This window comes from Spirosoma arboris, assembly GCF_009754945.1.
Lineage (GTDB): Bacteria > Bacteroidota > Bacteroidia > Cytophagales > Spirosomataceae > Spirosoma > Spirosoma arboris.
On record NZ_WPIN01000027.1, the window covers coordinates 1 to 101066 of the forward strand.

The following is a 101066-nucleotide window of genomic DNA, read 5'->3' on the forward strand; positions in this document are numbered from 1 at the left end:
GAAAAAATTACTGCATAGCCACTTTCGGCGTCGTAGGCAATGGCTCAACTTTATCGCCCTGAGGCTCTTTAGCTCCGGCGGGTTTGGTGCCTTGTAGTGACAATATGTAACTGGCAACCTGTTGAACCTGAAGCGGATTGAGTTGCTTCTTCCACGAAAGCATCCCCTTTTCAGGAACGCCTTCGGTAACGGTGTGGAACACGGCTTTCATCGTACCCCCGTGCAGCCAGTATTCATCGGTCAGATTGGGGCCAACTTTACCTTCGGCATTCTGCCCATGACAAGCCGTACAGTACTGATTGAACAGCACTTGACCCGCTTCAACCCCTTTCTTATCGGTAAGCAACGTAACGGTATTTTCGTTGATTTTACCCGCTACGAGTTTGATATAAGCCGCCCGTTCTTTCTCGGCAATGGCGACTTCCTGTGTGTACTCTTGTTCCATGATATTACCTTTCCCGATCACATGGAAAATCAGCAGATACACAACCCCAAAGCCAATTGTACCATAGAACAAACCCATAAACCAGGGGGGTGTTGGGTTATTAAGCTCGGCAATACCATCGTACTCATGATCCATCATCAGGTCTTTTTCCTGACTTAGCTCGTGCAAACCTGTAAATCGCTGCCACGTGGTACGCGTGTCAACGGCTTTCGTTTTGGCAGACTCTGGTGCCAGCGCTTTACGCAGTATGTAGGCCAGGTAAAGTGTAATGGCCAATAACAGCCCAGTCGCAACTGTCACGAATAGCATCACCATCACCCACATCAAGTCTTCGCCGGAAGTCAGATTCCAGATCGACTTTTCGGTGGCAGGATCAAGAATTGTTGTTAAAAGAAGATTCATAGTGAAGTCAGTTAGGGCTTTGTGGAGTCGTCGAGTGGCAGGTTGCCCATTTGCCGGAGATGCTGTTTATCAGCAATTAATAAGTAGAGTCCGACCAGGATAAAAAAGGCAAAAAACGTCAGGAACGAGCCGACCATATAGACGTCTGCTCCGGGAATTTTTGAGATGAATTGCTTGAACATGGTCTTTTTAGGAGTGAAGAATTATGAGTGAAGAGTGAAGAATAAAACTGATATGACTATGTCTGAGTATTCTTCACTCTTCACTCATAATTCTTCATTAGTTTACTTTTCCATTTTCTTAATATCCGTTCCTAGCCGCTGGAGGTAGGCGATGAGGGCGACGATTTCGCGGTCGGAGTTGACCTTGATACCTTCTGTTGCCAACTGGCTGCTGATGCCATCTGCCTGTTTTTTCAGGTCTTCGTTGGCATACGAAATGGTTGGATCATCGTACGGAACGCCTATTTTTTTCAGGGCTGTGAGTTTATCGGCCGTGTTCGAAATGTCGAGCTTTTGGGTAATCAACCAGGGATACGATGGCATAATAGAGCCTGGAGACATCGACGTGGGTTCGTTCATGTGGTGGTAGTGCCAGGAGCTGGGATACTTACCGCCTTCACGGTGCAAATCCGGCCCGGTCCGCTTGCTACCCCACAGGAACGGGTGGTCGTACACGAATTCGCCTGCTTTCGAATATTCGCCGTAGCGCTCTGTTTCTGAGCGAAAAGGGCGCACCATTTGGCTATGGCAATTCACGCAACCCTCACGGATGTAGATGTCGCGCCCCTGAACTTCGAGTGCAGTATACGGCTGTACCGACGCAATGGTTGGCACATTCGATTTCACCATGAATGTTGGAATAAGTTCGATAAGGGAACCAATCAGAATCACAACCAGCGAGCCAACCAGTAACGGGAATGGTTTCCGTTCTAACGCGCGGTGCCAGAATGTATCTCCTCCGGTTGGAGTGTAGAGTTTGGGGAGAGCGGGCGCTTCAGCATCTTCATTGGCAACCAGTTTACCAGCGTCCATAGTCTTGAAGAGATTATACCCCATCAGAATAGCGCCCAGCAAGTAGAACGTACCACCCAATGCTCGCATCATGTGCATGGGCAGAATCTGAAGCGTGGTTTCGAGGAAGGTCGGATATTTCAGGACGCTTTCCTTCGTAAATTCTTTCCACATCAGCCCTTGCGTGAAGCCAGCAATGTACATAGGCACGGCGTAGAACAGAATACCAAGCGTACCAATCCAGAAGTGGAAATTGAGTAGTTTTTTCGAGTACAACGGCGTTCTGAACATGCGGGGAATCAGCCAGTACAGAATCGCAAACGTCATGAACCCATTCCAGCCCAAAGCCCCAACGTGTACGTGGGCCACAATCCAGTCGGTGAAGTGGGCAATGCCGTTTACGTTTTTGAGCGACAACATTGGCCCTTCGAATGTAGCCATCCCGTAGCAGGTCAGCGCCACGACCATGAATTTCAGGATGGCATCCTCACGCACCTTATCCCAGGCACCGCGAAGAGTCAGCAGGCCGTTAATCATACCACCCCACGAGGGCGCAATGAGCATAATCGAAAACACAACTCCCAACGACTGCGCCCAATCGGGCAGCGACGAGTAGAGCAAGTGGTGAGGACCCGCCCATATGTAGATGAAAATCAGTGCCCAGAAGTGCAGAATCGAGAGTCGATACGAATAGACCGGCCGGTTCGCCATTTTAGGCAGGAAGTAATACATCATGCCCAGATACGGCGTCGTCAGGAAGAAGGCTACCGCATTGTGGCCGTACCACCATTGTACCAATGCATCCTGCACACCCGCATACATGGAGTAGCTTTTGAGAAACGAAACCGGCATTTCCATCGAGTTAACGATGTGCAGCACCGCAATCGTGACGAACGTCGCGATGTAAAACCAGATAGCCACGTACAAATGCCGCTCGCGTCGTTTGATAATTGTACCGAACATGTTGATGCCAAACACCACCCAAATCAGCGTAATGGCGATGTCGATCGGCCATTCCAGTTCAGCATATTCTTTAGAAGTAGTCAGACCTAAGGGCAGCGTTGCCACTGCCGACAGAATAACCAATTGCCAGCCCCAGAAGTGAATTTTGCTCAACAAATCACTGAACATCCGGGCTTTACAGAGCCGTTGCAGCGAGTAATACACGCCCATAAAAATGGCATTCCCAACGAAAGCAAAGATCACCGCGTTGGTGTGCAAGGGTCGAATTCGCCCAAATGTTGTGTATTGATTACCGAGGTTAGCTGCTGGCGCAAACAACTGGCTGGCAACGATAACGCCAACCAGCATGCCAATGATGCCCCAGATGATGGTGGCTACCCCAAAATCCCGGACAATCCGATTGTCATAAGCGAATCGTTCCACGGGAGTATCGCCCCCCGGTGGCTGGTGCCCAATGGCTATTGAGCCTGTCGCTCGATCTGGCGACGTAACGGCAGTAGGTTGATTGAATGAAACATTCATACTATAGGAGTACAGAAGTTGCTATGCGTTTGATTGAGTTTCAGCGGTTGTCGGTACGTCATCGTCCAGCAGCATTCGAATGGAAGGTGTATAGAGATCGTCTTGTTGCCCGGTTTTCATCGACCAGAAAAATGCTCCCAGAAATCCCAGCGCCATTAGCAGACTGATACCAATCATAAAAAAGATAATGCTCATCGCCTTGTCGATTTGTGGCTCAAAAGTGGGGCGATTTTGTAGGGGGAAATATGAGTTTCGTCAGGTTTAGAGCTGACTTTGCCCGGTTTGGAAACGGGCTGACGAAGGTCAATTGGCGAGATGACGGAGGTCAGGAAGGAAGGGGTATGAGTGGGGCAATTTTGCAGTTGTTCACCTCACCCCCGGCCCCTCTCCTTGTTTTAGGAGAGGGGTGACTAGCGCCAGGCTTCCACTTAGCGCGAATTAGTTCGTAGGTTACTGCTCCCCTCTCCTGTTTTAGGAGAGGGGCTGGGGGTGAGGTCGTTTCGCTAACTTTTATTCCATGATTATCCTCGCTTTCTTCCTGGCACACTGGTATTTATCAGTACTGATGCAAACGTTTTTTCTCCATCGCTATGCTGCTCATCAGATGTTCACAATGAGCAAAGGCTGGGAGAAGTTCTTCTATATTCTGACATTCGTTGGACAAGGCTCGTCGTTTCTGAGCCCACGTGCTTATGGTATTATGCACCGTTTGCACCATGCTCACGCTGATACTGAGGATGACCCCCACTCTCCAAGTTATTCGACGAATCTGTTCGATATGATGTGGAAAACCCGAACGTATTATAATGACATCCTGAATAACCGGGATACGATTCCGGCGAAGTTCAAAAAAGGGGTGCCAAACTGGGCATTTATGGAATGGCTTGGCGATCGCTGGCCCGTGCGACTGGCCTGGGGTACGGCTTATACGCTATTTTATATTCAGTTTGCACCATCCCCTTGGTTCTTTCTGTTACTGCCAATACATTTCCTGATGGGGCCAGTTCATGGAGCGATTATCAATTGGTACGCCCACCGCTACGGCTACACTAATTTCAAACTGAACGATACCGCAAAAAATCTGCTCCCGTTCGATTTTCTGATGATGGGTGAATCGTATCACAATAATCACCACAAGTACGGTGGCCGCCCCAACTTTGGCGGTTTCCGCTGGCACGAGTTCGATCCAGCTTACCCGCTTATTCTCTTGCTCAACAAAGTAGGTGTATTGAAACTACGACTCGGGCGGGATGAAGCGTATATGTGAGCGAATCTGCGACAAACTCACTTACCTCCTCATCTGGAGCATAGCCAGCAAACCCAACACCGGACCGGGAAGCAGTATATAAAACAGCCATCCTGATAGCCCAATCTGAGCAACCAGCCAGTCCATAAGTTGGATAGATAATACGGTCAGGAAGAAGCCGAAGCAGGTGACCAGGGTGAGGATACTTCCCCGATTGTCGAGGGTGGCGTAGCTGGCAACTAAAGTCGAAAATTGTGGGGAGTCGCCAGCCGCGCTGGCTCCCCACAATAGTAGGAATAATCCAAACAAAATAGGTGGAGCACTTAACAGTAAAGGTATCAATATAATACACAACCCTGATATCAGTAATAAATAGCGGGCTACGCGTGCACTACCGATTTTTAGCGCAAAATACCCTCCTCCCACGCACCCAATGGCCCCCGCAGCAATGGCTCCGAACGCCCAAAGTGAATTCGTCAATTCGACATTGGGATGTTGTAATCGGTAATACGTGATCAGGGTTGGCAGAAAAGCCCACAATGTATATAATTCCCACATATGGCCAAAATACCCCAGCATAGCTGGTCGGTAGGCAGAGGGCTTCCCTAATGAAAACAGCATTTGGAGTCGAAAGAAACTCCCTGAAAATTGTACAGGTTTTGTGGGCACAACCAACGTCAACAAAACTCCGCCACTAATCGCCAATAGACTGACCGACAGCATTAACGTGCGATAGGGCAAGCTCCCACCCAATCCCCGTATAAGATGAGGGAAAGCCGTGCCCAGCACCAGAGCGCCTACCAGAAACCCCATCGCTTTTCCTAAAACGGGCTTGAATCGATCGGCAGCAATCTTCATTCCAACAGGATAAACCCCTGCCAGAAAGAAACCAGTCAGGAAACGACTGGTTAAGATCGTTTCTGCTTGTATAGGTAAAAAAAGCCATAGCAGATTCACGATAGCAGCTAACGTAACGGATATCAGAAAGACATAAGTAGACCGAAATCGATCGGGTATGGCAAAGAGGGCATAAAGTAACGTACCAGTAATGAAGCCAATTTGCACTGCCGACGTAATCCAACTGGTAAGCCCCGTCCCTGTAGTTTTTAACAGCGGCTGAAGCTCGGACAGAATGGCGTTACCGGCAAACCAGAGCGATGTTCCAGCAAATTGAGCAAAGACAACGACAAGTAACCGAGTAGCAGTGCAAGAAGATTCGAGCATGCTCAAAGATAAGCATTAGATCCCTTTCGGCACTGGCTCGAGTAAATACATGCGCCAGGTCAAAACTTCCGCCACCGCATACCTAACGTAGAAATCGCCAGCATCGTGGCCGAACTGATCGGCATCAAAATAGCCGCGACCACTGGCGATAAATGCCCCGTCAGGGCGTAGCTCAGGCCAATGAAGTTGTATACCAGCGAAACGACAAAACTGAATCGAATCAGGCGCATACCAAACTGTGTATAGTTCAACATATTAGGCAGTTGTACTAAGGAATCAGCTTCCAGAATCGCATCGCTGGCAGGTGTGAACTGAATTGTATTGTCGGTTACAGCAATGCCCACATCAGCCTGTTTCAGAGCCCCAGCATCATTCAAACCATCACCAACCATCATAACGCGACGGCCGTTCTCCTGTAAATGCTTAATGAAGGCTAGTTTTTCTTCTGGACGACAATTAAAGTGCATCTGTCCAGACTTAGGGAATAAGCGAGTTAATTCGGTCTGGGCATGGTCGTTATCACCAGAGAGCAGGTAAAGTTGATGCGTTTCGCGTAAGTTGGTTAGCATAGGCTCTAATCCCGATCGATCTTGGTTCGGGAAACCGAAATAGCCTCGGTATAGATGATTAATGCTGAGATAGGTACGCGCTTCAGTTGGTGCTTCTTCACGGCCTGTGTCCTCACAGACCGCAGAATCCACAAATGAACGGCTACCTATTTTAACGATCAGCCCATCTACAAGTGCCTGAATTCCATGCCCCGGCACCTCAGTAAAATAGTCGACAGAGAGTGGTACATCATTCGAGAGATAGGTGGTTAGTTTACGACTAAGCGGATGCACCGATTGCCGAACCAGGGATACGATCATGCCTCGCTTCATTGGGCTCAAGAGCTTGTCAAACCGTTCGACCACAGCCTGTTGTGGCGTCGTGAGCGTTCCGGTTTTATCAAAAACAATGGTATCGCAGGCGGCCATTTGTTCAATAACATCCGCATTCTTAAGATATAAATGGCGCTTACCCAATAACCGTAAGCCGTTTCCCAACGCAAACGGATAGGATAACGAAAGCGCACAGGGGCAGGCAATGATGAGCACGGCAGTAAAGGCATTGATGGCTCGGGCGGGGTCGTGATGGGCATACCAGTATAAACCAACTAATGTAGCCAGCGAAATAACAGTCACGGTAAAATACGTTCCGACGGCATCAGCAAACGTGTGAATTCGGGATGTGTCTTTCTTCTGAAAAGCGTCGTTGTTCCAGAGTTGGGTCAGGTAACTTTGCGACACGTCGCGCACGACTTCGAGTTCGATGGCTTCCCCCACTTGCTTACCCCCTGCATAAACCAGCGCACCGGGCTGTTTAGGTTCTGGCTCCGATTCGCCCGTTACGAAACTATAATCAATCATCCCCTCGCCTTTGTACAGCAATCCATCAGCCGGAATCAGTTCATTATTTCGTACCCTGATTCGATCCCCTTTACGAAGCTGAGCAAGGGGTATGGAGCTCCGTGCCCCATGCTCCACCACCGTTACCGCCATTGGGAAGTATGACTTATAATCCCGCTCGAAAGACAGGAATTCGTGGGTTCGCTGTTTGAACCATTTGCCGCACAACAAAAAGAAAATCAAGCCCGTAAGTGAATCAAAATAGCCAGCACCATCGAGAAAGAGTACCTCGTAAGTGCCTCGAAAAAAAGCCACCAGAATCCCCATCAAAATAGGCAAATCAATATTGATGACGCCTTTTTTCAAACTCGCCCAAACCGATTCAAAATAACCCGACGCCGAGTAGAACACAACAGGAATGGCCAATAATAGATTGAGAATACCAAAAATGTGTTTGAACGACGGATCATCGAGTCCCAGATACTCAGGGAAGCTGAACAGCATGATATTTCCCGCACAAAATCCAGCGATGCCTAATCGGTATAAAAATGGTCGGTTTGATGTTTTCTGACCGGCCTGAATAACGTCATTGAGGCTAATCAAGGGTTCATAGCCAATAGAGCTAAGTAGTTCAACTACTTGCCGCAGAGACAGTTCTGCTGGATTATAAGTCAGGTGAACCTGTTTTTTCAGAAAATCCACCCGCGATTGCTGAATAGCTGAATTGAGTCGGTAAAGGTGTTCGAGCAGCCATAGGCACGAACTACAGTGAATCGTGGGAATATAAAACGTAACCTTCGCCACAGACTCGCTCGAAAACTCAAGTAGTTGGGCTACAATATCAGGGTGATCGAGAAATTCCAGTCGTGTCTGCCGGGCATTGTCAATTTTCTGACTATTGCCCGGTCTGGATTGACCTGGCCTGGATTGGTCAGAACCCGTTAGTTGCTCAATGTCATAATACTGACAAAGCTGGTGCTGGCTCAGGATGCTGTAGACCGTTTTACAGCCGTCGCAACAGAATGGTTTATCGTCAAAAACGATTGACTCGTCGGGGCAATCATTGCCGCAGTGGTAGCAGATGGTTGATGAAATCGTTGCCGTACTCATACCTCAGAATTTGGTGGCAAGTTGGCAATGAGCTACGTATTAGCTCCTGATTATCATCAGCTATTTACCTGATACGACTCAGGAATCAGAATCTCGGAAGAAGCCATTTTTGTATAATCAATGGCACGATTATGAATCCGCTTATTCAGAAATATAACGTTCCCGGCCCGCGCTATACCAGTTACCCCACAGTGCCTTTCTGGGACGAAACAACATTCAGTGAAGCCGCCTGGGTCAATAATCTGCAACGGGCTTTTTCGGCGAGTAACACAACTACAGGTATCAGCCTTTACATCCATCTCCCCTATTGCGAGAGTATGTGTACGTTTTGTGGTTGCAACAAACGTATTACGAAAAATCATGGTGTCGAGGCACCGTACATCACGGCGCTCCTGGCCGAATGGAATTTGTATTGTGATTTATTGCCAGAAAAACCACGTATTGCCGAACTGCATTTAGGTGGTGGAACGCCCAGTTTTTTTGCCCCCGATCAACTCGAGCGGCTGTTATCTGGAATCTTTGAACGAGCCACGCCAACCGAATCTCCCGATTATGGCTGGGAAGGCCACCCCAACAACACAACTCACCAACATTTGCAGGTTCTGTACGATTTTGGCTTTCGACGGGTGAGTTTTGGCGTGCAGGACTATGACCCACTAGTGCAACGTGCTATTCACCGACATCAGCCATTCGAGCAGGTGCGTAAGGTGACCGAGTGGGCACGCCAGATCGGGTATACATCCATTAGTCACGATCTGGTATTCGGTTTGCCGTTTCAGACAACGAATTCAATTGTTGATACGATTTACCAGACCATCACGCTTCAACCCGACCGAATTTCCTTTTACTCCTACGCCCATGTACCCTGGATCAAAGGCAACGGTCAGCGGGGCTTTCGGGATGAAGATCTGCCTTCTGGCGATCAGAAGCGGGTTCTTTACGAAACCGGGCGGGATTTACTGGAACATGCGGGTTATGCTGAAATTGGTATGGACCACTTTGCTATGCCCCATGATACGCTCTTTGAAGCCATGCAAACGGGCACTCTCCATCGAAATTTCATGGGATACACAACCACTCAAACACGTGTTCTACTCGGGCTCGGAGCCTCTTCAATTAGCGATGTCTGGTCGGCATTTGCACAGAACGAGAAAGACATAGATACTTATTTGGATAAGGTTATGGCAGGCCAGTTACCCTTATTACGAGGGCACATTCTCGATGATCAGGATCAGTTTTTACGTCGGCAAATTCTGAACATTATGTGCCAGGGGCAGACTCAGTGGCATCTTAGTAGTTGGTCGAAGCACGAGTGGGAAACGTTAAGCGCTCGGTTAGAATCGTTCTGGCTCGATGGACTACTGGAGTATGATGCCGAAGGATTACGCGTACATCCCGAAGGGAGGCCATTTCTTCGGAACATCTGCATGGCATTCGATGAACGTATGAATTACACCCAACCGAACGTCGGCCCCACAAAGACAAGGTTGTTTTCACAGACGGTTTGATCTGTGTTGTTAACCTCACGGTCGTTCTCGCTTGGCTTTGCCGAGTGAGGACTATTCCTTCAAAGGCCTCTGGCCTGTTTCTTCGATAATTGGCAATTCTCCGGCCAGAGGCCGTTAAAACAATACCCCTCACTCGGCGAAGCCAAGCGAGGACATATCCCCCCAACAGAAGCGCCCGATCTAAGACCGGGCGCTTTCATTGGGGGGGGTATATATATGGTGATTTTCTTTACAGCAAGTCAATGACAATCATCAGGAGATGCAGAATCAGGCTAGTCGCGAAGGCTGGAAAGATGTATTTTACAGGCATCGCTGACAAAATAGGTACTAGTACCAGCAGAAAGCAAAGCATGCTTACCAGGAACTGCCAGTCGCCACCACCAACGTAGGACATGATCAACAAGAGCGTCGGCGACAGGATACAGCCCTGAATGGCCAGTGCTGAAGCCGCCCAGCCAAAGCGAGTAAATTCGGCTTTGGCAATAAAGTTGGTATAAGTTGTTAGCCAGCTTGTATCGGCTGTGTTTGTATAATTATCTGTTGAGTGTGCGAGCGTTGCCATGATTTGTGTGCGTTTTAATGATGGCACAAAATAAGGCGTGGCCTCTCGCAACCTATATGACGTTCGTCAGGTCAAAAGATGATAATTATACATGCTTACTTCTCAATACCGAATACCAGCCCAGCCATATGGGCTCGACCGCGAAGTCATACGGTCTGCAATGTGCTGCCGAATAATTGCTTTATAGGCCTCATCGTCAATTTTTTTACCTTTCAGTTTAGGCAGTTTAAGGTCGTCAGACTTTAGCGGCCTGAACGTTACGCTGATAGCCTCAACAGTCACATCACCATCATTGATGTCCAACGCCAGAATTAGTCCTGGCAGGCTGTTCATCATTTCGGGACCAGCCGCAACGGGGATATCCTGTGCGAACCAGGCTGTGATCTTTTGCTTCTTGATCGGATCTTCTGTTTCGGCCTTCATACAGATATAGCCTGCCACTTCTTTGATCTGGTTTCCAATTTTCCAGACTGGCGCATGCAACGAATCATCAATAACGTAGGTTTTGCCTAGCATTTCGATAATGTCGGTTTTATGCTCTTTCTCGAAATTATTGTATAAGACAAATTCCGATTTACGATAGGAATATCCACCTTCTTCCGGCTCATCGCTGTTGTAGGTGTATAGGCTTTCATTCGCATTGAATGCCAGCTTCATCTTGATACCTTTGTTATCCTCTTCCCAGTTCTTCCAGGTCTGCGCTTCCCGGTCTTTCTGCTCCTGACTCAGAAACGTCAGGCGGTTAGCAATTTTCAACCAGTATTCTTTACGAACGTAGGTAGCGACACCTTCGGTTTTCTGGGCTATTGTCACTGAGCTGGTCAACAGGCACAGGAGTATAAGTAATTTTTTCATGATAGGAAGTTAAGTAAAATCAATAAAATCCGTCCCGACGTATTTTACCCTGAACACCCCGCATGTTGTAGGTAAAGCTCAACATAAAGTAACGCGCCAGCGATTGAATACTCTCGGTACTGGTATAGTTTTGTCCAGCATACTGCGACACAACAACGTTTCGATTAAGCAAATCGACGGCCGACAGTCTGATTTCTGCTTTTTTCGCGCTTCCAAGAATATGGTAAATGGACGAACTCAGGATCGGAATTTGCTGATTGAAATTCAGTCGTTCGTTTTTATAGGTTCTGTAATTGAGCGTGGTATTGATATAAATACTTCCCGGAAGTTTCAGATTCAGATCACCCCGGAACGAGTTATTGTAGATAACCTGATTTTGCGCGGTGTTGATCGAATAACGAGTATCTGTAATACTAAAGTTAGCATTACCGTAAAAAGTAATCCATTCTTTAGGCGTCAGTTCGAGTCGGGCTCCTAACGAATAGTTCTGGTTGTTGGTCTCATTCAATACCGAATTGATACGCGTCAGGTTATGACCGAAATTCAATTGTGTATTCAGACCAAGTGTGGCTTTAGTCTTTTTAAGCGGAAAACCAAAGTTCAGGTAAGTCCCCAGATTACGACCACCCGTCAGGTTCTCGGGCATGATGGTAATAATATTTGTCTGTGGGTCAACCGTTTGGCTATAAATAATCTGATTGACGTAATAGGTAGTATAAACGTTGGCCCAGAAATTGGTGAAACTGCCCGGATTAAAGTAATTGAAATAGGCACTTAGATTATGGTTCAACTGCGGCAACAGATCCGGATTCCCGCGACTAATGGCCAATGGGTTGCTATTGCTCGTAACTGGCTGTAAATCTCGCGACGATGGTATTTGCACACCCACATCATAACCGCCGTACAGTGATTTGTTATTTTTAAGTGAATAATTAAGCGACACATTTGGAATCAATGTCGTATAGGTTCGACGGATACTCTGGAGTGGTTGGCCCTGATCTCGAGCAAACTTCCCATCAAGCTGGAATTGCTGGCCAGCCACCCCCGCCGATATATTTAATCCTTTGAACGAATACCGTAAACTACTTCCCAATCGATTAAACAGATAGTTGTTCTTATAATACAAACTCAACGAGTCGATGCGATTACGACTATCGTTAAGATTTACGACATCGCGATCAACTTCGTCGTTTCGTAAACTGAAATTATAGAAACTCTCCCAGGTAAATTTCTTGGCAAAAGGCTCAACATAGAGCAAATTTGCTTTATACTGGCTACTGCGCGAATTCGTTCCCTGGTCCTGATTCAGCGAACGTAACATATCGTTGACACTAGTAGCCTGGTAAAATTCATTTTGGGCTTTCAGCAGCAAGTCGCCATCATTTTTGTTAATCTGATAAGTAGCACTGGCTCCAAAACTGCGCCCTTTCTTCTTCAGCTTCACCCGATAAAGCAGCGTATTGGCCATAGCAAACTGGTTGGTCGTGCTATTATTCAGCGATTGGCTATTTGTAGTTTGTACTTCGTTGCCCGTTCCAGAATTGAGAAAAACCCGCTGCAAACTTTGCTGATTGCTATTTCCACTACCCAATCGACCATTGCTGATAACGACCAGTGTCTGCATGGAGTCAAGTTGCTTCTCAAAACGAAAGCTGATCCGATGATTGGTGTTTAAGTTGTTCTGATTACTGGTATCAGTTGTTCGCAATGACGCCGAAGCGGGCAGATAGCGCTTGTTTTCCCGAATAGCGTCTAATTGGATCTGCGTTTGGTTGAAGTAATAGCTCGTGCTAAGCTTCGTTTTTTTTGTGTCGTAATTATAATTAATGCCACCAGCTGTGTTCTTTGAGAAACCCCGCCCATCACCCCCACCTACGGGAACAGTCAGGCTTTCGTTATCATCGCCAAAGTAAATATATCGGTTAGCACCACTGAAGCCAAAATCGGCATTATCATTAAAATTAAAGGCATTACTACCCCGAAAGTCCTGATAATCGTTGAAGGATAACCCTTGCTGGTTTGTATTATTGCCTAACAACAAAGCCGAAAACTGCTGCTTACTATCGAATTTATTGTACATGCCCTTTCCTTCAAATCGGGTTGATATGTTGTTGGAAGCAGGGCCTGCTCCGGCAGTCACTTTACCAAAACCTCCTTTTTTAAACTCTTCTTTCAACTCCAGATTGACCGTTTTTTCTTTCTTCCCGTCGTCAATACCCGTTAGTTTGGCCTGTTCCGTTTTATCGTTGAAAACCTGAACTTTGGTAATAGCCTCAGCCTGAAGGTTTTTAGTCGCGAGCTTAGGATCATTGCCAAAGAAGCTCTTACCATCAACGGTCACCTTTTTCACTTCCTGTCCTTGCGCCCGAATGTTGCCATCCTGATCGATTTGTACCCCAGGGAGCTTCCGCAACAAATCCTCAACTGTCGAACCGGGTGGTACTTTAAACGAACTGGCATTATATTCAATCGTATCGCCTTTGATAGTCAGGGGTGCTTTGGCCGTTCTGACCACAACCTCCATTAACTCTCGGGTAATCGGTTTCAGTTTCAGAGGCCCAAGATCAATAACAGCCTCGCCAGTAGGCTTAATAAGCTGATTATAAGGTATAAAACCGACAAAGGAAATTTTCAGCACGTAGTTTCCCGGCTTTATATTTTTGAACGAAAAGGCACCATTATCACCTGTGCGAGTGAAGTTCACCAACGACGAATCTTTGGCGCTTAATAGCATGACGGTGGATGACGCTAGCGGTGCTGATGCAGTATCAACAGCCTGTCCCTGAAGCGAAAATCGAGTAGCAGCGGGTGGACTTTGAGCATAGAGCGCAGCCGTCAGTAGGCACAATACGGCCAACAGGGAAAGGTTTTTCATGGATAGCAGGAATTAAGGATAATAGGATAATGGAAGCAAAGCTAAACGGATAAGCTTACTGCGTTTAGTCTGTTAACGTTTTTTAACTATATTTATAGTAGCTAATTTAGTTAACGGTCAATTTGCCTTTTAATGAGGCTTTAATGAAACCAAACGTTGCAAGTCTTATGCTATAAGAGAAGAAAAAGGTGGTAATTCCACAAAAAACTTAGCCCGGAAGCAAAATTATCTTCCAGGTTAAAGGCTATTCTCTAAAACGCTTCGAATGGCCTGCGCTTTTAGGAGGCATTCCTCCCATTCCTGTTCGGGGTCGGCATCGTAGGTGATGGCACTGCCAACCGAAAATGAGGCATACTGACTTTGGGCATTGTAGAGCAGCGTCCGAATAACAACGCTAAAATCAAAATCACCCTCGGGCGTTATGAAGCCTATGGCGCCCGAGTACACGCCCCTCCTACTCACTTCCAGTTCATCGATCAGCTCCATAGCCCGGATTTTGGGAGCACCTGTCATACTACCCATCGGAAAGGCATTGCGGATGGCATCGGCCCACGAAACCCCGTCGCGCAGAGTAGCCGATACAGTCGAAATCATCTGATAAACCTGTTGAAAGCCGTAAATACCAAAGAGTTCATCTACCTGAACCGAACCCGTTTTGGCGCTTCGGGCGAGGTCGTTCCGAACCAGATCGACAATCATCAGGTTTTCGGCCCGTTCTTTTTCCGAACTCAAGAGTTGGGCTCGAAGCGCGTCATCTTCCTCCGGCGTTTTTCCACGACGGATAGTTCCTTTAATCGGTTGCGACAGAATATTACGGCCTTCTTTTTTCAGAAATCGCTCCGGCGACGCGCCCATACTATACCGATCACCGATTTTCAGAAAACTCGAAAATGGCATTGGTGAGCGCTCATTCAGAGCATAATAGGTAGCCAATGGCTCCAAGTCAATATGTTCGGCAAAAAACTCAATGCAATAGTTTAATTCATACACGTCGCCCGCCAGAATATGCTGTTGAATCTGGCGAACGTTGTCCAGGTATTCCTGGGGAGTTACACGGCATTGGACGGCGTTTCTCTCTTTACCCTCACCGACCCGTCGGACCGCCCCAACCCCTCTCCCAAAACGGGAAAGGGGAGCAAAACTCCCGAATTCTCCCCCCTCTCCCGTTTTGGGAGAGGGGTTGGGGCGGTCCGACGGGTCGGTGAGGGTAATAGCAATCGCTTCGAGATCACCTTCCCCCCGAATCACCACGTTATCCTCTTCAAAATCGATAATCCACTCTGGCTCCACAAAATAGGCATCCGGGAAACCCAGCCGATTAGGGTTACGACTACTAAGTACTTCAAGCTGATTCTTAAGATCGTAGCTCAAGTAACCTACTAAAAATGAAGGTTGTTCTCGGTGAGCATCGGCCAAGTCCTGAATAGTAGCTGAGTCTGAAAACGAGATGACCCGCTTCCGCCCGACAAACAATCGGTTTGGAAACGGGTCATTCGGGTAAGCAATACTGTTATTGTTCAGAAAGGCGACAAAACCGTCTTCTTTATGCGCCTGTTGGGTCATAGCCCAGGCTAACGCATGCCACTGAATTGCTGGGATGCTGTCAACAGACACACGCAGGACATTCATGCCTTATGGCCGTAATAACCGAACATCAATGGCAATATCTTTGCCTTCAGCGTTTTGGCCTATGGTAAATTCAACCTCATCGTCTACCTGTAATTCATTAAAATCAGTATCAATAAGGCTGGTATAATGAAAAAACAGGTTGTTGGGGGGATAGTTCACGAAACCATAGCCGGTTTTCAGACTGCGAATCGTACTGATTTTACGGCCTTCTGGATCGTCATCGACCAAATCCAAGCCATCGGCAAGATTATAGTTAGGCTCATCCGAAGATGAATAGGCAGAATCATAGCCATCACCCGCAGAAAGTCCGTTACCAAATCCATTTCCATAACTGCTCCCATTGGCAGTTACTGCTGTAAAAGTTGGTCGAGTCGTTTGTTGCTTTACAAATAAGTTCTGAATAACCATATCGTTCCGGCGGCTCCGATCATCAATTAGCCCGTGCATTCCTACCGGATACGACACTTCTTCTAGTAAATCCTGCGAAGTGCGTGTGACCTGCTTTTCACCCTGTTCATTCAGAAATTCAAAATCCCAGCTCAGGACCATAATTCGTGAACCCAGTGTGTTCAGTTTACGGATAAGGGGCACATAGTCGCCATCAGACGTAATGAGTACCACTACATCGAATTTCTTGTATTGGGCCAACTCGAAAGCTTCGAGCGCTAACCAAACATCGATTCCTTTTTCCTGACGATAGCCCTGGTAAGTTTTCACTGGCAGGTAGTGCGTAACTACTCCTTCCGACATTAGAATATCATCGAATAACCGATCGTAGAAGAGTTGATTGCCACGCTGATTCGCTTCGTGAGCATTTAACCGTCCACGAAAATAGTGCGCATCGACAATCTGGCACAGGCGCTCGTTGACGCCTTCTTCTTCAGCTACCTGACGCCGAATAAACGCGTGCAAACCTGAAATACTTATACGACTACGACGTTCGTGAGAATAATTATAATAGTTGCTTACGTGTAAAAAATAATTACCGTCATAGAAAACCCCAATTCGGGTTAATATGGATGCTGCTGGCATGCTGTACCTAAGAGTTTATAATTGTATGATTATGTAAGAGAATACATTAAATTTTTCCTTTTATTTTAGGCTGGCTGGTGGTATATGGATTGTATGATTACGAAGAAAATTGGTTTATAAGCAAGCTATTTTATTCGTATAAGCTAAAAAAGCAAGTAAAGTAACAAGTTATTAACTCGGGCGACTAGGTAATCAATAAGCGTTAAGTTTTATAAATAATAGACTTCAATAAGCCTATAAAGTAACATATAAGTAAAAAAAATGGCGTGAGGAGTAATCTGAATAGCTATAAACTATTCTGCAAACATAACACTTTTTCAATTGGATTGCACTCTAGCTGTATCTTTGTGGGCTTATTCCTGCACACTATGCAAAAAATTTTATTTATTGACCGCGATGGTACGCTTATTATTGAGCCACAGCCCGATCAGCAGGTCGATTCATTAGCCAAACTCGATTACGTCCCGAAAGCAATTTCGGCTATGCGTACAATCGCCGAAGAAACTGATTACCAATTGGTAATGGTCACCAATCAGGATGGACTTGGTACCGATTCGTTTCCCGAAGATACGTTCTGGCCCGCTCATAATAAGATGCTGGCCACATTTGCCGGTGAAAATATCCATTTTGCAGCTGTCCATATTGACCGCCATTTCCCGCGCGATAACTCAACAACTCGCAAGCCAGGTGTTGGTATGCTAACCGAGTATTTTTCCGACACATATGATCTGGCTAATAGCTATGTCATTGGTGATCGATTGACCGACGTACAACTAGCCGTCAATCTGGGTGCCAAGGCCATTCTATTCCTGCCTCCAGATGGTCTGACAGCTGTACAAACGGCTGATGTTTCGGGCTTGACAGAAGCTATGCAGAACGCTATTGCGCTTAAAACCGGTGATTGGGATCAGATTTGTGAGTTTCTCCGATTACCCGCCCGAACGGCGACTGTTGAACGAAATACCAAAGAAACTCAGATTCGCGTCGATCTAAACCTCGACGGGCGTGGCCAAGCCAACATTCATACTGGCCTCGGCTTCTTCGACCACATGCTCGACCAGGTGGCCAAACACTCAGGTGCAGACCTAACCATCCAGGTTAACGGCGATCTTCACATCGACGAACATCATACTATTGAAGATACAGCTCTCGCTCTTGGCGAAGCTTACCGACGTGCTCTTGGCGATAAGCGAGGTATTAGCCGCTACGGATTTTTACTGCCCATGGACGAAGCATTGGCACAGGTCGGGATTGATTTTTCGGGACGCCCCTGGCTTGTTTGGGATGCTAATTTCCGGCGTGAAAAAATTGGCGATATGCCCACCGAAATGTTCTTTCATTTTTTTAAGTCATTTTCGGATACCGCGTTATGCAACCTGAATATCAAGGTTGAGGGCGACAATGAGCACCATAAGATTGAAGCCATTTTTAAGGCCTTTGCCAAAGCCATTAAAATGGCCGTTCGGCGCAATATTAAAGAACTCGACAACCTTCCGAGTACTAAGGGAGTTTTGTAAACTGGTCAAGGATTGTCAGGTTTAGTCAAGACTGGTAAAAAGTTGCTTGTCAGTTCCTAGACACTCCTTATTGTACTTGACAACTCTTGGCCATACTTGACAATTCTTAACTACTCTTGGCTATACCTGTTTGTGCCATAGGTTTTACATTGTACTTTTGCATCTGAATTCAACTGAACACCGACATGGATTTATCAACTCCTTTGACTCTCCTGTTCTACGCTGTACTACTCACGGCTTCGTTTATGACAGGCCGTTGGTTAGAGCGCAATGACCGGAAGTATTAAAATTTGTCAATAGCCTTTAGTTAATAGTCAACAGTAACTACTACTAATTGACTATTAACTAAAGGCTATTTCTTATTATGCTTGGTGCTATTACCCGTTGGTTGTTTAAAATTGCCGGATGGCGGGTAGTTGGGCCTATTCCTGTCTTACCGAAAGCGATCTGGGTTGTAGCTCCCCATACCACCAACTGGGACTTTCTTATCGGCTTAGGTGTCCGACCTACTATTCACGTCTGGATCGAATACCTCGCCAAGAGTTCACTGTTTAGGTGGTACTCAGGCTGGTTTTTTCGGGCTGTGGGTGGCAGACCAGTCTACCGCGATAAATCGCACAATTTAGTAGATGCAATAGCTGTCGTTTTCGATGAGAATGAGCGCCTTCATATCTGTATTGCACCCGAAGGAACTCGCAGTAATGTTTCGAAGCTAAAAACAGGCTTCTATTACATTGCCCTTAAAGCGGGCGTTCCCCTCATTCCGGTCGGTTTCGACTGGCCTCGTAAGCTCGTTCTGCTGGGTGATCCAATTTACGCTACGAGCAACTATGCAACCGATATGATCCCTTTTTACGAGTTTTTCTCCCAGATTCATGGTGTCAAGAAAGATTGGTTGAAGCACTGGGAAGAAACAGGAGAGATTGAGTAAAGCTTTAAAACAGAAGCGGTGCCACGGTTCTAAATCGTGGCACCGCTTCTGTTTTAAAGCAAGAATCCAACTAACTCAACCGATCTTTAAAGCTCTCGTAACCATAGGCTTTAACCAGTTGAAACGCTTCATTTTCTTTCCAGATACCAATAGCTGGCAGATTCACTCCATTGAATGTTGTCGTTTTCACCATCGTATAGTGAATCATATCATCAAACACGAGTTTATCACCTATTTCGAGTGGTGCATCGAACGAGTAATCGCCCATGAAATCACCAGCGAGGCAGGTCATGCCACCTAGTCGGTAGGTTGGTTTACCAGCAACGGGTTCGTGATAGGAGTCGATAATACGTGGTTTGTAAGGCATCTCGAGCGTGTCGGGCATGTGGGCTGCAAATGACGTATCCAGAATAGCCACTTGAATCCCCTGGCTATCAACCACATCAAGCACGGTTGATAAAAGTACGCCCGTTTGCCACGCAATGGCGGAACCAGGCTCCAGAATAATGTCCACATTATATTTCTGCCGGAAAGCTGTCAGCAAGCCAACCAGGTGATTGGTGTCATAGCCTTCACGAGTCATCAGGTGCCCACCACCAAAATTAACCCATTTAGCCTGATGGAGCAGGTTATCAAATCGGGTTTCGAGCGCTTCAAGAGTCCGTTCCAACGTGAATGAATCATTTTCGCAGAGGGTGTGAAAATGAATTCCTTCCAGTCCATCGGGCAATTGATCGGGTAGCTGGTCTCGCGTAGCGCCCAGGCGAGAACCGGGTACGCATGGGTTATACATCTCCGTAGCGACTTCGGAATATTGCGGGTTTACCCGAATACCACAAGAAACGGGTTTTCCGGCAACTCGATCCTTAAAACGCTCCCACTGACTCCATGAATTGAACGTTAGATGACTACTCCGTTCCACAACTTCATCAAATTCATCATCGCGGTAGGCGGGAATATACGTATGTGCCTGCACACCCATATACTCATTCACGAGTTTGATTTCGTTAAGTGAACTGGCTGTGGCACCGCTTAAATATTCTCGCACCAGCGGAAACGCGCTGTACATCGAAAAGCCCTTTAATGCCAGAATAATGGTTACGCCAGCAGACTTTTGGACCGAATCGATTAAAGTAAGGTTTCGACGCAGTTTGGCCTCCTCCAGAATATAGCAGGGCGACGGAATAGCAGGTTCGTTGAGGTGCTGTAGCAAGGTTGTATTCATGTCGCAAAGGTATAAAACTAATGCCCTTGGCGTTCAGGAAAATCTATCCCGAATGTGATGGGAAGATTGTATTTAGTATGCAGGCATCACTCTAGTGTAAAGGAGATTGGTAAATTATACTTTACCCGAACCGCACGGCCAGACTGTTTACCTGGTTTCCAGCGGGGCATCTTGTTCATCACTCGAATGGCTTCTTCATCGCAACCGAAGCCAATTCCCTTCAGCACCTGAATATCAGTGAGGCTTCCATCTGTATTGACGACAAAACTGACATATACCCGCCCCGCAACACCAGCTGAAGCTGCCGAACGTGGATAATTCAGGTTCTTGCCCAGAAAGCTCATCAACGCATTTATACCACCTGGGTATTCGGGCTGTTGTTCGACCATTACAAATTCGCCTTCGGTTTTAGCCTCTACCTCAACTGCTTTTTCCTGTACAGAAGGTGCCTTTGCTTCAGGAGCCGCAATGACCTCGACATCGCCTGAACCTTCGGCAGTTTCAGGTCCGGAAGTGGCATCTTTAAGTTCGTCGACTGTAGCAGGCGGATTCTCTTCTATAACATCGGCTTCGGGCATCACGACAGGCGGTAAATTTCGGACGGTATTCACCACGGGTTGCTTTTCAACAGGAGGTAACTCTATGAGTTTTTCAGCAGGAAGCTCCTCTACCTTCGTAAGGGTTACCTCGGTCATGATCTGCCTATCTGAACTGGATTCCTTAGGCCAAAACCGATCGTAGAGTGTAGGAATAGCCACTCCCAGCAAAAACAAACCGACGCCCAGCCCTACTGCGCGGCTAAGCGTCGGTCGATAATGTTGGCGCAGGTCGAAGGCACCATAAGCCTGATTACGAGCCTGAAAAATAATGTCGTTGTAAGTCAGTGCGACATCACTGGATGGATTGGAGCGAGACATAGCGTTAGGTTGTTTATAACGCTTGGATGTCCGCTCTACTCAATTTCCATAAGCAAGCTTAAAAACTATCGTACTTCTGTACAACCAGAATAGCATCATTTTCTGTTTTGCCGCTCAAGTTTTCCTGTTTGACAAATGACTTCAATTCATCGGCATGATCGCCAAGGCTTTCGATGATCGACTTGTCGGAAAGCTTTACTTTCGTTAGCGTCTGATCGGGTTTGAGTACGTAGTAAGAATTAACATCCCGGAACTCATCGTAGCGATTACCGCTCGCGTATGGATTTTTATAATCGGCTTGTTTAAACGATTTTGATACCCGTTTTAGCAAGGCCGATTTACCCTGATAGAGTACAAGAAAATAACCTTCCTTCAGAGATTCATCGCTGGTCTTGGCCGTTGGTATGTGCCGAAAAACATAGAACTGACCTTCGGCATTCTTAAGCTGGAATGACTTTACCTGATCGGCATTAACGATAATGGAATCGTTACCTGCCCATGTTCGAAGTAAAATCAGGTGCTGGCGATAGGCATCAAATTTAATCGGGACTTCTTTATAATGCTGTCCAGCCACCATCTCGATCTGACCTTTATTCCAGGCTGGCAGGAAATAAGGGGTTCCCCGAAGTCCTTCGTACCGATGATCCATAGTATTCACCATCGTGTAAGGCCCGGTACCAACAATCTGACTGGTAGATTGGTACGTTTCATAGCCATTACGCTGGGCATTGGGGTTATACTGCGGAGTTGAACTGGCCTTAGTGGAGTCTCTTTTCTGAGCGGATACACTCAGGATAGACAGGCTAGCTAGAAAAGTTAAGAATATAAGCTTCATGATAAAACGGTCTATGATGGGGTAAGGAATAGTAGTATTGATTGTCAGCTTACTAAGTAACGAAAATCCCGCCTTGTTGTATAGCGGGATCTTCGTTTTTAATAAATTTTAATCAGGCTGGATACTCGTGCGGCAGAGGAATATTCACCCGTTCGTTAACAGGTAATCCCTGTTTATTCATTTGCTCAATAAATGGATCGGGGTCCAGTTCTTCGCAATTCCAGACACCAGGCTTCATCCATACACCAGTCAGCATAAGCATAGCGCCAATCATGGCAGGCACACCGGTTGTATAGCTAACCGCTTGTCCGCGCACTTCGCGATATGTTTCGGCATGATCGCAGTTGTTCCAGATAAAGTACGTTCGGTCTTCGCCATCTTTTACCCCTTTAATCTGGCAACCGATGCTGGTCTGTCCAGTATAGTTTTCCCCAAGCGAGTCAGGAGCAGGCAATACAGCTTTCAGAAACTCAAGTGGAACAATATCTATGCCCTTAAACTGAACCGAATCGATCCGGGTCATACCCACGTTTTGCAGCACTTCGAGGTGTGTCAGATACGCTTGACCAAAGGTCATCCAGAAGCGCGCTCGTTTCAGGGTTGGGAAGTTTTTTACCAGAGACTCCAGTTCTTCGTGATAAAGCACATAGGATTCGCGTGGGCCGATTGCCGGGTAGTCGATGGGTTTGTGAATACTCATAGCCGGAATCTCAACCCATTCTCCATTCTCCCAATAGCGACCTGGCTGAGTGATCTCCCGAATATTAATTTCCGGGTTAAAATTCGTAGCAAACGCTTTACCGTGATTACCTGCATTACAATCCACAATATCTAAGTAATCCATCCGATCGAAATAGTGCTTGGACGCATAAGCAGTAAATACCTGCGTAGCTCCAGGGTCAAACCCGCACCCAAGTAGAGCCATCAATCCCGCCTGTTCGAAGCGTTCTTTGTAGGCCCACTGCCAGCTATATTCAAACTTAGCTACCTCTTTGGGTTCGTAATTGGCCGTATCCATATAGTGAACACCTGCTTCCAGACAAGCATCCATAATGGGCAGATCCTGATAAGGTAAGGCTACATTGATGACCAGAACCGGATTAAACGACCGAATCAAGGCAACTGTCTCCGCTACGACATCTGCATCGACCTGGGCCGTTTGAATAGTTATGCCATGCATCTCCTGAATTTCGGCAGCAATACGATCGCACTTTGCTTTAGTACGACTGGCCAGCATAATAGTTGTGAAGACCTGGCTGTTCATCGCGCATTTGTGCGCTACAACACTCCCAACGCCACCGGCTCCAATAATGAGCACATTTGCCATCTATCTGAATTTAGTAGTTCGTGTATTTTCTTTCGGCGGCAAAGATAAGTAAAGTCACTAAGTGGATATGTAACGAAGTTGTTAACAGAATTTCTTCCATAGCCGGTGGCTCGGTCAATCTGGTCCATAAACAAGAAGTCAATCCTCTAAAAGCGCTTGAAAAAATAGTATTTTATCAACAAACAGTTAGTATATTTGTTAAGTAGACATATACTCACTCCCTAATCAATATTGTTATGAAATTCGTCTCTTCTTCTGGCTCTCCCAACTCATTTGAACTCGCTATTTTAGGCTATGGTAAGGTCACCAAAACCTGGCGGGACCGGAACCGATTACAATGCCGGTTTTCAACTTTCTGGGGACAAAAAGCGGATACTCAATCAGCCCCTCTGCAGACTTGGGAGGTTAAGCGTTTACTTGTTGGGTTACGCTCACTTTGGAACAAAGCTACTAATCATGTTACGCTGACTTTCTCAGAACCCGGCCTGAGTATGGAAGCAAAAGCGCTATCCGACGATAAATATTGTCTGCAAATTCAGCTTGATCATTCCCTTGTTCCTTCCTGGCATACTTATCCTGATTTCCCAATGGAAATGGACATTCATTTAAATAGAAATCAACTTCAGGAAGCTATCCAAGAGCTATCAGGTCAGATAGCTTCCTACCCCGAACGATAAATACTATACGAAACTCCTCTTAAGTGAATCCAGCACGCTGTAGTTAAATAAAAGCAATAAGTATAACGTGAGGGATTCACTACAGGTAATTAATAAAAATATTATACATCTAATCAATACACTGATAATCAATAATTTAATTTTTATTTTACTTTATATATTATTTAGTTTAGTGCCTGAATTTCGGCCGTTCAATCATATTAAGAGTATATTATTCATTAAGCTATCTCATAGTTAGTAAATCATTATGCTGATTATTATTATTTTTTCTTGATATTATTTTTTGATAACATCACTGGTAATAATCATATTTGTAGCAACAGTAGATTTGTGGATTAGTCTAATCGAATAGTCTGGCTACAACGAAAATCACTGATTCCTCTTTTAATAACAAAAAACGACCCAATTGTATGAAAGTCGTCAAGCGAAGAAATCGCCAGATGACCATGGAACGTATCTTACGCGCCATGGGTGAAGTAATGGCCGAGCGAGGCACTGAAAAGGCTGGCATCAACGCCGTTGCCGAGCGCGCCGGTGTGAATAAAGTACTTATTTACCGCTACTTCGGTGGCTGGAACGGCTTGCTGGAAGCCTATGTGCATCGTGGATTTTTCCTGTCGATGTTTAATGACAAATTCCTGGATTCAGTGCCAGACAATTTGGCCCCTGAAGCCCGTAGTAAAGCCTGGTCTGAGTATACCATCCAGTTCATGCGTGAGTTCAGGAGCCGTAAGTCTTCGCAGGAGTTGATTCGCTGGGAAATGTCGAATGGAGAGACCGAACTAGCCCGGCGACTAGCCGATTTCCGGGATCAGTCCTACAAAACGATGGTTAGCAAATTGGCCCCCTATTCTGCCTTCGATCCAATTGCCATTACTAGCCTGATGGTAGCAGCTGTCACTCATTTAGTGCTTACCAGCAACCAACGTGACCATATTGGCGATATTGACCTTCGCTCTGATGCCGGTTGGGAGCGCTTGGAGACAGCTATTCGCCGAATTTATTCCAGTCTGAATATCGCGCTTGAACGTGAAAACGCTAAGACAGCGTAATGACTTATAAATTACGATGTCTGATTTGTTGCTGACGCATGCTATAAATCAGACATCGTAATTCGTACTTCTCTATCTGTTCATTAATTCCTCAATAGCGTCAGCTTCGACTGGGATATTAGCCATCAGGTCAATATTTCCTGACTCAGTGATGACGACGTTGTTCTCCAATCGAATACCTAGTTTCTCTTCGCGGATATAAATACCGGGTTCAACAGTGAAGACCATACCTGGTTCCATTTTTCGGTATTTGTTGCCTACATCGTGAACGTCAAGGCCCAGAAAGTGTGACGTGCCATGCATGAAATACTTTTTGTACAAGGGTGCATCAGGGTCCTGTTTATCAACTTCAGCACGATCCAACAAGCCCAGGCTGATTAGCTCAGCCTCCATTACCTTACCCACTTCCTGGTGATAATCGTCCCAGAGATTACCAGGTCGCAGCATCTGTTTGGCCTCGTTCATCACCCGTAAGACAGCGTCATATACAGCGCGCTGACGTTCCGTAAATCGACCATTAACCGGTACAGATCGCGTCATATCTGCATTATAATTAGCGTATTCCGCACCAATGTCGAGTAGAATTACATCGCCATCCTGACATTGCTGACTGTTGTCGATATAGTGTAACACGCAGGCGTTAGCACCCGATGCAATGATAGGACTGTAAGCGGCTCCTCGCGAACGATTTTTGAGGTATTCATGCATCATTTCAGCCTCGATTTCATACTCCCAGACGCCCGGTTTAATAAACCCAAGCAGCCGCCGGAACATCTTATCCGTAATGTCAATGGCTGTCTGAATAAGAGGTATTTCCTGTGGCTGTTTAATAGCCCTGAGGTAGTGCATTAATGGAGCAAGCCGCTCTAAATGGTGCAAGGGGTATTTTTGCCGAAATTCGTCGATATAACGAGCATCTCGGGTCTGAACCTGTACACCGGCGCGGGTATGTTCATTGGTATTCAGGTAGACATATTCGGCCTCGAAAACCATCTGTGTAAAAATCTGCTCAAACTGATGAGTCCAGTAAATTTGCTTTTGGGGCAAACCCGTTACCTGCTCGGCTTCGACCTTGGTCAATTTATGCCCTTCCCAGATTTCAATAAGCTCACTGGTTTCTCTTAGAAACAAGACTTCGCGAAATTTTGGATCAGGATGTTCAGGAAACAGAACTAAACATGTTTCTTCCTGATCAACTCCCGTGAGGTAGAAGAGGTCGTTATTTTGCCGAAAAGTCATCGTGCCATCGGCATTGGTAGGCATGATGTCATTTGCATTCACAACAACCAGTGATTTAGGTTTCAGCAGATTAGTGAGTCGCTGGCGGTTGTGAACGAAAAGTTGATTATCGATAGGGAAATAACGCATACGGTAGACCGTTGAGGCTGAATTTCTGATTAATTTTGCAAAGAAACTCAAAACCCAGAATAGTTTCTGTGTGTTTTCATGGTTAGATTTAATAAGATTTTGTCAGGTAACTCCCGATAAAATTCAATTCGTTTTCTGCCTAAACAACTCATGACACTTCGCCAAACGGTATTCTTCTGCCTGTTAACTTCGCTGCTACAGGCCCAGCCTAATGTAGCGCCTAAATATTGGGTGTTGCTTCGCGATAAAAACCCGGCATCTGCTCCGGCTTTGTCGCAACAATCACTCACCAAACGACAACAGCAGAACCTTCCTTTGGATGAGACAGACCAGCCTGTTTCGGCAACTTATCTGAACCAGTTCAGGCAGGCAGGCATACGGCCTATTTGTCAATCGCGCTGGCTTAATGCAGTGTCAGCCTACTTAACGACGGAACAACAGGCACGGGTTCTTGCCATGCCCTTTGTGAAGGGGATTCAAGCTATTGATCCGGCGATTGTAATTACCGCGCTGGATCTACCTGTTAATCCCCAAATGGCTCCGGTTATGGCCCAGATTCAGGCCCCCGATTTTGCCCATGCAGGTTTAACTGGTCGTTTTGTAAACATTGGTGTAATTGATGCCGGTTTTTTCGGGGCTGATTCGGCCAATGCGCTTAAGCATGTATTTGCGCGTCAGGGTGTTAAACGGGTGCGTGATTATGTGAATGAAAAGAAGACACATGATAATCTGTTTCGTACGCTCGAAACCATGTCTGATTTTCATGGTACAGAAGTGCTGGCGGCTATTGCGGGAAGTGACCCTTTGGAAAATATTCAGTTTGGTCTGGCTACCGACGCAACATTTTACTTAGCCCGAACCGACCAGGGCAATCGTGAATACCGGGGCGAAGAAGACAATTGGGTGGCAGCTATGGAATGGATGGACAGCCTTGGTGTCCGGCTCATTAATACATCGCTGGGCTATGCGAAGGGCATGAGTAACCCGAAAGAAAATTATGAGCCCAGCCAGATGGACGGCCATACGAGCCTCATTAGCCGAGCAGCACAGATTGCGGCTGATAAAAAAGGAATCTTAATTATTGTGTCGGCCGGTAACGAAGGCGACGACAGGTCATGGCGCATTATTAGTACGCCAGCCGACGCTCAGGGCGTGATGGCCATTGGTGCTACAAATGCCCGACTCTGGAATCGGATCGGTTATAGCAGCATTGGTCCAGAAAATTTGCCTTACCTGAAACCCAACGTCTCTTGCTTTTCTCTTTATGGGACTTCCTTATCAGCGCCTGTTATTACGGGTTTTGCGGCCTGTATCATGCAGGCGAATCCTAAGCTGACAAATAAGCAGGTGATGGAGATTATCGAGAAATCATCCCATCTGTATCCGTATGGGAATAACTATGTTGGTTACGGAGTTCCGCAGGCATCGCGTGCGTTAGCACTGCTTCGAAATCAGGATTTACAACCAAACGTTCGGTCGGTAAAGGCTACGGGTAAAACCATGACGCTTCCTATAGAGACAACAGAGCAGATTGTATCCGTATTCCATAAGAAAGACGCTACGCACGTTTTGCAACAGGAAGCCACTAAAGTTACCAATGGCAAATTAACCCTTCGCCGATCGGCTGACGAAAAACAGACGACTGTCGATTTGAAAAAAGAGGTAATTGAAGTGGTGTGGGAGTAGTGGATCTGTATGAAGAAAAATTAATTTTCGTTTCAGACTGACCTTAAATCGCGACTATAGCTTTGCTTCCATAATCAACAGTAAAGAACAAATTGACTATGGAAACGAACGCAAAACTAATCGCCCTTACCCTCCTTACAGCTACCTTAGCTTCGCCCTTTGCACTCGCACAACAGGCAGCGGTTCCCGGCACGTCCCCTTCTGATATTGCAATCAATGCCCCTGGCCCTGATAGGGATTTTCAAGGGCCTCCGCAACCAGGTGGTCCCGGTCCCCGGCATGGCAAACACCGTGGTGGACCCGGTGCTTCTAGAGATCCACGAGGTCCTCAGGGCGCTTATCATCAAGGGCTTACGTCCTTGACAACTGTTTCGGGTACGGTTGGCCAATGGACAGGGAATGATGACGCTATTTTGGACGGTTTTACGCTCAATGCTGGTTCGGGCGCTGCTACCACCATAAAATTCCCACCCCAGTTAGGTCAGCAAGTTCAGAAGGCAGTAAAGACGGGTAGTAATGTGAGCATTACCGGCTATTCCGTGAGCAGTCCGAAAGGGGAAACTGTATTTAGAATGAACAGCCTGACTTCTGGCAAAACAACCGTTTTCGATACCCCTCCTACGCGCCCTACGGCAACACCCGAACCGCCAGCATTAGCTACCGTCACGGGAAAAGTTGCTGACTATCGAATTGACCGTGGAGGTCGCGTAAATGGGTTAGTACTGGACGACAAAACAGTTGTCAGTATTCCACCACATGTAGCGTATCAACTCACCGATCTGGCAAAAAAAGGTAGTCCAATTACGGTACAAGGCTATCCCAAAAGCCTTCGGGATGGGCAGGTACAGCTAGAAAAAGTGACTATTCTGAGAGCATCCGTATTGACAATTAATGGACAACAATATTTGGTTCGATAATTAATGGTGAAAGAATGAATGAGTGAAATAGCGAATAGGGACCAGATGGCTTCGCTCTTTCACTCATTCATTCTTTCACTCTTTCGCTATATGAAAATCCTCGTTATCGAAGATGAACGTAAACTGGCGCGGTTTATCAAACAGGGCCTTGAACAACATGGCCACGTAGCCGACCTGACTCACTCGGGTTCCGAGGGCCTCAACTTTCTAGCCGGAGGACTTTATGATCTAGTTTTGCTCGACCTGATGCTACCAGGGCAGACGGGTTTTGAGGTATTACAAAATCTTCGGACATTCGAGTTAACCGTTCCCGTAATTATTCTGTCGGCACTGAGCGATCCAGACAAAGTGGTGCACGGCCTGGATCTTGGTGCCGTCGACTATATACGCAAACCCTTTGATTTCAATGAATTACTAGCCCGAATTCGCGTTTTGCAACGGCGAACTACAATCAGCGACCATATTGTATTACGCGTGGCCGATCTTGAAATGCGACTTGTATCGCACGAGGTTTTAAAAAATGGCTCGGCACTTGAGTTAACCAACCGTGAGTTTGCCTTACTCGAGTTGCTGATGCGTCGGGCTGGACAATTGGTCACTAAAAATGAAATCGCTGAAAAAGTCTGGGCTGTGGATTACGATATGGGCAGCAATGTGATTGAAGTTCATATTTATCAGCTCCGGAAAAAACTAGATTCGATCGGCAAACCAGGCTTGATTGAAACGCTTATTGGCCGGGGCTATCGGTGCAAAACAGCATGAGTCTACGCAGCCGTATCGTTCTAGCCGTTACGGCTGTGTTTGCGGTAGTAAGCTTACTTTCGGGCTGGATGATGCTCAATCGTGCCGAACGAAGTTTACAAACCGCTTTTGATCGGGCTACCCGAACCCGAGCAGAGTGGCTCCTATCGCTTGTTAGTATAGATCCCGTCGTTCTTCCTCTACCCACCGATCAGGAACGAATGAGGGTTATTTATCGTACCTACGGGCATCATCGTGAGCTTTTCCATAGCCCTGGTTTCCCAGGCAGTCCTGGCAGGAGTCGGCATAAATTCCCGAGGTATGATTCGTACCGGGCCGTAACAACGCAAACATCTACAGATCAGTTATCGGAGGGACAAATCCTGCTGACACTTGTGGTGCCCGACTACAGTTTACGGCAAGACATTAGCCAGCTCCGGTGGCTATTTGGACTGGGCTGGTTAGTAAGTCTAGCATTGGCTTTTGTCGCTGGCTACGGGGCTGCAGGTTGGCTATTGCGCCCCATACAGGCAATCATCAGTCAAGCCAATACGATCAGTAAAGCTGGTGACAGTAGTCAACTTACACTACCCAAAACGCGCGATGAAATTTATCAGCTTACGGATACTCTGAACCGCATGCTGGCCCGGATTCGGGAGAATGTTGACTTACAACAAAATTTCTTTGGGGCTGCCGCTCACGAGTTACGAACGCCTTTAACCGTTATGAAAACTGGACTTGAAGTATCTCTCGACAGTGAACAGGTCGATTCCAGTATGAAATCATTCCTGGTCGGACAACTGGACGAAGTGAGTCGATTAGCTCGATTACTGGATGAATTTTTAACCCTGAGTCGGCCCGACGAAGCCGCTCAGCCACTCAACATAGCCGAAGCCAGTATCCCTATTGTCGTTAAGTATTGCACGGAGCGATTGGCTAATGTAGCCGTTGATTATGAGGTAACGACTCACCTTGACATTCAGGAGCAGGCTGGAGAAACGATACTGACTGATGCGGTCAAACTAGAACATATTGTACTAAACTTACTGGAAAACGCCATTAAATATGCCGTTCCGAACAGTGCTGTTCTGATTCAGGTTCGTTATACAGGTACATGGCAAATTCGGTTTCAGAATCAGACTGTCCGCGAGTGTGGCCCTACTCTTGACTTAATGCAGCCTTTTTTCCAGGCCGACCCATTTAAAGAAGGTCATGGTTTGGGACTCTGGATCAGTCATCGGTTAACAACGATGCTTAACGGGACGCTACATCTCGAATGGCAAGCGTTTACCTTTACAAGTGAATTAACATTGCCCTCACCTATTACTACTTAAACTTAATCAACCTATCGAATGAAAGGAGTTTACTGCGTATTGCTGCTCACGTTATCGAACATATTTATGACACTGGCCTGGTATGGTCATCTTCAGGTCAAACAATTTCCTATGCTGGCTAAATTATCGCTGTTTGGCGTAATTATGTTGAGCTGGGGTATGGCCTTTTTCGAGTATATTTTTCAGGTACCTGCCAACCGGATTGGCTCCGATGAGACTGGCGGCCCCTTCTCACTTTTTCAACTTAAAACCGTTCAGGAGGCCGTTTCACTAACGGTCTTTACGCTTATAACCGTATTCGTTTTCAAGACAGATAAGCTGGCCTGGAATCACCTCGTTGGCTTTATCTTCCTGGTGATTGCGGTGTTCTTTATCTTCAAAAAATGGTAGCTAAATTTTCAGGCAAGTTTACAGATACTGGCCTTTGCTCAAGTAATTCGTTACATAATCGGCAATACCATCTTCCAGGGAGTGAAAATGCTTTTCATAGCCTATTGAACGAAGTTTAGACATATTAGCCTGCGTGAAGTATTGGTATTTATCACGGATATCGGCGGGGGTATCGATAAAGCCAATTTGAGGCTCAAGATCAAGTGCGTAAAATGTATTTTTAGCCAGATCAAGAAATGTACGAGCCTTACCGCTGCCGAGGTTGTAAATGCCGGAGTTGCGCCGGTGATGCATGAGAAACGAGCAAACCTCGATCACATCTTTTACATAAACGAAATCGCGCATCTGTTCGCCATCAGCAAAATCAGGATTGTGTGACCGGAACAACTTCATTTGCCCCGACTTTTTGATCTGATGATAAGCGTGAAAAATCACGGATGCCATTCGTCCCTTATGGTATTCGTTGGGACCGTATACGTTGAAGAATTTTAATCCAGCCCAGAAGAACGGTTTACGTTCTTGCTCCAGTACCCAAATGTCAAACTCATTCTTTGAGTCACCGTAGGGATTTAACGGTTTTAATTGAGGAATTAGCGACTCATTATCATCATAACCTAATTCGCCAAGGCCGTAGGTGGCGGCCGAAGATGCATATACAAGCGGAATCTGATAATCGATGCAACGATTCCAGATCTGCTTGGAATACTCGACATTCAAATGCTCAAAAATCTGGCGATCAAACTCCGTCGTATCGGTGCGAGCTCCGATATGAAAAATGAACTCGACTTCCTGATAATTCTGATCGAGCCAGTCAAAAAAATCCTCTCGGTCCACCCGTTCCTGAATCCGTTTTCCGACCAAATTAGCCTCTTTTTCGGGATACGAAAAATCATCTACTGCAATTATGAAATTGAAGTTTTCCTGATTCAACTTGCTGATTAAACAGCTTCCGATAAAACCGGCGGCTCCCGTAACGATAATCATAAAGTGGTGGTGGTAAACGTGTTCGTAGTGATAATTAGGTAGGTATCAGCGTGATTGAAGCAAAAACGCCCGTAAAGATACATGTTTTATATCGGACAATTGAATAGTAGATTTAGTGATTAATTTGTACTTTTCCAATACAAGAAGTTACCGTTATACATCTCGAACCCGTTCGTAGAGGGTATTTTTATACCGGCAGAAGAGTTCGTACCTTTGCACCTCATTTTCAAATCGGCGTTTCTGGCAACCGCCCCATCTAAACCAGAAAAATGGTCTATATTAACAGAATTGAGCACTTTAACGCGGCCCACCGGCTATACAATCCAGCCTGGTCGGAAGAGCGAAATAAAGAGGTTTTTGGTCCCTGTGCCAATGTAAACTGGCATGGTCATAACTTCGAACTAATTGTAACGGTCAAAGGCGAACCCGACCCCGATACAGGTTTTGTGATTGACCTGAAAGTATTGGGCGACATTATTAAACGGGAAGTCATCGAGAAAGTTGACCACAAGAACCTGAATCTTGACGTCGACTTTATGCAGGGCAAGATGGCCAGTTGTGAACTCTTCATTATGGAAATCTGGAAGATTCTCGAACGCGCCCTGGAGCCTGTTACTGATGCTCACCTTCACCAGCTCCGGCTCTACGAAACCCCAAAGAACTTTGTCGATTATTTTGGCGAATGATTTTTTATGTATGATATAGGGTGTATGATGTATGAACAGCAATCATATACCCTATATCATACATCATACATCTCTACATGACCTACTACCTCATTGCCGGTGAACGCTCTGGTGACCTTCATGGCGCCAATCTTATACGAGCTATTCATCATCATGACCCTAAGGCAAATTTTCGGGCGTATGGTGGCGAGCAAATGGAAGCAGCCGGGGCTGTACTGGTACGCCATTACCGCGAGATGGCATTTATGGGGTTTCTGGAGGTAGTCAAAAATTTCGGCACTATCCGCCGGATTATGCACGAGTGTCAGGCCGATTTATTGGCTCACCGACCCGATGTGCTTATTCTGATCGACTATGCTGGTTTTAATCTTCGAATGGCACGATTCGCCAAACAGCACGGCATTCGTGTATTTTACTATATCTCGCCCAAGGTCTGGGCCTGGAATCAACGTCGTGCGCTGAAGATCAAAAGGAATGTTGATCGGTTGTTCACAATTCTGCCTTTCGAGACCGAGTTCTTCGCTAAATACGATTACAAGGTCGACTATGTTGGCAACCCACTCCTCGATGCATTGGCTGACTTCCACCCCGATCCGACTTTTCGCACTAAGAATGAGTTAGGCGAAGGGCCAATTATTGCGCTTTTACCAGGTAGTCGCCATCAGGAAATTACGTCGATCCTGCCCACTATGCTGGCTGTTACTCGTCAGTTCCCAGAATATCAATTTGTTGTTGGCACCGTAAGTAATCTTCCAAAGGCACTGTACGACAACTTACTAGCCGACTATCCCAGTGTGAAGTGTGTTGATGATGCGGCTTATGATTTACTGCATGTGTCTACAAACGCGCTTGTTACCTCAGGAACGGCCACACTTGAAACGGCCCTTCTGAACATTCCGCAAGTGGTTTGCTATAAAACGACCAGTATTAGTTATGCCATAGCCAAACGGCTCATCGCAGTACCCTTTATTTCACTAGTGAACCTCATCGCCAACTGCGAAGTCGTAAAAGAGTTAATCCAGAACGATCTCACGCCTGATCGCACGGCAACAGAACTACGGGCCATTTTGCCAGGTAGTCCGGGACGGAATGTGCAGTTAGCAGGCTATGCCGATGTCCAGAAAAAAATGGGTAAACCAGGCGCTTCGGAACGGGCTGGTCGGTTAATGGTGGAAGAATTGCAGAAAATTGATTTCTAGCCCAAATCATTACCTTTGCGTTTCGTTGCCTCTTCTTCTATCGTGGATTCTATTCGTGTGTTTGCCCCCGCTACCGTTGCCAACGTAGCCTGTGGGTTTGATATTTTTGGGTTTGCCGTTGATAATCCCGGCGATCAGATTACTCTCACTGCCAGCGATGAGCCCGGCGTTCGAATTACCGACATCATTGGTGACGAAGGACGTTTACCTCGCGAAGCAGGTCGAAATACAGCCAGCATTGCTATTCAAACCTACCTTAAACACATCAATCGGCTCGATGTAGGTCTCGATGTTGTGCTTCATAAGCAAATGCCTTTGGGTAGTGGTCTGGGTTCCAGTGCTGCCAGTGCCGTAGCCGGTGTTTTTGCTGCTAATGAACTGCTGGGTCGGCCCTTACCAATCATGAAACTGCTTCCATTTGCTATGGAAGGCGAACGAATTGCCTGCGGGTCGGCCCATGCCGATAATGTAGGGCCATCGTTGCTGGGTGGTTTTGTAGTTGTTCGGAGTTACCAGCCGTTAGATGTTATCCGTATCGATACACCAGCCAATCTGTTCTGCACGCTTGTTCATCCTGATATTGAGGTGAATACGAAGGATGCCCGGTTTATCCTCAAAAATGAAGTTTCATTAAAAAATACCATTATCCAGATGGGTAATGTAGCGGGTTTAATTGCAGGATTAATGACCCCTGATTACGATTTGATTAGCCGCTCGCTTGTCGATGTAATTATTGAACCAGTACGGGCTATCCTGATTCCAGAATTTAATGAAGCCAAACAGGCCGCCTTGGAAAATGGCGCACTAGGATGCAGCATTTCGGGTTCGGGTCCTTCCATGTTCGCCTTAAGTCGCGATGCACAAACCGCCGAGCAGGTTGGGGCCGCTATGCAGCAGGCGTTTTTATCAGTAGGTATTACCAGTGAAGCCTACGTTTCCCAAATCAATAAGCAGGGACCGAAGGTACTTTAGGTATTGAACACGATTTCCGTGTCGTGATGTCGGCTACTTATAGCCGACATTTTAGGTTTCTCAAAACCTATCGAGTGTCAGATGTAAGCATCTGACACCACGCAAAACTACAATTAACAACTTACAACAACTCCCAACTCAACTGCCAGCCTTCGAGTCTTGCGGGCAGCGCAACGCCCGGTTGCTTGGGTTGGTCGGTGGCGACTAATTTGAGGGAGAATTTTTCTTGCGTCTGCGCCGTAGTCAGTTGGTCGGTGCGTAGGAAAACCCGATTTGAGCCCGCGTCAATAACTTCGATATGTGCCTGAATCATATCGCCAACGGCAAATGTCCGGCCATTCAGTGTAACGGGTTGTACCACTTGAAACAGGCATAATTTCCCTTCGGTTAGCGGGCCTTCACTCAGGCTACGCGTTACTAGCCGGATAGTGGGCGATGCGGTTTCAACCGGAGTTACCTGGGCGGTAGCCGGTGCCGGTAATGGCTTTTCTGTACTGATTTCTGGCGTTGCTTCATCTTCGGTTAATAATACGACTGTCGTTGTCGAATCATTCACAAAAGTTATCCCCGTTTCCAGAGTCTTTTCACCAATAAGAGCCCTTGCAACATCCCGTTCGTCCATATCAAACGAAGCCAGTATCGTGGCTCGTTCAGCCGATGCGACTGGGTCAGTAGCATCGCTTAAAGCTTCCAGATTCCGAACGCTCAAACGATCACTATACGCCTGAGGACGAGTGAGTAGCTCCTTAATGGCGACTGTTTGATACAAATACGCTTTCGTTTCGGCAGCGCGGTACGGCAACGCCATCGGGTGCATATCGGGATGCTGACGACTAAGTTGTTGAATGTAGTTTGGCCCAGCATTATAGGCCGTCGCCACCAGCATCCAGGAGCCAAGTTGGTCGTAAAGCTCGTTGATGTATCGGCAGGCAGCATGAGTCGCTTTTAAGAGATTAAACCGCTCATCGCGCCGATGCGATACACTTAACCCCAGCGACTGCGCGGTTTGCGGCATCAACTGCCAGAAACCAGCCGCTCCCTTCCGTGAGACGGCCCGATTGGTAACGGCGCTTTCGAGTAGGGGCAAAAATTTAAAATCAGATGGAATTCGATACTGTTTTAGAATCGGTTCGATAATGGGAAAGACAACCGATGCCCGACGTTTCAATACGGTTAGATCAGCCGCTAAGGACGCCTGTTGATTCAGCGTCCGAGTCCATCGTTCAACAATGGCCGGATGATTTGTGGGTATATTTTCTCCGCAGAAATGAACAGGACTTTCTTCGATGCTTGCGAAATTCAGTTGCTTTGTTAGTGCCTTAACCGGTGCGGCAACATTCAGCGCGAGAAATTGATTGGTTTGGGCAACAGCCGATTGGGCGATGAGGGTAATGCAGCCGAGTCCAGCCGACACTATCAGGAATAGTTTCGTCATTAACAGTAATGGGTTACGGTGGGTACGCTACTTAGCCATCCAATTGAATGGCACTCGATACTCAGCGGCTTCGCACTTCTGTTCTGACTCTACTTTACTAATCCAGCAGCCGCACTATAAAATTCTTCAATGAGTTGTGCTTCACTATTTTCACTAAGCGACCATTTTGATAAATGTAATCATCGACCCGGTCACTAAGCGCAGCCTGATAGGTTCCGGCTGTTGTTTTACTGAAGGTAAAATAATCGCCAAAATACTCGGCATAGACCTTATTTCGCCCTAGTGGTTCGTAAAAGTACAAAAGAGAACTTGAAAAATCAATATTTTGCGTTTCAGTAGCCTGACGTTTGTATTTATACTGGTCAGCGAGGATATCATAGTGATCTCCTTTCCATTCTGTTTTAGACATATAATCACCCCGATTTGTGTGCACCTCAACCGTCGAGAACATCAACTTTTTACCCTCAAATCGGTTAATAACCTTGTAATAAATCTTCACCGTATAAACCAGCAAATTCACTTTTACATCGCTAATGAGCGTATAGACCGTCTGGTTATCGGCTTGTGGCTGGCGAACGGCAGTCATTGTACCGACGCGAATTCCGGCAATTTCAATCGCATAATGATGCGTTTCGGCAGGGGCAATTTCGGTGGTCGTTTGCGCTTGTAAGCAGGACCAATAGATACAAAAAATTAATACCAATAACGATTTCTTCACGTACCAAAATGAGTTGTTTAACCAGCGTACAACAAGGTTCAGTCGTTTGTACGTTTATAGATTGAATTGGCAAGTTAATAGCCAGTCACAAAATTTTCCTATGCTTACCCGCTTATTGTTTATTGCCGCGCTTAGTTTACAACTTCTGTCCGCCCATTGCCAATCTACCGATCGCTATACGATTATTCCTCGTCCGGCCCAGCTCGAACCTCGTGTTGGCGAATTCATTGTTAGTCAACATACAACGGTTATGGTGCCATTTGCGCAGGCCGACCTGAAAGCCATTGCCGAATCGTTTGCACAACAGATTAACCATAGCACGGGTATAAGCCTTATGGTACGAAACCTTGACAAGACACCCCAATCAGGCCAGAACGCAAGGGCGAACTTGATTCAATTTTTGCCTTTGCGCGATACAACCATGGGCGACGAAGGCTACCATCTTGATGTAACGCCCCAATTTGTAACTATTGAAGCTGCCAGCCCAAAAGGTTTTTTCTACGCGGTTCAAACGCTGTATCAGCTCCTTCCACCGGCTGTATTGGGCAAGGAGCGCGGAGCTAGTAGCATGGGATCGTTAATTGTTCCTGCTCCAAGTTCCTTGCCCCCTGTTTTACTCATTCCCGCCTGTCGAATTCAGGATAAACCACGCTATAGTTATCGAGGTATGAATCTGGATGTTAGCCGGCATTTCTTTTCCGTGGCGTTTATCAAGAAGTATCTTGATCTGATGGCGCTACATAAATTCAACAATTTCCACTGGCATCTAACTGATGATCAGGGCTGGCGCATCGAAATCAAAAAGTATCCTAAGCTAACACAAATCGGCTCCCGTCGACGCGAAACGCTTGTAGGACATTACGATGATTTCGATCCACAAGTGTTTGATGGTAAGCCATATAATGAATTTTACACCCAAGACGAAATCCGCGATGTTGTACGCTATGCAGCGACGAAGTATATCAATGTAATACCGGAAATTGAACTACCCGGCCATGCGCTGGCTGCACTGGCATCTTATCCCGAACTAGCTTGTACAACGGGCCCGTATCAGGTAGCGACGAAATGGGGGGTGTTCGATGATGTATTCTGCCCAACGGAAAAAACATTTACGTTTTTACAAGATGTACTAACCGAGGTAATGGAGTTGTTTCCGAGCAAGTACATTCATATTGGGGGCGATGAATGTCCGAAGACCGTCTGGCATAAAAGTGTGTTTTGCCAGCAGCTTATGAAACGGGAGAAGCTCAAAAATGAAAATCAGCTTCAGAGTTATATCATTACCCGGATTGATAAGTTCGTAACCTCCAAAGGGCGCCGAATTATTGGCTGGGATGAGATTTTGCAGGGTGGCTTATCGCCCAATGCAACGGTGATGAGCTGGCGTGGTATTAACGGTGGCATAGAGGCTGCCAAACAACACCATGACGTGATTATGACACCCGGCCAGTTCTGCTATCTCAATTTTTATCAGGGCGATATAGCCCAGGAACCAACCGCTTTCGGTGGCTCGCTCCCGATAGCCAAGGTGTATTCGTATGACCCAACACCAGCGAACCTGTCGCCTACCGAAGCAGTCTATATTTTGGGGGCACAGGGAAATGTCTGGACAGAATACATTGCTACGCCAGACCAGGCCGAATACATGATTTGGCCACGTGCCGCTGCTATGGCCGAGGTTGTCTGGACTCCCTTAGCGCTGAAAAATTATGACGACTTTGCCCGCCGTTTGCCAACACACTTCGAACGGTTATCCAATTTGAATGTCAACTATGCGCGCACTTTCTACGACGCGCTTCCGGCGGCTAAACCAACTCCTGATGGACGAGTAGAAGTTACCCTGTCTCCAAGTAATCTATCCCCTGAAATTCACTATACGCTGGATGGCAGCATTCCGTCGGGCGAATCACCTCGCTACGAAAATCCATTTATGCTCGCCCGGTCAACGAAGGTTCGGATTGCTACATTTCAGAATGGGAAACCACTCAGTCAATTAGCCAAAATAGATAAGGAATATCTTGTTTCGAAAGCAACGGGGAAATCATATACGTTATTGAATGCCCCGATCGGTAGTAGGCCCGACCGAAATTACAGTCTGACCGACGGGACAACCGGCGGCATCGGCGGGTACGAAATAGCAGGTGTAGTAGCCTTTAAAAATGATCTTAACGCTGTAATTGACCTCGGAAAACCAGAACTGGTGGAAAGCGTTCGGATTGGGTTTCTGAAATATACTGCGAAGAATATATGCCTGCCTAAACAAGTTGAAATTTCAATTTCAGAAGACGGCAAGATATTTAAACCCGCATTGACAGCTCGAACAAATGCTGCCGAAAGCGGCAAACGAGCCGTTGTTCGACTTCCCTTTGACTTTACGGCTACAACCGCCCGTTACATTCGAATCATCGCCCGAAATGTGGGTCGAGTACCAGCAGGGCTGCGTTATCCGGGCAAACCTGCCCAGTTGGGCGTTGACGAAATTGAAGTGAGGTAGTTTACAGGCGAAATGATACTATGTCAGGATTTGCCTATTTTGCGCTACTAAACTCCTCAGACATGCAACGGGCCTACCTGCTCTTATCATTTATTTTCGGCATGGCATTGCTAACACAAGCCGCACCCGGCGACAGCCATATCGCCATTGAAACCCAACAAACGGCACTGGTTATCCGAATAGACAAAGACCAAACACCAACCATTATCCATCTTGGCCCAAGGCTTCAAAAGGCCGCTGAATATGCAGCTATCTCTGGAAATGGAAAACGGGGCGAAGACTATACGGGTATTTACAACTCGGTATACACGCCAGCCGGTGGCCGCAATTTGCTGGAACCTGCCATTCAGGTTACCCATGCCGATGGAAATCCTTCGCTCGACCTTAAATACGTTCGGCATGAAACACAGTCGCTGGCCGATGGCGTCATACTCACCAAAATCTACCTAAAAGATCCACAGTACCCATTTGAGGTAATGCTTTACTACAAAGCATACCAAAAAGAGGATGTCATTGAGCAATGGTCGTCGATCCGACATACCGAAAAGAAGCCAATAACGCTACAAAAATATGCATCGGCCAACCTCTACATTCCTGCCCAAAATTACTACCTGACTCATTTTCACGGCGATTGGGCGAATGAAATGAATCCGTCTGAAGTGCTACTTACCGAGGGCATTAAAGTGCTGGACTCCAAGTTGGGTACACGAGCCGATTTGTTTCAGCCGCCGTCGTTTCTGGTAGCACTCAATCAACCGGCGGAGGAAGATCAGGGCGAGGTCATTGCCGGTACCCTGTCCTGGTCGGGTAATTATCAGCTAGCGTTTGAGGTTGATCCGTTGCATAATCTACGCATTCTGCCCGGAATAAACCCTTATGCATCGGCCTATACGCTAGCGCCTGGAACTGATTTTACGACGCCTTCTTTCCTGTTCACCTATTCAAATAAAGGCAAAGGTGGTGCCAGTCGCAGTCTGCACCGGTGGGCACGTAAACACCGTATTCCACAAGGGCAAGGCAATCGCCTGACGCTCCTGAACAACTGGGAAGCAACCTACTTCGATTTTAACGAAGAAAAGTTAAGCGCACTTTTCAAAGACGGCAAAAAGCTTGGCGTCGATTTATTCCTGCTCGATGATGGCTGGTTTGGCAACAAATACCCTCGAAACGACGATCATGCAGGACTAGGCGACTGGCAGGAAAACGTCAAAAAATTACCTCATGGACTCGGCTATCTGGTAAAAGATGCCGAAAGTGCAGGCGTTAAATTCGGCATCTGGCTGGAACCCGAAATGGTCAGTCCGAAAAGCGAACTCTACGAAAAACACCCCGACTGGGTTCTTAAACTGCCAAATCGCCAGGAATATTATTTTCGAAATCAGTTGGTACTCGATTTATCGAACCCCAAAGTGCAGGACTTTGTGTTTGGGTTGGTGAACGATCTGCTCACTAAAAATCCAACACTGGACTATATTAAATGGGACTGTAACGCCGTCGTTTACAACGCCTACTCAGCTACAAATCCAAACCAGTCAAACCTCTATGTCGATTATGTGCATGGACTTTACAAGGTATTGGAGCGGCTCCGGGCAAAGTACCCTACCCTGCCTATGATGCTCTGTTCTGGTGGCGGTGGTCGCGTAGACTACGGTGCTCTACAATACTTTACAGAATACTGGCCCAGCGATAATACCGATGCGCTTGAGCGAATATTCATTCAATGGAACTACTCCTATTTCTTTCCGGCCATCGCGAGTTGCAATCACATTACCGATTGGGGAAAACAACCCATCAAGTTCAGAACAGACGTAGCGATGATGGGCAAAATCGGCTACGACATTGTCGTAAGCAAACTAACCGAACCAGAATTGCAATTCAGTCAGGAGGCACTAAAAACGTATGATCGGGTCAAAACCGTCATTTGGCAGGGCGACCAGTTTAGGCTAGCCTCTCCTTATACGAATGATGTAGCATCGGCCATGTTCGTTAGTGAAAGCCAGGACCGAGCCGTATGGTTTACTTATCTGGTTAACAGTCGTTATAAAGCAGGTAGTGTTGCGCCCATTAAATTGAAAGGACTGAATCCCGAAAAGACTTATAAAATTCAGGAACTGAATGTTTATCCGGGTACTCGGTCGGCAATTAACTCATCCACAGCAACGTATTCAGGCAACTATTTAATGACCATTGGCTTTAATCCACAAGTAGACACCCGCCGAACGAGTGTGGTGCTGGAAGTAACAGAAGCGAAATAGTCCATCTAGTTGAAGGGCGGTTTACACCATACGCCATTTCTTGGAGAAATGGCGTATGGTGTAAACCGCCCTTCAACTAGATGGCAAAGTAAGTAGTCTAACATAAGACCTATCTTTCAGCTAATGAGCTAACGTGGTTTTATGCACCAGGACACAGATGTTATCATTATTGGGGCAGGGCTGGCAGGGTTAGTGGCGGCTGCTGAGCTTGCGGATGCAGGAAAGCGAGTTCTGATCGTTGACCAGGAGCCTGAGCAGAACATGGGTGGACAAGCCTTCTGGTCATTCGGAGGGTTGTTTTTAGTAGATACTCCAGAACAGCGTCGACTGAAAATTCGCGATTCGTATGAGCTAGCTCTGAGTGACTGGATGGGCAGTGCCGCCTTTGATCGGCCTGAAGATTATTGGCCAAAAAAATGGGCAGAAGCCTATGTTACGTTTGCGGCTGGCGAAAAACGATCCTGGTTGCATCAACAGGGGCTTCGGTTCTTTCCTGTAGTCGGCTGGGCCGAACGGGGTGGTTATGGCGCTATCGGCCACGGTAATTCAGTCCCCCGTTTTCATATCACCTGGGGCACCGGCCCGAGCGTATTGGCCCCTTTCGAGCACCGTGTTCGGGAAGCAGTAAAACGCGGCTTGATTACGTTAAAATTCCGCCACCGGGTCAATGAACTGCTATTAACCAATGGGACTGCTGAAGGCATTCGGGGAGATATTCTGGAACCTAGCCCGGTGAAGCGTGGAGAGAAAAGCTCGCGCATGGTTGTGGGGGAATTTGCGTTTCACGCTCAGGTGGTCATTGTCACGTCAGGCGGCATCGGGGCCAACCACGACCTGGTTCGTCAGAACTGGCCGGAGCGGTTAGGTAAGCCTCCCAAACATATGCTTTCGGGTGTGCCGGAGCATGTAGATGGACGAATGCTGGCGATCGCCGAAACTGCCGGTGCTAATCTCATCAATCGCGACCGAATGTGGCATTATACCGAAGGTATCCAAAACTGGGCACCTATCTGGCCTCAACATGGTATTCGTATCTTACCCGGCCCTTCGTCTATGTGGTTCGATGCCTGCGGCAATCGCCTGCCTGTTCCTCTATTTCCAGGTTTCGATACGTTGGGCACGCTCCAACATATCATGCAGACAGGTCATGATTATACCTGGTTTGTGCTAAATCAGTCCATCATTCGAAAGGAATTCGCGCTGTCTGGTTCAGAGCAAAATCCGGACTTAACCAATAAAAACTGGCGCCAGGTGATGGGGCGTGCCGTTGGCAAATCAGCGCCTGCCCCGGTAGAAGCCTTCAAAAATCAGGGGGTCGATTTCATTGTGAAAAACAAGCTGCCTGATCTCGTAGCAGGTATGAACGCACTCATAGGGGAAAACCGCATTGATTTAACCGCTCTGGAACGTGAGATTGTCGCCCGAGATCGTCAGATTCTCAACCCATTCTGCAAGGATTCGCAGATTACAGCCATTCGGGGCGCGCGCCACTACCTCGGAGATCGACTAATTCGCACAGCGAAACCGCATCAATTACTCGACCCATCTGCAGGGCCACTAATTGCTGTTCGCTTGCACATACTAACTCGCAAGACGCTGGGCGGCCTCCAAACCGACTTATCTAGCCGTGTGCTGGGCATCAATGGTGAACCTATTCCTGGCTTATATGCAGCCGGTGAAGTAGCCGGATTCGGTGGTGGCGGTATGCATGGTTACCGGGCCTTAGAAGGAACATTTCTGGGTGGTTGTATCTTTTCAGGACGCACAGCGGGTCGGGCAGCAGCTGCAGAGATTGGGTAATTAACACTAGTACATTACTCAAACTAAAGCGCTTACAAAATCAGCAATTATGTGTTACTACGAAAAACAACATATTTTAAGTTTGAAATGGATCAACAAGAAAGTATATGGATTGGACCAGATAAATACATTAAATGGATTGAGTTTGATCCAAGCAATGAGCCTAAAATAGAAATAGATTCTAGGGGCCCATTATATGAGTTATATAACATAAAAGACCCATTAAGTCAGCTATGGAGTAAAACTGAAACCCAATGTGCAGTTGATTGTTGTGGTATTAACGCTCACCGGTTTTGGCCTGAAGACATAAAAAAAGCGACTCAATATCTTGACAAATTAACTCTACTAGAGCAACTCAATGAGGTGAAGAAGCGCTTGTTAGACAGTAATGAACAAGTGGTTGTTTACTATCGGCTGAATCAACTTTTTGAGAAATCAACCTTTTTAGCGCTAATTAACTATTTATTAAAAGAGATAGAGAGAAACCTCAATCTACCTAATTGAGATTACAAAAAGACAACGCTTTTCGGTCGATATTTATGGTGGTCCAGAATATCAATGGCTTACTGAAGCCCTACCCATGCAGGAATCGCATTCAGATCGACTATGGCTTAGAGCGGGTTTCTATTTTTGTTTCAGGATAAAGCGATAGCTCATTTCATATTACAAAAATGGCCAGTCTCTTCTGAAACTGGCCATTTGGCTTACCTACCTACCTTCTTCTATCTAATTCCTACATTGAACGTGCCATCTGTGAGTACTCGTTTTTTAGTACCTGTAACATCATAAGCCGTGAAGCTAAATGTACCGGTTATGTTCGTCGCGGTTTTCGTCTTAATGGTAACTGTTCCCGTTCCACCGTTAACCGTCGAAAAATCTTCCTTCGCAATGGTCATAGTTGCAAAATTGACATTACTTAAGGTGTAAGTTCCTTCGGCAACTGTGTTAGGCAAAGCAATGGCCACAATATCACTGGTTTTACTATCGAGACCATAAATGGCATAATAGTTACTGGTACCGGGCGAACTGGCTAGTGCGTACGCAAAGTCAGGTGTATAGGACTGTCCGTCGATTTTTACCGAAAAGCCTGCCTGTGTTTGTGTCGTGGTCGGCGTAACACTGTCGTCCGATTTTTTGCTGCATGAGCTTAAGCTAATAAGGGCGGCCATGGCCAGGAAGGAAACAAATTGAGCGATTTTCATGATTGAAATAGAAGTTTTTAAAATGAATAGTTAAAATCTGATGAGGTTCCTGGCCGTTGAGTGACCATCACTCGGCCCGGTGAAAAAGGAGTGGGTTGGTTGCCCTTTGTTCCTTTGACATGTCAAAACTACGACAAGCGGGAGGAGCTTATTGGCGAGACTATACAGCGGGCAGATCTAGCTTTAAAAGCGGAGGGAATGGCTGTAAAAGTGGTTGAAAATTAAAACGCCAGCCAGAGAATGACTCCCTGGCTGGCGTTCGTTTAAAATAAATCTCGTTAACTTAAGCGTCTATCTTTATTCGCTGGACAATAGCTTTCACGGGCGTGTCGGAAATAACTCGGACGGTATGTTCAAGATCAATCGGAACTGCCATATAATCGCCCGCTGAGAGTTGCACCAATTCGCCCCCGATAGAGCATTCACAGCGGCCCTCCAGAATTAGAAAACTCTCGAGTTCATCGTGATGTTCTTCCGGCCTTACCGACTGCCTGACCCACAGTAAAATCTGTTCGATTTTGGCATCTTTACGAAGTACATGACCGAACAGATTTTTATAGTTGGCTGGCGGTTGTATAGACGCAACCGTCCGCTCCCATTGACTGGCATCAGAAGAAGTGTTGATAAGCGGCAGTGCATTTAGATCAAAAGCAAATGCTTCGTCCAATACACCAAGAGCTTTCATAATTTGGCTTTTCAGGCCGGGCCTGGGTATAACAGGTTCGGCAAGTTCAGAATCGGCCAATGTTTTCATAGCCCAATCCAGCTCAGCCCGAATAGAGGGGTATTTATTCGCTAATCGTTTCACTTCACCCGCTTCGGCAGCACTAAGTATTCCCAGAGCGTACTGTTCAAGTCGGCCAGATTTTATATATTCCTGTTCGTTAAATTGCATCGCTACATCGATAATTATCACATAAAACAACGTACGCTTTCTGACTACCAGCGTTCAAAGCGACAACCAGCTTATCTTCTAAAATAGACGATATCTTTTTCATTAGCAGCACCGGAGCAGTATAAAGAGTCGGGAATTAAATCTTGCCCAAATTGCAAAATATTATTCGTTCATCAGTAGGTTATCCTATAGTAAGTTGATGGTAGAATGAGGATATACCGATGTATTTTTACAACATTAGCTTGCTTTTTTGGCCAATTGACCGCTTCTTGTAAAAGAGTTTTGGCAAGTGATTAAGAGGCTTATACGAATAACTTTTAAACTCATCATACCAATCAACTCTGCACGACTTACTTCCTCATGGCCGAAAACCAACCGCTCTCCGTTCCATCAGCCGATGTGGCTACAGAACCCACCGAATTTAAGCGTTCACTGAGTCTGATCGACTCCACACTTATCGTCTCCGGCTCCATGATTGGGTCCGGTGTTTTTATTGTTACCGCCGACATGGTGCGCAACCTAGGCTCATCGGGCTGGTTACTCATGCTTTGGGTATTAACAGGCATATTGACAGTTGCGGCTGCTCTCAGTTACGGCGAACTAGCCGGTATGATGCCTAAAGCGGGAGGCCAGTACATTTACATTCAGCGTGCTTATGGCCATCTAACTGGCTTTGTCTATGGCTGGACGGTTTTCACTGTTATCCAGACTGGCACCATTGCCGCTGTAGCGGTTGCCTTTACTAAATATACAGCTGTATTTATCCCAGCTCTCGGGCCCGATAATGTATTACTGGCCCTCGGGCCGATTAAAGTCACGCTGGGCTCAATCTTCGCTATTTCGAGTCTGGTATTGCTAACGTGGCTCAATAGCCAAGGGGTTCAAAGCGGCAAACTGATTCAGAATGTGTTCACATCAGCCAAGCTAATTGCCTTGCTCGGACTAATTGTTATTGGTATCACCATCGGGCTGAGTAGTGGGCTTCTGTCAACTAATCTTACGAATGCATGGGCTGCCAGCACAACTACAGCAACCGGCGAGGTACTTCCTCTGGCTGGTATCGCGCTGGTACTAGCGTTTGGTACCTCGATGATTGGCTCCTTATTCTCAGCCGATGCCTGGAATAATGTAACATTTATTGCGGGCGAAATCAAAAATCCACGTCGCAATATCCCGCTGGCTTTGTTTTTCGGGACGCTCATCGTAACCACGATTTACTTTCTGGCCAACGTTTCGTACTTATCATTGCTACCGCTGAAAGGGTCACCATCAGGCACAGACATTATCAGTCGAGGTATTCAATTTGCTACAGCCGATCGGGTTGCCACAGCCGCTGTCGAGACGGTTTTCGGAAACGTAGCGGTTGCGGTGATGGCTGTTCTCATTATGATCTCTACCTTCGGCTGCAACAACGGTCTGATTCTGGCTGGCGCGCGATTGTATTATGCTATGGCAAAAGATGGGCTGTTTCTCAAGCAGGCATCGCACCTGAACAAAAATGCGGTACCGGGCCGTGCGTTGTGGCTGCAATGTATCTGGGCGTCCGTCTTATGTCTGTCAGGGAAATACGGCGATCTGCTCGACTATTGCACCTTCGCTTCTTTAGTCTTTTATATGGTTACCATTGCCGGGCTATTTCGACTCCGGCGTACCGAACCGGATGCTGAGCGTCCTTACCGGGCATTTGGCTATCCCCTCGTTCCGGCTCTATATATTATCGCAGCCCTGACCATCTGCGGTATTCTGCTTTATACTAAAACGTTTAATACCGGCATGGGCTTACTTATTGCGGGCCTAGGAATTCCCGTTTATTTCCTGACGAAACGAGGTCAGCAGACGACGTAACGAACTCTTTTTATTCATATTCTCCTGCGGCTAATTCACCAGAGTAAACTGTGGGAGAATACCAGCTTTCGACTATACAACCCTGAGTCCTGATTCACGTTGGCTAACTATAAGCCCAAAAAACCAGGCCGATCTGGAAATTAAAAGAAGATTTATACCATAACTTATTGGCTGCTCTAACCGTTTGTCAGACAGGTACTCATAGGCGGACAAATGACCGATTACCAGGGAAACGAAACCCTTCGTATGGAAACATTCAGCGATGGCGTTTTTGCAATTGACATTACTCTCCTCACCTTTCAGTTAAAGGCTCCTGGATTAAAAGCGGCTACGTCAAATCATACATTAGCGCTGGCTCTCTTTCAGCAATGGCCAGATTACATTGCCTACTTCATTAGCTTCGCAACCATCTTTATCATCTGGCTGAACCACCATCGAATGTATAACGTGATTCAGCGAAGCGACGTCCGGTTTATGTTTTATAACGGGCTCTTACTGCTCTTGGTTAGTATTATTCCCTTCACAACCTCACTGTTGGCCGATTATATCGATACGCCTGCTAATCAGCTTTCATCTGGCTTGTATATGCTTCTATTTGCCGGTATATCCTGGGCGTTATTCATTATGTGGAACTACGCTACCGACAATTATCGGCTCCTAAAACGACCTGCCGCCGATGTGCGCATCCAAAATGTTCGAAGTAGCTTACTTATTAGCACAATCACGTATACAATAGCCGCGGGTGTAGCCGTTTTAGTACCTTTTCTGAGCATTCTGATGGGGTTGGCCATTGTCTTTTATCTATCTCGATTAAAATATCATCGAGCAAAAGTCGTTTAATACTATAGTATAAGTATGGTAGTTAGAGATTCACTCCGTTTTCTTTTTGCAGGATTGTTAATAGGTTGGTTAAACGCCTGCACAGGTGTTGGTCCAACAGCCAACTTATTTAGGCCATCATCGCCACATGAGCAGTATGGCCAATCGCTTAAGGAAGCAAAACTCGACCATACAGCCTTGGGCATCGATTGGCTTACTGCCGGCGAACGAGCGCTCCGAGATTCCCTAAAAATCACAATCCCCTATCGCGAAAGCGGCTATTTTTCGGCGAATAAACCCTTTGCTGTCGGTTATAGACTGGATGCTCAACGGGGCGACCGCTTTCTGATAAAAGTCGAAACACAGGGGACTAAGGAAGTTCAGGTATTTATTGATGTATTCGCCCTGGAAGACCGCAACCGAAGCAGCCTGATGGCGGCCTCAAAAGCCGATACCAACGTACTGACCTGGGAACCCCGAAAAACACAGCCCTATCTTATTCGTATTCAGCCCGAACTGCTGCGAAGCGGCAATTATACGATCACCGTTACTCGAGAACCTGCTTTGGCTTTTCCAGTGAAAGGTCATGATAGTCGCCAGATCAGCAGCTACTTTGGCGCTGTTCGAGACGGGGGACGTCGGCGCCATGAAGGTGTTGATATTTTTGCGTCCAAGGGTACGCCGGCCCTGGCATCGGTCAATGGGGTTATTACGGGTGTAGGCTCAAACACGTTAGGTGGAAATGTTGCTTTTCTAGCGGATAATGACCACAACATTCGCCTTTACTATGCGCACCTCGACCGCTGGAATGTTAGTAATGGGCAGCACGTTTCGGTTGGCGATACAATAGGCTTTGTCGGTAATACCGGCAATGCCCGTACAACAGGACCTCATCTGCATTTTGGCATATATGACTTTTCAGGTGGCGCAACAGATCCCCTTCCCTTTATTCGACTGGGGCGCGGGCCAGCAAAACAAGCATTACTTAGTCCATCACGCTTAGGTGATTCAATACGAATTTCCTCCATTAAATCAGCCATTCGGCTGGCTCCCCATAGTGATGCTCCCATTCTGTGTGAGCTTCCGAAATCATCAGCATTGACCATCGTTGGCGGTACCGAAACCTGGTTACGTATTGAATTGCCCGATGGGCTCATGGGTTATATAGCCAGCAATACAATTGAACCTGCTAAGCGTCCGCTTCGTCGAGTAACCTTATCAACCACTGGTAATTTGTTAGAGATTGCGGATAAAAAGTCAGGGATCATTCAACAGCTGCCTCTTGATTCAACTGTTGATGTATTGGCTTTAACAAACACATTTCAACTGGTTCGCAGTTTGGATGGGCAAACGGGCTGGATACCCTTGGCTACGACTTCCAGTCATTCGGCGAATGCCCTTAAACGTTAAATCTTGCTTAAAATTTTATTTAGTTGTTATTTTATATAAAGTCAGATTATTATATTTGACTATTGGTGTAGCTACAATTAATTCCGTAACGTCTGCTTAGCATATTATTTTTAGGATCGTAAAATGGTACTAATCATGATTATGTAGGTTATTGAGATGGTAGCACTCAGGCAAATTATTTATTAAAAGAATTCGCCACCGTTAGTAACGGTAGCAACCTGCTTAAATAACCAACCTATGAAAATGTAAAGGCATCCCTAGTGGATGCCTTTTTTAGGTTAAAGAGTTAAGCGGATTGGCTTGCTCTACTCATTTCAGAATCTGAGAGTCAAATTTATTTGTATAAAGTCTAAATAAAACTACTTTTGCAGCATTAACGATTGTTTCACATAACGCCTTATTTATCATGCGTTTGTCTTTAGTGACCATTCTCGTATTGCTATCAGTTAGTAGCGTCTTTGCCCAAACGACACCTAAATTGGAGGACATAGCAGCTATTAAAGGCCAATGCGGCTGCCATGACGTTAACTTCCTATACGCAGAGACATTTGCTCCCGAAAAGACCTACACCTTTAAAGATCGGTATACAGCTAAAGGCACTGAATGGGTATTTGTTGAAGAAGAGACCGGTCCGACGTCTCGGCCCAACAAAATCGTCATTCAGCACTTACTGGTAGTGAGCGATTCAATGGTTATTAAGCACTGGCGTGAAGACTGGCTTTATCAAAATACAAGCTTGCTCAAATTTGATCAGAATGCTTCCTGGAAACGCACACAACTGTCGGCAGCACAAGTAAAAGGCCAGTGGACTCAGAAAGTTTTTGAAGTAGATGATAGCCCGCGTTATGAAGGATCAGCAACCTGGATTCATGCCGATGGTCGGGATTATTGGGAAAGTACGGCTGATGCTCCCCTCCCCCGTCGCGAATACACCAAACGCACCGATTACAATGTTATGCGTCGAACCAACCATCACGAAATTCGCCCAGACGGGTATATACACGAGCAGGATAATGATAAAATCATTCGCTCTGAAGCAGGTGACCAACTGTTAGCATCTGAAAAAGGACTGAACACTTATAAACGCACCGACGAGAAAAAATGTCAGGCAGCCAAAGATTGGTGGGCTAAAAACCGAGCCTATTGGGCCAATGTTCGCGCCGTTTGGAACGAGATACTACCCAACCGCGACGCCGTAGCCATAAAAGGTCAGGTAAAAGGCAGCGTACTGAGCCGGGAATTGGATGAACTAGCTGTATCGTCGCAGAAAACGACCTATGATTCTGCTACAAGTCGCCAACTTATCCGCCAAACCATTGAAAAATTCCTGAAGTAAATGCCTAAAAATAACCCCATTTGCCCAGCAAATGGGGTTATTTTTATTACCATTTAGGGGGAGATTTACTACTAACCTGTGTCGAATCGCCAGCCTCGACCGAGGTAGTTGAGCTCCAAGACGAGTCAATTGGAACGGTTGTTTGGATTGTATCACAGTTGGCAAGCTTTGCCTGTAAATCTACTATTTTGCTTTCCTTTTGTGTAAGATTACGTTGAAAGTCAATCGTTGCATCTTCGAGTCGCTGGTGCCGTTGATAGGAAACACCGAGCAATGCCGCAATGCCCAACAGTAGTATAAGGACTACTGCGATAAGCGAATAAATAATTCCTCGGCTTACGACAGGCATAATACAACATCAACATAAAGCCGCAATTTAACAAAAAGCTATGGCCATAAAAAAACCTGCTGTCTAACCGAGAGCAGGTTTTCCATTTGTCATTTATCCGCTTAGCGAGCCGCGCCATAATCCTGGCCAGCACTCTCGGGGAAGTTCTTCATAATACTGGTCACCGTTTCGCGAAAAGCCTGATCACGATCACGCTCCTTATTGCGGGTATTTAATTGGCCCGTTGCCCAACCCTGCCAGATAATATCGTTAGTACGAGCATCTGATACGTTAACAACTACCCGATTTTCTTCATACTGCCGCGAATAGACGTTGTTACCCATACCACCGTACCACCAAGAATAAGGCGAATACATATTATTGGACTGAATTTGCTGCTTGTCTTTCGAGTCCATAAAGAACCGAACAACCAAATCCGCTTCACCCTGGGTTACGGGCTTATATCCTCTCGCTTTGAGCGACTGGTCAAGCGCATCAGCAATCCGACGCTGGTTTAGGTTGCTACCTACAATCGGATCAGCGTTGCGTTGCCGGTCAGCTTCGATACGATAGGTCGAAAACTGCCGAACATTTACTTTAGGATCGTAGTCGTATTTAACCGTTATAGCCGGAGCGCAAGACGCCAGCGTACCGACGACGAACAAACTGGTGATTATGCCTTTGAATTTCATGTATTTTGAGTCGTTAATTGTTGTCAAACCGATTAGTAAACGTTCGGCAAACGGGCATTCGTATATGATAGTAAAATAACTAAAACTAGACCATATTCGTTCCGATTTTAAGCGTGTAGCATATGTCTCAATCCAAAGATAACTTCTTGATATTCAGAAGAAATTATTTTAATTAACCAAATTTAACGACCTATTAATCCACGTCGTTTATCTAGCCAGATTTCAGTTGATTCCGCTGGTTAATCCTTAATCAATCGAGTCGAAAATCACGCTAGCTAAACAAAGAATTAAGTTAAGCGAACTTACTTAAAAAATGCCCAGCTATTCCTTATCTATGACGCCATAAGAAAGCAAACCGTTGCAATGAGTTTGCAAAAAATACCTTATACAAAACAAAGCCGCTACCTGAACAGGTAGCGGCTTTGTTTTGTATAACTAAAATCAAGTCGGTGTTAGGCACTAGCTAATGCTTCGGCACCACCTACAATTTCGAGAATTTCGGTTGTAATAGCAGCCTGACGCGTCCGGTTGTACACTAAGCGAAGTTCTTTCAGTAGTTCGCCAGCATTTTCGGTTGCTTTGTCCATAGCTGTCATCCGTGCACCGTGTTCCGATGCGTTGGAATCCAACACTGCTTTGTACAATTGAATCTTAATCGTTTTAGGAATCAACTCCGTAACGATTTCTTCTTCTGACGGCTCAAATATGTAGTTAATCGAACTGGCAGAACCAGCAGGAGGAGCCGTTGCTACAATGGGTAACATTTGTTCTGTCCGCACGATCTGCATCGCTGCGTTCTTGAACTCATTGTAGATAACTTCAACTACATCGTAGCGTCCATTGGCAAATCCTTCCATAGCATCTTCAGCAGCTGCACGAACCGTCGTAAAGTTCAGCGAGCCGAAGATGTCGAGATGCGAGGTATTGACTTTAAAGCCCCGACGCTGGAATGCTTCTGCACCCTTTTTGCCAATGGCCATAATTTCAACGTTACCCGAACGAGCCTGTGACGAATATTTTTCGTCAATGAGTGTTAGTGCTCCTTTCACCACGTTGGTGTTAAACGCACCACAAAGACCCCGATCAGATGTAACAACAATGAGCAGTACACGCTCAACAGATCGCTGTTGTTGATAAGGACTTTCCGAAGCCGTTTCTGCCCCAGCCGAAACTGTTCCAAGCATTTGGCTCAGTTTCTGAGCATAGGGCCGTAATTGCGTTATATTATCCTGCGCCCGGCGCAACTTGGCAGCCGCTACCATTTTCATGGCTTTGGTAATCTGCTGAGTCGAATTGATCGACGAAATCCGAGCGCGTACTTCTTTTAGACTGGCCATTAGATAGTCGTAAGTTGCCAAATTGTAAGTCGAAAGCACTTGCCAGAGTTCGTCACTTACAACTTGGCAACTTACGACTTACAACTAGTTTACTAATATTGTGCCGAAAGATCAGCGGCTACTTTCTTCAGTGCTGCCGTCGCTTCGTCGGTTAGTTTACCAGCGCGCAGATCGTCCAGAACGTTGGGGTACTGCGCACTCAGTACCATACCAAACTCACTTTCAAATGCTTTTACTTTGTTAACAGGCACCTTATCGAGCAAACCGTTGGTCGAAGCGTAGATAATAGCCACTTGCTGTTCAACTGGAACCGGTGAATACTGTGGTTGTTTCAACATCTCCTGGTTACGACGACCACGTTCGATAGTCAGTTTGGTCGATGCATCAAGGTCAGAACCAAACTTGGCGAAGGCTTCCAATTCGCGGAACTGAGCCTGATCAAGTTTCAGGGTACCAGCCACTTTCTTCATTGACTTGATTTGTGCGTTACCACCTACCCGTGATACCGAGATACCTACGTTGATGGCTGGCCGGATACCTGAGTTAAACAGGTTCGACTCCAGGAAGATCTGACCATCCGTAATCGAGATTACGTTCGTCGGAATATAAGCGGATACGTCACCAGCCTGAGTTTCAATGATTGGTAACGCAGTTAGTGAACCACCACCTTTTACTTTGTCTTTCAGACTTGGTGGCAAATCATTCATCGTTTTGGCGATGTCGTCGTTGGCATTGATTTTAGCAGCCCGCTCTAATAAACGACTGTGCAGATAGAATACGTCTCCAGGATAAGCCTCACGGCCTGGTGGGCGACGCAATAGCAGCGACACTTCGCGGTAAGCAACAGCTTGTTTCGACAAATCGTCATAAACAACCAGAGCAGGACGACCTGTATCTCGGAAATACTCACCAATGGCAGCTCCCGTAAATGGCGCAAAGAACTGCATCGGCGATGGATCAGATGCATTGGCTGCTACGATTACTGTATATTCCATTGCGCCCGCTTTCCGTAGCGTTTGCTCCACCATTTTTACGGTCGAAGCTTTCTGACCACAGGCTACGTAGATACAGAATACGGGTACGCCTTTATCAAAAAACTCTTTCTGGTTGATAATAGTATCGATGGCCACAGCAGTTTTACCTGTTTGACGGTCACCGATAATCAGTTCGCGCTGGCCCCGACCGATGGGAATCATAGCATCAATAGCCTTGATCCCGGTTTGCAGAGGTTCATTTACCGGCTGACGGAAAATAACGCCCGGCGCTTTACGTTCCAGAGGCATCTGAAACAGTTCCCCCTGAATAGGGCCCATACCGTCAATTGGTAGACCGAGCGTGTTTACTACACGGCCAAGAATACCATCACCCACGTTTACGTAGGCAATCTGATCGGTACGTTTAACGGTATCGCCTTCTTTAATTTCCGAATAATCGCCGAGCAATACAGCTCCAACGTTATCTTCTTCAAGGTTCAGCGCCATGGCCTGAAGCCCATTGTCAAACGACAGCAATTCGCCGGCCTGCACCTTCGAGAGGCCGTAGATACGCGCTACGCCGTCGCCGATTTGCAGCACCGTACCGACTTCTTCGAGTTCAGCCTCGGTTTGGGTTCCGGCCAGTTGCTGGCGCAGAATGGCTGATATCTCGTCGGGTCTTACGGATTCCATATGTGTATAATGAGATTTTAATGTTGATTTTCCGGCCGCAAAGGTACGACTAAAATTTAATAAAAATGCGATGAAACACAGAATCAATGGCTGAATGTTAGACTTTTCCGATATAATATCTGCAACTTATTAGCCATTGGGCAGGCATTCGAAACCGTTCATCCAAATTAACGGTACTTTAAGCAATCAAAATTGACATAAGCCAAATTTTCAGCTACTTTTAGTAGCTTAATTCGATATGGAATTAAGGTATGGTTGCCAGCTGATTTACTAACTATTTTTTTTGTGAATCAGCCTCTAGCTAAACTTTTATCCTATTCATTCACGTTTCAATAGCATTACCTTTCGTTTATATACATCACGTTTCATTTTCGCATGAAGTTTAATCAATGGATGCTGGCCGGTATTGCGTCGGCCATTTTTGTCGCTGGTTCCGCGACTGCACAAGTTAAGAAACCGGCCCTAAAAAAGCCGGCCTCTGCCAAACCAGCCCCAGCTGCTAAACCTGCAACAACAGGAACAACAATAGCCTCTACTCAAGATTCCGTTAGTTATAGTATCGGGGTGTTCATGGCTCAGAATCTGAAGCAACAAGGCATTTCTGATCTTAATAATGCCTTACTAATGCGTGGGTTAGAAGACGCGTTGAAAGGCTTGCCTACTCAACTGACACAGGCGGAATGCGGGCAGGTTATGAATAACTTCATGCAGAAACAGATGGCCTCTCGTAATGCGGAAGGAATGAAAGCATCTGCTGAAAACAAAAAAATTGGTAGTGCATTTCTTGCGGAGAACAAAACCAAAACGGGGGTAGTCACGACAGCTAGTGGATTGCAGTATTCAATCGAAAAAGAAGGGACAGGCGCTAAACCAACGGCTACCGACCGGGTTAAAGTACATTATACAGGTCGCCTGATTGATGGAAAAGTATTTGATAGTTCTGTAGAGCGTGGCCAACCAGCGGAATTTGGTGTTAATGAAGTGATTAAAGGTTGGACAGAAGCTCTCCAACTGATGCCAGTTGGCTCAAAATGGAAGCTGTTCATCCCCTCTGATCTAGCCTATGGCGACCGGTCTGCTGGTGCCGATATTAAACCCGGCTCAACATTAGTGTTCGATGTCGAGTTACTTGATATTGTTAAACAATAAAGAGTGAAAGAATGAAAGAGTGAATGAGCGGAAATTACTAATTACAAATTCGCTCATTCACTCTTTCATTCTTTCGCCATTAACCTGGGTAATATAGATGAAAAAGTATCTGGTAACCCTAGTACCCGTGCTGATGCTGAGCTTTCAGCCGGATTCCCCCTCGAATGGTGCTACAGGCGATGTTTCGTCCCTGAAGGCATTGCCTACGTCATCTGCGATTGATGACCTGAAGCCATCTATTTCACAAGAGAAAGTCGAAGCCCTAGTTGCTAAGATCCTTACCCAGTACCACTACCGGAAGGTACGGCTGAACGATTCGCTATCGTCGGTAGTATGGGATAATTACCTCAAAGAAATTGATGGCAACAAAACGTATCTACTCGCGTCAGATGTGGCTGCTTTTGAAAAATACCGCTATCAGATTGATGAAGCACTCGTAAATGGTGATCTGACAGCGGCTTTTGATCTGTATAACGTTTTCAGAAAACGGTATCAGGAACGCAGCGACTTTATTAAAGAGCAGATAAAAAAACCATTTTCGTTCACCGAAGATGAAAGTTTCAACACTGATCGTGAAAAAGCGGCCTGGCCTAAGAGCGTAGAGGAACAAAATGATCTGTGGCGAAAAATCCTGAAAAACCAGGAATTAGAGCTTAAACTAGGCAATCGAAAAGACAGCGCAGTTGTGGCCACAATGACGCAACGCTACGCCAATCTGGATAAAGCCTATAACCGAATCAAAAGCCCCGACGTGTTTCAGATTTACATGAACTCATTTGCTGAAGCACTTGACCCGCACACCAATTATTTTTCTCCTACCAATGCCGATCGCTTCAATCAGGAGATGAGTCAGTCGCTGGAAGGGATTGGAGCTATGCTTCAGGAAGATGGTGAATATATCAAGATAACAAGTGTATTACCTGGCGGTCCAGCTTTCAAAAGCAATCTCATAAAAGTAAATGATAAGATTGCAGGCGTTGCTCAAGGTGATAATGGTACTATGGTAAACACCATGAACTGGCAGGTAGATGAGGTTGTCAAACTCATCAAAGGTCCTAAAGGCACTGTAGTTCGCATACAAATTGTTTCGCCCAATGCGCTGGCGGGTGCTCCTCCAAAGGAAATCCGGCTAGTTCGGGAGAAGATTAAACTGGAAGAGCAACGCGCTAAAAAAGAGGTTATTGAGGTAACTGATAACGGCAAGACCTTTAAGATCGGCGTTATCAACATTCCGATGTTCTACCGCGATTTTGAAGGTGCCCGCAAACGTGAAGAAGGATTTAGCAGCACGACCAGCGACGTTAAAAAATTCATCGACTCTCTGAAAGCAGAGAAAGTAGCTGGTATCGTTATTGACCTTCGCGACGATGGGGGTGGCTCACTGACTGAAGCAATCAACCTTACGGGTCTGTTTATTCCCAAAGGTCCAGTTGTCCAGGTACGCGAATCGAGCGGTGAAACAGAAGTCTATACAGACCCCGATCCTTCTGTAACCTATGATGGTCCTCTGGCTGTTTTGGTGAACCGTTTCAGCGCATCGGCTTCCGAGATTTTTGCGGCTGCTATTCAGGATTACAAACGCGGTATTATCGTTGGTGGCCAAACCTTCGGCAAAGGAACGGTACAAACGTTGATCGATCTTAATCAATGGCTCCCTAAAGAGCCGGAGAAAGTAGGTCAGGTAAAAATGACGATCCAGAAATTTTACCGCATCAATGGCAGTAGCACACAGCATAAGGGTGTGACACCGGATGTTCAATTCCCGTCGGCCTTCTCGGCTGAAGAGTATGGAGAAAGCTCGCAGCCAAGTGCATTACCCTGGGATCAAATTAATTCGACTCGTTATGAGCAATCGCGTGGCATCGACGACAAAATTTTGAGTCGTTTGCGTGATCGTTTCGATCAGCGGCTTAAGTCAGACCCCGAGCTGAAACAACTGGCGCAAGATTTGGCCGACTTTAAGAAAGCTAAAGAAAATACGGTTGTTTCGTTACAGGAATCGAAACGTCGGAAAGAGCGCGAAGAAGCCGAACGGAAACGTGCAGCAGCCAATAAAGTGTCGCAGGCATCGGCTCCGATTGATGAAACCGGCACCCCCTCGCCTAATGCACCTAAAAAGAAAAAAGACCTTTATCTCAACGAAGCAGGTCTGGTTCTGGCCGATTATATTCTGGCTGTGAATAAATAATTGATAGGTATTGTTAATAGCAAACCCCGCTCAGCGAACTGTTGGGCGGGGTTTGCTATTTTTATATTGGCTTTAATCGTAGCTTAAAATTTAACCCGCTCAACCATGTGGTATTTCCTTATCAAACAAAACGATCTCGAAATAAAACAGTACCAGGATTTACAGAAACGGGCTTTGTTAACCGAAGTCGAACGGTTTAATGAGCCCTACGAAAGCTGGTACGTATTTACGGTCGAAAAGGAGGATTATCCTGTTTTTATGGATGATCTCGACCGAGAAGGTATTGCATACGAATTAGCCATTGGCCGTCCAACACGCGCTGAAATGCTGGCGTCCATGAAGTAACAGGCTAGTGATTAAGTATTTCGGATACACTTGTCATTGACAAATCTGTACGCTTAACCCGGCCAAAAAAGCGCCATGTCAGCAGAACAGCAGCAATAGTCAGGCCCGTTAGTAAACCAATCCAAACGCCAATGGCATCCATCTTGAATGGAAAAGCCAATACGTAACTCAGCGGTAAGGCTACAATCCAGTATGAAAACAAGGTAATAAGAGTTGGAATATTCACATCAGATAAGCCTCGCAAACTCCCCAACGCCACCACCTGTACACCATCGGAAAGCTGAAAGAAACCAGCTATAATCACCAGTGACGCAGCAATCTTCATAACAGCTGGGTTATCCCGAATATAAAGCGTCACCAACCAGTCGTTCGCGGTCAGAAACAATAAGGCCATTACTCCCATAAAACCAACCGACAGCATAAAAGCAGCTACACCTGCTCGCCAGACGCCTTCGCGGCTACCGCGCCCAACGGCGGCACTCACCCGAATTGCAGCTGCCGACGAAATACCTGTAGCCATCATATACGTAACCGACGCCATATTGATCGCAATCTGGTGAGCCGCCAGTCGATCCTCGCCAAGCCAGCCAACAATGACTACCGCCAGCGCAAACGTGGCCACCTCGAAAAAAAACGTGAGCCCGCCGGGAATACCAAGTCGTAAAATTTCCCACACGTATTCCAAGGTTGGTAATGAGCGATAAGCAGCCGTCAGGTAATCTCTAAAACGTTCAGCCCGGTAAATATAAATCAGCATGGCTCCAGCCATAAACGTTCGGGAGAGCAAGGTAGCGACTGCTGATCCCATAAGCCCCAAGGCGGGAAATGGACCAATTCCTTTAATCAACACATAATTGAAGAGGGCATTAATCAGTAAGGCCGAAAGCGTAATAGCCATGGCAACTCTTGGGTAACGCAAGCCATCGCAGAGTTGGCGGGCCGCCACAAACACCATGAGTGGTAGTAACGACGCGCTTAGGATAAGCATAAAATTCCGTGTCAGCCGCGTTACTTCCGGAGTTTGACCGAATAACTCAAAATTAAAAGCCAGCAAAGCCGACAATCCACCTAAGACAACACTAAGTAATAAGGCTACACGAAGCCCAGCTCGAAATAATCGATTAACACTAGCGACATCGTTTTGATGATACGCTTTTGAAACTAACGCAGCCACAACCGACAGCCCACCCACCCCAATACTCGACATCAGGAAAGAGAGTGAATTAGCAAGGCCAGCGGCACCCAATGGTACGGCGCCCAGTAATCGCCCAACAAACAGGTTATCAGTAACACCCATCAACACAACTCCCAACTGAGCAATAATAATCGGGATACTCAATCGGATCGTATCAGAAAGTTCGGTGCGGAAATTGGTTAGCATGGGCGGGCGCAAGGAATGCGGAGCAGGGTGCAGAATGCAAAAATAACATATTCTCTCTAACAACTCCGCCCACCCTGCTCCGCGCTCCTTGTACCTCGCTCCTTTCTTTGTACTTTTGTTTTCTATATCACAAATCCGACAAGGACTTGAAAGAATACGGCAGTAGTATCCAAAAGTTGGTTGACAACATGGTCAACATCGAAGATCGGGAAAAGCGTACACGTTATGCACATATCCTGATTGAGTTGATGCGGCAGATTCACCCCAACATGAAAGATGGTCAGGATTACTACAACAAGTTGTGGGATGACCTATATATTATGTCTGGCTTTACGCTGGATGTTGACAGTCCTTATCCTCCTCCATCAGAAGAAGCGCTGGGCAAAAAACCGCAACGAGTTCCCTATAATACGCACCACTTGAAGTTTAAACATTTTGGTCGTAATGTAGATTTATTGATTGCAAAAGCTACCTCTTTAGAAGATCCTGAAGAACGGCGGGCTTTTGTTTCTTATCTAACCCGGCTGATGCGTACATTTTATCAGGCCTGGAATAAAGAATCGGTTGAAGACGAAACCATTTATCAGAGTCTGATCGAACTCTCGAACGGTAAACTTTATAACGATATCAAGCTCATTCGGGAAGAGGGTCTTGTTGACGCTACTCCTCGTGAGCGTACAGGCGATCAGCCCCAGCGAATTGGCGGCAATACCTACCGCAATGACCGGAATCGCGACAACCGTAATGACGGAACAGGCTCAGGTATGAATCAGGGACGGCCAAACCGAGATGGAGGCCAGCGGAACTTCGGCAACCGAAATAACCGTGACGGCGGATCACGCGATGGCGGATCAGGTTCGAATCAGGGAGGACGCCCAAATCGCGATGGTGGCCAACGCAATTTCGGTAATCGAAATGGTGGACCGAACCGCAACAATGATCGGAATCGTAACGACCGCGATGGCGGACCACGCGATAATGGATCTGGAGACGGACCACGCCGGAGACGATAAATTTCTGCTTAGTGTCATCGCCGGTGCAATGATGAGTTATGGTAGGATCATAATTTATCATCGCACCGGCGAATTAGTTATAATTCATAATTCATCATTCCACGAATGGCATCTTTTCAAATTACAGGTGGGCGCAAACTAAAAGGCGAACTCATTCCGCAGGGGGCAAAAAACGAAGCGCTACAAATTCTCTGCGCCGTTTTACTAACTAAAGAACCCGTTATCATTCATAATATTCCAGGCATCCGCGATGTCAACCAGCTTATTGATCTGCTGGGCGATTTAGGTGTCTGGGTGACCAAGATTGGCGAAAGCTCGTACCGGTTCCAGGCCAGTGACGTTAATCTGGACTATCTGGAATCCGACACTTACAAGCGCAAAGCAGCTGCCCTTCGAGGGTCGGTTATGTTACTGGGGCCTATGTTGGCTCGTTTCAAAAAAGGGCGAATTCCTCGGCCTGGTGGCGACAAAATCGGCCGTCGGCGGTTAGATACGCACTTCTTGGGTTTCGAAAAACTTGGAGCCCAGTTCAACTATGATCCCAACGACGGAGGCTATTATCAGGTCGATGCCAGTAATCTACGCGGTGCCTATATGCTCCTTGACGAGGCATCTGTAACTGGGACTGCAAATGTTCTGATGGCCGCTGTTATGGCCGAAGGCATTACAACGATTTACAATGCTGCCTGCGAGCCATATCTTCAGCAACTATCCCGGATGCTCAATTCTATGGGAGCGAAAATCTCTGGTGTTGGCTCTAATCTGCTCACGATCGAAGGGGTTACAGAGCTGAAAGGAACTGAGCATACTATGCTCCCCGACATGATCGAGATTGGTTCGTTCATTGGCTTAGCCGCCATGACGCAGTCGGAAATTACGATCAAAAACTGCCGGATTCCAGAGTTAGGTATCATTCCTGACCAGTTTAAACGGCTGGGCATTCAGATGGAATTTCGGGGCGACGATATTTTCGTTCCAGCTCAGGAGCATTACCAGATCGAAAGTTTTCTGGACGGTGGCATGATGACTGTTGCTGATGCACCCTGGCCTGGTTTTACGCCCGACTTGCTCAGCATTGTCCTCGTAACCGCTGTTCAGGCACAAGGAACATTGCTCATTCACCAGAAGATGTTCGAAAGTCGACTGTTTTTTGTGGATAAGTTAATCGACATGGGCGCCCAGATTATTCTTTGCGACCCACACCGCGCTACGGTAGTCGGTCTAAATCGCCAGGTTCCTCTAAAAGGAATCCGCATGTCGTCGCCAGATATCCGGGCGGGTGTTGCGCTGCTGATTGCAGCTATGTCTGCTAAGGGAACCAGTATCATCGACAGCATCGAACAGATTGACCGGGGTTACCAACACATCGACACGCGCCTAAACGCAATTGGGGCCGAGATTATCCGGTTGTGATTTCTGGTTTTGCAGACTGCTATTTTCCAAAAAGGGGCAAATCTGCCCCTTTTTTATTTGCCAGAATCAGCCTATCTCTCTGCAACTAAGGCACATTCACTAAACCTTCTGGCCTAATTCTTGTCTTTAGAGTGTAACTCCTTTACTTTAACGGCGAAATATTGTCCCTAAAATCAGTACACAAAATGAAAACGCTACAATCCAATTTATCAATCTGGGCACTTGCAACCCTACTGGCTGGTGGTTCGTTAACAGCCTGCGCCCAGGCCACAACTGGCACAACAGCGGCTGCTGCCACTACTGCCAGTGACCCAGCAAAAACAACGCTTCTAACACCTCTACAGCAGTCTATTACGAAAATAAAAAAGCTAGTAGCTACGGGTGACCCTGATTTCGATTATTCCTTTCAGGCTAAACTTCATGCCCAGGGTGTACAGGATTTACTGAAACAGGAAATTCAGAACGGGAAAGATACTGCCCTGATAAAAATAGCAAAAACATTGCTTCCGGCTACTGATGCCGATGTTACGCTATTGGATGGAACAATGCGGCAACTAAAACCAACGCGCCCTAACCAGGCTTATACACAAGCGCAAAGCCGTAATGTTGAGGCTATGAGTTTGAAATTACAACAAACGGGCACTAGCGACAAGTTAACCAGCAATCTGGACAAGAATTTTTCAACCTTGCTGCTTGATCAACGGCAGGATGCGATCGATATGGCGACTACCTATCTAAAATATGGTAATAACGCTACATTGAAAACGTATGCCCAAGGTTTGATCGATAAATCGACACAACAGATTGCCCAAATTAAGGCGACAATTAAATAAACAGGACGTTCGTATGGGCGTTTAGAAATGGTAGGTATATTCAGGCCTACCATTTTTAGTTTTATGGAAGTAACAAATACGTTTATACCAACAGCGGGCAGCGTTGGTCTCTTATCCATGGTTACATACTTTTTCTTAGTCGTGGCCATGTTTACTTTTTTAGGAACATTTATCTTTTCGCTCGTTTCGCAAAGAATCTCCCTTCCAGAGCAAACTAATCCAATAGTACCTAATACCTTTATTCTGACCACAATTAGCACAGCGATAGCAGGTCTAACATACTATCTGATTCAGTCTTATTATCATGATATGCTGGCAGAAATGGCTACTGTAAGTGATGTAAACGACCGTCAGACCCTTATTCGCGAATCATACAATGCGATGGGTCAATATCGATATGTAGCTTGGTTTATTACAACTCCTTTGCTACTGGCTCAGCTAATTGCTTTACTTCGAATTCCGTTTAACAAGCACAAACGGCAACTGCTGGGATTACTTATGGCTACCTTATTTATGGTTTTTGCCAGCTATATCGGCCATGAGCAACTCTCTTTCGATAATGAAATCCAGATCGTACCCAAATTAGTCTGGGGTCTCATTGCCCTGATCGACTTTGTTACTATTCTGTTTACCCTATATCGACTCTGGAAAGAGGTCGGTGGAAAAGCTCACCCGGCTTTTCGCTTAGCGGCTCTGGTGATCGCTTCAGTTTGGGGAATTTATTTCATTGGCTATTTCCTCACTCTAGCTCCTGTTGATTTTAACTGGATTCACCTGGCGTTTACAATTGCCGATGTCGTCAGTTTGATTGGTATAGGAATGGTTGTTTATTTAGCGAATATGAATCGTTGGAATATCATTCTGTAACTTCATCCCACCTCCAAAATTTGGCCTTATGCGTATTATCTACGGGTTTGTCCTCTCGCTACTCTTAATTACTCAGCAATTAGCTCATGCTCAAAACGGCATTGTAGTTTTCCAGTCTGATTTTGGCTTGAAAGACGGAGCTGTCTCTGCGATGAAAGGGGTGGCTCTAGGTGTATCACCAACACTCAAGTTGTTTGATCTCACGCACGAAATTCCGGCTTATAATATTTGGGAAGCAGCCTATCGACTCTACCAAACGGCAACATATTATCCAAAGGGAACCGTGTTTGTATCAGTTTGTGACCCTGGTGTTGGTACAGAGCGGCATTCGGTTGTGCTATTAACAAAATCCGGGCACTATATCGTGACGCCTGACAATGGCACACTGACATTGATCGCTGAACAGCTTGGCATTCAACAGATTCGACAAATTAACGAAGCCATTAACCGACGAAAAAACTCGAATGAATCATACACCTTCCACGGTCGAGATGTATATGCGTACACGGCCGCCCGGCTCGCTTCCCGTACCATTACGTTTGAACAGGTTGGACCGAAACTACCAAACGAAGTGGTGCGATTGCCCTATCAGAAAGCAGAATACAAAAGCGGAGTGGTAAAAGGGACTATACCCATTCTTGATATCCAATACGGCAATGTCTGGACCAATATTCCAAAAGCCATGATTGAGCAACTCGGTGTAAAACCGGGCGAAATGCTTCGTGTGCAGATTTCTCAGAACGATAAATCGTTATACGACAAACCAGTTCGATGGGTGAATACGTTTGGCGAAGCTCCTGTTGGCGATGACATGGCGTATATCAATAGCCTGATGGATTTTTCTGTTGCTGTCAATCAGGGAAATTTCTCCGAGAAATATAAGGTGTTCAGCGGGGCAGACTGGACGATTGTTGTGAGCAAATAATCAAACATTCTGCATTGTGCTTAATTTTCGGTAGAAACCTTCGTCCAGTGTCAGCAGTTCGTCGTGCCGACCACGTTCTACAATACGTCCCTGATTCACCACCAGAATAATATCGGCATGTTGAATTGTGCTCAGTCGGTGGGCAATCACGAGCGTTGTCCGGTTGGCCATCAGGCGGGTTAAGGCTTCCTGCACTAGTTTTTCCGATTCGGTATCGAGAGCTGAAGTAGCTTCGTCGAGAATTAAAATCGGTGGATTTTTAAGGATAGCACGAGCAATACTGATACGCTGCCGTTGCCCACCCGACAGTTTTCCTCCCCGGTCGCCGATAGTGGTTTGATAGCCATCTGGCTGAGCCATAATGAAATCATGTGCATTGGCAATCCGGGCAGCCTCCATCACTTGTGCTTCCGTAGCGGCATTCCCAAAAGCAATGTTGTTGAAGATAGTGTCGTTAAACAGGATGCTTTCCTGAGTTACAATACCCATTTGTGTCCGTAATGACGCCATTGTACAATCGCGCAAATCCACACCATCGATCAGGATTTTCCCAGCAGTTGGATCATAAAAACGAGGAACCAGATCGGCAATAGTTGATTTTCCTCCACCCGACGAGCCTACCAGCGCCACCGTCTTCCCTTTAGGCAAGTCGAAGCTGATATCGCGCAGAACTGGCGTATCCGGATTGTAGGCAAAAGAAACGTTCTGCACCGAAATTCGGTCACGGAAATCAGTCAGGGTTACGGCATTCGGTTTATCCTGAATAGCAGGTGGCGTATCAATCAGTTCCAGAACACGTTCACCTGAAGCTAGTCCTCGTTGTGAGCCGCTAAATGCATTCGAAATGTCCTTAGCTGGACGTGTCACTTGCGAAAAAATAGCGATGTAGGTAATGAATTCAGCCGCCGTTAACTCCGACTGACCGCTCAGTACCAGCGATCCACCATAAAATAAAATACTAGAAACGACCGCTACACCGACCACTTCCGAAAACGGAGATGCCAGTTCGCGCCGATTCGCCAATGAGCGGACAGCATCCCGATACCCTTCATTTTCGCGTCGGAATTTATCCAGAATAAAGCCCTCTGCCACAAACCCTTTCACAACACGCATGCCGCCAAAAGTTTCGTCCAGCAAACTTAATAAGCCACTCAATCGCTGCTGAACCTCCTGGGCATCTCGCTTCATTCGCCGAACAAGGGTAGCAATAAATAGGCCCGAAACTGGAATGACAAGAATCGCGAACAAGGTTAGTTTGACCGAAATACTGAGTAGTGCGATGATATAGGCAATCAGTAAAAAAAACTCTTTCGAGGCAGCCGAGAGCGTATTGGCAATAGAATTTTCAACTTCCTGTACGTCGGTTGTGGTACGGGAAATGAGGTTTCCTTTGCGCTCGTTCGAGAAAAAACCAAGGTGTAGTTGAAGCGTTTTGGCAAATACGGCCTCACGCAACTTCGCTACCATTCTCGCCTTAAACGATTCTAATTGCCTTACTGACAAATACTTGAATAGATTATTGAACAGTACAGAAAGGACAATCACAAAGCAGACAAATTGCAGAGCGCCAACTTTTCCATACTCTTGAAATACCTGCGCTAAATAGTATTTAAAGAAATCAGTAGGTCCGCTAGTCAACGAAGGAGCAGGCTGATTCAAAAATTCCTGCATTTGTTTAGCATCGACCTTATCGAACAGGATACTGAGCAGCGGAATCAGCAATGTAAAATTCAACACGCCAAATACACTGGACAATAGCGACGTCAACACGAACGGCGTCAGGAATCGTCCTAATGGTTTGGCAAACGAGAGTAATCGAATATACGTTTTCATTATCCTGCAAAGTTAACCGGGATTTAGCTGATTTGTGGATTTACTAGATTTTGCTTCCAGTAGATAGAAGCAATTAACAAAATCAGATTAATCCATAAATCAGCTAAATCCTGGTTCAGATTTAATACCTAAGACTTGGAGGTATATAGATTTCTTTTGTACGTTTGGAGCATGAACGCTCCCAATAATTCCTCTTTACTGAAAGGTAGCTTATCGGTCATGATTTTGCGGTTGCTGGAAGACCGCGAGAAGATGTACGGCTACGAGATTACGCAAAAAGTGAAAGACCTAACAGCGGGTGAAATGACTATTACCGAAGGAGCTCTTTATCCAGCTCTACACAAGCTCGAAGCCGAAGGCCTGCTCACTACCGAAACACAAATTGTGGATGGTCGCGCCCGAAAATACTACTCACTCACCAAAACCGGCCACACCGAAGCTGCCGGACGCATCGCCGAGCTGGCGTCGTTTCTGGAAAATCTGAATCTAGTATTGAAATTGAAACCGTCTATTTAATCTGCCATGCTTACTTCCGAACAACTTCGCCTGCTTCGTCATGATTTGCTCCATTTAGCCAACATTAGCTATAGTGAGGTTATGGATGAATTGCTGGATCACTATGCAAGCCTGACTGAAAAATGGATGCGGGAGGATTATTCCTTTGACGAGGCCAGTCGAAAAGCCTGGAATGAGTTAGGGAATGGGCGGGGAATTCTACACATTCAGGAACGGTATAAAAAACTATTGCTTCATCAATTACAGCTTCAACACTGGAGCATAGTACGCCGTTACTTTCGTTGGCCCACACTCATAACGACTTTACTAGTGGGTACTCTAGCTTATTTAACTGTCAGGGCATGGCCGTCGAGCATTCTATCCGCCTTATTTTTTGTATGTGTATTTGCTCCCTATCTATTATTTATCCCCAGTGAATTACGTCTGTTCTGGCAGAAACAAATACAAAAACGGGCTCTGTTGACTTCCCTTCGGCGCGAAGTCGTTTACCGACAAGCGCGGTATGGCAATTACCTCTATTTGTTTGTCATTCAACTACCTATACTCGTAATTTCATTATTTTTTGATGGAACAAACTCACGAACGAGTCGGCCGTATCTATTCGAGTGGCATACCGCTTTATCTGCCGCTCTTGCATTTGTTGCCATTATGTATACGCTTACTTACCTCGAACTCTACACAAAGCATTCTGCTAAAGGTTTTGCGAATGCTTAACCCAACGTAATTCGGCTCTCATAATTCAATTAGATACCATGCTCACTCCCGCTCAACTTACTGCCATTGACAACCACCTCCGCAGCCATTTAAACAAACTAAAATGGTTGCACCAGGATGAGTTTATTGCTGAAATTACTGACCATTATATAGACGCGATTTCGGAGCGCATGAGCCAGGGCGACTCCTTCGATGCAGCATTAATAAGCATATATAACAGTTTTGGACAGAGCCCTGGTTTGAAGCAATTAGAATTAACATACTGGAAATTTTCGGCACGGGAGTTCCGAAAAAAGATAGTGATCTACATGTTGAATTTCCTCTCTTTTCCGCTAGTTTTTATAACCGTGCCTTCTATTGTCCTGTTCTTAATGGTCAGGATTAAGTTTGCAGGACTGTTTCTCTCGCCGTTTATCGTCACGCGTTTTACCCTTTTCGAGATTTTACTTTACAGCCAAAGCCTGCTTGGAATTCTGGCCTGGCTATTTAAGAAGCGACCTACATACTTTGGCCCTTTTCAACCATGGGCACAAAAAATAGCTGTTCCTCTAGGAAAAACTTACAATTGGCTTCTTTTCATATTTTGTATGGAGCTATTTTCTAGTCCCATACTCTTAGGCAAGGCGGCACCTTATAGTACAACCTTGCTATATATAATTTCCCTGCTAGGCTATTTTAGTTATCGAAGGGCAATCAAAGCGTACAGATTTACTGCCTGAATCGATTACTAAACCTCGTCCATCAGCTCACAGGATACGTTTCCCGTCTGCCAACTCCTTATACAACGCCCAATACTCCTTTGCTACACTCGGCCAACTGAATCCGGCGGCTCGTCGGCGTAGTCGATCTTCGCGTAACGGATTCTGCCCAAAATCATGCAGACCATCGTGGAGCACTTTGGCCATGTTCTCCGGCTCGAAATTCTCAAAATAGTAGGCTTCGTTACCACCTACTTCAGGCAAACTTGTCAGATTTGAAATGAATACTGGCTTACCAAACGTCATAGCTTCGGCGACGGGTAGACCAAATCCTTCAGTTAACGACGGGAATAAAAAGGCTTCACAATGAGCGTAGAGCCATAATTTAGTCGCTTCATCGACCGCACCAGGCATCAATAAGCGATCAGCTACACCGAGTTTCTCGGCCTGTTCGCGGATGTGCTGTGCGTACGGATGGCGGTCGGGACCGGCTAATACCAACCGATAATCGGGAAAAGCTTCGAGTAATGGCAATAGCGTATGAACGTTCTTCTTTGGGTGAATAACGCCTACGAAAAGGAAGAAAGATGATTGAGTGAATTGAGCAATTGGGGAGTCTGCGGGTAGTTTGTCGGGGGTATTGTTTGGGTTGACAGCTACACCCGTGTAAACAACTTTCAGTGGTAGTGTTTTAGGGATATGTAAATGCTCCTTAACCACCGAAGCCGTAAAAGCGGAACCCGCCGTAAGCAGCGATGCCCGATTAATTTTCCGTTGAAGCTGGGCCACTCGCCGGGCTTTTTTAGCGGCTGAATAATCCGCACGCTCCAGAAAGTTCAAGTCATAAATTGTCAACATCAGTTTTGCTGACTGAGAGGGACGTGGCAAATAGACTGAATCCTGATGTAGACAATGCCAGACATCATATTGTCCCGGAATCCAAAGTTTTCTTCGCCAGGACGCTTCGATATAGTTCACCGAATCGCCAAAAACGCCTGATTTGCCTTTTGGCACCAAAAACGTAAGGTTCCACGGTTCGCCCTCGCGACCGTCGGGGCGTTGATGAACCAGTTCGTGGCCGAGGTGTAGACATACCTGACCTAAACCACTGTTGAGATCACGAAGACGTTCGGCGTCGATAAAAAGAGCGGGCATTCGATTCAAATTTTGGCAAAGTTGAGAAATTTTGCGAGGACTTTCATTGAAGCCGTGCCACGGTTTGGAACCGTGGCACGGCTTCAATGAAAGTCCTCGCAAAATAAATCAGTTAAATCCTTAGAGCCAGTCGAATTATCTCCATCTGACGAATCCCGGTTCAGATTATCTTTGCACCATGACTTTACAAAATGATTTGCTGCTCCGCACCGCACGGGGCGAATTGACCGAGCGCGTACCTGTTTGGATGATGCGCCAGGCCGGACGTGTATTACCTCAATACCGCGCTGTACGGGAGAAGGCTGGCAGTTTCATAACCCTGGCAAAAACACCTGAATTAGCCGCTGAAGTAACGATTCAACCCGTCGATGCCTTCGATGTGGATGCTGCTATTATTTTTTCCGATATTCTGGTGGTGCCCGAAGCAATGGGACTTCCTTACGAAATGATCGAAAGCCGGGGGCCGGTTTTTCCAGACACCGTTCGCAATAAGGCTGATCTGAGTCGTCTGCGGGTGGCCGATGCCGAAAGCGATCTTGGCTATGTATTGGATGCTATTAAATTGACCAAGAAAGAGCTGAATAATCGCGTGCCGCTTATTGGTTTTGCGGGGGCGCCGTTCACTATTTTCTGTTACATGACCGAGGGTAAAGGCAGTAAAACCTTCTCGGTGGCCAAGAAATTGCTCTACACCGATCCCGATTTTGCCCATGCCTTGCTCCAGCAAATCACCGATAGCACTATTGCTTACTTACAGGCACAAATACGAGCCGGGGTCGATTTAATCCAGTTGTTCGATTCATGGGCGGGCATTCTCTCGCCAGAACAATATCGCACGTTTTCGCTGCCTTATATCAAACAGATTTGCGACCTAATAACTGACGTTCCGGTCACAGTTTTTGCAAAGGGCGCCTTCTTTGCCCGGCATGAAATTGGCCAGTTGAGTTGCGATGTTGTGGGTATCGACTGGAATATGGACCCGCATGAGTCGCGCCAATTGATCCCGGATCGAGTCTTGCAGGGGAATCTTGATCCTTGTGTACTTTACGCTGATTTTGCCCAGATACGGGCAGAAGTGAAGCAAATGCTCAGCGCATTTGGTCATCAACATTACATTGCTAACCTTGGCCATGGTATCTATCCTGATACCGACCCCGACAAGGCAAGGTGTTTTGTGGATGCAGTGAAGGAATTTTCAACATTGTGAATCTCCGCCCTTTCCGTGATGGCAGGTTCTAAAACCTGCCACGTTAGGTTTCTCAAAACCTAACATATTGCGGATAAATAACTGGCACGATTAGGTTTTGAGAAACCTGATCGTGCCGGGTTTTAGAACCCGGCACCACACGATTGATCCTGGAGCCCAGCGTCATACCTAACCTTTGACTCGGCGGCCCAGAGGCTGGAACGCCAGTCCGACCACATTACAAATTATCTTTTGCTTCTTCCTTTAGCTGCGCTTTATTAATCGGAACAACGCCAACCGATTCGCAGACAAGGCCACCGCCGAGGTTAGACAAACCTGCAATAATACTGGGAGGCTGTTTCAGCGCAACGCAACAGGCGGCAATACTGATCACAGTATCACCCGCCCCCGATACGTCGGCAATCTTCCGAACGTGAGCCGGAAGTTTCAGCTGTTCGTCGTTATAGTCAATAAAAGCGCCCCGTTCCGACAGGGTGATGAGCGCGCCTTTCAGGTTCAGCGTTTCCTTCAACTGCGTCACGACTGCCTGAAATTCATCCGCATTGTCTACGTCAAATTCAACTTTCAATCCCTCGCGTAGTTCTTTCAGATTTGGCTTAAAAAGTGTTGTATTCTGGTAGGCCAGGAAGTTGCGTTTTTTAGGATCAACTACCGTTGGAATGCCTTGCTCATTAGCAAAATCGGTGATTTCGGCAATGGCTTCTTTACTCAGAACACCTTTATCGTAGTCTTCAAAAATAACGACATGGCAGGTCGGAATCAGTTCTTTTGCTTTCGCAATTAACTGCGTCCGTTCATCAATTGTAATGTATTTATCGGTTTCGGTATCTACACGTACTACTTGCTGCGAACCAGCAATAATTCGTTCTTTAATCGTCGTAATTCGGTCAGCACTTCGGATCAGGCCATCGCAGTTCAATTCCCGGTCACAGAGTTCCTGTTGGAGTTGATCACCGGGCCCATCGGTTCCGATGATTGAGCAAATAATTGCTTCAGCTCCTAATGCCTGCACATTTAGCAGCACATTACCCGCTCCGCCCAGGCGCAACTCACGCCGATCAACCGTTACGACCGGAACCGGTGCTTCGGGAGAAATTCGTTCCACACGCCCCCATACATAGGAGTCGAGCATGACATCGCCAATAATCAGAACGCGGAGTTTATCGAATTGCTCAAACAATTCATCGATGGTCATATCCAGGACCGGGTTCATAGGCACACAACAACTTATTGAAGCACAAAGAAACAAAAAAAGTACCCGCTTTTGAGTGATTGTAGTTGCAGTTGAGCAACCGGGCACTTAACTACCAGTTCGTCAGCCAATGCAGCAGGAGTTCTGGTTTCAAAAATAAAATTACGATTGGTATTACTAATCCGACAGCAAGTCCAATAGCAGCTTTGGGAGCAGAAGTCGACTGCTGCCCATCTGTAGTAGACGCCATTGGTCGAAAAAAGAGTAGGAAAGGAATTTTGAGATAATAGACAAGCGAGATTAATGCATTCAGCAAGCCCAGTACGAATAAAGCCAGCAACCAAGAATTACCACTTAGCTGATACGCATCATAAAGCGCTGAAAAGGATAGAATTTTTGCCGTAAACCCGACTGTTGGGGGTAAGCCCGTTAAGGCAAGCATGACCACCGTAAGAGCTACCGATAATAAAGGTTGTTTTGGTCCCAGACCTGCAAAATTGCTGATCGTTAAATCGGTGCCGTTACTCCGAGCCAATAAGTCGACCAGAAAGAAAGCGGCAAGCGAAATGAATAGATAGGTCCCAACGTAGAACAAAACAGCTTCAAAACCAGCCTGACTCATGGCCACAACCCCAACCAAAAGGAAGCCAGCATGGGCAATCGTCGAGTAAGCTAATAGCCGTTTCGCATCCGTTTGACGAAGGGCCGACAGATTACCAATCAAAATGCCCGCAAGCGCCAGCACAGCTAGTGGAGTTTGTAGTGAACTGGCTGTAGCTCCGCCTAGTACCGGCTCGGTCGGGAGGGCAGTTACAAGTCGCATCAAAACCAGTACCGCAGCGGCCTTTGGTCCCACCGAAAAGAATGCAGCTACCGGAACGGGTGCCGCTTCGTAGGCATCAGGTGTCCAGACATGAAACGGTACACCAGCGAGTTTAAAAAACAATCCGGCTCCGGTTAGCAGCAGGGCTACCGTTGCCACAGAAGTATCCTGATGGGCAAGTTCTGCACCGAATACGTCGGCGGTCAGATCCAGCGTGCCGGTCATGCCATAGAGTAGCGACATACCGTAGAGCATAATTGCCGAGCTGACTGCCCCAAACAGCAGGTATTTAATCCCGCCTTCCGATGCTTTCCGGTCAGCGGTGAGGGCTGTGAGTAAATACGAACAGATGGAAACTAATTCAATGCTCAGGTAAATACTCAACATATTGACCGACAGGGTCATCATAAACAAACCCAGCGTCATGGCAATCAACAGTGGATACCATTCAAGCGGTAATTTTGGCTGGAAGTTAACCTGTTCCGACGTCGTGAACGCTTCATATAGCAAGACCATTGCCGCACTCAATGCAACCACCACCTGAATGAAAATCGCCTGATTATCGACAAATAGCAGGTGCATGAACAGGTGCCCTCGTGTTGGCAATAGCATTGCCCAAATCCCCGCTACCACTACGATACCGACACTTAAACCCGCTAACCATCGACGGGCCTTTAATAAAGAAGTTCCCCGAACGAATAGTAGTTCGGCAACCAGTAGTATACAGAAAGACGCCGATAACCACACCTCTGGTCCGAAACCACCGAGGCTGTTGATAATGTCGTTTAATTGATCGGTAAGGGACAAGATAAGTGGTTCGTGAAGTGAGTGGAGCGAGTGAAGTAGGTGGAGTAGGTTAAGTAAGGATGATCGAAAACCCCATTATACTTACTTAACCTACTCCACCTATTTCACTCACTCCACAAATAACTAAGTTTAAATCATTCCATCCTGGTCCGGCTGGCCTTCGTAGTTATGCAACTTAACAGGACTCTGTTTTTTGCGCAGACGAATGTTCAGGAATTCGACCAGCAGTGAGAAGGCGATAGCAAAGTAGAGATAGCCTTTGGGCACGGTTCCAACTTCCTGATTGAAAATCACAACTTCTGACAAGTGGGCGCCTTCGGCCACTAGCATAAAGCCAATCATAATCAGAAAGGCCAGACCCAGCATCTGAATCGTGGGGTGTTCATTCACAAACGAGCCCACGGGTCCGGCAAAGAACATCATAATCAGGATAGACAGCACAACGGCAATCATCATGATCGTTACATTCTGCGTCAAGCCAATGGCAGTCAGAATCGAGTCGATGGAGAAAACGATGTTCGTAACAGCAATCTGCGCCACCACACTCGAAATAGTCGTTTTGCTTTTTGCTGAGCCCGTTTCCTCATGTTCTCCACCCTCCAGCTTGTGGTGAATTTCGGACGTGGCTTTATAAAGCAGGAATAGCCCGCCAGCAAATAGAATCAGACTTTGACCCGTGAAAGCCGCTTTGAACCAACCCGAATCAACATGCGTGAATGGCTTACTCAGCGATATGACGAACGAAATACCCAATAGCAGCACCAAACGGAATCCCATAGCCAGTGCCAAACCGATGTTCCGTGCTTTGGGCTGGTCTTTCCGAGCCAGCTTATTGGCCGCAATGGAAATAAAGATAATGTTGTCGATACCCAGGACAATTTCCAAAAATGTCAGGGTAAGCAGGCTGACAATAGATTCAGCAGTAAAAAGGTCGCTCATGGTTGAACCGAAGTGAAGCCCAAAATTACCCCCTACGACCCGCGTCTGCAACAACTTGTTCAAGAAAGAGCTTTGAACTGGACAAAAGGTTGCCTAACTAGGCAGTCGGTTTCTATCAACTATTGACGTATAGCATAGTAGTTCGTTTACTAGCATCTAATTTGTATAAGGTATCTAGAAAGCAATCCTAAACCGCATAGTTGGTAATCGATGGGCTTAATTTGATAATTTGTAGATGTATCTGGACATTCGCTAGCTTTAGCACGATCTCGCTAACATTTTCCAGCCATACTCGTTATGAAAGGAAACCCATGTTTCCCTGTGTACTACTAAACCGGTTTCGAGCCAACCGGAAACTTAATTTATTGTGACGAAACTGATCGTTCGTGTTCTTCTTGGTATCCTTGCTCTCGTCCTGTTGCTGGGGGGATTTGTGGTGCTTGTGGCTACAACACCCTGGGGTCAGCAGTTCGTGACGAAACAGGTGAACTCGTATCTCGCTCAAAAACTTCAGTCACCGTTTCATATTGGGCGGATTAAATACTCTATTCCCGACTGGATTGAACTGGAAGATGTGTTTTTCAAAACACCCAAAGGCGATACACTCCTGAACGGTGGACGAATGCGGATAGACCTCGACATGTGGGGCTTATTGAACAACCGCGTTGGCCTGAACCAGATCGAATTAGAGCATATTAAGCTGAATATAACTCGTACCCTCCCCGATACGGCGTTCAATTTCCAATACATTCTCAACGCTTTCATTACACAACCCGCTGGTACACCAGAGCCATCTGACACCGTATCGACACCGATGGCGATTAACCTGACGGGTATTGCGCTGAGAGACGTTCGGATTAAGTATAAGGATGATGTAGCAGGAGCGGATGTAAATGCCTATCTGGACAGCCTGAAAGCAACATTCGACAAAACCGACGTAGCCAAATCGCAATATCATTTAGCTAATGTGGCTGCGAACGGTCTGAATGTTTATACCCGTCTGTACGAAGGCTTACCTACTCCACCAAGTGCTCCGAGCAAACCCGGCGATACGCTTGATCTTGCATTGGGCAAATGGCAGTTAAACCACACAAAATGGGATATCCGTGTTGAAACGGCCGACTTTAAAACACAGGGAAGCGCCGATCAACTCGCCATGGAATCCGATTATTTGTATCTGGAAGGCGAGAAAATTGGCATTAAATCGCTCAACCTTACAAACGCTGATATTGCCGCCGTCTTAACCAAACCGACGAAAAAACCAGCCGTAACAGCACCAACGGCTACTACTGCGTCAACAGCGCCTGGATGGCAAGCTAAGCTCACCAATGTTCGTTTTGCGAACAATCGGGTTCGATTCGATGATGAAACGGCTCCCCGCCAAAAACAAGGACTTGACTACGGTCACCTTGATTTGCAGAATTTAGGGATTGATGGGAAGTTTCTGGCTTATCAGGATTTAGGGAAACGTGGTCAACGAATCAGTGGTCAATTGCGAAATGGTCGTTTCCGGGCTCCGACCGCACGGGCTGGTGATACGTTTGTTCTACAGCAACTTGATGGTAATCTGCTCTATACGGATACCACTACAACCTTAACCAAACTTTATATCCAAACCCCAACCACACTACTCCGCGATCAGGTAGTGTTACGTTATGACTCGCTGGGTCAGCTGAGCAACCCACGCTTTGCGAAACGAGTTAACGTTCGGGTGAACCTCCGTGATAGTCGTCTCTCGGTGGATGATGTGCTGAAGTTGGCACCCGATTTGGCCAATACGCCACCGTTCGCCGGTAATAAAGGGGGCATTTTCAAAGCGAATGCGCAGGCCGTTGGAACGTTAGCCGCCCTAAATTTACCCCGTGTTGAGCTGACCATGTTATCGGGTACCAGAGTTCGCGCCAGTGGCAAACTGACAAACGTGACCGACCCTGATCATTTAGGTGTAGCCATGACGGTGCAGGAAGCAACAACGAGCTTAGCCGATATTAACAAGCTGGCACCCAAAGGGTCCATTCCTTCATCAATTGATCTGCCTAAAACACTAAAACTTACCGGCAAGATCAATGGTCAGTTGAATGATCTCATTTTAGATGCCAAATTGGCTACGGAATGGGGTACGGCCAATTTCGACGGGCGGTTGGCAGGCTTTGTTGCCGGGAAGAATCAAACCTACAAAGGCACGCTTAATCTTAATCAGTTCGATGCAGGTAAATGGCTTAAGCAAACCGGAACAATTGGTAAAATAACGGGTCGAGCCACCGTCGACGGGCGGGGCATTGATGTAAAAACGCTGACAACCAATTTCGATCTGGCCATACAATCTGCCGACTTAAACGGCTATGTCTACCAAAACCTTGATGCGAAAGGCAGATTATCGAATGGACTCGTGAATCTGACAGGTGCACTCAAAGACCCCAACGCCAATTTGGCCATCGATACCAAAGTCGGATTGAAAGGCGATTTCCCAAGTGTAGCCGGGGAAGTGGTTATACAGGAGTTGGATTTGCAAAAGCTCAAATTATACAAAGACCCACTGGCGCTAAAAGGAAAAATCCTACTCGACATGGCTTCGACCGATCCGGCCAAACCCGTCGGGACTGTGTCGGCGAGTGATGCGGTTTTGAGTTTGAATGGCAAAAATTATCCGATCGATTCGCTCTATGCTAAACTGGCTGCAGATGGAAATACAAAGAATGTAGTTGCGCGACTGCCGGGGGCTCAACTCAAGTTGAATGGACAGTTTGACTATGCGCAACTGTACGACATCATTGCAGGCGAAATCAGCCAGTATATTGCTTTACCTTCACTGGCGTACAAAAGAATTCCGCCCCCACATGCGTTTACGATGTCGCTAAAGGCGTATCAGAATCCATTGTTTCAGGCCTTTGTTCCGGCCTTGACCCGCCTGGATACTGTCCGATTCGATGCTTATTTGGATAATTCCAGAGACACAACCCTTTCAGCTACATTCAGAACGGGTGTTGTTGTCTACGATACCACTACTCTTCAAGGAAGTACTTTTGCCATTCGGGGAGCTAATAATCAGCTAAAAGTGGATGGGCGAATCGATGGTGTGCTTTATAATGGCATAACGATTCGCCAAACAGATTTGAATGGTATCGCAGCCAATAACCAGTTCCGGTTTGCTATCGTCAACAAAGATTCCATCAATCAGGACTTGCATGGGCTAGCCGGTACGTTGAGTATTGTTGACTCCAGTTATCGGTTCAAGTTTGCCCCCAATGGCTTACTCACCAATTATGAACGTTGGAAAACAGATACGACTGGTTTTGCGCAGTATGGCAAAAACGGCGTGCGGGTCAATAACATCCATATCGAGACGGGGCAACAATCGCTTGACATCAGTAATACCGAGCAATACGAAAATGCACCTATTCGGGTAACAGCTCATGCTATTGAACTGGCCAATATAGCGCGTCTGGCGGATCAGGATACGACACTAGCCAGTGGTCAATTGAACGGCACCATCATTGTGCGTGATTATTTGAATACCACCAATAAGCTCTCCTTCATCGGGTCGATCTACGTTGATAGTTTGAAGGTGATGCAGAAACCTATTGGCAACCTTACGGCCCGACTTAGAAATGGAGACGATGGGCGTATTAATGTCAATACTACTCTTACCGGTCCTTATAACGACGTTACCGTTACAGGCTTTTATAATCCTGAAAACGCCAAAGAAGCCCTCGATCTGGCCATTAACCTGAAACGGTTGGATGCCCGAACCATCGAAGCTTTTAGTTTCGGTGAACTGCGCCAGGCAAAGGGACAACTTACGGGCGACTTTACAGTAGGGGGCGCTACGGATAGCCCCAAACTAGATGGTAAAGTCGATTTTGATTCAGTAGCCTTTAACATCAAACAGCTAAATTCCACGTACCGTATTGATAAGTCGGCGTTGGCGTTTTCGAATCAAACCATTACGTTTAATGACTTCAAACTGCGGGATACGTTGAATCGTACGCTCACGACGAACGGTACTGTTACATTGAAAAATCTGCCCAATGTCGCGTACAATCTACGCGTTCAGGCCGATCATTTCCAGGTACTTAATGCCAGTCGTAAAGACAATGATTATGCTTACGGACAGGCAGCAGTAAGCACCGATCTCCGAATTAAAGGCGAAGGTGCGAATGCATCCATCAACGGTACAGTACGGCTCGAAGATGACAGCAAAATTTCGATGGTGCTACCCGATGAAGCAGCGAGTGCTGATGAAGCAAATGGCATTGTTACATTTATTAACCACAACGATTCGCTGGCACTGGTCAAGTATTTATACAAGCCTAAAAAGGATACACTCGCCCCACGGCTGGCCTTCGAACAATTAAGTGCCTCAACTATTTCGGTCGATCTGGAAGCTGATGAAAAATCAGAACTGACGATTGTTGTCGATGAACTGAACGGCGATTACCTGCGTGTACGCGGCAATGCCCGACTCAATGTAGGTGTCAATGCGGCTGGTGAGCTTACAGTACTGGGTCGCTATGAGGTGACGGAAGGCGAATACTCGCTGACCTATCAGGTACTAAAACGGCAGTTCCAGCTTCAAAAAGGGGGTTATATTAACTTTACAGGTGACCCACTCAAGGCCGACATTAACATGACGGCGGTCTATAAAGTCGCAGCTCCTCCCGGCGATTTGATTGGTAACGAGTCTACTAATCTTGGTGCTTCAGACCTTAAACGGAAGCTGCCCTTTGAGGTCGATCTTACAATTAGTGATAATCTGGCTTCCCCAAAACTAAGCTTTGACATTCGCTTGCCTGAAGTAGAAAATAATACCACCAGTCAGGACAGTCAACTTGGTTCAACGATCGCCGATAAGCTCAAAAGCCTCCGTCAAGACCCCGCTCAAATTAACAAACAAGTGTTTGCGCTATTAATTCTGAGTCGATTCTTACCCGAGAATTCGGCCGACTTCTTCTCGGGTTCGGATAATGGCGGGCTGAATACACAAGCAGAAAACATTGCCCGCAGCAGCGTAAGCAAACTCATTTCGGACCAATTGGGTCGATTAGCGTCTGGAGTTTTAAAAGGCTTCGATGTTGATTTCAACTTATTATCTCAGGCAGGTAGTGCGAATACGGGTGGCACCACCAACGGCTCCCGCACCGACCTTAACGTTGGGTTGTCGCGTAGTTTTCTGGCCGGACGTGTAACTGTTTCGGTTGGAAAAAATTTCGTTCTTGATAACTCGGCAAATGCTGCCGTGCCTAGCCAAAACCAGGTATTCGACAACGTGTCGGCCAACTATAACATTACTCGCGATGGTCGATATGTGCTGCGTGCCTACCGGCGCAACGATTATCAAGCGGTACTGGATGGCTATATTATCGAAACGGGAGTTGGGTTCATCATTTCGATGGATTTCAATACACTGGCCGAAATTTTCCGTCGGCCGTCGCCTAACCCCGCGCTGAATTAATTCGTTATGAAGTACGTATCGCTGATAAAATCTTTTTTTGAGAGACTGTTTTTCGCCTTGCGTATACAGGTAAAAAACAGTCGATATATCTCTTCCCTAGTTCCCTACGCTCTATGCTTTCTGCTAAGTGCCTGTAATATAGCCAAGCATTTACCATCGAATGATCGGCTGTATATGGGCACCGATATTAACATCCATGCCGACTCAACCGTTTCTGCCACTGAGCAAAGTGGCCTGAAAGATCAGTTAACAGCGCTGGCCCGTCCTCGTCCCAATAAGCAACTATTTGGCTATCCCTATAAAGTCGGCTTATACTATTTGTTCGGAGAGCCCAAAAAACCGAAAGGATTCCGATCCTGGTTTCGGAAGAAATTTGGGCAGGAGCCTGTTCTGGCTAGTGCCAAAGCGATTTCGTCAAATATTCCCATTTTCAAGGCCACCTTACAAAATCAGGGTTATTTCGGCTCGGATGCGACAGGGAAACTTACCGAAGATGGGTACAAAGCAAGGGGCGTTTATGAGGTTAATGTGAAGCAACGTTTTTTGATCGACTCAGCAGGTTTTCTGGTCGATTCCACACCTGTTCGCAAAGCCTTGCTGGCATCAGCCCGACGAACCGTTATCAAAAAAGGTGATCCGTATGTATTCGACAATATTAAGCTAGAGCGCGAACGCATTAGCCAGTCGATCAAACAGCGTGGTTTCTATTATTTCTTACCTGATTACATCGCTGTAATAGCCGACAATGATACAGCAAGGCATCGGACAAAACTGTATTTTGCTATCAAGCCCGATATCCCCGAAGCAGCTAGCGTGCCGTATTACATTCGTGACATCTTTATCTATTCAAATTATAACCTCTCTACAGCCCGAAACGATACGAATAGACGTCAGGCTTATACAACAGAAGAGCAATTCCAGGTTATCGACTCCACCCACCGGTTCGATCAGAAATTGTTTCGCGATGTTGTAACGGTGAAGCCAGGAGCACGTTACAACAGCCGCATGCAGGATCTTACGCTCTCGCGGTTCATTAATGTAGGTGCCTTTAAATTTGTTCGGAATCGGTTCGATCCTGATCAACAGGGAGATACGGCAGTGCTGGATGTCCATTATTACCTGACTCCTTATCCTGCGAAATCGGTTCGGGCAGAGTTAGATGGTACGTCGCGTTCGAATAACTTCAACGGTACGCAGGTAATCCTGAGCTGGAGAAACCGGAATGCGCTTCATCGAGCCGAATTATTAACTATTAATGCAAACGCCGGGATTGAATTTCAGGTTGGTGACGCTGGCCAGGGAGTAACTAATTATCGCTTCGGCACCGATGCAACCCTAAGTTTCCCACGATTGGTAGCCCCTTTCCGGTTCCGGTATGATCAGCGGCAGGCTCTACCCAAAACAAATGCGACGATTGGTTATCAAACAATCCTTCGAGGGGGTTTATATCGGATTAACTCAGCTCAAACAACATTTGGGTATGCCTGGAGACAAAATCAGCAGATTGAGCACGTTTTCCAGCCATTCAATATCAACTACGTTTATGTGCCATTAAGTGATGTTTCCCAACGCGTTTATGACATCATTCAGGATACGCTCACCGCACCGATTGTTAAATCGCAGTATATCAATACGGTTTTTCGGTCAGATCAGCTTATTCTAAGCTCTTTATATACGTTTAACTTCAATTCCCCCATTCGTTCCCTTTCACCTACCAGTTATCGCATAAGCGCTAATGCAGAAGTGGCTGGCAATCTGGCAAGTCTTTTCTTTCGGAAGCCGTTAGAAAACGATCCTCGAAATGGGATTTTTGGCGTTCCATACGCTCAATACCTTCGACTTGATATCGATGGTCGATTGTATCGTAAACTAACCCAGAAAATAACCTGGGCGAACCGCGTGTTTGCTGGCGTAGGGATCACCTACGGTAATTCAAAAGGCAGATCGCTGCCGTTTACCAAACAGTACTTTGTTGGGGGTAGCAACAGTATTCGGGCGTTCCGACCAAGAGCAATTGGGCCGGGTCTGTTTACACGCGATACGTTGAAGAATGTCCCCATATTTCAGGACGGAGGGGGTGATGTTAAACTGGAAGCCAATACCGAACTACGGATCAAGTTTAACAAGTATCTTGAGGGAGCTATTTTTGCCGATGCCGGAAACGTCTGGTCCTATTCGGACGTAGACACATTCGGACCAGAAGCGAAGTTTCCGAAACGGTTTTATGAACAGATTGCGATTGGTACGGGCGTTGGTGTCCGGATTGATTTATCCTTCTTTCTGGTTCGTCTTGATATAGCCACTCCCCTACGCAAACCCTACCAAACAGATGGCAGCGAGTGGGTCATCGATAAGATGGCTTTCGACAGTACAGACTGGCGTAAACAAAATCTGATATTTAACATCGCAGTAGGTTATCCGTTTTAATTTGTTTTAAGTTCAATGTTCCAGGTTATACCTCTGGCATTCTGGAACATTGAACTTGAAACCTGGAACTTATTTCAATACTGGCTTAAGCACTTCCCACACTGTATTCGCTACGATTTTATGTCCGGCAGGCGTCGGGTGAATACCATCAGGCTGATTCAGCTTTGGAATACCGCCAACACCTTCGAGCAGAAATGGAATTAGAATTAGCTTGTTCTTATCTGCCAATTCTTTAAACAATCCGCGAAATTCTTTGGTATACGAAGTTCCCATGTTGGGCGGAATCTGCATACCCGCCAACACAATGGTAGCCTGCGGGCTTTTCTGCCGAACGGTATCGATGATAGCCTGCAAATTTTGGCGCGTGGCCGTTAATGGAAGCCCTCGAAGTCCATCGTTACCTCCTAGCTCAAGCACGAATACAGCAACGGGTTGGCGCACCACCCAGCTAATCCGGCTTTTCCCTCCGGCTGTCGTTTCGCCACTCAATCCAGCATTCACAACCGTGTAGTTTAGCCCGGCAGAGTCGATCTTCTGACCAACCAAGGCAGGGAATGCCTGCGACGGTTCAACGCCATAGCCCGCAGTTAGACTATTGCCATAAAACAGCACGATTTTCTTTTTGGCCGCAGTGGCTGGTTTCGACTCGGCTTGGGATGCCGGAGCATTCGTATTGGTTGAACTCGTTTTCGTATCAGATAATCCACAGCCCCAGACCGTTAGGAGTATCAATAGGCCGCTTATCACAGAATAAGCTGTTTGTCGATTCAGGCAGAACTTCATAAAGAATACATCGGTTAATGAATTTAAACGCAAAGAGCGCTAAGACATACGCAAAGTACGCTAAGAATATTTTGCGAACCTTGCACCTTTCTTTGCGTTTAAAACGATTTTTCCATGAGTATTCTGCGCGTCGAAAATCTTACCAAAACCTATTCAAGCGGAGGCCGTGACTTGACCGTACTCCATAGCGTAAACTTCACTCTTGAACCGGGTGATACCTTCTCGATTGTTGGTCCGTCGGGCAGTGGCAAAACGACCTTGCTCGGTTTGTGCGCTGGTCTGGACCGGGCTTCGTCGGGCAGTGTTTATTTAAATGATATCCGCCTGGATACACTCAATGAAGACCAGCGAGCCGCCATTCGTAACCAGTACGTCGGTTTCATTTTCCAGAACTTCCAGCTTTTACCCACACTCACTGCACTCGAAAACGTAATGGTACCGCTGGAACTACGGGGGGAAAAAGGAGCAGCTAAAACAGCGCAGGCGCTTCTCGACCGAGTCGGCTTAGGGCAACGTGGACATCATTATCCAACTCAGCTATCGGGAGGAGAACAACAGCGGGTATCGCTGGCGCGCGCTTTTGCCAACCGCCCTAAACTACTCTTTGCCGATGAGCCAACCGGTAACCTCGACGCCGATACCAGCGCCACCGTTGTCGATCTACTTTTTGAACTCAACCGCGAGGCCGGCACAACGCTCGTTCTCGTCACGCACGATATGGAATTAGCCGCCCGCACGCAACGCATCATTCGCATCAAGGGAGGTACGGTAATATTGGATACTAAAGAGCGAGAGAGCGAGAGAGTGCAAGAGTGATTGCACACAAGTCCGCCCTTTCACTCATTCACTCCGCTTCGGCGGTCCGATTTCGATCTTTAAATATGTATTGGCTCTTCCGTATGGCCTGGCGCGACAGTCGCCGGAGCCGCCAACGATTACTCTTATTTATGTCGGCCATTGTGCTGGGTATTGCGGCTTTGGTCGCTATAAATTCCTTTGGGGATAACCTTGCTCAAAGTATAGACGATCAGGCCCGCGAGCTCCTTGGGGCGGATCTTACGGTTTCCTGGTCACGTGCGCCTTCGCCTAAAACGCAACAGTTACTTAAAACAACGGGTCGAGATCGGGCGTATGAAGTTTCCTTTGCGTCGCTGGTATCCATACCCAAAACTGGGGGAGTCCGATTAGCACAGGTGAAAGGATTGCAGGGTAATTTCCCCTATTACGGAACTTGGGAAGTACAGCCTACATCCGCCATTCAAACGTTCCGACAGGCTGCTGATCGCGTGGCCTTAGTTGATGATGGACTTTTGGTGCAACTGGGCGCTCAGGTTGGCGATTCGGTTAAAGTAGGCAATCTGTCATTTTTGATTGCCGGCCGCGTTACTAAAACACCTGGACAAGCCGCCATTGCTGCGACCGTTGCACCTACAGTCTTTGTGCCCAATCAGTTTCTGGCTAATACGGGTCTATTGCAACGGGGTAGTCGCGTCGCTTATAAATACTATTACCAGTTTGCGCCTGGCACAGATATTGAGAAATTCGTGAAAACGGTTTCGGCCCGACTAGATAAGGAAGGCGTAAATTACGACACCGTCGATGGGCGTAAAAAACAAACTGGCCGTTCCTTTGCCGATCTCACCAAATATTTAAGCCTTGTTGCGTTTGTAGCTTTATTGCTCGGCTGCGTAGGGGTCGCCAGTGCGGTTCAATTATACGTAAAAGAGAAAGTAACGTCGGTCGCTATTCTGCGAACACTTGGTGCCAGTGGACGGCAGGCATTTCTGATTTATCTGCTTCAAACGGCATTAATGGGCCTGATTGGTGCAACAATTGGTGCATTGGTTGGCTCAGTCGTGCAATTGGTATTACCACGAGTATTTGGCAATTTCCTACCGATTACGGTCGAAACAGCTTTGTCGGGACCGGCGATTTTGGGCGGCATTGGTACGGGATTGCTAATCTCTATACTATTTTCCCTTCTACCATTATTGGCTATTCGGAATGTTTCACCCTTGCGAACGTTGCGAACATCGTACGAAGATGACTTGAGTGGCCGGGACCCGCTACGGTGGTTAGTCTATTTGCTCGTCCTCGGTTTCATTGTCGGATTTGCCTATCTACAGACAAAAAACCTGATGCTAGCCATCGGCTTTACAGCTGGTTTAACCGTGGCGTTCGGTATTCTAACGGCTCTTGGATTAGGATTGATCTGGCTCGTTCGTCGCTTTTTCCCGACATCATGGAGTTATGTTTGGCGGCAGAGTTTAGCCAATCTTTATCGACCCAATAACCAGACCCTTATCCTCGTAACATCCATTGGTTTGGGCGCTTTCCTGATTGCAACGCTCTATCTTACACAGGGTTTGCTGCTCGGTCGGGTAGAATTATCGGGTAGTGGCAAGCAGCCCAATATGGTGCTGTTCGACATTCAAAATGAGCAAATTGCGGGCGTGCGAGCATTAGTGACTGGTCAGAAACTACCTATTTTACAGGAAGCGCCCATTGTTACGATGCGCCTGTCAGACATTAATGGAAAAACCAATGAATCCATTCGAAAAGATACATCGGCCAGACCCCCGAAGTGGGCGTTCACCCGCGAATACCGTGTCACCTACCGCGACTCGTTGATATCGTCAGAGAAACTGATAGCTGGCAAAGCGCCTTATCAGGAAAACGGCAATGCGTATGTATCTATTGATAAAGACTTCTTCGACCGAATGCACCTTAAACTCGGCGACACCTTAAATTTCAACGTACAGGGGGCCCCGATTCAAACCATCGTAGGCGGTACGCGGGAAGTTGAATGGAATCGGGTACAGACCAATTTTCTGGTTGTCTTCCCGTCAGGTGTTCTGGAACAGGCTCCGCAGTTTCATGTACTAATGACACGGGTACCCGATAATAAAACATCAGCTGTACTTCAGCGCGGATTAGTCAGTCGCTTCCCGAACGTGTCAGCCATTGACCTTGGCCTGATTTTGAAAACAGTCGATGAAATTCTGGCACAAATCTCGTTCGTGATTCAGTTTATGGCTCTGTTCAGCATTCTAACAGGCCTATTAGTACTGGCCAGCTCGGTGGTTATCAGCAAATACCAGCGTCTGCGCGAAAGTGTATTGCTTCGGACGTTGGGTGCCAGCCGGGAGCAAATTTTAAGCATCACCGTTGTGGAATATGGCTTGCTAGGATTACTCTCAGCCCTGTCGGGAATTTTATTATCGATCGTGGGTACATGGGCATTAGCTCGATTTGTATTTGAAGTTCCCTATCGACCCGATGGTATACCCTTACTTATCGTTACGATTGTGGTAACCGTTCTTACCGTTCTCATTGGTGTCTTCAACAGTCGCGACGTACTAACAAGACCGCCATTGGACGTGTTGCGGGCAGAGGCATAAACACTGGCATTAGGGGCACATAAGCACGAACACGTTTACTGGTACCTCTATTTCCACTGTGTTATATCAATCACATGAGGACAGAAATCGTATTCGTCGGGCTGGTTAGAACCGATTAATAGGAGTTGGGGCGTTTGGTTCGAGGGATCGATAAGTTGTTGTACCTGTTCCTGATACCAATCGGCTCCCTGGCGGTCAAGATTTGAGGTAGGTTCGTCGAGGATAACGACCGGTGAGTCTGAGAAAAACGCCAGCCCTAGTTTAACGCGTTGCTTCATCCCCGACGAGAAGTACTTGATTTCTTTGTGCCGGGCGTGGGAAAGTAAAAGTTGATCGGCGATAATTTCGGGCGTCAACCCTGCCTTAAACGGTTTAAATGTCTGATGAAACGTCAGCAGTTCATCTAAGGTTAGCTCCTCGACTAATTCCAGATAGGGAGCGGCTATGCTTATCTGTCGAAACCAGTCGTCAGGGTCAATAATACGGCCCTGTAGTTGGTATATTAATTTGCCTTCTGTAATGGGTAAACTCCCTGCCAGCAGTTGCAGGAGTGTCGATTTTCCACTGCCATTCGGCCCTACAAACGTATAGCTCGTTCCGGCGGTGAGGGTAAGATCAACGCGCCGAAAAATCCACTCTTTCCGGTATTTTTTGCCTAATTGATTGGCTTCGATGGTTAGCATGGCGGCACTCCGTCACCGTGGCCTGTGTCCCCACAGACCACCGCTGCGTCAGCAATAGTTACCATCCGGTTAAATAGCCTGTGGGGACACAGACCACGGTAGTGGCAGCACTGATTATCTACTAAACTTATTCCCGCTCTCCGTGAGACGTCGGACCTTTCATAATTCCGCGCTCCGACGAACGAATAAAATTGACAATTTCGTCGCGCTCATCAGACGGCGGCAACTCTAACTCGATCTGTGTTAGCGCATCGGCATTATTCAGGCCGCGCATGTAGATATAGCGGTAGATTTCCTGAATCTGGTTGATCTTATCGTTCTCGTATCCCCGACGACGCAAGCCGATTGAGTTGATACCGGTATAGGAAAGTGGCTCGCGGGCCGCTTTCGTGAAAGGAGGCACATCTTTACGCACCAATGAACCACCAGAAATCATGACATGGGCGCCAATTCGCGTAAATTGTAGTACTGAACTCGACCCACCAATAATTGCCCAGTTACCCATATGCACATGGCCCGCCATCTGCACATTGTTGGTAATGATGCAATGATTACCGATTCGGCAGTCGTGGGCTACGTGAGCATAGGCCATAATCAGGCAGTTTGAGCCGATTTCAGTTTTCCAGTGTTCTTCCGTTCCCCGGCTGATGGTAGCATATTCGCGAATCGTCGTATTATCACCGATGTATGTCCGGGTATATTCGTTGTTGAACTTTAAATCCTGCGGAGTCGATGAAATAACCGCTCCTGGATAAATCTTACAGTTGCGGCCAATGCGGGCACCTTCATTGATCACCGCATGTGAACCAATCCAGGACCCTTCGGCAATTTCAACGTCTTTGTGAATAATGGCAAACGGTTCGATCACCACATTCTGCGCAATTTTCGCTTCAGGGTGAATATAGGCTAATGGTTGAATCATTTCAACAGTTGTAAGTTGTAAGTTCGTAAGTAGTAAGCAGTTACTATCAAATCATGATAGAACTTGATCACTTACCACTTACAACTCATTTTTTCTTTACCAGACTGGCAATCATATCAGCTTCGCATACCAGTTGGTTTGCAACGTAGCCGCGGCCTTGCATTTTCACAATACCACGTTTCATAGGAGAGGTAAACTCACATCTGAATATTACGGTATCGCCAGGTAAAACGTTGCGCCGGAATCGACAATTCTCAATCCCTACCAAAAACGGCCAATAGTTTTCTGGATCAGGCACAGTACTAAGAACCAGAATACCACCCGTTTGTGCCATTGCCTCAAGTTGCATTACACCTGGCATAACCGGATTGCCGGGAAAATGACCAGGGAAGAACGGCTCATTCATGGTCACATTCTTGATACCCACCACACTATTCTCATCTAAGGCAATGATTTTATCAATCATTTGGAACGGATAGCGGTGCGGCAGTAACTGCGAAATCCGATTAATATCCAGCACAGGTGGTTGCATCGGATCGTATTGCGGCACTTGATTGGCCGCATTTTTCTGAATAAGTTTCTTGATTTTTTTAGCAAACGCCACGTTAGCCGCATGCCCAGGGCGAGCAGCCAGAATCTGCGCTTTTATTGGCCGACCGATCAGCGCCAGATCACCCACTACGTCGAGCAGTTTATGGCGAGCCATTTCGTTCGGGTAATGCAGTTTGATATTATTCAGAATACCATCCTGCTTGTTCACACTCACTTTTGGCTTATGGAGCAAATCGGCCAGGTAATCCAATTCTCCATCCTGCACGTCGCGGTCTACAATAACGATGGCATTCGTGAGGTCACCTCCTTTAATAAGATTCTGTTTATAGAGTGCCTCCAGCTCATGCAGGAACACAAACGTACGGCAATTCGCGATCTGCTCCGGGAACTGGCTGATATCGTTCAGATAGGCATGCTGGCTACTGATAACCCGTGAGTTATAATCAACCATCACCGTTATCCGGTAATCGTTCAAGGGCAGCGCAGCCAGCTCAATATCTTTCTCGGGAAGCCGGTAATGAACGTATTCGCTTACCTCGAAGTAATTGCGTGTGGCATTTTGTTCTTCGATACCGGCTTCGCGCAGTGCATCGATAAACTGAATAGAAGAGCCATCCATAATTGGCGGCTCGGGACCATCCAGTTGGATTAGGACATTGTCTAATTGCAAACCAACCAATGCGGCCAGCGTGTGTTCGACCGTATGAATCCGAGCACCACTCTGTTCAATGGTTGTTCCGCGGGAGAGGTCCACAACGTTATCCACGTCGGCATCCACAATGGGCTGACCCGGTAGATCGACTCGTTGAAATTTATAGCCATGATTCGTTGGCGCTGGCAGAAATGTCATCGTCGCCTGAACGCCCGTATGGAGACCTACCCCCGATACCGAAATGGATTTCTGAATAGTCTGTTGTTTGGTATTCATTATGTTAGTCAATAGTCAAGAGCCTTTAGTCAATAGTTATTTTTTATAATCGACCATTGACTGCCGACTGCTCCGGTAACCCGGTGACGACTCATTTACGACTGTTTTTCGTTTTTCTTCTCCAATTTAGTCAAGCGTTGGTCCAACTCTGGCAATCGCCGGAAAACGGCTAAGGAGCGCATACTTTCTTTCAAACCGAAAGCAGGCGAACTATTAATGGCTGTACCTTCCTCCTCAATACTTTTCCCTACACCAGACTGGGCTCCTACTTTTGTGCCCTTAGCAATACTGAGGTGACCAGCAAAACCAACCTGTCCAGCAATTACACAGTTATCGCCAAGTTTTGTTGAACCAGATACACCTGTCTGAGCCGCAATAACTGTGTTTTTGCCAATTTCAACATTATGACCAATCTGAATCAGATTGTCCAGTTTAGCGCCTTTTCGGATAATCGTTGATCCCATTGTGGCACAATCTACCGTGGTTCCTGAACCAATGTTCACAAAATCCTCCAGAATGACATTACCTAGTTGCGGAATTGTTTTGTAGGTACCATCGGGCTGTGGCGCAAAACCAAATCCCTCGCTGCCAATTACAGCATTAGGGTGAATGACGCAATATTGCCCAATAATGGAGTTGTCTAAAATTCGGACACCCGGGTGAATGATCGTATTATCGCCAATACAAACATTGTTACCAATATAAGCCTGAGGATATATTTTGACGTTTTTACCGATCTGACAACCCCGACCAATATAGGAAAATGCTCCCCGATAGACCTGTTCTCCTACTTGACTATCGTCGCCGATATAAGATGGCTGTTCTACACCAACTCGGGCAAAAATCAGTTGCTTGTGATATTCCTCCAGCAATTGTGTAAAGGCCGAGTAGGAGTTTTCTACAAATATTAGCGTAGGCGAAACCGGCTTTTTAGGTTCAAACGACCGATCAACAATCACAGCTGACACCTGGGTAGTGTACAAGTGCGGTTCGTATTTGAGATTGGACAGAAACGAAATATCGCCTGCCTTCCCCTCTTCAATTTTAGCTAAACCGGTGATTTCCAGCGTATCGTTTCCGGTAACTTCGCCCCCCAGCAGTGTAGCAATCTGCTTAACTGTAAACTTCATATATTTTATGACTGCCGTCGCAAAACACCCACCATTAGCGGGAAATAAGGCCGCTAAGGTAGCTAACAAATTGCACTTTTCCGCAATTTGTTCTGTAAGTGAAGTAGGTAGCGTGAGTGGAGTAGGTGAAATTAGTGCAGCAAGTGAAGTAGGGGGCGTGAATGAAATGGGTAAAATTAGGGAAGTAAGTAGCGTGGAGTCAACTAACCACACCTACTCTACTCACTCCATCTCTTTACTAAAAGCTAAATTTCTCGCCCAGCAAACGTAGTATCGACGAACGATATTGGTTAAAACCTGAATATTCGACAGGTCCGATGCGTCGGCAATATCTATTACCTTTCCTGTTTTCAATTTAATAGCAATACGATCACCCGACGGCAGGTAAGCTGCGTTCGTTGCCTGACCTTCTACCAGAAAATAGGAAAGCCAATCAGCGGGCATCCCCGTCTGTCGTAATTGACTTTCGAGTTGGGTTAACAATTCACCCGCAAATGGTTCGGTCGACAACAGAATTTTAAATAGTTTCCGGTCAAGCAGCATTTGGCAAAGCATTGACAGTACCGGATCGGAATGAGATGCTCCCTGTTTTATGCACGCCCAAACATCAAAGTCATCTAGTTTGGTGAAGGCATCGAGGTATTTATGATTCGTCTGAAAATCAGTCAGTGATACACTTTCCCGCAGAAATAATCGAAACGCATCGGAAGCAAAAACCGGCTCACTATTTACCTGTCGGCTCAAAAAACGAGCTCGACGTAAAATCTGAATCAACATCGACTCGCAGCAAATCGACGTTTTGTGCAGGTATACCTGCCAGTACATCAATCGCCTTGCGTTCAGAAAATTTTCGACACTAAGTATACCTTTTGCCTCTACCACTAATTGGTCATCGACCAGGTCAAGCATTTTAATAATGCGCTCAGCACCAATGGCTCCCTCGGCTACGCCAGTATAGTACCCATCCCTGTTCAGATAATCCATCCGGTCCATATCCAATTGACTCGAAATGAGCTGATGGAAAAATGGACGCTTATAAGTACCCTCAAACATTTGGATGGCCAGTGTCAACGCTCCTCCAAACTGCTGATTGAGGTCCTGCATAAGCATTAGCGAAATATGCTCGTGCGGTACATCGTCCAGCAAGCAACACTCCAGTACGTGCGAAAACGGTCCATGGCCAATATCATGCAGTAAAATAGCGATCTGGGCAGCCTCACATTCTTCACTGGAAATGGCATGGCCTTTACTTTGTAATGTACTCATGGCCTGTCCCATTAAATGCATGGCCCCTAACGCGTGGTGAAAGCGGGTATGCAACGCCCCAGGATATACATATTCCGACAGTCCTAGCTGCTTAATGCGTCGTAGTCGCTGAAAGTACGGATGCTCAACTAAATCAAAAAGTAGTTCAGTCGGTATGGTAATAAACCCATAAACAGGGTCATTGAGAATTTTCTTCTTGTTGGGCGTTGCCATTAAGCAAAGATAGTGCAGACAGAATTACGACCGGGTCGTCGCTACGAATTAACCGGTCTGTAGTTCAAAAATCCTCTTAATCCTGTGATCCTGTCAAAAAAATCCCTAGATTTGCATCGCTGAATCCGAGCAATCAATCAGCAATGGGCTTGTAACTCAGTCGGTTAGAGTGCCTGACTCATAATCAGTAAGTCGCAGGTTCGAGCCCTGCCTGGCCCACATGATAATCAAGCACTTACACGTAAAATGTAAGTGCTTTTTTTATTAGTTTACGTCTTGGTTTACACAAATCGCCTTTTTGATGTAATACGCGTCAATGCCTCCAATCAAATTATTTAGCGGAGGGTGCTTCATTTCTTCATCTCGTTTTCGGCTTGTCGCTATCCTATTCTATTAATAACCAGTCAGTTAAGACAAATGCATGAGTTGCCCATCGGCAGGCACTATACTGCGTTGGGTATGAGTCACCAGAGCAGCGTCAATCTGGTTAATTAATGCTGACCAGTCTTCATCATTTAGAGGTGTCATCGACCATCGGGATCCGGTCGGAAGTTCGGGCATTTTTTACTGGCTTAAGTGCTCCTTTCGCCGAAAGCATTGGATCAATCAGCAATTTATTTGGCCCTAACTGAATGACCAATGTGGCATGCCGCAGCAATTGGATCGACATGGGTAAAGAGTTAATAGTTTGGTTGGTCTGCTCCTAAAATGAAAGCGTAGGAAGTATCATCAGACTTTGCAAAACGGTTCGCCTATGCATACATAGCTCAATTGGCTATAAGCTATTATGGGTAAGTACTATTGCTTAGATAGCAGGATATTAATATAGTCACAAAAAATGCTGATACCAAGAACACCAGCACTTTCTCGCTAACCCATAATAGCTTGCCCCCTGGTAAATGGTACAAGCGAAACCAAAATAAACAACTTGAAATGTAGCGGGCAATTTATTGACGGGGTGGGCGCGTATGTTAATTGAATGGCCATACGTTGAATATAAAAAACGCTGACCCCAAGTGAAGTCAGCGTTTCCGTTTCTATCCACACCATTAATGTCCCAAAGGACATGTAATATTGACTGTGCAACTTACAGGTTGATAAGTTCGGACTCATTAATATAGAATTAAAAAACGCCAGCCTCAACGAGACTGGCGTTTCCTCCGTTTAACCAATTATACTTAAGTCAAAAGCAATATAAGAAATATAGGTAATTATACTATATATATGACAACAACTTCCTTTAGTATGAAAGAGGGATAGTGGCGGGTGAATCAGGGCATTCAGATTGTACCAATTAGTGCATACATTATATTTGCCAGAAACCATTACTTCCATGAAAACTGGCTTCTATACTCTTCTATTCCTATTTTTTGCCATTATTGGCTATTCACAAAAAGTAAATATTCCTAAAGGGGCAACCCGGATTGAAATATCTTCCACATTATCCGACTCCACTCTGTTTGATATAATTTCCTTTAGACTCGAATCAGCGGGTTTTTTTATTGCCCAGTCGGGTAAGGACAATGATTATTTAATAACAGAATATAAAAACATGGGTGAGGCTATTTCAATAAAAGTGATTGTTACGGTCCAGGGTAATATCGCTGTTTTTAGGGGGCAGGGAGAAGCCGAAATTTTGGGGCATCAGTATACCAACGTGCCGTTGGCCTATAAAGGCTCTGGTAGCGGTCTCGAAAAGAGTGGATTCATAGTGCTGAATGAATTAGTTAAAAAACTATCAAAAACGATGGGCACTTCCAGCATTAACTATTTAACCCCTACCCCATGACCCCAGTAAGCTAAGGAAAGTTAACTAAGAGGCCATTGTTTTATACCCAGAAACGCGATGTCAGTTTATCTACTGACATCGCGTTTTAGTTTACTGGCATTCTTATTGTATTCAGTTATAATCAATGAAAATGAATAGCCTGGGCCCGTTATTAATCGTTACAAATACCTGAAAAAGGGGCTGTTAGACAGAGCAAAGGGAACGTCTAAAATAGGCCATGCGGCAAGGTTTTCATTATATTTTCATTAAATATTTAATTTTATCATTAAATAATTAAACATTTGTTCTTTTTTACCAATACATACAGTATGGGTGCTATAGTAAAATTATCGACAAAGAACGTCATCGATCTTTGGTTTGCCGAGGACACACCAATTAGGCAATACAAAATCAGAATGAATCCTAACCTGTGGGCGATGTGTGAACAGGTCAGTCAAGACTTTAAAGCTCCTTCCGGTAGGCAGACTCCGAGTCAGTACCGAAAATCGGATAAAGTAGCTTTTGCCAAACTTGTGTTGGACAGGTTTGCGAAGTCTGAATCTGTTTCGAACAAGGATTTATATGAGTTAGCGTACTAAGCTAAATCAGGTCGCAGTGACTAGCAAATTATAAGTCGCCCTTGCTCAGACCTAGGAGGCACAAAAAACCCGGCCATTCAGTGGCTGGGCTTAAGTATTTATGGGTTGGTCAGCTTAACCAATATTTAACGATTAGCTCTGGTGAGTTTAGCGGAAATTGAGGAATAAACTCCTACCTTTCCAGCCATCCCATCGTATGTACTCACAATGCCCATACTCACCTTTACCACGGCTGTACCAACTAATCCTGATAGTGACGTCACAGATATCTTATTTTACTATAAAACGCATGACTCCTTAATACGACAGAAAATTCACATAGTCGGCTCAGATAGTTCATGGAATATGACTGGTGACGAAAAGATTGCCTATACACAACGATTGTTTACCTGTGCCGTCTCATATATAAAATCTTACTGGAGTAAACATCACAAGCTGCCAGATGAACAAACGGAAGTTCACCAGGGAATAGATTTCACAATACAATCAGAGCAAAAAACGGCCTGGAAGGGCTATACATTGGATCTAATGTAATTTTCTGTTTTTGACTGTCACCCCAAAAAGGGGTTGATAAAACTTCCCGAAAGTCTGACTTTTCGGGAAGTTTTGACCTAGCATTTTATTACACAGGATACTGCCATTCACCCCGATACGCCCGACTGAGCAATTTATTTGCTTCAGGGTCATTTGGAATCTGCTTGCCATCCCACTCAACGCTACGTCCTAGTTTGAGCGCTAGCATACCTAGTAGCGCCATGTTGGTAGAGCGATGACCGATTTCAATGTCACAAACGGGTAGTTTGTTGGATTTAATGCTGCTCAGGAAGTTAGCCCACAGTAGTGCAATATTTTGATCATCGGGTTTATCTAGTTGAGGGTCCTGGTGAACGATTGGTTTTTTCGGGTCTGATGGGTAGAACGTCCAGCCGTCCAGCCAGCCCATATGGAATGTTCCTTCCGTTCCGTAGAAATAAACACCCACGGCTTGTTGTGGATGCGTTTTCTCCGCCATGTTGCCGCCAAATGTCCGGTGTTCCCAAACGGCAGTAAAATTCTCAAATTCGAAGGTGGCAACCTGATGATCGGGCGCATCACTATTATCTTGTTTGATCGCTCGCCCACCAGTCGAATATACTTTGCGCGGATGATTTTCTTCGGTTACCCATAAAATCTGATCCATCCAGTGAATACCCCAGTCACCAAGTGTACCATTCGCATAATTCAGAAAATTACGCCAGCTTCTGGGGTGCATCGCTGTGTTATAGGCATGTAGCGGGGCTGGCCCACACCACATGTTCCAGTCAATTTCGGGAGGAGTTTCGCTATCAGGTGTGGGTTGACCCGCACCACCGGCATAATGCACAAATGCCCTCGCCATACCAATTTTCCCAACCTTCCCTGATCTTATAAATTCTCTACCAGATACATTGTGGGGCGACACACGCCGGTGCATTCCAACCTGACAAATCTTGCCTGTTTGCCGGGCCGTTCGTACCATCGCTTTTCCTTCGTTAATGGTATGGCTAATGGGTTTTTCGACGTATACATGCGCTCCGGCCTGCATAGCCGCAATAGCAATGAGCGGGTGCCAGTGGTCAGGTGTAGCAACGATGACGATTTCCGGTTTTTCGGCTATCAGCATTTCGCGGAAATCCCGATAAAGCTTGGGTTTATCAGATGTGAGTTTCGCTAGTTCATCACTTGTCTTTTTGAGTTGACGCGTATCCACATCACAAAGCGCAACCACTTTCGATTCACCCGCCTGCACTGCGCAACGTAGGATGTTCGTTCCCCACCAGCCTGTTCCAACCAGCGCCGTACGGTATTTCTGGGCAGGCTGACGAGTAATGAAGGCCCTAACTTGAGTTGGATCGGTAATGAGTGTAGCCCCAGCCAGAGCAGACGTTTTCAAGAAATCGGTACGGTTCATCGGAGAAACAAGGTTTGCAGTTATGACACTAACAGACCAATTAAATAGGTCTATATCGTGCTAAAGATGAACCTGTCTATTTTTTACCGTCAACTAACTACTTACTTACTCACCTTGGCTTGACCCAGCACGCGCAGCAAATTGCCACCCCAGATTTTAGCAATGTCGGCTTCTGAATACTTCCGGCGAACGAGTTCGGCCGTTAGGTTTTCAATCTGGCTTACATCTTCCAGGCCATTTACGCCCCCGCCCCCATCGAAATCAGAGCCAATGCCCACGTGATCGATACCCGCAATTTTAACGATGTGATCAATATGATTGGCAATGTCGGCTAGGCTAGCCCGCTCCGATGCGTATACCTTTGCAACCGAATCGCTCATGGCCGCCATCCTGGCATCCATTTCAGGCGTAGTTACTTTACCCACCTGCGCCATACGAATTTTGGTTTTAGCCGCCCGATGTGCATCTGATGGCTTTTTCAGGTAGTCGCTCACAAAATTCACCTGTACGACTCCCCCTTTGGCGGCAATAGCCTTGATCATATCGTCGGTCATGTTGCGGGGAAAATCGCAGAGCGCGCGGCAGTTGGAGTGCGAGGCAATAACAGGCGCTTTCGAGAGAGCCAACGCATCGTAAAAGGTGCTATCGGCCACGTGTGATACGTCGATTAAGATACCAAGCCGATTCATTTCAGGTACGACCTGTTTCCCAAAATCACTCAACCCGCCATACATTGGACCATCCGGATCGGTTGATGAATCGCCAATGAGATTATTGGCAAAGTGTGTCAACGTAATATACCGGCAACCTAAATCATAATAAGTTTTGAGGAGCGATAAATCTTTCCCAACCGGATAGCCATTTTCCATCCCAATGAAAACAGCCCGCTTACCAGCTTTCTTTATTCGATAAGCATCGGCTGGGGTTGTGGCCAATTCAGCCAGATTAGGATATTTTTTCAGTGCCTGATGAATCAATTCAAACTGATTAAGGGCATTACGTTTAGCCTCAGCATGACCTTCGTCGGTACGCGGACCTTGTGAGGTATAGACAGCAAAAAACATGGCATCCATGCCACCTTGTTTCATTCGGGGAAAGTCAATTTGCGATCCATCGCGTTTAGTATCATGCGAAGCACCTACATCAAAGCCTGGCTTCTGCATCATAATCGGTGCATCAGCATGGGTATCTAGCGTCAGCACGCTTTGGTGGATTTTTCGCGCTTTTTTAGCAATAGGGTCATCACCATCAGACGGCTGAGCCACGAATGAATTAAGTGCCAGCAAGGTTAAGAAAAAGAAAGAGGGCATAGCGAATCAAGTTGTATATGAGCACATAGCATTAAGTCGAAACTACACATTGCCCGCCTAAATGCCAAACTTTCGCCAGAAACCAACCGTTATGGCATTACCTTTGTCTTAAAGAGTGAAAGAATGAATGAGCGAATAAAAGACGCTACACATTCGCTCTTTCACTCATTCATTCTTTCACTCTTTAAAAATGGCCGTAGTCCCTTATAAAGATAAAGACACCTCCAAGCGTGAACAGGTGGCGGAGATGTTCGATAGTATTTCACCGAAATATGACTTACTGAATCATGTATTAAGTGGTGGCATTGACATCCTCTGGCGTAAACGAGCGATACGTGAATTGCGTAAAGCTGCCGCCAGCCCCCCTAAACGCATCCTGGATATTGCTACCGGTACTGGCGATTTTGCTCTGGAAGCGCTGACGCTCAAGCCGGAAAAAATCATTGGCATGGATATTTCGGAAGGCATGCTGTCTGTTGGACGCGATAAGATGAAAAAGCGTGGCGTCGATCAGATTATCGAAATGCGTCTGGGCGATTCAGAAGGTTTGCCTCTGCCAGACAATGATTTCGATGCTGTCATCGTTGCATTTGGTGTACGCAACTTCGAGACATTGCTTAAAGGCTTAACCGATATGTACCGCGTAACGCGCCCAGGTGGTGTGTGTGTAGTGCTGGAATTCTCGAATCCGCGTCAGTTTCCGTTTAAACAACTATACAGTTTTTACTCCCGAACCATTCTGCCACTCATTGGGCGCGCAGTAAGCAAAGACTCTTCGGCCTATACCTACCTGCCCGAATCTGTGCAGGCTTTCCCCGACGGTCCCGACTTTCTGCGTATTTATGAAAAGGCTGGCTTTACGAACACTAAATGGATACCGCTCACCTTCGGCGTTGCGTCAATTTACATAGGCCACAAGCTGGCTTAGCCCTGTTAAACCGTTGCATTCGATTATCGGCACGATTTAGCGTTGTTTTGTTCATTAGTATACTGGGGTATAATCAGGCAAACGGACAATCGTACAAATACGTCCGTAAACACCTCGAACGCTACGACGACAAGACGATTCATTACGGATTTTTCTTTGCAGCTCCTGTCACGCGGTTCAGCGTTGGCCATAGTCCGACGTTTCTATCTGCCGATTCGGCTTACCGAATTTACTCGCCTAACAAACCCGCTTTCCGGGTTGGCTTATCAGTCAACGCTTATTTGGACGACCGTTTCGATTTACGATTCACCCCTTCCGTATCACTCTTCAGTCGTGAGGTACATTACGACTATCCGGGTGGCACGTCAAAAACCGAAACGCGGGAATCGACCTGGATTGACTTTCCGGTACTGCTCAAGTATAAATCCGAACGACGGAACAACACGCGAATGTATTTACTGGCGGGCGGCACGTTCAGCATTGAGAGTAATGTCCGTCGGAAAGAGTTGCAAGGCGCCAGCAAGCTAAGTACAGGTACCATGGACTTTGCTATTGAATACGGCATTGGCTTTGAGCAGTTTTTCGAATTTTTCAAATTTGCCCCCGAATTGCGCTTCTCCCACGGTCTCGTTAATCTCTATAACCCTAGCACAAACTCGGCTGGTATCGGGATCAATAAGCTAACAAGCCATTCGGTAACGTTGTATTTAAATTTTGAATAAAACCCCCACTGTTTATCAACCACTTGCAAAAAAGTTAGTTTTTTTTCGGGCAGACGCTTGCATAATGCTCATTTAGCCACTTATATTTGCACTCCCAAACGCAACAGCAGAAGGGCAAAAAAGGGAGTTTAGCTCAGCTGGTTCAGAGCATCTGCCTTACAAGCAGAGGGTCGGCGGTTCGAACCCGTCAACTCCCACTTGATTATCAGGCACTTACGATGTAAAAATTGTAAGTGCTTTTTTATTTGATACACAATTTGATACACAGCGATGCTCTAAAGAAAATATG

General features: G+C 46.4%; 81 protein-coding genes and 2 tRNA genes. 43 read left to right on the forward strand and 40 right to left on the reverse strand.

The genetic code is table 11. The features are described 5' to 3' along the window. Window positions 1–7 precede the first annotated feature (7 nt). The 4 genes from GO755_RS37615 to ccoS form a co-directional block, all read right to left on the reverse strand. A complete protein-coding gene (locus GO755_RS37615; RefSeq protein WP_157590599.1) occupies window positions 8–847 on the reverse strand; it encodes a cbb3-type cytochrome c oxidase N-terminal domain-containing protein in 840 nt (279 codons plus the stop codon). 11 nt (window positions 848–858) lie between these two features. Continuing rightward, entirely contained in the window at window positions 859–1029 is a 171-nt protein-coding gene (locus GO755_RS41110) for a hypothetical protein (RefSeq protein WP_168207877.1), read from the reverse strand. Window positions 1030–1131: 102 nt separating this feature from the next. Then, a complete protein-coding gene (gene ccoN, locus GO755_RS37620) occupies window positions 1132–3345 on the reverse strand; it encodes a cytochrome-c oxidase, cbb3-type subunit I (protein ID WP_157590600.1) in 2214 nt (737 codons plus the stop codon). 21 nt (window positions 3346–3366) lie between these two features. Then, a complete protein-coding gene (ccoS, locus tag GO755_RS37625) occupies window positions 3367–3540 on the reverse strand; it encodes a cbb3-type cytochrome oxidase assembly protein CcoS (RefSeq protein ID WP_157590601.1) in 174 nt (57 codons plus the stop codon). 322 nt (window positions 3541–3862) lie between these two features. Here ccoS and GO755_RS37630 point away from each other — a divergent pair, with 322 nt between their 5' ends. Continuing rightward, window positions 3863–4612 (forward strand): acyl-CoA desaturase, encoded by a 750-nt coding sequence (locus GO755_RS37630; protein WP_157590602.1) that lies wholly within the window; start codon window positions 3863–3865, stop codon window positions 4610–4612. Between the two features lie 21 nt (window positions 4613–4633). Here GO755_RS37630 and GO755_RS37635 read toward each other — a convergent pair whose 3' ends face one another. Next, window positions 4634–5815 carry an MFS transporter gene (locus GO755_RS37635; RefSeq protein WP_157590603.1) on the reverse strand — a complete coding sequence of 394 codons (1182 nt, stop codon included), beginning with the start codon at window positions 5813–5815 and terminating at the stop codon, window positions 4634–4636. 59 nt (window positions 5816–5874) lie between these two features. Further along, window positions 5875–8313: a heavy metal translocating P-type ATPase gene (locus GO755_RS37640; protein ID WP_157590604.1), complete on the reverse strand. Its 2439-nt coding sequence runs from the start codon at window positions 8311–8313 to the stop codon at window positions 5875–5877. Window positions 8314–8444: 131 nt separating this feature from the next. On the opposite strand from GO755_RS37640, the gene hemN reads away from it, so the two are divergent. Next, window positions 8445–9821, forward strand: coding sequence for an oxygen-independent coproporphyrinogen III oxidase (gene hemN / locus GO755_RS37645; protein WP_157590605.1), 1377 nt, complete (start codon window positions 8445–8447; stop codon window positions 9819–9821). A 229-nt stretch (window positions 9822–10050) separates the two neighbouring features. Here the strand turns inward: hemN and GO755_RS37650 are convergent, their stop codons facing one another. The 5 genes from GO755_RS37650 to GO755_RS37670 form a co-directional block, all read right to left on the reverse strand. Then, the gene (locus GO755_RS37650) at window positions 10051–10383 is read right to left on the reverse strand and encodes a hypothetical protein (protein ID WP_157590606.1); all 333 of its coding nucleotides are present in this window, start codon (window positions 10381–10383) and stop codon (window positions 10051–10053) included. Window positions 10384–10485: 102 nt separating this feature from the next. Continuing rightward, window positions 10486–11238 (reverse strand): GLPGLI family protein, encoded by a 753-nt coding sequence (locus GO755_RS37655; RefSeq protein ID WP_157590607.1) that lies wholly within the window; start codon window positions 11236–11238, stop codon window positions 10486–10488. Window positions 11239–11257: 19 nt separating this feature from the next. Beyond that, window positions 11258–14113, reverse strand: coding sequence for a TonB-dependent receptor domain-containing protein (locus GO755_RS37660; protein ID WP_157590608.1), 2856 nt, complete (start codon window positions 14111–14113; stop codon window positions 11258–11260). A 237-nt stretch (window positions 14114–14350) separates the two neighbouring features. Further along, window positions 14351–15742 carry an aminodeoxychorismate synthase component I gene (pabB, locus tag GO755_RS37665; protein ID WP_227687260.1) on the reverse strand — a complete coding sequence of 464 codons (1392 nt, stop codon included), beginning with the start codon at window positions 15740–15742 and terminating at the stop codon, window positions 14351–14353. 3 nt (window positions 15743–15745) lie between these two features. Beyond that, the gene (locus GO755_RS37670; protein ID WP_157590609.1) at window positions 15746–16774 is read right to left on the reverse strand and encodes an NYN domain-containing protein; all 1029 of its coding nucleotides are present in this window, start codon (window positions 16772–16774) and stop codon (window positions 15746–15748) included. A gap of 368 nt (window positions 16775–17142) precedes the next feature. Here GO755_RS37670 and hisB point away from each other — a divergent pair, with 368 nt between their 5' ends. After that, the gene (gene hisB, locus GO755_RS37675) at window positions 17143–18291 is read left to right on the forward strand and encodes a bifunctional histidinol-phosphatase/imidazoleglycerol-phosphate dehydratase HisB (RefSeq protein WP_157590610.1); all 1149 of its coding nucleotides are present in this window, start codon (window positions 17143–17145) and stop codon (window positions 18289–18291) included. 364 nt (window positions 18292–18655) lie between these two features. Next, window positions 18656–19222 carry a 1-acyl-sn-glycerol-3-phosphate acyltransferase gene (locus GO755_RS37680; protein WP_157590611.1) on the forward strand — a complete coding sequence of 189 codons (567 nt, stop codon included), beginning with the start codon at window positions 18656–18658 and terminating at the stop codon, window positions 19220–19222. A gap of 70 nt (window positions 19223–19292) precedes the next feature. On the opposite strand, the gene nspC is transcribed toward GO755_RS37680, so the two are convergent. The 4 genes from nspC to GO755_RS37700 all read right to left on the reverse strand — a co-directional run bounded on the left by nspC (window position 19293) and on the right by GO755_RS37700 (window position 23526). Further along, complete coding sequence (nspC, locus tag GO755_RS37685; protein ID WP_157590612.1) at window positions 19293–20447, reverse strand: carboxynorspermidine decarboxylase; 1155 nt, start codon at window positions 20445–20447, stop codon at window positions 19293–19295. Between the two features lie 86 nt (window positions 20448–20533). Continuing rightward, complete coding sequence (locus tag GO755_RS37690) at window positions 20534–21364, reverse strand: energy transducer TonB (RefSeq protein ID WP_157590613.1); 831 nt, start codon at window positions 21362–21364, stop codon at window positions 20534–20536. Between the two features lie 58 nt (window positions 21365–21422). After that, window positions 21423–22199 (reverse strand): hypothetical protein, encoded by a 777-nt coding sequence (locus tag GO755_RS37695; protein WP_157590614.1) that lies wholly within the window; start codon window positions 22197–22199, stop codon window positions 21423–21425. Window positions 22200–22311: 112 nt separating this feature from the next. Then, window positions 22312–23526, reverse strand: a complete 1215-nt coding sequence (locus GO755_RS37700) for a saccharopine dehydrogenase family protein (RefSeq protein ID WP_157590615.1) — start codon at window positions 23524–23526, stop codon at window positions 22312–22314. 236 nt (window positions 23527–23762) lie between these two features. Here GO755_RS37700 and GO755_RS37705 point away from each other — a divergent pair, with 236 nt between their 5' ends. After that, the gene (locus tag GO755_RS37705; RefSeq protein WP_157590616.1) at window positions 23763–24203 is read left to right on the forward strand and encodes a WapI family immunity protein; all 441 of its coding nucleotides are present in this window, start codon (window positions 23763–23765) and stop codon (window positions 24201–24203) included. 440 nt (window positions 24204–24643) lie between these two features. Beyond that, window positions 24644–25255 (forward strand): TetR/AcrR family transcriptional regulator, encoded by a 612-nt coding sequence (locus tag GO755_RS37710; protein ID WP_111350314.1) that lies wholly within the window; start codon window positions 24644–24646, stop codon window positions 25253–25255. Between the two features lie 72 nt (window positions 25256–25327). Here GO755_RS37710 and GO755_RS37715 read toward each other — a convergent pair whose 3' ends face one another. After that, complete coding sequence (locus GO755_RS37715; protein ID WP_157590617.1) at window positions 25328–26623, reverse strand: aminopeptidase P family protein; 1296 nt, start codon at window positions 26621–26623, stop codon at window positions 25328–25330. Window positions 26624–26773: 150 nt separating this feature from the next. Between GO755_RS37715 and GO755_RS37720 the strand changes: the two genes are divergently transcribed. The 5 genes from GO755_RS37720 to GO755_RS37740 all read left to right on the forward strand — a co-directional run bounded on the left by GO755_RS37720 (window position 26774) and on the right by GO755_RS37740 (window position 31691). Then, window positions 26774–28309 (forward strand): S8 family serine peptidase, encoded by a 1536-nt coding sequence (locus tag GO755_RS37720; RefSeq protein ID WP_157590618.1) that lies wholly within the window; start codon window positions 26774–26776, stop codon window positions 28307–28309. 98 nt (window positions 28310–28407) lie between these two features. Further along, window positions 28408–29226: a hypothetical protein gene (locus GO755_RS37725; RefSeq protein WP_157590619.1), complete on the forward strand. Its 819-nt coding sequence runs from the start codon at window positions 28408–28410 to the stop codon at window positions 29224–29226. Window positions 29227–29316: 90 nt separating this feature from the next. Further along, the gene (locus tag GO755_RS37730; RefSeq protein ID WP_157590620.1) at window positions 29317–29988 is read left to right on the forward strand and encodes a response regulator transcription factor; all 672 of its coding nucleotides are present in this window, start codon (window positions 29317–29319) and stop codon (window positions 29986–29988) included. Next, window positions 29985–31301: a sensor histidine kinase gene (locus tag GO755_RS37735; protein ID WP_157590621.1), complete on the forward strand. Its 1317-nt coding sequence runs from the start codon at window positions 29985–29987 to the stop codon at window positions 31299–31301. The genes GO755_RS37730 and GO755_RS37735 overlap by 4 nt, the downstream gene beginning before the upstream one ends. Window positions 31302–31319: 18 nt before the next feature. Continuing rightward, complete coding sequence (locus tag GO755_RS37740) at window positions 31320–31691, forward strand: DMT family protein (RefSeq protein WP_157590622.1); 372 nt, start codon at window positions 31320–31322, stop codon at window positions 31689–31691. An 18-nt stretch (window positions 31692–31709) separates the two neighbouring features. Here GO755_RS37740 and rfaD read toward each other — a convergent pair whose 3' ends face one another. Further along, a complete protein-coding gene (rfaD, locus tag GO755_RS37745) occupies window positions 31710–32675 on the reverse strand; it encodes an ADP-glyceromanno-heptose 6-epimerase (RefSeq protein ID WP_157590623.1) in 966 nt (321 codons plus the stop codon). Window positions 32676–32944: 269 nt separating this feature from the next. Here rfaD and GO755_RS37750 point away from each other — a divergent pair, with 269 nt between their 5' ends. From GO755_RS37750 to GO755_RS37760, 3 genes are all read left to right on the forward strand, one after another. Next, on the forward strand, window positions 32945–33361 hold the full coding sequence (locus tag GO755_RS37750) for a 6-pyruvoyl trahydropterin synthase family protein (RefSeq protein WP_157590624.1): 417 nt from the start codon (window positions 32945–32947) through the stop codon (window positions 33359–33361). 77 nt (window positions 33362–33438) lie between these two features. Beyond that, entirely contained in the window at window positions 33439–34560 is a 1122-nt protein-coding gene (gene lpxB, locus GO755_RS37755) for a lipid-A-disaccharide synthase (protein ID WP_157590625.1), read from the forward strand. A 42-nt stretch (window positions 34561–34602) separates the two neighbouring features. Then, entirely contained in the window at window positions 34603–35532 is a 930-nt protein-coding gene (locus GO755_RS37760; RefSeq protein WP_317166040.1) for a homoserine kinase, read from the forward strand. A 121-nt stretch (window positions 35533–35653) separates the two neighbouring features. Here the strand turns inward: GO755_RS37760 and GO755_RS37765 are convergent, their stop codons facing one another. After that, window positions 35654–36967 carry a lytic transglycosylase domain-containing protein gene (locus tag GO755_RS37765; protein ID WP_157590627.1) on the reverse strand — a complete coding sequence of 438 codons (1314 nt, stop codon included), beginning with the start codon at window positions 36965–36967 and terminating at the stop codon, window positions 35654–35656. Between the two features lie 97 nt (window positions 36968–37064). Further along, window positions 37065–37685 (reverse strand): DUF6134 family protein, encoded by a 621-nt coding sequence (locus GO755_RS37770; protein WP_198175050.1) that lies wholly within the window; start codon window positions 37683–37685, stop codon window positions 37065–37067. A gap of 100 nt (window positions 37686–37785) precedes the next feature. Between GO755_RS37770 and GO755_RS37775 the strand changes: the two genes are divergently transcribed. The 4 genes from GO755_RS37775 to GO755_RS37790 all read left to right on the forward strand — a co-directional run bounded on the left by GO755_RS37775 (window position 37786) and on the right by GO755_RS37790 (window position 44738). Further along, window positions 37786–40179 carry a glycoside hydrolase family 20 protein gene (locus GO755_RS37775; RefSeq protein WP_157590628.1) on the forward strand — a complete coding sequence of 798 codons (2394 nt, stop codon included), beginning with the start codon at window positions 37786–37788 and terminating at the stop codon, window positions 40177–40179. A 62-nt stretch (window positions 40180–40241) separates the two neighbouring features. Beyond that, window positions 40242–42434 (forward strand): alpha-galactosidase, encoded by a 2193-nt coding sequence (locus GO755_RS37780; protein ID WP_157590629.1) that lies wholly within the window; start codon window positions 40242–40244, stop codon window positions 42432–42434. Window positions 42435–42575: 141 nt separating this feature from the next. Then, complete coding sequence (locus GO755_RS37785; RefSeq protein WP_157590630.1) at window positions 42576–44234, forward strand: FAD-binding dehydrogenase; 1659 nt, start codon at window positions 42576–42578, stop codon at window positions 44232–44234. Window positions 44235–44321: 87 nt separating this feature from the next. Continuing rightward, window positions 44322–44738, forward strand: a complete 417-nt coding sequence (locus GO755_RS37790; RefSeq protein ID WP_157590631.1) for a DUF6331 family protein — start codon at window positions 44322–44324, stop codon at window positions 44736–44738. Between the two features lie 218 nt (window positions 44739–44956). On the opposite strand, the gene GO755_RS37795 is transcribed toward GO755_RS37790, so the two are convergent. Together GO755_RS37795 and GO755_RS37800 are read right to left on the reverse strand one after the other, a co-directional pair. Further along, the gene (locus tag GO755_RS37795; RefSeq protein WP_157590632.1) at window positions 44957–45436 is read right to left on the reverse strand and encodes a DUF6252 family protein; all 480 of its coding nucleotides are present in this window, start codon (window positions 45434–45436) and stop codon (window positions 44957–44959) included. A gap of 283 nt (window positions 45437–45719) precedes the next feature. Continuing rightward, window positions 45720–46331 (reverse strand): cupin domain-containing protein, encoded by a 612-nt coding sequence (locus tag GO755_RS37800; protein ID WP_157590633.1) that lies wholly within the window; start codon window positions 46329–46331, stop codon window positions 45720–45722. A gap of 360 nt (window positions 46332–46691) precedes the next feature. Here GO755_RS37800 and GO755_RS37805 point away from each other — a divergent pair, with 360 nt between their 5' ends. The 4 genes from GO755_RS37805 (at window position 46692) to GO755_RS37820 (ending at window position 51741) form a co-directional block, all read left to right on the forward strand. Continuing rightward, window positions 46692–48176: an APC family permease gene (locus tag GO755_RS37805; RefSeq protein ID WP_157590634.1), complete on the forward strand. Its 1485-nt coding sequence runs from the start codon at window positions 46692–46694 to the stop codon at window positions 48174–48176. 246 nt (window positions 48177–48422) lie between these two features. After that, complete coding sequence (locus GO755_RS37810) at window positions 48423–49016, forward strand: TMEM175 family protein (protein ID WP_227687261.1); 594 nt, start codon at window positions 48423–48425, stop codon at window positions 49014–49016. A gap of 15 nt (window positions 49017–49031) precedes the next feature. After that, window positions 49032–50405 carry a M23 family metallopeptidase gene (locus GO755_RS37815; protein WP_157590636.1) on the forward strand — a complete coding sequence of 458 codons (1374 nt, stop codon included), beginning with the start codon at window positions 49032–49034 and terminating at the stop codon, window positions 50403–50405. A gap of 406 nt (window positions 50406–50811) precedes the next feature. After that, a complete protein-coding gene (locus GO755_RS37820) occupies window positions 50812–51741 on the forward strand; it encodes a DUF6607 family protein (RefSeq protein ID WP_157590637.1) in 930 nt (309 codons plus the stop codon). A 46-nt stretch (window positions 51742–51787) separates the two neighbouring features. Here the strand turns inward: GO755_RS37820 and GO755_RS37825 are convergent, their stop codons facing one another. The 4 genes from GO755_RS37825 to atpA form a co-directional block, all read right to left on the reverse strand. Continuing rightward, a complete protein-coding gene (locus tag GO755_RS37825) occupies window positions 51788–52090 on the reverse strand; it encodes a hypothetical protein (RefSeq protein WP_157590638.1) in 303 nt (100 codons plus the stop codon). A 101-nt stretch (window positions 52091–52191) separates the two neighbouring features. Next, complete coding sequence (locus GO755_RS37830; protein WP_157590639.1) at window positions 52192–52761, reverse strand: DUF4136 domain-containing protein; 570 nt, start codon at window positions 52759–52761, stop codon at window positions 52192–52194. 452 nt (window positions 52762–53213) lie between these two features. After that, window positions 53214–54098 (reverse strand): ATP synthase F1 subunit gamma, encoded by an 885-nt coding sequence (gene atpG / locus GO755_RS37835; protein WP_157590640.1) that lies wholly within the window; start codon window positions 54096–54098, stop codon window positions 53214–53216. Between the two features lie 92 nt (window positions 54099–54190). Beyond that, window positions 54191–55765, reverse strand: a complete 1575-nt coding sequence (gene atpA / locus GO755_RS37840) for a F0F1 ATP synthase subunit alpha (RefSeq protein ID WP_157590641.1) — start codon at window positions 55763–55765, stop codon at window positions 54191–54193. A gap of 375 nt (window positions 55766–56140) precedes the next feature. Here atpA and GO755_RS37845 point away from each other — a divergent pair, with 375 nt between their 5' ends. The 3 genes from GO755_RS37845 to GO755_RS37855 all read left to right on the forward strand — a co-directional run bounded on the left by GO755_RS37845 (window position 56141) and on the right by GO755_RS37855 (window position 59447). Beyond that, window positions 56141–56914: an FKBP-type peptidyl-prolyl cis-trans isomerase gene (locus GO755_RS37845; RefSeq protein WP_227687262.1), complete on the forward strand. Its 774-nt coding sequence runs from the start codon at window positions 56141–56143 to the stop codon at window positions 56912–56914. Between the two features lie 97 nt (window positions 56915–57011). Beyond that, complete coding sequence (locus tag GO755_RS37850; protein ID WP_157590642.1) at window positions 57012–59102, forward strand: carboxy terminal-processing peptidase; 2091 nt, start codon at window positions 57012–57014, stop codon at window positions 59100–59102. 105 nt (window positions 59103–59207) lie between these two features. Next, window positions 59208–59447 carry a hypothetical protein gene (locus GO755_RS37855; RefSeq protein ID WP_157590643.1) on the forward strand — a complete coding sequence of 80 codons (240 nt, stop codon included), beginning with the start codon at window positions 59208–59210 and terminating at the stop codon, window positions 59445–59447. A 4-nt stretch (window positions 59448–59451) separates the two neighbouring features. On the opposite strand, the gene GO755_RS37860 is transcribed toward GO755_RS37855, so the two are convergent. Then, the gene (locus GO755_RS37860; protein ID WP_157590644.1) at window positions 59452–60828 is read right to left on the reverse strand and encodes an MATE family efflux transporter; all 1377 of its coding nucleotides are present in this window, start codon (window positions 60826–60828) and stop codon (window positions 59452–59454) included. A gap of 146 nt (window positions 60829–60974) precedes the next feature. Here GO755_RS37860 and GO755_RS37865 point away from each other — a divergent pair, with 146 nt between their 5' ends. From GO755_RS37865 to GO755_RS37885, 5 genes are all read left to right on the forward strand, one after another. Continuing rightward, on the forward strand, window positions 60975–61841 hold the full coding sequence (locus tag GO755_RS37865) for a DUF4290 domain-containing protein (RefSeq protein WP_157590645.1): 867 nt from the start codon (window positions 60975–60977) through the stop codon (window positions 61839–61841). A 105-nt stretch (window positions 61842–61946) separates the two neighbouring features. Then, window positions 61947–63254, forward strand: a complete 1308-nt coding sequence (gene murA, locus GO755_RS37870; protein WP_157590646.1) for a UDP-N-acetylglucosamine 1-carboxyvinyltransferase — start codon at window positions 61947–61949, stop codon at window positions 63252–63254. Window positions 63255–63439: 185 nt separating this feature from the next. Next, window positions 63440–64087 (forward strand): DUF305 domain-containing protein, encoded by a 648-nt coding sequence (locus tag GO755_RS37875; protein WP_157590647.1) that lies wholly within the window; start codon window positions 63440–63442, stop codon window positions 64085–64087. A 63-nt stretch (window positions 64088–64150) separates the two neighbouring features. After that, window positions 64151–64954: a bacteriorhodopsin gene (locus GO755_RS37880; RefSeq protein WP_157590648.1), complete on the forward strand. Its 804-nt coding sequence runs from the start codon at window positions 64151–64153 to the stop codon at window positions 64952–64954. A gap of 28 nt (window positions 64955–64982) precedes the next feature. Then, window positions 64983–65879, forward strand: a complete 897-nt coding sequence (locus GO755_RS37885) for an SAM hydrolase/SAM-dependent halogenase family protein (RefSeq protein ID WP_157590649.1) — start codon at window positions 64983–64985, stop codon at window positions 65877–65879. Here GO755_RS37885 and GO755_RS37890 read toward each other — a convergent pair whose 3' ends face one another. Next, window positions 65880–67712 carry an ABC transporter ATP-binding protein gene (locus tag GO755_RS37890; protein WP_157590650.1) on the reverse strand — a complete coding sequence of 611 codons (1833 nt, stop codon included), beginning with the start codon at window positions 67710–67712 and terminating at the stop codon, window positions 65880–65882. Between the two features lie 171 nt (window positions 67713–67883). On the opposite strand from GO755_RS37890, the gene GO755_RS37895 reads away from it, so the two are divergent. Genes GO755_RS37895 through GO755_RS37905 form a run of 3 tightly spaced genes read left to right on the forward strand, consistent with a single transcriptional unit; the run spans window position 67884 to window position 69661 of the window. Further along, window positions 67884–68228: a PadR family transcriptional regulator gene (locus tag GO755_RS37895; protein WP_157590651.1), complete on the forward strand. Its 345-nt coding sequence runs from the start codon at window positions 67884–67886 to the stop codon at window positions 68226–68228. Window positions 68229–68234: 6 nt separating this feature from the next. Beyond that, the gene (locus GO755_RS37900) at window positions 68235–68942 is read left to right on the forward strand and encodes a hypothetical protein (RefSeq protein ID WP_157590652.1); all 708 of its coding nucleotides are present in this window, start codon (window positions 68235–68237) and stop codon (window positions 68940–68942) included. 38 nt (window positions 68943–68980) lie between these two features. Then, on the forward strand, window positions 68981–69661 hold the full coding sequence (locus GO755_RS37905) for a hypothetical protein (RefSeq protein WP_157590653.1): 681 nt from the start codon (window positions 68981–68983) through the stop codon (window positions 69659–69661). A 27-nt stretch (window positions 69662–69688) separates the two neighbouring features. Here the strand turns inward: GO755_RS37905 and GO755_RS37910 are convergent, their stop codons facing one another. Next, window positions 69689–70795 carry a glycosyltransferase family 4 protein gene (locus GO755_RS37910; protein WP_157590654.1) on the reverse strand — a complete coding sequence of 369 codons (1107 nt, stop codon included), beginning with the start codon at window positions 70793–70795 and terminating at the stop codon, window positions 69689–69691. A 178-nt stretch (window positions 70796–70973) separates the two neighbouring features. Here GO755_RS37910 and hemE point away from each other — a divergent pair, with 178 nt between their 5' ends. Continuing rightward, window positions 70974–72002 (forward strand): uroporphyrinogen decarboxylase, encoded by a 1029-nt coding sequence (hemE, locus tag GO755_RS37915; RefSeq protein ID WP_157590655.1) that lies wholly within the window; start codon window positions 70974–70976, stop codon window positions 72000–72002. Between the two features lie 217 nt (window positions 72003–72219). Here the strand turns inward: hemE and GO755_RS37920 are convergent, their stop codons facing one another. The 3 genes from GO755_RS37920 to GO755_RS37930 all read right to left on the reverse strand — a co-directional run bounded on the left by GO755_RS37920 (window position 72220) and on the right by GO755_RS37930 (window position 75763). Beyond that, entirely contained in the window at window positions 72220–73215 is a 996-nt protein-coding gene (locus tag GO755_RS37920; protein WP_157590656.1) for a bifunctional heptose 7-phosphate kinase/heptose 1-phosphate adenyltransferase, read from the reverse strand. Window positions 73216–73306: 91 nt separating this feature from the next. Then, window positions 73307–74824 carry an NADH-quinone oxidoreductase subunit N gene (locus GO755_RS37925; RefSeq protein ID WP_157590657.1) on the reverse strand — a complete coding sequence of 506 codons (1518 nt, stop codon included), beginning with the start codon at window positions 74822–74824 and terminating at the stop codon, window positions 73307–73309. A 129-nt stretch (window positions 74825–74953) separates the two neighbouring features. Further along, the gene (locus GO755_RS37930) at window positions 74954–75763 is read right to left on the reverse strand and encodes a TerC family protein (RefSeq protein ID WP_157590658.1); all 810 of its coding nucleotides are present in this window, start codon (window positions 75761–75763) and stop codon (window positions 74954–74956) included. Between the two features lie 367 nt (window positions 75764–76130). On the opposite strand from GO755_RS37930, the gene GO755_RS37935 reads away from it, so the two are divergent. Both GO755_RS37935 and tamL read left to right on the forward strand, forming a co-directional pair. Further along, window positions 76131–81215: a translocation/assembly module TamB domain-containing protein gene (locus tag GO755_RS37935; RefSeq protein ID WP_317166041.1), complete on the forward strand. Its 5085-nt coding sequence runs from the start codon at window positions 76131–76133 to the stop codon at window positions 81213–81215. A gap of 6 nt (window positions 81216–81221) precedes the next feature. Then, on the forward strand, window positions 81222–83642 hold the full coding sequence (gene tamL, locus GO755_RS37940) for a translocation and assembly module lipoprotein TamL (protein ID WP_157590659.1): 2421 nt from the start codon (window positions 81222–81224) through the stop codon (window positions 83640–83642). Between the two features lie 69 nt (window positions 83643–83711). Here the strand turns inward: tamL and GO755_RS37945 are convergent, their stop codons facing one another. Then, complete coding sequence (locus GO755_RS37945; protein WP_157590660.1) at window positions 83712–84425, reverse strand: arylesterase; 714 nt, start codon at window positions 84423–84425, stop codon at window positions 83712–83714. 114 nt (window positions 84426–84539) lie between these two features. Here GO755_RS37945 and GO755_RS37950 point away from each other — a divergent pair, with 114 nt between their 5' ends. Then, window positions 84540–85241, forward strand: coding sequence for an ABC transporter ATP-binding protein (locus tag GO755_RS37950; protein WP_157590661.1), 702 nt, complete (start codon window positions 84540–84542; stop codon window positions 85239–85241). An 83-nt stretch (window positions 85242–85324) separates the two neighbouring features. Further along, window positions 85325–87826 carry an ABC transporter permease gene (locus GO755_RS37955; protein WP_157590676.1) on the forward strand — a complete coding sequence of 834 codons (2502 nt, stop codon included), beginning with the start codon at window positions 85325–85327 and terminating at the stop codon, window positions 87824–87826. A gap of 47 nt (window positions 87827–87873) precedes the next feature. Here GO755_RS37955 and GO755_RS37960 read toward each other — a convergent pair whose 3' ends face one another. The 5 genes from GO755_RS37960 to GO755_RS37980 form a co-directional block, all read right to left on the reverse strand. After that, window positions 87874–88509, reverse strand: a complete 636-nt coding sequence (locus GO755_RS37960; protein ID WP_157590662.1) for an ABC transporter ATP-binding protein — start codon at window positions 88507–88509, stop codon at window positions 87874–87876. Between the two features lie 127 nt (window positions 88510–88636). Further along, window positions 88637–89431, reverse strand: coding sequence for an acyl-ACP--UDP-N-acetylglucosamine O-acyltransferase (lpxA, locus tag GO755_RS37965; RefSeq protein ID WP_157590663.1), 795 nt, complete (start codon window positions 89429–89431; stop codon window positions 88637–88639). A gap of 85 nt (window positions 89432–89516) precedes the next feature. Then, window positions 89517–90911, reverse strand: coding sequence for a bifunctional UDP-3-O-[3-hydroxymyristoyl] N-acetylglucosamine deacetylase/3-hydroxyacyl-ACP dehydratase (locus GO755_RS37970; protein ID WP_157590664.1), 1395 nt, complete (start codon window positions 90909–90911; stop codon window positions 89517–89519). Window positions 90912–91006: 95 nt separating this feature from the next. Further along, complete coding sequence (gene lpxD, locus GO755_RS37975; protein WP_157590665.1) at window positions 91007–92041, reverse strand: UDP-3-O-(3-hydroxymyristoyl)glucosamine N-acyltransferase; 1035 nt, start codon at window positions 92039–92041, stop codon at window positions 91007–91009. 222 nt (window positions 92042–92263) lie between these two features. Continuing rightward, entirely contained in the window at window positions 92264–93520 is a 1257-nt protein-coding gene (locus tag GO755_RS37980) for an HD domain-containing protein (RefSeq protein WP_157590666.1), read from the reverse strand. A gap of 145 nt (window positions 93521–93665) precedes the next feature. On the opposite strand from GO755_RS37980, the gene GO755_RS37985 reads away from it, so the two are divergent. Further along, window positions 93666–93739, forward strand: a tRNA-Ile gene (locus GO755_RS37985). A 292-nt stretch (window positions 93740–94031) separates the two neighbouring features. Here GO755_RS37985 and GO755_RS37990 read toward each other — a convergent pair. Then, window positions 94032–94190 carry an MBL fold metallo-hydrolase gene (locus tag GO755_RS37990; protein WP_157590667.1) on the reverse strand — a complete coding sequence of 53 codons (159 nt, stop codon included), beginning with the start codon at window positions 94188–94190 and terminating at the stop codon, window positions 94032–94034. A gap of 663 nt (window positions 94191–94853) precedes the next feature. Here GO755_RS37990 and GO755_RS37995 point away from each other — a divergent pair. Beyond that, window positions 94854–95309: a hypothetical protein gene (locus GO755_RS37995; protein WP_157590668.1), complete on the forward strand. Its 456-nt coding sequence runs from the start codon at window positions 94854–94856 to the stop codon at window positions 95307–95309. A 1200-nt stretch (window positions 95310–96509) separates the two neighbouring features. On the opposite strand, the gene GO755_RS38000 is transcribed toward GO755_RS37995, so the two are convergent. Continuing rightward, window positions 96510–97817: a Gfo/Idh/MocA family protein gene (locus GO755_RS38000; protein WP_157590669.1), complete on the reverse strand. Its 1308-nt coding sequence runs from the start codon at window positions 97815–97817 to the stop codon at window positions 96510–96512. 101 nt (window positions 97818–97918) lie between these two features. Further along, window positions 97919–99127 carry a dipeptidase gene (locus GO755_RS38005; protein ID WP_157590670.1) on the reverse strand — a complete coding sequence of 403 codons (1209 nt, stop codon included), beginning with the start codon at window positions 99125–99127 and terminating at the stop codon, window positions 97919–97921. Window positions 99128–99317: 190 nt separating this feature from the next. Here GO755_RS38005 and ubiE point away from each other — a divergent pair, with 190 nt between their 5' ends. From ubiE to GO755_RS38020, 3 genes are all read left to right on the forward strand, one after another. Continuing rightward, complete coding sequence (gene ubiE / locus GO755_RS38010) at window positions 99318–100055, forward strand: bifunctional demethylmenaquinone methyltransferase/2-methoxy-6-polyprenyl-1,4-benzoquinol methylase UbiE (RefSeq protein WP_157590671.1); 738 nt, start codon at window positions 99318–99320, stop codon at window positions 100053–100055. After that, window positions 99998–100777, forward strand: a complete 780-nt coding sequence (porT, locus tag GO755_RS38015; RefSeq protein ID WP_157590672.1) for a type IX secretion/gliding motility protein PorT/SprT — start codon at window positions 99998–100000, stop codon at window positions 100775–100777. Before ubiE ends, porT begins: the two co-directional genes overlap by 58 nt. Window positions 100778–100899: 122 nt before the next feature. Further along, window positions 100900–100974 (forward strand) — tRNA-Val (locus GO755_RS38020). Window positions 100975–101066 lie beyond the last annotated feature (92 nt).

Bases quoted from the DNA above. Each gene is read 5' to 3' on its own strand.
- GO755_RS37615 (WP_157590599.1), bottom strand. From the start codon at position 847: ATGAATCTTCTTTTAACAACAATTCTTGATCCTGCCACCGAAAAGTCG.
- GO755_RS41110 (WP_168207877.1), bottom strand. From the start codon at position 1,029: ATGTTCAAGCAATTCATCTCAAAAATTCCCGGAGCAGACGTCTATATG.
- ccoN (WP_157590600.1), bottom strand. From the start codon at position 3,345: ATGAATGTTTCATTCAATCAACCTACTGCCGTTACGTCGCCAGATCGA.
- ccoS (WP_157590601.1), bottom strand. From the start codon at position 3,540: ATGAGCATTATCTTTTTTATGATTGGTATCAGTCTGCTAATGGCGCTG.
- GO755_RS37630 (WP_157590602.1), top strand. From the start codon at position 3,863: ATGATTATCCTCGCTTTCTTCCTGGCACACTGGTATTTATCAGTACTG.
- GO755_RS37635 (WP_157590603.1), bottom strand. From the start codon at position 5,815: ATGCTCGAATCTTCTTGCACTGCTACTCGGTTACTTGTCGTTGTCTTT.
- GO755_RS37640 (WP_157590604.1), bottom strand. From the start codon at position 8,313: ATGAGTACGGCAACGATTTCATCAACCATCTGCTACCACTGCGGCAAT.
- hemN (WP_157590605.1), top strand. From the start codon at position 8,445: ATGAATCCGCTTATTCAGAAATATAACGTTCCCGGCCCGCGCTATACC.
- GO755_RS37650 (WP_157590606.1), bottom strand. From the start codon at position 10,383: ATGGCAACGCTCGCACACTCAACAGATAATTATACAAACACAGCCGAT.
- GO755_RS37655 (WP_157590607.1), bottom strand. From the start codon at position 11,238: ATGAAAAAATTACTTATACTCCTGTGCCTGTTGACCAGCTCAGTGACA.
- GO755_RS37660 (WP_157590608.1), bottom strand. From the start codon at position 14,113: ATGAAAAACCTTTCCCTGTTGGCCGTATTGTGCCTACTGACGGCTGCG.
- pabB (WP_227687260.1), bottom strand. From the start codon at position 15,742: ATGAATGTCCTGCGTGTGTCTGTTGACAGCATCCCAGCAATTCAGTGG.
- GO755_RS37670 (WP_157590609.1), bottom strand. From the start codon at position 16,774: ATGCCAGCAGCATCCATATTAACCCGAATTGGGGTTTTCTATGACGGT.
- hisB (WP_157590610.1), top strand. From the start codon at position 17,143: ATGCAAAAAATTTTATTTATTGACCGCGATGGTACGCTTATTATTGAG.
- GO755_RS37680 (WP_157590611.1), top strand. From the start codon at position 18,656: ATGCTTGGTGCTATTACCCGTTGGTTGTTTAAAATTGCCGGATGGCGG.
- nspC (WP_157590612.1), bottom strand. From the start codon at position 20,447: ATGAATACAACCTTGCTACAGCACCTCAACGAACCTGCTATTCCGTCG.
- GO755_RS37690 (WP_157590613.1), bottom strand. From the start codon at position 21,364: ATGTCTCGCTCCAATCCATCCAGTGATGTCGCACTGACTTACAACGAC.
- GO755_RS37695 (WP_157590614.1), bottom strand. From the start codon at position 22,199: ATGAAGCTTATATTCTTAACTTTTCTAGCTAGCCTGTCTATCCTGAGT.
- GO755_RS37700 (WP_157590615.1), bottom strand. From the start codon at position 23,526: ATGGCAAATGTGCTCATTATTGGAGCCGGTGGCGTTGGGAGTGTTGTA.
- GO755_RS37705 (WP_157590616.1), top strand. From the start codon at position 23,763: ATGAAATTCGTCTCTTCTTCTGGCTCTCCCAACTCATTTGAACTCGCT.
- GO755_RS37710 (WP_111350314.1), top strand. From the start codon at position 24,644: ATGACCATGGAACGTATCTTACGCGCCATGGGTGAAGTAATGGCCGAG.
- GO755_RS37715 (WP_157590617.1), bottom strand. From the start codon at position 26,623: ATGCGTTATTTCCCTATCGATAATCAACTTTTCGTTCACAACCGCCAG.
- GO755_RS37720 (WP_157590618.1), top strand. From the start codon at position 26,774: ATGACACTTCGCCAAACGGTATTCTTCTGCCTGTTAACTTCGCTGCTA.
- GO755_RS37725 (WP_157590619.1), top strand. From the start codon at position 28,408: ATGGAAACGAACGCAAAACTAATCGCCCTTACCCTCCTTACAGCTACC.
- GO755_RS37730 (WP_157590620.1), top strand. From the start codon at position 29,317: ATGAAAATCCTCGTTATCGAAGATGAACGTAAACTGGCGCGGTTTATC.
- GO755_RS37735 (WP_157590621.1), top strand. From the start codon at position 29,985: ATGAGTCTACGCAGCCGTATCGTTCTAGCCGTTACGGCTGTGTTTGCG.
- GO755_RS37740 (WP_157590622.1), top strand. From the start codon at position 31,320: ATGAAAGGAGTTTACTGCGTATTGCTGCTCACGTTATCGAACATATTT.
- rfaD (WP_157590623.1), bottom strand. From the start codon at position 32,675: ATGATTATCGTTACGGGAGCCGCCGGTTTTATCGGAAGCTGTTTAATC.
- GO755_RS37750 (WP_157590624.1), top strand. From the start codon at position 32,945: ATGGTCTATATTAACAGAATTGAGCACTTTAACGCGGCCCACCGGCTA.
- lpxB (WP_157590625.1), top strand. From the start codon at position 33,439: ATGACCTACTACCTCATTGCCGGTGAACGCTCTGGTGACCTTCATGGC.
- GO755_RS37765 (WP_157590627.1), bottom strand. From the start codon at position 36,967: ATGACGAAACTATTCCTGATAGTGTCGGCTGGACTCGGCTGCATTACC.
- GO755_RS37775 (WP_157590628.1), top strand. From the start codon at position 37,786: ATGCTTACCCGCTTATTGTTTATTGCCGCGCTTAGTTTACAACTTCTG.
- GO755_RS37780 (WP_157590629.1), top strand. From the start codon at position 40,242: ATGCAACGGGCCTACCTGCTCTTATCATTTATTTTCGGCATGGCATTG.
- GO755_RS37785 (WP_157590630.1), top strand. From the start codon at position 42,576: ATGCACCAGGACACAGATGTTATCATTATTGGGGCAGGGCTGGCAGGG.
- GO755_RS37790 (WP_157590631.1), top strand. From the start codon at position 44,322: ATGGATCAACAAGAAAGTATATGGATTGGACCAGATAAATACATTAAA.
- GO755_RS37795 (WP_157590632.1), bottom strand. From the start codon at position 45,436: ATGAAAATCGCTCAATTTGTTTCCTTCCTGGCCATGGCCGCCCTTATT.
- GO755_RS37800 (WP_157590633.1), bottom strand. From the start codon at position 46,331: ATGCAATTTAACGAACAGGAATATATAAAATCTGGCCGACTTGAACAG.
- GO755_RS37805 (WP_157590634.1), top strand. From the start codon at position 46,692: ATGGCCGAAAACCAACCGCTCTCCGTTCCATCAGCCGATGTGGCTACA.
- GO755_RS37810 (WP_227687261.1), top strand. From the start codon at position 48,423: ATGGAAACATTCAGCGATGGCGTTTTTGCAATTGACATTACTCTCCTC.
- GO755_RS37815 (WP_157590636.1), top strand. From the start codon at position 49,032: ATGGTAGTTAGAGATTCACTCCGTTTTCTTTTTGCAGGATTGTTAATA.
- GO755_RS37820 (WP_157590637.1), top strand. From the start codon at position 50,812: ATGCGTTTGTCTTTAGTGACCATTCTCGTATTGCTATCAGTTAGTAGC.
- GO755_RS37825 (WP_157590638.1), bottom strand. From the start codon at position 52,090: ATGCCTGTCGTAAGCCGAGGAATTATTTATTCGCTTATCGCAGTAGTC.
- GO755_RS37830 (WP_157590639.1), bottom strand. From the start codon at position 52,761: ATGAAATTCAAAGGCATAATCACCAGTTTGTTCGTCGTCGGTACGCTG.
- atpG (WP_157590640.1), bottom strand. From the start codon at position 54,098: ATGGCCAGTCTAAAAGAAGTACGCGCTCGGATTTCGTCGATCAATTCG.
- atpA (WP_157590641.1), bottom strand. From the start codon at position 55,765: ATGGAATCCGTAAGACCCGACGAGATATCAGCCATTCTGCGCCAGCAA.
- GO755_RS37845 (WP_227687262.1), top strand. From the start codon at position 56,141: ATGAAGTTTAATCAATGGATGCTGGCCGGTATTGCGTCGGCCATTTTT.
- GO755_RS37850 (WP_157590642.1), top strand. From the start codon at position 57,012: ATGAAAAAGTATCTGGTAACCCTAGTACCCGTGCTGATGCTGAGCTTT.
- GO755_RS37855 (WP_157590643.1), top strand. From the start codon at position 59,208: ATGTGGTATTTCCTTATCAAACAAAACGATCTCGAAATAAAACAGTAC.
- GO755_RS37860 (WP_157590644.1), bottom strand. From the start codon at position 60,828: ATGCTAACCAATTTCCGCACCGAACTTTCTGATACGATCCGATTGAGT.
- murA (WP_157590646.1), top strand. From the start codon at position 61,947: ATGGCATCTTTTCAAATTACAGGTGGGCGCAAACTAAAAGGCGAACTC.
- GO755_RS37875 (WP_157590647.1), top strand. From the start codon at position 63,440: ATGAAAACGCTACAATCCAATTTATCAATCTGGGCACTTGCAACCCTA.
- GO755_RS37880 (WP_157590648.1), top strand. From the start codon at position 64,151: ATGGAAGTAACAAATACGTTTATACCAACAGCGGGCAGCGTTGGTCTC.
- GO755_RS37885 (WP_157590649.1), top strand. From the start codon at position 64,983: ATGCGTATTATCTACGGGTTTGTCCTCTCGCTACTCTTAATTACTCAG.
- GO755_RS37890 (WP_157590650.1), bottom strand. From the start codon at position 67,712: ATGAAAACGTATATTCGATTACTCTCGTTTGCCAAACCATTAGGACGA.
- GO755_RS37895 (WP_157590651.1), top strand. From the start codon at position 67,884: ATGAACGCTCCCAATAATTCCTCTTTACTGAAAGGTAGCTTATCGGTC.
- GO755_RS37900 (WP_157590652.1), top strand. From the start codon at position 68,235: ATGCTTACTTCCGAACAACTTCGCCTGCTTCGTCATGATTTGCTCCAT.
- GO755_RS37905 (WP_157590653.1), top strand. From the start codon at position 68,981: ATGCTCACTCCCGCTCAACTTACTGCCATTGACAACCACCTCCGCAGC.
- GO755_RS37910 (WP_157590654.1), bottom strand. From the start codon at position 70,795: ATGCCCGCTCTTTTTATCGACGCCGAACGTCTTCGTGATCTCAACAGT.
- hemE (WP_157590655.1), top strand. From the start codon at position 70,974: ATGACTTTACAAAATGATTTGCTGCTCCGCACCGCACGGGGCGAATTG.
- GO755_RS37920 (WP_157590656.1), bottom strand. From the start codon at position 73,215: ATGAACCCGGTCCTGGATATGACCATCGATGAATTGTTTGAGCAATTC.
- GO755_RS37930 (WP_157590658.1), bottom strand. From the start codon at position 75,763: ATGAGCGACCTTTTTACTGCTGAATCTATTGTCAGCCTGCTTACCCTG.
- tamL (WP_157590659.1), top strand. From the start codon at position 81,222: ATGAAGTACGTATCGCTGATAAAATCTTTTTTTGAGAGACTGTTTTTC.
- GO755_RS37945 (WP_157590660.1), bottom strand. From the start codon at position 84,425: ATGAAGTTCTGCCTGAATCGACAAACAGCTTATTCTGTGATAAGCGGC.
- GO755_RS37950 (WP_157590661.1), top strand. From the start codon at position 84,540: ATGAGTATTCTGCGCGTCGAAAATCTTACCAAAACCTATTCAAGCGGA.
- GO755_RS37955 (WP_157590676.1), top strand. From the start codon at position 85,325: ATGGCCTGGCGCGACAGTCGCCGGAGCCGCCAACGATTACTCTTATTT.
- GO755_RS37960 (WP_157590662.1), bottom strand. From the start codon at position 88,509: ATGCTAACCATCGAAGCCAATCAATTAGGCAAAAAATACCGGAAAGAG.
- lpxA (WP_157590663.1), bottom strand. From the start codon at position 89,431: ATGATTCAACCATTAGCCTATATTCACCCTGAAGCGAAAATTGCGCAG.
- GO755_RS37970 (WP_157590664.1), bottom strand. From the start codon at position 90,911: ATGAATACCAAACAACAGACTATTCAGAAATCCATTTCGGTATCGGGG.
- lpxD (WP_157590665.1), bottom strand. From the start codon at position 92,041: ATGAAGTTTACAGTTAAGCAGATTGCTACACTGCTGGGGGGCGAAGTT.
- GO755_RS37980 (WP_157590666.1), bottom strand. From the start codon at position 93,520: ATGGCAACGCCCAACAAGAAGAAAATTCTCAATGACCCTGTTTATGGG.
- GO755_RS37990 (WP_157590667.1), bottom strand. From the start codon at position 94,190: ATGTCGATCCAATTGCTGCGGCATGCCACATTGGTCATTCAGTTAGGG.
- GO755_RS37995 (WP_157590668.1), top strand. From the start codon at position 94,854: ATGAAAACTGGCTTCTATACTCTTCTATTCCTATTTTTTGCCATTATT.
- GO755_RS38000 (WP_157590669.1), bottom strand. From the start codon at position 97,817: ATGAACCGTACCGATTTCTTGAAAACGTCTGCTCTGGCTGGGGCTACA.
- GO755_RS38005 (WP_157590670.1), bottom strand. From the start codon at position 99,127: ATGCCCTCTTTCTTTTTCTTAACCTTGCTGGCACTTAATTCATTCGTG.
- ubiE (WP_157590671.1), top strand. From the start codon at position 99,318: ATGGCCGTAGTCCCTTATAAAGATAAAGACACCTCCAAGCGTGAACAG.
- porT (WP_157590672.1), top strand. From the start codon at position 99,998: ATGGATACCGCTCACCTTCGGCGTTGCGTCAATTTACATAGGCCACAA.